This window comes from Plantactinospora sp. ZYX-F-223 (assembly GCF_039649625.1).
Classification (GTDB): Bacteria; Actinomycetota; Actinomycetes; order Mycobacteriales; family Micromonosporaceae; genus Plantactinospora.
Genome location: NZ_JBDJAV010000007.1, coordinates 57,672 through 173,014, shown reverse-complemented (window position 1 = coordinate 173,014; position 115,343 = coordinate 57,672). Strand labels below are relative to the sequence as shown.

Below are 115,343 nucleotides of genomic sequence, written 5' to 3'. Positions count from 1 at the left end.
GTCCGAGTTCCTCGGCCAGGTGCCGGCAACCCTCGTGATAGGCGTCCAGTGCCTCCGCCCGGCGCCCGCTGCGGTGCAGGGCGGTGACCAGTTGCAGCCAGAGCCGCTCGCGCAGCGGATCCTGGGCGGTCAGCCCGCGCAACTCCTCGACGAGCTCGGCGTGCCGGCCGAGCCGCAGGTCCACGTCGATCCGCCGCTCCAGCGTACGGAGTCGCTGTTCACGCAGGCCGGGAACGCTCTCCCGGTGCAGCAGGTCGGACGGTACGTCGGAGAGCGGGTCACCACGCCACTGCCGCAGTGCGGCATGCAGCGCGGTCGACTCGCCGTCCAGATCGGACCGCCCGGCGGCCCGGTCGGCCGCCAGCACCCAGCGCCGGAACCGCCCGAGGTCCACCAGATCGGTGCCGACCTCGATCAGGTAGCCGTCGGAGCCGGTGGCGATCAGCGGCGGCGAGCCCGCCTCGTCGAGCAGGGCGCGCAGCCGGGTGACGTACAACTGTGCGGCCCGCCGGGGGTTGTCCGGCTGCCGGGTGCTCCAGATCGCCTCGGTCAGCCGTCCGACCGAGACGAGCCGGCCCGGTTCCAGTAGCAGCGTCGCCAGCAGCGCCCGGCACTTCGGCGATCGAACCGGTACCGGCCGGCCCGCCACCCGTACGTCGATGGGCCCAAGCAGCCCGAATTCCACCCCGTTGGTCATCGCCCTCTCCGCCCCCGCGTCTCCGATAGGCTGACACATCAGCCGGCAATCGGAAATACGCAGCTTGACGTACACATACAGGGTCGTGGAGACAGACGATAGCGGTTTTCCGACGAGATAGAGATCAATTCTCGGATCCGTTGCGGAATTCCGCAATGGAATGACCATTCGCGGCCGGGGCGACGGCGTCGGGGTACCGGAGCGGGCCTGCTCCGGTACCCCGACACCGTGCCGGTCGTCAGCCCAGGTAGCTCCGGCTGAGGACGATCTCCTCACTCGGCAGTCCGAGCAGTCCGAGCACCTGGACCCGGACGGCGGTCTGCACGAGCTGCCCGTTGGGGTTGGTGGTGGACTCGTTGAGGTAGACGACGGCGACCCCGGGGATGCCGATCGTCACCGGGCTACTGGTGCCGACGGCGGCACCGTTGATCGTGCCGACCACCCGGGAGGTCCGGGTGATGCCGTCCGGTCCGGCCACGCTGGTGCTCTCGATGGTGGAGAGGTTGACCAGACCGCCGAGCAGGTTGGCGCCGGCGACGGTCGCCCGGGCCGTGGTCGTACCGGTGTCGGGGTCGAGCGTGCAACTGGCGTTGAGTACCCCGGTCGTCAACAGCGGCGGCGCGTTGACCGCCACCGAGGTCTGCGCGTCATCGGGCGGGCAGGTGACGTCGGGCGTCCGGGGGACGGTCAACAGCAGTCCGGTCGCCTGTAGCGCGAAGGCGCCGCCGGGCAGGTAGATGACCACCCGTACCACGGCGGTGGCCGAACCGCCGTCGTCGTCGGTCACCCGGACCAGCACGTTGTGCGGCCCGAGCGCGGTGAACGCGTGGCTGATCGTGCAGGTGCCGGCTCCGCCGGCCTCGTTGACCGTGCCGGCGGCGAGCGGGCTGCCGTCGTCGAAGTCGACCGAGCAGGTGTGCGTGTCGTTGGTGCCGATGTCGGTGAACGGCGCGGTGAAGCTGACCGGGGTGCCCCGGGTGAAGAGCGCCCCGTCGGCCGGGGCGGAGATGCTGACCGCCGGTGCGACGTTGGTCAGGGTCAGCGTGGCGGTGGCCTCCACCGGCGGGTTGACCCCGTCGTCGGCGGTCAGGGTGAGCGTGTAGACCCCGTTGTCGGTGCAGGTCACCGTCGTGGTCAGCGCGGCCTGGTTACCGAACGCGCAGGTCGCCCCCGGCTCGCCGCCACCGCTGACGTCCCAGTCCAGGGTGGCCGGTGGGCCGTCCGGATCGGTCACGTCGCCGGCGATGCCGACCGGGGTGCCCTCCTGCCCGGAGTACGGGCCGCCCGCCTCGACCACCGGCGGGGCGTTGATCACGACCGTGGTGCAGTCGGTGACGAAGCCGGGGCCGCCGCCGTCACTGCCGAAGGCCCGTACGCAGATCTCGTGCGTACCGGCGGGCAGCGCCGGGGTGCTGGTGCTGTAGGTGACGTTCTTCGGCCCGGGGGCCTGCGGCAGGTCGGGCTGGATGTCGGCGTTGCCGATCGGGGTGTAGGGGCCACCGGGCCCGGTGGTGCTCAGCGCCAGCGAGCTGAGTTCGGAGGTGATGATGCCGGGCAGGAAGTCCGGTAGATCCTGGGTGGGTACCTCGACGCACTGCCCGCCCGGCACGGTCGCGGCGGTGATCTGTTGGAGGCTGCCGCGCCCCTCACCGTCGTCAGTGCAGGAGGAGCCGGAGCCGACCGCGAAGGTGTAGATGTCGACCTCCTCCGGGGTACCGACCAGCGCGGCCGCTACGCCGCCGTCCGCGCCGTCGGTGGCTACGCCGTCGGAGAGGAAGACCACGATCTTGCGGTCCTCGTCCGCCGCCTCGGCCACCGCCCGGGCCCGGGTCACCGCGTCGGCGAAGTCGGTCGCGCCCTCGACCTCGCGGTGGGTGAAGTCGTCGACCCCGCCGTTGCCGGCGGCGTTGGAGAAGGCCGAGGCCATTACCTCCTCGATGTCCCGGTCGCCCGCGTCCGGCCCGGTACCGCCGAGGTCGCTGTCCGGGCCGGTGGTGAGGTCGTCGGGGGTACCGCCCGGCACGACATCGGCGGCCACCGCCGTCGACCCGAAGACCACCGCACCGACGCTGCCGACGGTGCCGGCGATGGCGGGATCGGTCACGATCCTGTTGTTGAGGTTCCGGGCGGCGGCTATCTCACAGTCGATGATCCGCCCGCAACTGTTGGCGCCCGCGTCGGTGCTGCCGGAGACGTCCAGCACGTAGACGACCGCGGTGTTGGCCACCGGTTGCCCGGTGCCGACCGCCGCCGTGCCGGTCACGGCCACCGGACCCGGGGGCAGCACCGCCCCGTCGGTCGGGGTGTCGATGGTGACCGAGATGCTGGTGCCGCCCGGCAGGTTGCCATCGACGGCTCCCGCCGGTACCCCGGCCGCGAGTACGAGTGCCAGCGCCGTTACCGAGACAACCGTGGTGCCGGTCCAGGCTGACCTTGCACGCTTCATTGATTCCTCCTCCGTCGGGGCGTGGAACGGGGTTACGACCCCGATGCACGCAGACGGAGTATGGAGTGAGGTGAATGTGGTTCGTGCGCGTTAAGTGACAGCCCGTTGACTGAATTCAGGTAGCTCAGTTTCTATCGATCTGATATGCATTCATCAATGGTTGGATGAACGGACTGAGTAGTTCCGGCCGCTCGCCTCTCGACAGGGGCGGACCGTCGCTTGACTCGGCGGTCACCGGGGCCGTGAGCGGACGCCGCAGGCCTGAGCGGTGCCCCGCCGCACCGGTCAGACCGTGACGGCGGCTCCCGGCTCGGCCAGGGCGTGGAACGTGATGCCGAGCCGCTCGACGTACCGGCGGAAGGTGTCGTAACGCTGCCGGAGGAAGAAGTCCCGGGCGTGGCCGTCGTGCACCGGCAGGACCGCCCCGGGCTGGAGTTGGGCGACGAAGCCGGCCACCGCCCGCTCGGTCAGGAACGGCGCCATCACGGGTACCGCCGCCACCGCGACACCCCGGTACGCCAGCAGCCCCGGATGCAGCGAGTCACCACAGTGCAGCAGCCGCCCGCCGACCAGGTAGGCGGTGTTGCGCGGGGTGCGGTCGTCGAGTACCGGCTCGTGGTCGGCGGGAACGGCGTCGAGCCGCAGCGCGCGGACGTCGTGCGCGCCCTCGGCGAGTACCGTCACGTCGAGCCCGTCCGCGCGCAGCGCCTCGGCGGTCTCCTGGTTGCCGAGCAGGCGCGCCCCGGTCCGCCGGACGATCTCGACCAGCGCCGCCGGGTCGGCGTGGTCCGGATGGTGGTGGGTGAGGGCGACGGCGTCGAGCCGGCCGAAGTCGGCCGGATCCACCCGGCCCTCGGCGAAGCTGAACCGGCCGGGATCGATCAGCAGCCGTACCCCGTCCTGCTCGACGAGCAGGCACGAGTGCAGGTACTTCGCGATCCTCAAACCGCCGACCTCTCCTCGGGTATCCCGACGGGCTACCCGGACGTCTCCCGGGCAAACCCGGAATCCGCCGGCCGGTCGGCCGTGACGGGGGCCGGCTACGGTGGCCGGATGCGGCAGGGGCGCGGTGACTGGGCGCAGCGGTGGAACGCCGACCGGTTGGACAGCCGGGTGACGGAGCTGCTGCGCCGGTGGCCCGAGGACCCGGCCGGAGCGGCGGTCCTGCTCAACGGAGTGCTCCGGGCCGCCGCGCCGTACTCGGTGCTGTCCCTGGCGGAGAGCTACCGGCGTCGACACCACTCACTCGAACCGTTGCTCGGCGCCGGCACCGACCGGTTGGTCGAGGACTCCGACCGGTACCCGAGCGGGGTCGCGGCGCTGCTGACACTCGACCGGCCTGCGCGGCTGCGCGAGGCGGGGCTGCGCCGGCTGGTCGCCAGCGAGGAGCCGTTCGTGCTGCCGTACCTGCTGCTGCGGCTCGACGACCCGGTCGATTCGCTCCGCGACATGGCCGTCGACGCGGTGCGCCACCGGCTCCGGGTCGACGGTGTCGACGTGCTCGTACCGATGGCACCACTGCTCGACCGGCTCGCCGGCCGGCGCCGGGCGGGTCCGCTCGTCCGGGCCCTCCGTCCCTAACCGAGCCCGACGCGGCGGAAGCCACCAGCACGGACAGCGCGAGGGCCATGGCGGGGCCGGGCTCGGTGGGCAGTCCGGCGGACCAGGCGACCAGGATGGCGACGGTCGCGACGGTGAGGCCGGCGACCGCGGCCCAGAGCCGGTGGCGCCGACGCGCCAGGGCGATGCCGCCGGCCACCGCTCCAATGGCGCAGTCGAACAGCCAGTAGCGGCGGCCACCCTAACCGTCGACGACGATCGAGATGTCGCAGACGACCTGGTTGCCCATGACCTCAGGCGACCCGGAGGGTCGGCGCGGCGACGATCCGGGCGAGGTCGGAGATGTCGCCGGTCTGGTCGACCGGCGGATTGGCGGCGCCGGCAGTCGCGCTGGTCGCCGGGCCAGCGGTCGCCGTGCCGGTGGCGTCCGGCGGCGAGCCGGGCGAGGCCGTCACGATCGGCACGGTCGGGGCGGCGGACAGGCTGATCTCGTTGAGCGTCCCGATCAACCTGCTCACGTCGTCGGTCGCCATCCGGAATGATCCCCGGCACACCGTGCCGATCCACAGCGACACCACCACGGTGCCCCGGTCACCGTGGTAGCTGACCCGCATCGTCCGGTCGCCGCCACGGGTGTCGATGAACAGATCACCAACGCTCGGCATCGGCCGCACCTCACCCATGGATCCAGCATGTGGCATCGGGAGCCGGAGTGGAAGGCCCGGCAGCGGGCCTGGCCCGCGCCGTCTCGCCTCGGCCCGGGTCCGTGGTGTCACGCCACAGCGGGCGAGCGGTGGGTGTGTGCCGGGATCCCGGCTACGGTCGGCGGGCGGTGACCAGCCAGTGCGCGCCGGGGATGCGTACTCCGTCTGGTCCCTCGTACCGGCGCAGCACCTCGACCAGGATCTCCCGGGCCGTCTCGACGCTCGGCCCGTTCGCGGACTGCAGGACCGCCAGTACCGGTCCCGAGCCGAGGAATCCCTCCGCCGCCTCGCCCGCGTCGGCCCCGAACGCCATCGGGGCGTCGACCGGCCGGGGCCGTACGTCGGTGAAGCCGGCCCGGTCCAGCACCTCCGTCAGCCGGGCGGGATCGGCCAGCGAGAACATCGCCGAGTCGGGCAGCCGCCCGGAGTTCCGCCGGCCGTGCAGCGCGGACATCGGTGCCACGTACCACGCGTTGTCGGCCATGTCGCGGGGGCAGACGAAGGCGAGCCGTCCGCCCGGCCGGAGCGCGTCGCGGACGTTGCCGAACGCCGCCACCGGGTCGGCGAAGAACATGATGCCGAACTGGCTGATCGCCACGTCGAATCCACCGGCCGGAAACGGATGCACCTGCACGTCGCCCTGCGCGAACTCGATGTTGCGCAGCCCGGCCGAGGCCGCGGCGGCCCGGGCGTGGTCGAGCATCGGCGCGGAGAGGTCGACGCCGAGTACCCGGCCCCGGGCGGCCAGCCGGGCGCCCAGTCGGCTCGTCTCGCCGGTACCGCAGCCGATGTCGAGTACCCGGTCGTCCGGCCCGATCGCGGCGGCGGTGAGCAGCGCCTCGGTGAGCGCGCCGTTCACCGGGTCGTCCCGCTCGCTCCGTGCGGCCCAGTTGACGCCCTCGGGCCCGTTCCACGCCTCGGCCTGGTCGGTGTTGACGATACGCATCTCAGTTCCCTTCCGGACGGGCCCGGGCGAGCAGCCGCAGGCCGACCGGGGCGAGGCCGCCGTCGGCCACCCGCAACCGCTCGATCTGTCGGAGTGTCGTGAACAGCGCCAGCCCGTCGGCGTCGTCGTCGAGCCGGTCGGCGAGATAGCGGTGCAGGTACGGCACCCGCACGGTCTGCTGGATGTCGAAGAGTGTGGCGATCTCGGTGCTGACCGCCACTCCCGGGTGCAGGTGGTACGCGTCCCGGTGCCGCTCGACCCAGTGCCCGTGTGGCGCCTCGACCGGCCCGGCGTCGGGATCCGGACCGAGCCGTCCGGCGGCGCCGAGCACTGCCGCGAGGTCGTGGTACCAGCCGGCGGTGGCGGCGTCCGCCCGTTCCCAGGCGAACTCGTCGACCACCAGGGTCCCGCCCGGCCGCAGCAGCGACCACGCCCGCCGGACGGCGCCGGCGAGGTCCGCCATGTGGTGCAGGGAGAGCGAACAGAGCACCACGTCGAAGGGGTGCTCGTCCCGGTAGTCGGCCAGGTCTGCCACGAGCGCCGCGACACCCTGCGTGGCGGCCGCGCTGACGGCCACCGGATCGACGTCGACGCCCAGCACGGCGTAGCCGGCCCGGCCGAGGGCGCGGGCGAGGTCGCCCCGCCCGCAGCCGGCGTCGAGGATCCGGGCCGGCGGTGGGGGCAGCCAGCCGGAGAGGAAGGCCAACTGGTCGGCGATCCGGGCGGCGGTGACGTCGCCGGTGCCGGCGTCCGGGTCGTACGCCCGGGCTGTGCTGATTGGACTCACCGGTCAAGCGTCGACCGGGGTGGGCCATGCGGACAACTGCGGGTTGGTTGGGTCTGCCATAAGCTCGACGCATGCTCGATCCCTGGTCGTTGCAGGTGCTCGTCGCGGTGGGCGAGCGCGGGTCGTTCTCGGCGGCGGCCACGGCGCTCTCGCTGACCCAGCCCGCCGTATCCCGCCAGGTCGCGGGCCTGGAGCGGCGGCTCGGGGTACGGCTGTTCAGCCGGGACGTCCGTGGTGTCCGGCCGACCCCGGCCGGTGCGGTCGCGATCGAACTCGCCCGGGACAGCCTCACCCGGCTACGGGACCTGGAGGCCCGGCTGGCCTCCTTCGCCGAGCTGGAGTCGGGCGAGCTCCGGCTGGCCGCCTTTCCGAGCGTCAACACGCACTTCGTGCCCGAGGCGGTCCGCCGGTTCGGTCAGCTCCATCCGGGCGTGACCCTCAGTCTCCGGCAACCGGACCAGCCGGCGCTGCTGCCGTCGGTACGCGACGGGCGGATCGACCTGGCCCTGGTGACCGACTGGCACCTGTACGACGAGCCGCAGGCGGCCCGGGACGCCCCGGTCGGTGCCGACCTGCCCATGATGAACGTCGAGGGTGTCGAGTTGGTGCCCCTGCTCGACGAGGAACTCCAGGTGGTCCTGCCGGCCCAGCACCGGCTGGCCCGGCGCCGCCGGGTCCGGCTGGCGGAGCTGTGCGGCGAGACCTGGATCGACGGGGCACATCCCGACTGTCTCGGGCCGGTGGCCCCGCTGGCCCAGGCGCTCGGCGCCGCACCCCGGATCGGGTTCTGGTGCGACGACTGGAGCGGCAAGCAGGCGCTGGTCGCGGCCGGTGTCGGCGTGATGCTGATGCCGACCCTGGCCGCCGTGGCGGTACGCCGTGACGTGGTGTTGCGCCCGACCACCCCGGTGCTGCCGACCCGCCGGCTCTACGCGGTGACGGCCAGACCGGAATTCCGTGCCCCGGCGGTGACCGCGATGCTGGAGGTACTGGCCGACCTCGCGCGGCTGCGAGGCTGACCGGTGCGGGCGGCGCGCCGCCGGACGGCGGCCGGCGCGGAGCCGTTGCCGGGGCTACCGCTTCCGGGCGACTCCGGCGGCGACCTTGAGCATGGTCGGCGGAGCCTTTTCGTCCGGCCACCACTCCTGCACGTCGACGACGCCGGGCGAGAGCAGTTCGAAGCCGTCGAAGAACCGTTCGATGTCGTCCCGGTGCCGGAACGTCATCGGCGCGGGGGAGTTCACCGAGATCGCCCTGGCTGCCGGGTCGCTGCCGTCGACGCAGAACTGGGAGATGCAGATGTAGCTGCCCGGGCCATCCGCTCGCGGAACCGCGCGATCAGCGCCGCCGGATCCTCGGCGTCGGTGACCAGGTGGAACACGCCGATGAAGAGCAGCAGTATCGGCTCGTCGAAGTTGATCAGCCGCTGCACCTGCGGATCTTTGAGGAGTTCGTCCGGCCGGCGGACGTCGGCCTGGATCGAGACCACGTTCTCGTCGCTGGCCAGCAGGGCCCGGTTGTGGATGAAGACGGTCGGGTCGCTGTCCACGTAGACCACCCGGGCGTCCGGGGTGATGGCCCGGGCGGTCTCGTGCACGTTCGGTGCGGTGGGGATGCCGGCGCCGATGTCGAGGAACTGCGTGATGCCGGCGTCGGCGCACATCTGGGTTACCCGGAGCAGGAACCGCCGCTGGGCCTTTCCGAGGGCGGGCAGGTCCGGGGCGAGCGCGATGACCTGCCTGGCCGCCTCCCGGTCCACCGCGAAGTTGTCCTTGCCGCCGAGTACGTAGTCGTACGCGCGGGCGTGACTCATCTGCGTGGGGTCGATACCGGACGGCACGGAGTCCTGGTCGGTCACGGGCACTCCCGGAAACGGGATCGAGGGCTGCGAGCGGCGAGCCGATCCTAGCCCGCCGAGCGACCGGGTGCCCGCGCGAAGGGCCGGCAGGAAAGGGGCTTCCCGGCGGCTTCTCATGGACGGTCACCATGCGGTGGCGGTACGCGAGTCGTGTCCGGACACAGTGGGTCCGAGGGGTTGAACGGGCGACCGCTGCGCGGTAGGTTCACCTCCAAGTGAGTAAGACTCAAGTTGAGAACAACGGAGGTCGCGCCGATGCGCCCGGAGTCCACCTTCCTGGCCGGGTACGACCCGACGGCGTTCCCGCCGGTCGCGGTCACCGTCGACATCGTGGTGCTGACCATCCGGGACGGTGCGCTGCACGTACTGCTGGTGGAGCGGGCCGAACATCCATTCCGGGGACGGTTGGCCCTGCCGGGCGGTTTCGTCCGGGACGAGACGCTGGCCGAGGCGGCCCGCCGCGAGCTGGCCGAGGAGACCGGGCTGCGCCCGGGCCAGGCGGCACTGGCCCGGGTCCATCTTGAACAGTTGCGCACCTATGGTGACCCGGGGCGGGACCCACGGATGCGGGTGATGTCCGTGGCGTACCTCGGATTCGCGCCGAGCCTGCCGGATCCCCGGGCCGGCGGCGACGCCGCCAGCGCCGCGTGGCTACCCGTCGACGAGGTCCGGGACCTCGCCTTCGACCACGACATCGTGCTCGCCGACGGCCTGGAACGGGCCCGCGCCAAGCTGGAGTACACCCCGCTGGGCACGGCGTTCCTCGGGCCGGAGTTCACCATCGGGGAGCTGCGCGCCGTCTACGCCGCCGTCTGGGGCGAGCAACTCCATCCCGGCAACTTCCACCGCAAGGTGCTCTCGGTGCCCGGTTTCGTGGAGAGCACCGGCGGGACGACCAGCCGGGGCGGCGAGCGGGGCGGGCCGAGGGCCCGGCTCTACCGGGCGGGCGACGCCACCCTGCTGCATCCGGCCCTGCTCCGGCCGACCCGCGAGGAGCAGGTCCGGTGAACCGGCCCGACGGTTCGGGAGCGAGGAGCGGGCCCCCCGGGGCGGGACCGTCGTGCCGCGACGGGCGCTACCGGCGGACCCGACCGGGCCGGCGGAGCAGCGCCGAAAGCCGACCGGAAGGGGAGAGCACGATGACCTTCGACGAGGCGGTCGCCCTGGTGGAACGGACGCGTACCCCGGCCGAGATATTCGTCGACGGCGCGACGACGTACCGCCGGTTGGTCAAGATCCTGCACCCCGACGTCGCACCGGCCGGTCGCACCGCTACCGCGACGGCGGCCCTGGCCCGGCTCGCCACGCTCTGGGCCGCGACCAGCGCGGTCATCCGGACCCGGCGGCACCGCTGGTCCGTCGGCGCCGAGTTCGCCAGCGGCGATGTCGGCACCCTGCGCGAGGTCACCGACGGATCCCTGCGCGGCCTGCTGAAACTGCCCCGCGACCCGGCCGACGGCGATCTGGCCCGGGCCGAGATCGACGCCCTCGACCGGCTCGCCCGCTGCGGCGAACACCGGTTCCGGGCCTACGCGCCACGCCTGCTGGACACCGTCACGCACGACGACCCGGCGACCGGGGTCCGGCGCACCGGACCGGTGCTGGAACGGCTCGACGGGTTCGTCAGCCTCGCCGAGGTGGCCCGCCGGTACCCGGACGGAGTCGACCCGCGCGACGCCGCCTGGATGTGGCGCCGGCTGCTGGTCGGGCTCGGCTGGGCACACCGGGCCGGCCTGGTGCACGGCGCGGTGCTCCCCGAGCACGTGCTGATCCACTCCGCCGAACACGGCCTCGCCCTGGTCGACTGGTGCTACTCGGTCCCGCCTGGCCAGCGGATACCCGCGCTCGTCGCCCGGCACCGCGACAGCTATCCGCCGGAGGTGCCCGGCCGCCGCCCCGCCACCCCGGCCACCGACCTCTACGCCGCCGCCGAGTTGATGGCCCGGCTGATCGGCCCGCGCCTGCCGACCGCGCTGCGCCGGTTCGCCGACGGCTGCCGCCTGGAGCGGCCGACGATGCGCCCCGACGACGCCTGGCGGCTGCTCGCCGAACTCGACGACCTGCTGCACGACCTCTACGGCCCCCGCCGATTCCGACCGTTCGCCATGCCGGCCTGATCCCTCAGGCCCGACCGAAGGGAAACACCATGGGCAGTGGACGCTGGTCAACCGACGTGTACTCGGCCGCCGCGAGCTACCGCGCGGCCACCGGGGCGAGCCCGTTCGCCTACAGCGACGGCGGTGCCCGTACCGCGCATCCCGACCTCAGCCCCTACAAGGTGACCGCCCGGGAGAGCCGGGACAGCGCCGAGCACCCGCACTCCACCCCGATCGCCGTACTCTTCGACGTCACCGGCTCGATGCGCGACGTGCCCCGGGTGCTCCAGGCGAAGCTGCCGCAACTGCTGGGACTGCTGCTGCGCAAGGGCTACGCCCGGGACCCGCAGATCCTGTTCGGGGCGGTCGGCGACGCCACCTGTGACCGGGTGCCGTTGCAGATCGGCCAGTTCGAGTCGGACAACCGGATGGACGACCAGCTCGCCAACATCGTCCTCGAAGGCGGCGGTGGCGGCCAGCAGACCGAGTCGTACGAGCTGGCGATGTACTTCATGGCCCGGCACACCGAGCTGGACAGCGTACGCAAGCGCGGCCGGCCCGGCTATCTCTTCCTGATCGGCGACGAGCTGCCGTACGACCGGGTCAAGCCGGCGGAGGTCCGCCGGGTGATCGGGGACCAGCTCACCGAGCCGATCGCGGTCACCGAGATCGTCCGCGAACTGCGGCGCAGCTTCGAGGTCTACTACATCCTGCCGAGCGGATCCAACTACGCCGGTGACCCGGGCACCCTGAACGCCTGGCGGAAGCTGCTCGGCCAGAACGTCCTGGAACTCGACGACCTCGACGCGGTCTGCGAGACCATCGCGCTCACCGTCGGGCTCGGCGAGCAGTCCATCGACCTCGACGCCGGGCTGCGGGATCTCGACGACGTCGGCTCGACGGTCGGCGCCAGCGTCGGCCGGGCGCTGGCGACGATCCGGCGCGACCCGGTCGGCAGTTCGGTGGCGCTGACCGGGCTCGACGACGGCACCGGCGGAAACCTCCGGCTGTGAACCACACCGTCGCTGTCGACCTCGGCTACGGGGACGCGGGCAAGGGCACCACGGTGGACTGGCTCTGCGCCGGGGCGCCGGTCACCGCCGTGATCCGGTTCAACGGGGGCGCGCAGGCCGCACACAACGTGGTGACGCCGGACGGGCGGCACCACACCTTCGCCCAGTTCGGCTCGGGCACGCTGCGCGGGGTGCCCACCCACCTGTCGCGGTTCGTCGTGGTCGACCCGCTGGCCCTGGCGGCCGAGGCGGCGGCGCTGGCCCGGTCGGGGGTGCCGGACCCGTTCGGGCTGCTGACCGTCGACGGCGACGCGCTGCTCGCCACCCCGTGGCACCGCGCCGCGAACCACCTCCGGGAGCTGCGACGCGGTGCCGACCGGCACGGTTCGTGCGGGGTCGGGGTCGGCGAGACCATGGCGTACGCGCAGCGCCACCCCGACGCCCCGCGGGTCGCCGACGTGCGCGATCCGGTACGCCTGCGCCGCCGGCTCACCGGGCTGCGCGACCGGCTCACCGACGAACTCGGTCCGCTCGACGCGCCGCCGGTCGACGACGTGCTGGCGGCGTTCCGGGCGTTCGGCGAGGCGGTGGCGGTGGTGGACGGGATCGCCGCCCGGCGTCGGCTGCTCCGCGCCGGGCCGTGCGTCTTCGAGGGTGCCCAGGGGGTGCTGCTGGACGAGTGGCGGGGCTGGCACCCGTACACCACGTGGTCCACCACCACCTTCGACAACGCGGCGACCCTGCTGGCCGAGGCGGACGAGTCGGCGCTGCGGCTCGGCGTGGTACGCACCTACACCACCCGGCACGGGGCGGGCCCGTTCGTCACCGAGGATCCGGCGCTGCGCCTGCCGGAGCCGCACAACGGGACGGGGCGCTGGCAGGGCCCGTTCCGGGTCGGCCACTTCGACGCGGTCGCGCACCGGTACGCCGTGCAGGTCTGCGGCGGGGTCGACGCGCTGGCCGTCACCCACGCCGACGCGCCGGGCCGGGAACCGGCGCTGCGGGTCTGCACCGGTTACGAGGTGGCCGGGGCGCCGCTGTTCCGGCTGGTCCCCGGGCCGGCGCGGGATCTCGCCCACCAGGCGGAGCTGACCGCGGTGCTGCACCGGGCCCGGCCGGCCGTGCTGTTCCGGCCGGACGACTGGCCGACGACGATCGGTGCGCTGCTCGACCTGCCGGTGCTGATGACGTCCTACGGTCCCCGGGTCACCGACAAGCGTTCCGGCACCGGATGCGGCGCGCGGTCGCCGGCTCGACCGGGCGGGCGGCACGCCGGCCCGGCGACCCCGGCCGGCGTCACAGTTCGGTGACCACCAGGTCGAGCTGGCGGGGGCGGCCGGCGACCACCGGCTGCTCCTCGACGGTGTACTTCAGGTCGCGCAGCGCCTCGACCAGCCGGCCGGCGGATCGGGGCGCCGCGCCGGCCAGCAGCAGGTCGCGGACCAGCCGTCCCTTGCTGGCCTTGTTGAAGTGGCTCACCACGGACCGCCGGACCTCCCCGGCGACCACCTGCTCGTGCAGCACCCGGACCGTCACGGTGCGCTCGGCCAGCCGGCCGCTGGGCCGCCACATCGCGGCGTACCCGCTGGAGCGCAGGTCGAGCACGGGCCCGCCGCCGGCCGTCTCGGTGAGCACCGGGTCGAGCAGCCCGCGCCAGTACGCCGCCAGCCCGCCCACCCCGGGCAGGTTCACCCCGATCGCGCAGCGGTACGCCGGGATCCGGTCGTCCATCCGGATCGCCCCCCAGAGCCCGGAGAAGACGAGTACGGAACGCCGGGCCCGGGCCCGGGCCGGACCGGGCAGGGCGCCGAGGCCGAGTGCGTCGTAGAGCACCCCGGTGTAGACCTTGGCCGCCGGCTGGGCCGGCGCGGTGCGCAGCCGGGCGTTGCGGTCCAGCTCCTCGTCCTGCCCCGGGCTGAGCCCGAGCACCTCCCGGGCGCGGTCCCGGTCCGGCCCGGCGCAGAGTGCGACGAGCGCGTCGAGGACGCGTTCCCGCCCGGGGTTGAGCGCGGGCTGGGTCAGCGCGTCCGGATTCACCGGCCGGCCGGAGCGGGGCGCGGTCTTCCCCTCCGACGGAGGCAGCAGGATCAGCACGACCAGCAAGCCTACGCAGCGGGCCGGCGGGCGCGTACGGGGCGTGCCGGGCGGCCGCCCCGGACGCGTACCGGTCGGAGCGGCCGGTCAGGCCGCCTTGCCGAGGGCGTGCTGGGCCAGCAGTTCGCCGTGCTTGCCGGCCGAGGTGTGCCCGGCTTCGAGGTTCTGCCGGGCCAGGTCCCGCAGCGGCTCCATCGCCGGGGTGATCTCGGCCAGGGTCAGCTCTACCTCGCTGACGTGCAGGTCCAGCTCCAGCACGTCCTCGAAGAACCGGCGGTAGTACGGGGTGGCGTGGTCCCAGCCCTCCCGGGGGGTACCCGGACCGTAGCCGCCGCCCCGGGTGACGATCAGCGCCGCCGGCCGGCCGCGCAGCGGCGACTCCTGGCCCGGGGCCAGCCGGGGATCGGTGAGCAGCAGATCGATCCAGGACTTGACGTGCTGGGACACGCCGTAGTTGTAGAGCGGCACGGCGAGCAGGTACGCGTCGGCCGCGACGAGCTCGTCGACGTAGCCGGCGGCAAGCGCGGCGGCCTGCGCCTGGGCCTCGGTGCGCTGGTCGGCCGGGACGAATCCGGCGCTGACCGCCGCGGGCCAGGCGTCGGCCGGCACCGGCGAGGCGGCCAGGTCGCGCCGGATGACCAGCCCGGACGGGTGGGTACGGGTCCACGCCGCCTCGGCGGTGTCGGCGACGGCCCGGCTGACGGACTGCTCGCCGCGGATGCTGGCGTCGAGTCGGAACAGGCTCACTCTTACCTCCGAAAGAAGTTCTGTAACCGCGACTAAGTTAGCCACAGACCGACTGCTGTACAGCAGAACTGTGATTTATATTATCTTTAGTCAGATACTTCTGTCTCACAGAACATCTAGCGGGCGATGATCTTCCAGACGGGTATGCTGGTCATGTGTCCGACACCGCAGCTCCCGCGCCATCCGCCGCCCGTTCCGAGGACGGCGCTCGGATCGCGGCGGAGTTGCTCAAGGACGACTTCGGCTGGGCGCTCGGGGTGATCATGCGGCGCTACCTCCGCGCGGCGGAGGAGATCGTCAAAGACGTGCCGGGCGGCCCCCGGGGCTACCAGGTCGTCGCCTCGGCGAGCCAGAACCTGGCCACCAACCAGGGCGCGATGGCCGCCCAGCTCGGCATCGACCGGACCGTCCTCACCTACCTGATCGACGACCTGGAGGCCGCCGGACTGGTCTCCCGGCAACCCGACCCGGCGGACCGGCGCAGCCGCCGGGTGGTCGCCACCGAGGCCGGGAAGGCGCTCTGGCAGGACCGGCAGGCCGCCCTGGCCCACGCCGAGGCCGAGATCCTCCGGGTACTCGGCCGGGACGAGTCGGCCTTCAAGGAACTCCTGCAACGCGTGGCGATACACGCGGACCGGCTCGACCCGATGCAGAACGCCTGCCAGGTGGTCGAGGAGCTGAACGAACAGGAGAACCGGGGCCGCCGCCGGCGCTGACCGCGCCGCGTGGACGGGACCGATCCCGATCGCGCCGAGGGTCAGCCGTGCGTCGCCGGTGGTCCACCGCTTGCCGACAAACCCGCCGACGGATGTATCCGGGCCGGGAGTAGCCGCCTCTGTACTGGTGAGCCGCGGCCGCCCCGGCCCGGCTGTACCTCGTCCGGAATCGGTGACCCATGCTGTCAACCTGGGTATCGCTGCTGCTTCTCGTCGCGGCGGCCGGCATCGTCATGGTCGTCGTGCGGCGCCGCCACGGTGCGGAGACCACTCCGGCCGGCGGTCCGTCCACCATCGACGTGAGCGCGGAACTGCCGACCTTCAACATCGTCGCCCTCGGTGCCCAGGAGACCGGCAAGACCGTCCTGCTCGCCAGCATGTTCCACCGGCTCAGCACCGAGCTGCGCGAGGGTGGCTTCCGGCTCGTCACCGGGCTCGAACAGGCGGCCGACCTGACCGACCTCTACGCGACCCTGCGCGACCCGGAGGACGCCTGGCCACCCGGGACGATGATCGGACAGACTCGCTCGTTCACCTTCGACTGCGTCGGCACGGCCGGCGGTCGGGATCACGCCGTACTCCGGTTCAACTACCTCGACTACGCCGGGGAACTGGTCGGTGGCGGGCGGGCGGCGAGCGTACCGGCGCACGGGCGGCAGGCCAGCCAGCAGGATCTGGAGCAGCGGCTGGGCGCCGCCCACGCGATCTTCGGCATCATCGACGGCCGGCGCATGGTAGACGCGCTGCGCGGTGGCCGGGAGGGCCAGCTCTACCTGGAGAACACCATCGTCCCGATGATCGTGCTGATGCGTCGGGCCGAGTGTCCGGTGCACTTCGTCCTCACCAAGTGGGATCTGTTCGACACCGTCGGCGCCGAACAGGACGAGGAGAACGACCGGCTCGAACTGGCCCGCAAGGAACTGCTGTCGTATCCGCCGATCCGCAACCTGGTCGAGCAGCGACGCCGGGCGCGCAAGATGGTCCGGTTGATCCCGGTCAGCGCGATCGGGCGGCAGTTCGCCACGATGGCCGCCGACGGGCACATGGTCAAACTGCGGCACGGCCGGCTCCGGCCGGTCAACGTCGAACTGCCGCTCTGCGCCGTGCTGCCCGACCTCTTCGGGCAGGTCAGCGCGCAGCTCGACGAGGTCGTCGAGCGGAAGATCGTCGAGGAGTCCCGGGCACTCTCCCGGCTCTCCGCCGCCGAGACCGTGTCGGCGGTCGGCCGGTTCCTGGCCCGCCCCGCCGGACAGGCCGTACGCCTCGCCGTCGGCCTGGCCGTCGGGCGGAACGCGTTCAGCGAGCAGATCGTCAGCACCTTCCTCGACTGGGTCGGGGAGCCGTTCGAGGCGAAGGCCCGGGAGGTGGCGCAGGCGATCGACGACGCGCACCGTTCCGCCGAGCAGATCCGGCTCGCCAGGCGGGCCGTGCTGGAGGAGTTCCGGGAGAACATGGTCGTGCTCCGCCGGCAGCTCCCCGCCTCCGACCTCACCACCTGGGGTGTCCGGTGAGCGCCGCGCCGGCCCGGTCCGGCTGGCCGTTCCTGGTCGGTCGCGGTCGGGACGCCGGCTACCGGATGCTGCTCACCCCGTCCGCGCTGGCCGCCCGGAACGACTCGGACGGGCTACTCGCCGCGGTGACCGGCGAGGTGCCGGCGGACGCGCCACCGGTGGTCGCGGACGTCGGCCCGGGCGGGGCACTCTGCGTCGTCTACCGCACCCTGCGGCCCAGCACCGCCGACACCGGCGCCACCGGTTCCGGCCGGCCCACGCCGTTGCTCGACCGGGCCGGCCGGCCGCTGGTCCTGGCGTACGGCTTCGTGTGCCGGGGCGGCCGGGTGACCCGGGTCGACGAAGCCGACCTGCGGTACGCCCGCGAAGTGGCGCTGGACGCCTTCCGCCGGTTCCACGCCGACGAGGCGGCGTACCGGACGGCGGTGTCGGAGCCGTATCCGCTGCGCTCGGAGGTTGTCGGACGACCGGCCGGTCGCGCCGGGGACGGCGGGCACGCCCGCTCGGCGCCACCGGGGCAGCCCCGTTCCGGGTCACCGGGCCAGGAGGCACCCTCCGTGGCGGCCTGGCGGCCCGACGCGCTGCCGCCGTCCGGCCGGGACCGGAACGGCCGGCCGCGCCCACCGACCCTGCTGCTCGGCCTCTGCGCGCTGCTGCTCGTGCTCGGCGGGACCGGCCTCTGGCTGGCCACCCGGCCGCCCGAGGTACCGGTGCCGGGCATCGTGGGGCTGCCGGAGGCGGACGCCGTACGGGACCTGCACACCGCCCGGCTGCGCGCCGTACCCGGGTCGGAGCGGTGGGGCGGGGGCTGCCGGCCGGGCCGGGTGGTCGAACAGTCCCCGACGGCGGGCACCAGGGTCCGGGAGCAGACCGAGGTGGTGTACGCGCTCTGCGTGCAAGGGCGCCCGCCCGTGCCGCCGTCACCCGCGCTCGTGCCGCCACCGTCACCCGCGCTCGTGCCGCCGTCACCCGCGCGCTCCACGGCGGTGCCGGAGCGGCGGTCGCGTGCCAGCAGTGAGATCGAGGCTGTACGACCGTAACGATCATCAGCGTAGGATGGGCGCCGAGCGGCGGGATCGGTCATCCAAGCGTGCGGAGAGGCGGGTCGCGGGTCGGTATGGCGGTTCGCGGCGTGCCGGGCACCTTCCCCGGAGCGGCGTCGGGTCCGCGACGCCGCCCGGCGAGCGGTCGGACGGCCCGGACGATCGGGCGGTTCGTGGTGCCGACCCTGGTCGCGGCGCTCTTCGCCGCTCCACTGTGGTTCATGGTGGTCGGCTCGCTCCGCCCCACCGGCCTCCCGCCGCCGCGTACCCTCGAGGTCCTGCCGCCGGAGCCGACGCTGGCCGCGTACGCCCGGCTGCCCGAGCTGATCCCGCTGTTCCGCTATCTGGCGAACTCGGCGCTGGTCGTCGCGCTCGCCGTACCGCTGACGGTGCTGGCCGCCTCGCTGACCGGTTTCGGGATCCGGCTGCTCGGCCCGGCAGCCCGGCGCCGGGTGGTGCTCGGCCTGCTGGTGGTGCTGCTCGTCCCGGTCACCGCCGTCTGGGCCACCCGGTTCGAGCTGTTCCGGCTGGTCGGGGTGGTCGACACCTACCTGCCGCTGCTGGCGCCCGCCCTGCTCGCGGTGAGCCCGTTCCTGGTGCTGCTCTACGCGTGGAGCTTCGGTGGCGTACCGGAGAGCCAGCTTGAGGCGGCCCGGCTGGAGGGCGCCCGGTGGCTGTCGGTGTGGCGCCGGGTCGCGCTGCCCCAGGTACGCCCGACCACCCTGGCGGTGGCGGTACTCGCCTTCACCTACCACTGGGCCAACTTCATCGACCCGCTGCTCTACCTGCACAGCGGTGACCGCTACACGTACGCGCTCGGGTTGCAGTTCCTGCGCCTGCTGAACCCGACCGACTGGCCGCTGCTGATGGCCGGCGCTGTCGTGGCGACCCTGCCGTGTGTGCTGGTGTTCCTGCTGGCCCAGCGGATCCTGCTGGACGACGACCCGTTGGCGGCACTGAGATCTGGAGGACGCAGATGACCCGATCCTGGCGGCGCTGGGCCGCCGGCCTGCTCGTCGCCGGCCTGCTCGCCGGCTGCGGCGCGGATGATCCCGGGGAGAGCGCCGGGATCACCGTCGTGCTCTTCGGCGACGCCGAGGAGATCGCCGGCTACCGGACGATGATCGAGGCGTTCGAGAAGTCCACCCCGGACGTGGACGTCACGCTCTCCCCGGTGGCCACCCCGGACGAGCTGATGGCCCGGCTGACCACGGCGTTTGCCGGCGGCACCCCACCCGACGTCTTCCTGCTGAACTACCGCCGGTACGGCCAGTTCGCCGCGCAGGGCGCCATCGAGCCCGCGCAGTCCTATCTCGACTCCAGCCAGGCACTGGCCGAGGGCGACTTCAGCAAGGCCGCCCTGGACGCCTTCCGGTTCGACGGAAAGACGCTGACCTGCCTGCCGCAGAACCTCTCGTCACTGGTCGTCTACTACAACGCCGACCTGTTCCGCGCCTCCGGCGTGACCCCACCGAAGGCCGGCTGGACCTGGGACGACTTCCTCGGCACCGCGAAGGCGCTCACCCGGGACGGCCGGTACGGGGTGGGCGTCGAGCCGAGCGTGCCCCGGCTGGCGCCGTTCGTCTGGTCCAACGGCGGTGACCTCGTCGACGACCCCGACCGGCCCAGCACGCTCACCCTGACCGGCTCGCCGGCCACCCGCGAAGCCGTCGACTGGTTCCTCGACCTGCAACTGGTGCACCACGTCGTACCGCCGGACGCCGAGGAGCAGAGCGAGTCGAGCGAGGCGCGGTTCCTGCGCGGCACGCTCGGCATGTACCTGAACAGCCGGGTCGCGGTCCCCACCCTGCGTACCGTCGAAGACTTCGAGTGGGACGTGGCGCCGCTGCCGGTCGCGCCGGGCGGGAAACCGGCGTCGATCCTGCACAGCGACGCGTACTGCATGAGCGCCGGGCGGCCCGACCACCGCGACGCCTGGCGGTTCATCGAGTTCGCGATGGGTGCCGAGGGGCAGCGGATCCTCGCGGCGTCGGGGCGTACGGTGCCGTCCCGGCTCGACGTCGCGCGCTCCGACGAGTTCCTGAAGCCGAGCCTGCCGCCGCGCTCCTCGCAGGTCTATCTCGACGCCGAGCCGCACCTGCGGGCCACCCCGCGCACCGCCACCTGGTCGCGGGTCGAACGCGAGACGGACGCCCTGCTGGAGGAGGTGTTCTACGGCCGGGTCGGCCGCGAGGAGGGGCTGCGCCAACTGGAGGAGAAGGTACGGCCGCTGTTCCGGGACCCGACCCGGTGAATGCCGACCGGGGCGCGATCCGGCTGGAGGCGCTGGGCAAGGCGTACGGGTCGGTCACCGCGCTGCACGAGGTCGACCTCGACGTGCGGGCCGGCGAGCTGCTGACCCTGGTCGGGCCCTCCGGCTCGGGCAAGTCGACGATCCTGCGACTGGTCGCCGGACTGGACCGGCCCGACGCCGGCCGGATCCTCGTCGACGGCACCGACATCGCACCGGTACCCCCGCACCGGCGGGCCGTCGCGATGGTCTTCCAGGATTACGCCCTCTATCCGCACCTGACCGTACGCGGGAATCTGCTCTTCGGGTTGCGGGTCCGCCGGGTGCCGAGGGCCGAGGCGGACCGGCGGGCCCGGGCCGCCGCCGAGCGGCTCGGCATCGCCGACCTGCTGGACCGCTATCCGGACCAGATGTCCGGCGGGCAGCGCCAGCGGGTGGCGCTGGCCCGCGCCCTGGTCCGGGAGCCCACCGTCTATCTGCTGGACGAGCCGTTGGCCAGCCTGGACGCCCAGCTCCGGTTCGCCACCCGGGCCGACCTGCTCGCCGTGCACCGCGATCTCGGCACCACGATGGTGCACGTCACGCACGACCAGGCCGAGGCGATGACCCTCGGCGACCGGCTGGCGGTGCTGGACGCCGGCCGGCTCCGCCAGGTCGGCCCGCCGCAGCAGGTCTACGACGAACCGGCCGACCTGGTGGTGGCCGGGTTCCTCGGCAGCCCGCCGATGAACCTGGTGCCCGGCGGCGGCGTGCTCGGCGGCGCACCCGGGCTGACCGTCGGGGTACGCCCGGAGGACATCGCCATCGACCCCGACGGGCCGGTCGAGGCGACGGTGGAGGCGGTGGAGGCGCTGGGCAGCGAGGCGATCCTGCTCACCCGCTGCCCGGACGGCACCCGGCTGGCGGTCCGCACCGGACCCCGGCACGGGCTGCGGGCCGGTGCCGGACTGCGGCTGCGCCCTGACCCGCGCCGGCTGCACCGCTTCGACACCGAGACCGGCCAGCGCCGAGCAAGCGTCGCCGGGACCGGCCGACGTCGATGAGCAGGCGTTTCCGGCGTCCGCTCACCCCGTGGATGTTCCTCGCCCCGTACGGCGTCGCCGTGCTGCTGCTGATCGCGCTGCCGGCGCTGCTCAACGTCGGGTACGCCTTCACCGACCACACCGGGTTGACCCGCGACCCCCGGTTCACCGGGCTGGCCAACCTGCGCCGGCTCTTCGCCGACGACTTCTTCCTGGACAGCCTGGAGGCGTCGCTGTTCCACGTGGCGGTCTCGGTGCCGCTGCGGCTGCTCGCGGCGGTCGGGCTCGGCCTGCTGCTTGCCGCGCCCAGGCCCGGCGGCCGGTGGTTCCGGGTCGCCGTCTACCTGCCGACGGTGATTCCCGACGTGGCGCTGGCGGTGCTCTTCCTCTGGGTGCTCAACCCGCTCTACGGCCCGCTCAACCAGCTCCTCGGGCTGGTCGGGCACCCCGGCTACACCTGGCTGGCCGAGCCGACCACCGCCCGGGTCGGGGTGGTGCTGATGCTGCTCTTCCCGATCGGGGAGGGCTTTCTCGTCGTCCTCGCCGCCCGCCGCCTGCTCGACGGGCGGCTCTACGAGGCGGCGGCGCTGGAGGGCTGCGGTCCGTTCGGCCAACTGCGCCGGCTCACCCTGCCGCTGCTCGCCCCGGTGCTGGTGCTGCTGGCGGTCCGGGACACGATCCTCACCCTCCAGGTCAACTTCGTGCCGGCGTACGTGCTCACCGACGGGCGCCCGGCGAACGCGACCCAGTACCTGCCGGTCTACATCTTCGACCACGCCTTCGAGTTCTCCGGATTCGCCTACGGGGCGCTGCTGACGATCGTCCTGATGGTGATCAGCGCGGCCGTCATCACCGTGCAGTTGCTCGCGGTGCGACGCTGGCGGGTGCTGCGCTGACCGTGGCATCCTGCACCGATGAGATCCCGGGTGCTCGTGCTCGCCGTCGCCGTGCTGGGGCTCGCCGGCTGCGGTGGTGGCGACGGTGCGGGCGGGTCGGCGGCGCCGGACCGGAACAAGGCCATGCTGGCGAACCTGCCGAGCTGCGACCGGGTGCCGATGGACGAGGGCAGCGAGGTCACCGCCGAGGTCGCCGGTCTGGTGCTGCCGGAGGGCGCCCGGGTGACGAGTACGGCCGCGCAGGGGGCGCTGACCACGGTGGAGGCGACGATCCGGCTGACCCCGCTGGACGTACGGGCGCACTACCAGGAGCGGACCGACATCGAGCTGCTCAGCGTCGAGGACGAGGTCTTCGAGTCCGAGGTGCTGCTCCGGGCCCAGCACCGGCGGATGTACCTGCGGGCCACCGCGCTCTGCGCCGACGGCACCGCGCTGACCGCCGTGGTCGGTCCCGACTCCGACGACGCGGGCCTGCCGGGGTTCCGCAGCGGCGGCGGATAGCACCCGGCCTCGGGTTGGCCCGGAGGTCGAAATGGGACCAGCAGCATTGAACCTTTTCAGCCTCCCCGGCGATGCGGTGGACCGCAAGGTCGGACGCGGTGCGCGAGCGCCGTGCGGTCCAGGCTGAAAAAGGTTTCATTGACCTTGATCCGTGATCAATCTAGCCTGGCCGCACAGCGACCGGATACGCCATCGCACTCCCGTGTGGACAGGAGAGAGCCCGCATGAAGGCCACACCCCGCCCACCTCGCCGCGGCACGGCGGTCACCGCGACCCTGGTACTGCTCGCCGCCGGCGCCCTCGCCTCCTCGTCGTCGACCTCCCTGACCCCGCAGCCCGCCGAGCAGCGCTCCCTGGCCACCAGCATGCCGACCGGGCCGATGGAGATGCCCGCCGAGTGGATGACCTCGCAGCGGCTCAGCGACGGCAGCCGGGAACTATCCGCCGCCAAGTACGTCAGGGCCCGGGGCGAGGCGGACGGGATCGCCGCGCGCAGCCGGGGCGCGTACCACGACCTGGCCCGGCAGAAGTGGCACTTCTTCGGCCCGACCAACATCGGCGGCCGGGTCGTCGACATCGCGATCGACCCGTTGGTCGACGACCAGGTCTTCATCGCCGCCGCCTCCGGCGGGATCTGGAAGTCCAGCGACGCGGGGATGACCTACGAGTCCGTCTGGCCGGGAAACTGGGTGCAGAGCATGGGCGCGGTCGCGATGACCCGCAGCGGAGTGCTCTTCGCCGGCACCGGTGAGGCACAGCCGGGCGGTGGCTCGATCACCTTCGGCGGGGACGGGGTCTACCGGTCGTACAACCGGGGCAGGACGTGGCAGCGGGTGGGGCTGACGGAGAGCCACGCCATCGCCCGGTTCGCCATCGACCCGCGCAACGAGCGCCGGATCTTCGCCGCCGCCGCCGGCAACCTGTTCAAGCCGGGCGGCGAGCGGGGCGTCTACCTCTCCGAGAACGGCGGCAGCAGTTGGCGCCGGGTGCTCACCCCGCCGAACGGCACCACCGGGGCGACCGAGGTGCTGATCGACCCGACCAACCCGAACCGGGTCTACGCCGCACTCTGGGACCACCTGCGCGAGCCGCACCAGCGGACGTACGGCGGGCCGGGCTCCAGCCTGTGGCGCTCCGACAACGGCGGCCAGAGCTGGCAGCGGATGACGAACGGGCTGCCGACCGACGCCGACCAGGGCCGCTGGGGCCTGGCACTGGCGCCGAGCGACCCGAAGCGGCTCTACGCGTACGTCGGCACCGCGCTCGGCCCGTTCCGGGCGTTCTACCGCTCCGACGACGGCGGCGACACCTGGACCCAGACCCCGGTCACCGCCAACCAGGCGTCGCAGTCCACCTTCAGTTGGTGGTTCGGCAAGCTCTGGGTGGATCCGTTGGACGCCGCGCACGTCTTCCTGGCCGGGGTGAACCTGGGACGCTCGACCGACGGCGCGCAGACCTTCGCCTCGGTCAGCGGGGTGCACGCCGACCAGCACGTGATGCGCTGGGACCCGAAGGTGCCAAACCGGGCCTACCTCGGCAACGACGGCGGGATGTACCGCTCCGACGTGAACGGGGTCGGCGGCTGGACCAAGGCGACGTACGAGCCGTACACGCAGTTCTACACGGTCGACGTCGCCGAGACCGATCCGGCGCTGAAGGTGGCCGGGGCGCAGGACAACGGCTGCAACCGGGGCTACAACGGGGTGGGCGGCCCGTGGGACGCGATCGGCTGCGGCGACGGGCTCCAGGTGGTCATCCACCCCGAGGCGTCGAACATCGTCTTCGGGTGCAGCCAGTACGGCTCCTGCTACCGCTCGGAGAACAGCGGTGGCACCCCACGGCAGACCATCGGCACCAACCAGACCGTCTCGGACCGGCGTAACTGGCAGACGCCGCTCCAGTTCGACCCGAGCGACCCGGACGTCATGTACTACGCCGGCAACATCGTCAACCGGTCCACCGACAACGGCCGGACCTGGACGGCGATCAGCCCGGACCTGACCGGCGGCGGCCCGAACGACCCGAACGGCTACCCGTGGGGCACCGTCACCACGCTCGCGGCGGCGCCGACCGACGGCAGCAAGCTCTACGTCGGCACCGACGACGGCCGGCTCTGGTGGACCGACGACACCGGGCAGAACTGGCACCAGGTCGACCCGGCGGAACTCCCCGGCACCTGGGTCACCCGGGTCGCGGTGCACCCGAAGGACAAGAACATCGCGTACGCCACCTTCTCCGGCTTCCGGTCCGGCAGCGACCGCCCGCACGTGATGGTGACCCAGGACGGCGGTCGTACCTGGACGGACATCGGCCGGGGCCTGCCGGACGCGCCGGTGAACTCGGTCATCCCGACCTCCGACGGCCTGCTCGTGGTCGGCACCGACGTCGGGGTCTACCTCTCGGCGTGGAACGGCGGGGAGTGGGCGGCGCTCGGCACCAACCTGCCGCAGGCGGCCGTGATGTACCTGCGCTACCACGAGCCGACCCGGCAACTGACCGCCGCCACCTTCGGCCGGGGCGTCTACGACCTCACTGTGCCCCGGTGCCCGGGAGCGTCGACCCGACTGCCGCTGCGCAAGCCGGGCGTCGGGGTCGTCGGCGCACTCGCCTCCTGCCGGGCGTAGCGACGAGCTGAGGCTGGCCGGTGCGGGGTGTGGACGAGGGTCCACACCCCGCACCGGCGATCAGTCTGTGTAGGTCTCCTCGAAATATTGACATCCGCTGGGTAACGTGCGAACTCCAGACTTCCCGCAGACCAAGGTTGGTCGGAAAGGATTGACTGTGAACGCACTGCTGTCCCTGGAGCCGCGTGACGCGGGCGCCGACGTGCCGGAGCCGGACCTGGAGTTCGCCAACGGCTACCACACCGAGCAGGACCGGACCCGCTGCGAGGGCTGCTGCATCAACGCCAGCTGGGCCATCATCCACACTCGGTCGTCCTAACCACTAGTGATTCCAAGCCAGGACCGGGCGTTCGACGTGGCCGACAACGAGATTGAGAGCTACGTCGAACGCGCCGTCCGGGACCACGCCGGGAACGGCTACCAGCTCCGGTCCGACCACACCTGGCTGATGCTCAGACCGGACGGCAAGGTGCTGCCCGAGCATGGCTGGAAGCTACACATCTCGGCGCGTCCGGCCACCTTCCCGGCTCTGGTAGAGCGACTCGTCCCTGTGCTGCTCGCCGAGGGCTGCACCTTCAAGCTGGCCCGCTCACGACGGGTGCTCAGCCGGCTCAACGACGGTTTCAGCTCACCGGCGTCGGTCGGTAAGGCATTCACCCTCTATCCGGACCAGGACCGGGTACGCGAGCTGGGAATCCGGCTGGTGGACCTGCTGTGCGGGGAGCAGGGACCGCGGGTCCTCAGTGACCGGGCCATCGATTCGGCCGCGCCGGTCTACTACCGGTACGGCCCGTTCGTCAGTTCGTGGTCAGCCGATCCGAAGGGTCGCCTGGTCGCGGTGATCCACGGACCCAACGGGGAGGAATTCGGCGGGCTGGCGACGCTGCGGTACCGGCAGCCGACCTGGACGATCGACCCGTTCACCGGCGAGCGGGGCGACCACGACGCCGGCGCGGTCCGTACGCCGACACAGCTCGGCGGTCGCTACCGGGCGGTCGTCGGCGTCTACGAGTCCGGGCGCGGCAACGTCTATCGGGCAGTCGACGAGCGGGACGGCGCCACGGTGGTCGTCAAGCAGGCCCGGGCGCACGTCGACGAACACGACGCGGTCGGCGACACGCGGCTGCGGCTCCGCAACGAGCGGCGCATCCTCCAGGTACTCGACGGTGTGCCGGGCGTACCGCGGTTCGTCGACCACTTCCGGCACGGGGTCGACGAATTCCTGGTCACCAGTGACGCCGGCCCGCGCAACCTGGTGGACAGCGTCATACTTGATGGTCCGTACCTGCCGCGGGACGCCGTCGGGCGGTCGGACGCCCGGCGCGATCTCGAACGCCTCGCCGAACAGCTCGCCGGCATCGTGCTGTCGCTGCACAGCCGCGACATTCTGATCCGCGATCTCACCCCGCGCAACATCGTCGTGGACAGCGACCGGGTGACCCTGATCGACTTCGGCCTCGCCCACCACGACGGCGTGTACGTGCCTGGTGGCACGCCCGGGTACGCCCCGGCGCGACAGTTCCGCGACGAGCCGCCCCTGGACACCGACGACCTGCACGCGCTCGGCATGACCCTGCTGTTCGCCGCGCACGCCCTGCCCCCGGTGGACGTGGGGGATGACCGGGAGATTCCCCGGCAACGCGCCCTGCGGGCGATCCGGGCGCGCCACGGTGAACGGCCGGCGGGCGTCGTCGGCGCGATCGTCGATCTGATCAGCGGCGACGCCGACCTGGCGCGCGACGCGGCACGCCGGCTGGCCGCCGGAGAGACCGCCCGGCCGGGCAGCACACCCCGAGTCCTTCCCGCCCCGCCCGATGTCACCCCGGAACTCGCCGCCGAGATCACCGGCAACCTGCTCGCGGACCTGCTCGACCAGACCCGGCGGCTCATGGCCACCCCGCCGAGCCGGTCCGCCGCGATCGACGCGAGTGTCTACAACGGCGCCGCCGGGGTGGGACTGGAGTTGCTGGAGCATCTGGACCAGTCCGGGGTCGCCGACTGTCTCCGCGACCTGGTGCCGTTCACCATCCAGGCGATGACCGCGATCGACCTGCCGCCCGGGCTGATGACGGGCCGTACCGGCGTCGACCTGTTCCTGTTGTCCGCCCGGCGGCGCGGCTTCGACCTCGGGCCGGGGTATCCGGGTCCGCACCTGCCCGCCGCCGACTGGGCGCCGGAGGACGAGGACCTGATGTCCGGCGCCGCCGGGGTCGGGCTCGGCCATGTGTTGCTGCACCGGGCGACAGGCGATCCGGCGCATCTTGGTGTGGCCCGGCGGTGCGCCGAGTTCGTGCTGCGGCGACCGGTTCCGGTCACGAGGACCGAAGCCGATCTGCTGCCGGCACCGGCCGCCGTCGAGCAGTCGGCCGGCCGGGCGCACGGCCTCGCCGGTACGACGGAACTCCTGCTCGGCGTCGGCACCGCCCTCGGCGACGACAGCCTGATCGCCGGGGGAGCCGAACGTGCCCGGGCGCTCGCCCGCCGGGCACGATCGTTGGCCGAGCGGATGCGCGGCCCGATCGCGGCCTCGATCGCGGTGTCCTGGTGCCAGGGTCTCAGCGGCATCACCGAGACCCTGTGGTACGCGGGACGCGTCCTGGACGACGCGGAACTGGCCGACCTCGCCCGCCACCTCGCGGACGTCTGTACGGCCTTCCTGCCCAGGGTGAGCGTGCCGGTCCAGTGTTGTGGCAGCGCCGGCGTCGGCAACATGCTGATCGACCTTGCCATCCAGGGCGCCGACCCGCGCTACTGGGACGCGGCCAGCGCGGCGGGGGCGCAGATGCTGCTGCGCGGCGCCGGTACGGATGGACATCCGATCTTCGTGGTCGACGATCCGGCGGAGAATTCGGCCTCGTGGGCCTTCGGAGTCGCCGGCTTCCTCAGTTTCTTCCGGAGACTCTCCCGGCGCGGCGGCATCGCTGGCCTGCCGTTGTCCGGCTGGGCTGACCAGGTGTCGCGGAACCAGAGCAGGTAGCCGGGCCGGTGCGGCGCGGTGGCCGGGCGCCCTATTCGGAGCCGGTCCCGGCGCGGATGGGTGGCTGACGGGAAACTCACAGTGGGCCATCAGGGAGGCACCCTCCTCCGAATCCTCGGCAGACGACACCAGCGTCTGCACCGAGAGTGGAGGAAAGATGACCACGACACCTGGCCCGGCGTCACGGCGCCGGCCCGCGCGGCGGATGACCACGGCACTGGCCGCCGCGACCTGCGTCGCCCTCGCCGGTGCGGTGGCCGGCCTCGGGCCGACCACCGCCGGGGCATCCAGTCACCGCGAGGCGCCGCTGGTCGCCACGGACCCGGCGATCGACAACACCGACCTGTACGCCTTCGTCAGTCCCGAGCGCCCGGGCTACCTCACGTTCATCGCCAACTGGACACCGTTCGAGGAGCCGAACGGGGGACCGAACTTCTACCCGTTCGCGACCGACGCGGCGTACAACATCAAGGTCGACAACGACGGCGACGCCAAGCCGGACGCGACGTTCCGGTGGACGTTCCAGAACGTCGACCGGCGGGGCGGCTCGACGTTCCTCTACAACAACGGCCCGGTCACCGCGCTGGACGACGAGAACCTGCTGTTCCGGCAGACCTACAAGCTGGAGTCGTCGTTCGACGGCGAGCCGTTCAAGACCCGGGTCACCGGCGGGCCGGTCGCGCCGTCCCGGGTCGGCAACGCCGCCATGCCGGACTACGCCAAGCTGCGCCGGGACGCCACCACCACGCTGCCCGGCGGCTGGAAGGTCTTCGCCGGCCAGGCCGACGACCCGTTCTTCCTGGACCTGCGGGTCTTCGACCTGCTCTACGGCGGGGACCTCAGTGAGACCGGCCAGGACACCCTGGCCGGCTACAACGTCAACAGCATCGCTCTCCAGGTGCCGTTCTCGGACGTGGCGCTGCGCGGCGACCCGAAACGCAACCCGGTGATCGGCGTCTGGGCGACCACCGACCGGGCCCGGGTGCGGATCTCCGGCAAGGTCGGCGAGGTGCCGCGCGGCGGCGACCGGGTGCAGGTCTCCCGGCTGGGCAACCCGCTGGTCAACGAGGTGGTGGTGCCGGCGAAGCTGAAGGACGCGTTCAACTCGCTGCCGCCGGAGAAGGACGCCACCATCCCCGAGGTGGTGGCCCGGGTGACCAACCCCGAGCTGCCCCGGTTGATCGAGACCAGCTACGGCGTACCGGCTCCGGCGACGCCCCGGCAGGACCTCGTGGAGATCTTCCTGACCGGGATCACCACGAGGACACCGGACGGCCCGATCAAGGTCGACCTCAACTCGCAGCTCAACAACCAGGACGTGTCGCCGGGTCGGTTCCAGCCCGCCGAGATGCTCCGGCTCAACCTGTCGACGCCGGTCGCCGCGACGCCGAACCGGCTGGGCGTACTCGGCGGTGACCTACAGGGCTTCCCGAACGGGCGGCGGCTCACCGACGACGCCGTGGACATCGCGATCCAGGCCGTCGAGGGGGCGGCGCAAACCGGCAAGCTGGTCGACGCGCTCGCCGCCGGAGACCGGGTGGACGCGAACGACAACCGGTTCGGCGGCTCCTTCCCGTACCTGGCCCTGCCGAACGTCGGCGCGGTCAACAAGGGCGGCGGCACCGGGGCCGGCGCCGGGACGGCTGCGGACGGCGGCGACCAGGCCGACGGGTCGCCGCAACCCACCGATCCGTCGGTGACCCCGGGCAGCCTCGCCGGACTGGCCAGCCGGGACGGCGGCGACACCCCCGCGACGATGGTCGCGACCACCGTCGCCTGGGGGCTGGCCGGGGTGGCCGCCGCGCTCGGCACGCTGCTGCTGGTCGGCTGGCTGCGCTGGCGTCGCCGTCCCGCGCCGGTCGACTCCGAACCCACCCAACCGCTGTAGCACCCCGGCCCCGGGGGCATGGCGGGTCGCGTGCCGGCCATGCCCCGGGCCCGGAGACCGAAGGAATCGCGGAGGAGAGGAAGCGGAGAGATGAGGCGGCTACTGCGAATCCGGGTCCGTTCCCTGGTGGTGCTGGGACTGGCCACCGTGCTGCTGCTCGGCGTCGGCGGGGTGCTCGGGCTCCGTGCACCGGCACCGGCGGCGGTCACCGGCGAGGTCGTACCCCGGGGCGACCGGCTCGCCGTGACGATCGACCGGGCGCAGGAGCAGCTCCGCCGGGTCCCCGGCGACCACCGGAGCTGGGCGGCGCTCGGCCTGGCGTACCTGGAGAAGTCCCGGATCACGGCGGACCCGAGCTGGTTCGGCAAGGCCGAGGGGGCACTGCGCCGGTCCCTCGCGGTACGCCCGGACGGCAACGACCCGGCGCTGGCCGGGCTCGGCGCCCTGGCGAACGCCCGGCACGACTTCGCCGGTGCCGCCCGGCACGCCCGGCAGGCGTTGCGGGTCAATCCGTACAGCGCGGAGGCGTACGCGGTACTCGCCGACGCCGAGACCCAGTTGGGCCGGGCCGTCGCCGCGACCGAGGCGGTGCAACGACTGCTCGACCTGCGCCCCGGGCTGACCGCGCTGACCCGGGCCGCCTACGACCGGGAGCAGCGCGGCCGGATCTCCGAGGCGACCGCCCTGCTGCGGCAGGCCCTCGACACCGCTCTCGACCCGGCCGATGTGGCCTTCTGCCGCTACCACCTCGGCGAGCTGGCCTGGAACGCTGGCGACCTGGCCGGCGCGGAGCGGGAGTACGCCGCCGGCACCGCCGCCGATCCCGGCTACCTGCCGCTGCTCCAGGGCCGGGCGAAGGTGGCCGCCGCCCGGGGCCGGTTCGACCAGGCCGTCGCCGGCTACGCCGACCTCATCGCCCGGTCACCGACCCCCGGCTACCTCCTCGAATACGCCGACCTGCTCGACGCCGCCGGCCGGAGCGCCGAGGCCGACGCGCAGCGAGAGCTGGCGCACGCCGCGCACCAGCTCTTCACCGCCAACGGCGGCACCGACGCCCTGGCCGGGGCGGCTCTCGCGCTGGCCCGGTCCCGTCCGGCCGAGGCGCTGACCCTGGCCCGCCGGGAGTGGCAGCGGCGGCAGTTCGCCGAGGTCGCCGACCTACTCGGCTGGGCGCTGCACGCGAACGGGCGGCACGCCGAGGCACTCGGCTACGCCCGGCGCGCCGAGTCGCTGGGCGCCCGGAACGCCCGGTACGCCTACCACCTCGGAATGATCGAACTCGCCCTGGGGGACCGGGCGGCCGCCCGGCGCGACCTGGGGCGGGCGCTCGACGTCAACCCGTACTTCTCCACACTGGACGCGCCGGCCGCCGCCCGCGCCCTCGCCGGACTGGGGTCAGCATGAGACGGATCGCGCTACTGGTCGTCGTCGGACTCTCGCTGGGGCTGGCCGGTGCGCTGGCCGACCCGCCGCGCCCGGCCGGCGCCCACCCGCTGGGCAACTTCTCGGTCAACCAGTCGGCGGCGCTGGAACTCCGCCCCGACCGGGTCGTGGTGGCCACCGAGGTCGACCTCGCCGAACTGCCGACGTTGCAGGAGTCCGGCACGGTCGACTCGAACGGTGACGGCAGCGCGAGCGGGCCGGAACGCGCCGCGCACGCCGCCGCGAGCTGCGCCGAGCTGGCCCGGGACTTCGAGGTCACCGTCGCCGGCCGCCGGCTGGGCTGGGCGGTCGGCGACACCGCCTTCGAGTACGCCTCCGGCACCGCCGGGCTGCCCACCAGCCGGCTACGGTGCCGGCTGACCGCCGACGCCGTACTCGGCTCCGCGACGACGGTCGAGATCGTCAACCGGTACCGGGTCGACCGGGTGGGCTGGCGCGAGCTGACCGCCGTCGGCTCCGGGGTGCGGATCGTCGACTCGCCGCTGCCGGTGGCGAGTGTGAGCGAGGTGCTGCGGGCGTACCCGGAAGACCTGCTCAGCTCCCCGCTGGACGTACGCGCGGCGCGGCTGCGGGTGGAGCCGGGTGCTGACCTCGGGGTCCCGGGCGGAGGCGGCCCGCGCCGAGGCGCGGGACTTCGCGATGGCGGTGCTGCGGGTCCGGGGGCCGCGACGGTGGACGGCGTCGCGGCGCCCACCTCCGGCGAGTCGTCCTCGGCCGTCGCCGGCTGGACGGCGGGTGCCGAGCGGCGGTTGCGTGACCTGGTCGGCAGCCGGCAGGTGACGCCGCTGGTCGGGACGCTCGCCGTGCTGCTCGCCCTGGTGCTCGGCGCGGCACACGCCGCACTGCCCGGCCACGGCAAGACGGTGATGGCCGCCTACCTCGCCGGTCGGGCCGGCCGGCCGAGGGACGCCGTGGCGGTCGGCGCGACCGTGACGCTGACGCACACCGGCGGGGTGCTGGTGCTCGGCCTGCTGCTGACCACGGTCGCCGGGCTGGTCGGCGAGACCGTGCTCGGCTGGCTCGGCGTGGTCAGCGGCGGCCTGATCGCGGTGGTCGGCGCGGGCATGCTGCTCGATCTCGTCCGCCGTCGCGCCCGCTCGGCAGTCGACCACCACCGAATCCACGCCGACGCCCACGGACACGATCAGCCCCACGCCCATTCCCGTGCCCATGCCCATGCCCATGGCCGCGGGCACGGGCACGACGACACGCACGGCCACACCCACGGGCATGACCACCCGCACGGCCACGGGGCGGGGCAGCACCACCACCATCACCACGGAACCAGCCGGCTTGGCATCCTGGGGCTCGGCGTCTCCGGGGGACTGGTGCCCAGCCCGTCCGCCCTGGTGATCCTGCTCGGCGCGATCGGCCTCGGGCGTACCGGATTCGGGGTGTTGCTCGTGATCGGCTACGGCGCCGGCATGGCCGCCACGCTGACCGCCGCGGGCCTGCTGGTGGTCCGGCTGCGCGAGCGGTGGGACCAGCGGCGGCGGCGCGACCGGACCACCCGGCGGTGGCGCCGGCTGGCGGCGCTCGCCTCCGCCGCACCGCTCGGCACGGCCGGGCTGGTGCTCGTCGTCGGGCTGGTCCTCGCCGGCCGTGCCCTGGGCACCGTCGCCGTCTAGTGACCGGGCCCGGATACCGGCAGATCCGTGGATACCGATCCGGCGGATCGTCGTGTCCAATACCACTCGTGGTCCGGGCGGACCACCGAAGGAAGGCTGGTGCCATGACGGATCCCAGCGGCGCGCGGCGCCGGCCCGACCACCTCACCCCGGTACCCTCGCCCCGGCCCGCGCCGGACGCGGGCCGGGCCGAGGCGGACGGGCTGCTGCGGGCGGTGGCCCTCGGCGACGAGGCGGCGTTCGGCCGGCTCTACGACCTGGTGGTCCCCCGGGTGTACGGGCTGGTCCGCCGGGTGCTGCGGGATCCCGCGCAGGCCGAGGAGGTCACCCAGGAGGTACTGGTCGAGGTGTGGCGCACGGCGACCCGGTTCGACCCGGCGCGCGGCTCGGCGACGAGCTGGATCTGCACCATCGCGCACCGCCGGGCGGTGGACCGGGTCCGGGCCGAGCAGGCCAGTGCCGAGCGTCAGGTCAGGGTCGCCACGAGCCCGGCCGAGACCCCGCACGACGAGGTGCCGGACCAGGCCGCCCGCCGGCTGGAGCAGCAGCAGGTACGCCGCTGCCTCGGTGACCTGACCGAGTTGCAACGCGAGGCGATCACCCTCGCCTACTACGCCGGGCACACCTACCGGGAGGTCGCGGAGCTGCTCGGCGCGGCGCTGCCGACGGTGAAGACCCGGATGCGGGACGGGCTGATCCGGTTGCGGGACTGTCTCGGCGTACTCGGCGTGGAGGTGACGAGGTGAGCGACATCCACACGCTGGTCGGGGCGTACGTGCTGGACGCCGTCGACGACCTCGAACGGGCCGCCTTCGACCGGCACCTGGCCGACTGTCCGTCCTGCGCGACCGAGGTCGGCGAGCTGCTGGAGACCGCCGCGCGGCTGGCCGACGGTGCATGGTCGGTGCCACCGCCACGGCTGAGGGCCGAGGTGCTGGCCCAGGTGTCCCGGACCCGTCAGGAGCGACCGGGGCCCCGGCCGGGCCGGGACGGCCGGAGTGCGCTGTCCCGGTGGCGTACGGTCACCGCCGCTGCCGTCGCCGCCGCCGTACTGGCGGTGGCCGCCGGGGTGACCAGCTACCTGGTGCAGCAGCAGCGGGTACGCGACGAGCGGGCGGCCACCGTCGCCGCCCGGGCCGAGCTGGACCGGATGCAGGAGATCCTCGACCAGCCGGACCTGGTGGTCCGGCGCAACGGGCTGACCGGCGGGGGACGGCTGACCGTCCTCAGTTCCCCGGGCCGGGACGCCGGAGTCGTGCTGCTGGCCGGTGCACCCCCGGTCCCGGCCGACCGGGCGTACCAGTTGTGGCTGATCGAGGGGACGACCCCTCGGCCGGCCGGGGTACTGACCGCCGGGGCCGGCGACGACAGCAGCCTGCTGGCCGGACTGTCGGGGATGAACGCCGTCGCGGTGACCGTCGAACCGGCCGCCGGCTCGGCCCAGCCCACCACGTCGGTGCTGACCAGCGTGCCACTCGACTGAACACGCGACCGCCCCGGACCGTCGGGTCGTCACCGCCGCCGCGTCCCGGCGCGGATGCCGTCCGCATCACGAACATCACATCGACTTCCGTCAGATCGCTCTAGGTCGATATGGTGGCGCCACGTGTCCGGTACGGGGGAGGGACCATGCGCTATCGCGTTGGCACAGCCATGTCCAGATCGTTCGCCGCCGCCCTGGTGGCCGGGGCGATGACGGCGGGAGGCGTTCTGGTCGGCACGGCACCGGCCACCGCCGCGCCGCCCGGCCTGGCGATCGAGAACGGCGCCACCCAGCCGGTCTTCGCCAGGGACGCGGCGATCCAGGAGACCGTCTACGTCAACTCTGGAATGGACAGTGACGGCGACGGCTCGACCGACCGGATCGCGGTGCAGGTGATCCGTCCCGAGGAGACCGAGACCGGGCTCCAGGTGGCGACGGTGATGCACGCCAGCCCGTACTTCGGGGACAGCACCGCGCCGCGCGGCAACCTGATCGTCCCGGCGCACTTCACCGCCTGGTACGACGACTACTTCGTGCCGCGCGGCTACGCCGTCGTCGAGGTCGACATGCAGGGCACCGCCGGATCGGACGGCTGCGCCACCATCGGCGGCCCGGAGGACGTCCGCAGCGCGAGCGCCGCCATCGACTGGCTCAACGGCCGTGCCACCGCCACCTACTCCGACGGTACGCCCGCGGTCGCCGACTGGAGCACCGGTTCGGTCGGCATGATCGGTGTCTCGTACGCCGGCACCCTGCCGATCGCGGTCGCCGAGACCGGCATCGACGGGCTGGAGACGATCGTCCCGATCGCCAGCATCTCCGCCTGGTACGACTACGCCCGCGCCCAGGGCATCGCGTACGGCGGCTTCGGCAGCCGCTACCCCGAATCCCTGGCTCGGTACGTCTCCTCGCCCGCGCACGACGCCGAGTGCGCCGCCCGCTACACCGCCCTCGGCGACGCGGCCGACGACGCGACCGCCGACCTGAACGCCTTCTGGCAGCAGCGTGACTACCGGGACGGGGCGGCCTCGGTGGACGCCTCGGTCTTCCTGGTCCACGGCCAGCAGGACGGCAACACCAAGACCACCCAGTTCGGCCGGTACTGGGACGCCATCGCCGCCCAGGGCGTGCCGCGCAAGCTGTGGCTGCACGACGGGGCGCACACCGACCCGTTCGGCAGCGACCTGGTCGGGCGGGACACCGTCGGCCGCTGGATGGACTACTGGCTCTACGACATCGCCAACGGGATCATGGACGAGCCGCAGGCCACCATCAAGCGGCCCGGCGGCGCGACGAACACCTACCCGAGCTGGCCCGGGACGGTCACCTCGACCGACTTCTACCTCGGCGGGCCGGGCACCGGCGCCGCCGGCACCCTGCTGACCTCGCCCGGTCCGGCGGTCAACCAGTCGTTCACCGACAGCCGGGGCCAGTTCGAGTTCGCGATGACCAGCCAGCCGGAGACCGCCAAGCCGAACCGGTTGGTCTACCTCGCCCCGGCGCTGACCACCGCCCGTCGGCTGGCCGGGGCCGGCACGGCGGAGGTCCGGTTCAGCGCCACCTCGACCAGTACGCCGTTGACCGCCCTGCTGGTGCACTACACCGACGGGGCGCCGACCCGGGTGGTGAGCCGGGGCGCCATCGACACCAAGAACCACAGCTCGCTGACGACCGGTACGCCGCTGACCCCGGGCACCGCCTACACGGTGACGATCCGCCTGGAGCCGAAGGACTACATCTTCCCGGTCGGCAGCCGGATCGGGTTGGTGCTGGTCGCCAACCACGGTGAATACCTGACCACCGACATGTCGGCCGCCGGGGTCACCGTGCAGCTCTCGCCGAGCCGGCTCACCCTGCCGCTGACGAGCTGACGGCTGTGGCAGCGGAGTGACGCGTCAGACCCGGCTGGAACATCATCTACGCCTTGTCGTACATGATGTTCCAGCCGGGGAGTAGTGGCGGCGGACCGGATACGTTCCTGGCGCTGCTGGCTGAGTCCGCGTACCGTCGGGTACACGATGTACCCAATGCGGTGAGGTGGCGCCATGACCGATCAGACCGAACCCACACCAGGCATGCGGGTCGAGCGTCTACGCCGCGCGGCGGGACTGTCCCGGGAACGTCTCGCCGGGCTCGCCGGGCTCTCCCCGACGACCGTCAAGTTCATCGAGAACGGCAAGCGGTCCCTGACCCTGCGCGCCGCGCAGCAGATCGCACCCCACTTGGGCGTCCGGGACCTCGGCGACCTGTTCGGTCCGGCCGTCACCCTGTCCCTTGACGGTCGACCCACCCACCCCGGAGTCGAGGATGTCCGCCGAGCGTTGACCGCGTGGCACGTCAACATCGACGGCGTACCCGCCTCGCCGGAGTATCTGCGGGGCGCGGTTGATTCGGCGTGGCAGACATGGCACACCTCCCGGCATCAGCGGTCTGAGGCGGGCGCGATCCTGCCCGGCCTGCTCGACGCCACCCAGCGCGCCGTGCGGCTGCACGCCGGAGCAGAGCGGCGTCAGTCGCTCGCCATGCTGGCCCAGTCGTACCACCTCGCCCAAGCGTTCTTGGCTTGGCACGGCGACCGCGAACTGTGCTGGTTGACTGTCGACCGGGGCATGGCGGCCGCCCTCGACGCCGACGATCCGATCGCCGTCGCGCAGGCCATCTGGTACGCCGCCCACCTGCTCCGGTCCGTCGGCCGTGGCGACGAGGCGCTTGCCCGGCTCGGCGAAGCGAAGGCGCTCATCGAGCCGCGCGTTGCGGACGGGCCGGTCGAGTACGCCGAAATACTGGCCGACCTGCACCTGTGCTCGGCGTTGACCCGGGCACGGACCGGAGATCAGGGCGCCTGGTCGGATTGGGAGACCGCCCGGAACGTGGTGCATCGAGTACTGCCGGAGAACTTCGTCGGTCTGCGCACCCGGGTCTCCCGGCCACTGGTCGACGTCTACGCGGTGATGTGCGCCGTCGACCTCGGCGACCCGGAGGAAGCCCAGCGGCGGGCGCACTCGCTCGACCCGGCGTCGATACCTTCGACGGAGCGACGCGGGCGACACTACGTCGAACTGGCCCGGAGCGCGGACATCGAGGGCGCGCGGGAAGCGACCCTTCATCTTCTTCACAAGGCTGACGCGACTTCGCCGGAGACGGTCAGATACAACCCTGCGGCCCGGGACATGTTGGCCCGACTGGCTACCGAGGCCCCGGCGTCGATTCGGTCCGAGGCGGTTGAGCTGGCTCAACGAGCCGGAGTTACTCCGTAAGGGGTACGCTGTGTATCCGGGTACGTGACGTACCCCTCGCCCAGTTGCGCGGTATCTACGGTGACTGCACGGTCGCGGCGCGGATGTCGGACGGGCGGGTGCCCTCAGGTACCGCGTAGCTGTTCATCCCACCGTGACCGCCCTCACTGGACGCGGCTCCGCAAGCCTGCCGCGTCCGCCGGGCGACACCCTTCCCCCGTTGGGTGCCGCCCGTCCAAGCGGGGCGTGGCGGCCGGAACGGGTTCAGCAGAGCGACCCGGCCGCCATGCCTCCCCGGTTCGACTGGGAGGGACCGATGGGCACGCTGGGAAGGTGGAAGTCCGCTCTCGACGAGTACCGGGCCGACCGGATCTGTGAACGAGCGCAGGCCGAGGAAGACGCCGAAGCGGCCCGCGCCAAGAAACGCGTGCTCGAAGCGGTCCTGGTCCAGCGGATCCCGGCGGGCCTCGTACTTCGCCTCGAACCCACGGACTGGCTGGAACTGATCTCCCCGGCTCTCGACCGCCGACCCCACGTGGTCGTCTCCACGACCCATGGACCGATCATGTATCGGGGGATGTCGGCTGGCTGCGGGTGTGGGGACACTCGCCCTGGTGCGGCAGGTACCCCGACCACGGTCCGTGCATCACCCTGATGGTCCGGGTCGGCGCCATCCTCGACGCCATGGCCGCCAGATGAAGTACGTCGTGGTGAGGCTGGTCGATCTGCTGCTCGATGCACTCTGGTGGGTGGTCAACGAGTTGCACGGCGTTCGGGACTACCGGCTCGAAGCGGGCCGCTGGCGCCGCGTGGATGGACCCGACCGATGAGCGGCGGGATCGCTGGGGACTGGAGCCCTGCGATCGAGTACTCCGTCGCCCGACTGGCGAGCGACGTGCACGACCGCGGCGGAAGGTGCCTCAACTGCACGCCGGAGGGCTGCCCGGTCCCGCTCTGGGCGGCCGACGTGCTGCGGCGAGAAGCAGCCGTCCGGCTCCTGCGCTCGGGCACGCTGCCCGAGGATGCGACCCTTGACGACCTCCGGGCGGCCCTGGCGCGTGTCCGATGACCGGCACGACGATCTGTATGCCCTGTTGGCTGGCCGTCCGGCCACCGCTGTCGAGCGACACCCCGCACGACTGTCCCGGAGCGGTCGTCGTCGGCGACGGCCCAGAGGTTGCTGTCAAGAGGTGTGTGTGCCCGGTGTGCTGGCCGGAGGCTCCTGCATCGGAGGCGTTGAGGGAGTCATCGTGAACCAGCGATATGACCGAGCGTTGATCGCTGCTGCCGTCATCGTGGACGACGGCCGGGTGTTGCTGGTGAGGCGGCGTGTGAACGAAGGTCAGCTCTCGTGGCAGTTTCCGGCGGGGGAGGTGGAACCAGAGGAGTCCGCCGAGGAGGCCGCAGTCCGGGAAACCGGCGAAGAGACCGGCCTAACGGTCCACTCGGTGCAGCGCCTCGGCGAGCGCATCCATCCCGCGACGGGACGCAAAATGGTGTACGTCGTGTGCCGGGTGCTGAAGGGGACGGCCTACGTCGCGGACGAGGAGGAGCTCGTCGAGCTTGCCTGGTGTAACCGGAGCCTGCTCGTGGAGTACGTGCCGTATCCGTTTTATGGCCCGGTCCAGGCCTATTTCGACCTGCACCTAGACGACTAGCAGCACTTGGTCGCGTTTCGGTCGACAGCCGTGGTTGGTGGCCGCCTGTTCGGTCATGCAGCGGGTGCTTTGACCACCAACGGGGTGCCATCGGTCAGCACGCGAAGGATGGCTGCGGTCGTTCGCGGCGGTCCGTCACCCGGGCAGTCTTGCCAAGCAACGATTGTGGCTCGGGAGGCCAGGGTGGAGAACCACTCGCCTTCGCACTTTGGCTTAGGCCTCTTCCACATGTCCTCTTCAGCGAACGTGGGGTCATTCAACAGCGAGTGCAGGTCGCGAATCTGGATTTCGTTGAGTTTGCCAGAGGTTGTCTTGTCATCACCCGCGCAGTTGTGACACTCCCATGCTCCGTGAGGCTCTACTTCCAGACGCTCAGACCAGTTAGTGCCGGGGTCCGAATCATGGCCGGCGGATACGACGACCCGTGGAATCATCAGAACAGTAGGGGACGGCCCCGGAGCAGAAGTTGCCGAAGTTGCTGAGTGCTCCTGCGCCGGCTCTGCCCCCGCGCATGCTGAAACGGTGAAGGCCAAGGCGCAGGTGAGGAAAAGACCGATTCGATACTTGGTCACGACGTGGGACAGTAGTGCCAGGCACCCCATCCTTCAAAGCCGCCATCTGGACTACCCGTTCAAGCCGCCAGGACGGTAGGGCGAGTCCGTCGTACTGGCCGAGTGCCGCGTACGGGATGCGGGTGGGCGGCGCCCGTCCTACCGTGAGGTGATCGCCTAGCGGAAGGTGCCGCGTGCCTGTTCAGGACTGGTTTCTCAGCGAGGCGGAGCGGGACAACCCCGACTCCGCCCTCCCAGTGTGGACCGAGGGCAACCTGGCCGAGCCACTGATCCACGGCGCCACCTACTTCGACCGGCTCGCCACCGAGGTCGAAGCCCTCGAAGAAGGCGACCACGTCTTCTTCACCGACTGGCGGGGCGACCCGGACGAGCGGCTGCGCGACGACGGCCCCACCATCGGCGGGCTGCTCTCCGCCGCCGCCCGGCGCGGCGTCGTCGTCAAGGGCCTGATCTGGCGCTCCCACCTCGACCGGTTCACCTACAGCGAGGAGGAGAACCGGCACCTCGGCGAGGCGGTCGAGGCGGCCGGTGGCGAGGTACTGCTCGACCAGCGGGTCCGGCGCGGCGGCTCGCACCACCAGAAGTTGGTCGTACTCCGGCATCCGGCCGAGCCGGAGCGGGACGTCGCGTTCGCCGGCGGCATCGACCTGTGTCACAGCCGTCGCGGCGACCCGCAGGCGGTGCGGATGGCCAGGGCGTACGGCGACCGCCCGCCCTGGCACGACGTGCAGCTCGCGCTGCGCGGCCCGGTCGTCGGTGCGCTCGACCTCACCTTCCGGGAGCGCTGGACCGACCCGGCGCCGCTGGACCAGCACGGGCCGATCAGCACGGTACGCGACAAGCTCGACGGCGCGGACCTGCACGCCGACCGGCTGCCGCCGCAGCCGCCCGACCCGCCGCCCTGTGGACCGCACCGGATCCAGCTGCTCCGCACCTATCCGGCGATGCGGCCGGCCTACCGCTTCGCCAGGTCCGGCGAGCAGAGCGTCGCCCGTGGCTACACCAAGGCGATCAAGCGGGCCCGTCGGCTGGTCTACCTGGAGGACCAGTATCTCTGGTCCCGGGAGGTGGCGAAACTCTTCGCCGACGCGCTCCGGGACAACCCCGACCTGCACCTGGTCGCCGTCGTGCCCCGGCATCCGGACGTGGACGGTCGGCTCGCACTGCCACCCAACCAGGTCGGTCGGGAGCAGGCCATCGCACTGTGCCGGGAGGCCGCCGCAGACCGGGTGCACGTGTACGACGTGGAGAACCACGCCGGCATCCCCGTCTACGTGCACGCCAAGGTCTGTGTGGTGGACGACGTCTGGTGCAGCGTCGGCAGCGACAACTTCAACCGGCGCTCCTGGACCCACGACAGCGAACTCTCCTGCGCCATTCTCGACGACACCCACGACGAGCGGGCGCCCCGCGACCCGGCCGGCCTCGGCGACGGGGCCCGCCGCTTCGCCCGTGAGTTGCGGCTGGCCCTGCTCCGCGAGCACCTGGACCGCACCTCCGGCGACGACGCCGATCTCCTCGACCCGGATTCGGCGGTCGACGCCATCGACGCCGCCGCCAACGCGCTGCGGGACTGGCACGCGGGCGGCCGGCGGGGTCCCCGGCCGCCGGGGCGGCTGGTCCCGCACGAGACGAGCCGGCTGCCGTGGCACCAGCGGCTCTGGGCGGTCCCGGCGTACCGGCTGGTCTACGACCCGGACGGGCGAGCCTGGCGGGACCGCCGCGCCGGCACCTGGTAGATCAGAGCGGGGAACGGAGGTCGGCAGGCAGATCACCGAGATCGTCGCGTTCCACGACACTGCCTCGCCGCCGGAGTACTGGACGAGGCGCTGGTCTGCGGCGTGCCAATCCCGTGTATCTCGGCGCCGATCCCGTGTATCTACCGGTCCTCTGTAGAAGATCGACTTATATCGTCGGTTACCTGGGTCAGCTTGTCGGCCGCCATCCCGCCGCCGGTGACCGTCCGGCGTGTCGGGGACGCGCGCCCGGCTCCGGGGGACGGGGAGGGTCATGGGAATCTACGGCGGCATAGGCGTGCTCGGCACCGGCAGCCACCTGCCGGACCGGGTCCGGACGAACGAGGAGGTGGCCGCCGCCTGCGCGGTGTCCACAGGATGGATCGTGGAGCGTACCGGCGTGCGGCGCCGGCACGCCGCCGCTGCCGGCGAGGCCACCTCGGACCTGGCGGTCGCGGCGGGCGGCCGGGCGCTGTCCGACGCCGAGCTGAGGCCGGACGAGATCGGCCTGCTGGTGGTCGCCACCTCCATGCCGGACGACTTCGGCCCGTCCACCGCCTGCCGGGTGCAGGTCCGGCTCGGCGCCAGCAGGGCCGCCGCCTTCGACCTCGGTGCGGCCTGCACCGGCTTCTTCTACGCGCTGCGGGTCGCGCACGACTGGCTGGTGGCCACCGGTGGCGGCGAGGGGTACGCGCTGGTGATCGGCGCGGAGAGCTACTCGCGGTTCGTGGATCCGGCGGACCGGGCCACCGCCGTACTCTTCGGCGACGGCGCGGCGGCGGCCGTACTCGGCCCGGTCCGCCCCGGATACGGCTTCTCCGAATTCAGCTGGGGCGCCGACGGTAGTCAGGCGGACCACGTACTGGTGCCGGCCGGTGGCAGTCGCCGGCCGGCGACCGGGCAGACGCTCGCGGACGGCGCGCACTACCTACGGATGGACGGGCGGGCGGTGGCGGCGTTCATCGCCGACGTGTTCCCGCGGCTGCTGGCCAGCGGGGTCCGTTCCGGCGGTGTGAAGCTCGCCGACGTGGACGTGTTGATCTCGCACCAGCCGAACCCGGCGCTGCTGCGCCGGGTAGCCGAGGCGGCCGGGGTACGCCCGGACCAGTTGCACATCATCGGCGACCGGGTCGGCAACCTGGGCGCGGCGTCGATCGCCTACGCGCTGGCGGACGCGGCCGAGCAGGGCCGGCTGGCCGACGGCAGCCTGGCCCTGCTGACCGGATTCGGCGCCGGTGTCACCTGGGGATCGGTCATGCTCCGCTGCGGGGGTTCGCGATGAGCGACGGCATCGGATCCGGCCCGATGAGCGACGAACCGGCGGACGTCTGGGTGGTCGGCGAGAGTTTCGTCCGGGCGACCGGGCTGCCGGACGTGCTCACCGTCGGGGAGTTGCACGAGGAGATCGCCCGGGCGGCGGTCGCGGGCCCGGCCCGCCGGCTGCGGGTACACGCCGGGCTGGGCGTCGATGCCACCACCTGGCGCGGGCTGCGCGTCGCCGCCGAGACGGACGGTGCCGGCCCGGCCGTCGAGTTCGGACCGGCCCCGCCCGACACCATTCCCCGGCACCGGGTGATCAAGCGCCGGCAGGACAACGTCCTGGTCGGCGAGCCCACCGTGGTCGACGGGGTGGCCACCGCCGCCCTGGTGGTGCCGAACGAGACCGAACTGCTCACCGACCACACCGCGGAGCGCCAGCACGTGCCGGGCGTACTGCTCATCGAGGCGGGCATCCAACTGCTCACCTGGCTGGTGGACGAACTGGTGCCGGCCACCCCGGACGGGGTGCGGCGGTACCCGGTGATGCACGCCTGCCGGTTCGACTTCCCGCGCTTCGTCTTCCCGTTCGCCGCGACCCTGCGGGCCTGGCTGGAGCAGACCGCGCCGGGCACCGCCGAGCGGGTGCCGCTGGTCGGGCATGCCCAGGTGTCGCAGGGCGGCCGGGTCTGCGCCGAGTGCGTCTTCGAGGTCAACGCCTTCGACCCCCGGCACGTCTTCGAGATCGAACATGCCCAGGCCCTCCGGGCCGCCGCCACCGCACTACCCGAGCCGAAGGAGGCGCACGCGTGAGGATCGCCGTCGGAACCGAGGAGCAGTTGCTGCGTACCCTGGACTCCGCGCTGGACCGGCCGTTGTTCGCCGCCGACCCGCCCCGGCACGCGGACGAGTACGCCCGCCGGACCTACGCCCAGCTCGAGGTGGTGAACGAGCTGGTGGGCGGCGCCTCCACGCTGCTCAAGGACTCCCGCAAGATGGCCGCAGTGCTGGAGTGGACGGCGGTGGTAGACCCGTCCCTGTTCGCCGCGGCGGCGATCCACTACGCGGTGGTGCTGACCAGCATCCGCGACCTGGGCCGGCCGGACGCCTCGCTGGTCACGGCGACCGACCGGCTGGACCGGCTGGACGCGGTGGGCGCCATTCTGATCACCGAACTCGGCCAGGGCAACAACCACATCGCGCTACAGACCCAGGCCCACTACGAGCCGGAGACCAGGACCTTCCGGCTGCACACCCCGCACCCCGGCGCCCGCAAGCTGATGGCCAGCATCGCGCTGCCCGGGGTGGCGAAGATCGGCACGGTGTACGCGGACCTGATCGTGGCCGGGCAGTCCCGGGGCACCTTCGCGTTCGTGGTGCCGCTGCGGGAACGGTCCGGGCTCACGCCCGGGGTGGTGGTGGAGCCGCTGCCCGGGACCAGTCCGGTGCCACTGGACTACTCGATCGCCTCCTTCGAGGGGGTGCGGGTGCCGTACGACCACTGGCTGCGGGACAGTGCCTCGATCAGCGGGGCGGGCGAATATCTCGACCCGCTGGGCAGCGCCGATCGGCGGATGCTGCGCTCGCTCTGCCTCTCGGCGTGGGCGTCGCTGGCCGGGGCGGTCGGGCTCGCCGCGGCGGCCCGGGCGGCGGTGGCCGTGGCGTTGCGTTACGCGAACAAGCGCACCACGCTGGGCCGGCTCTCGCCGAACCGGCCGGTGCTGGACTACCAGACCCAGCGCCACGCGCTCTACGGCGCACTCTCCGAGGCGTACGCGGTGACCGCGCTGGTCCGGCACGCCGTCGAGGACTTCCTGGCCCGGCCCTGGTCGGTCGAGGAGGCGCCCACCGACGAGGGCGCCATCACCTGGTCGCCGTGGGTCGCCGCGCACCGGGGGAACGCGCTGGCCAAGGCGGCCGCCGCAGAGATCTGCGCCGGGGTGGCCGGTGAGTGCCGGCGGCGCAGCGGTGCGCAGGGGGTGCTCTCGGCCAACCGGATCATCGCGTACGAGGGCATGGCCGAGTCGTACAACTCGGCCGGCGGCGACAACCTGCTGATCCTGCTGGACGCCGCTCGTTCGATGATCGAGGGTCCGGCACCGGACCGGCCGGTCGACCGGGTTGTCGGTGACCTGACCGACGCCCGGGAACGCCTGCACCTGGTGCGCCACCAGGAGGCGACCCTGCACCTGGAACTGGCCGAGGCGGTACGGCACGATGCTGGCTCCCCGTTCGAGTCCTGGAACCCGCACCTGGTGGACGCGGTCGCGCTGGCCACCACCCACCAGCGGCGGCTGGTCGCGGAGGCGTTCCGGCACGCCGTCGCGGCCGAGGAGCCGGGCCCGGCCCGGGACGCGCTGGCCGCGGCCGAGCTGCTGTACGGGCTGCGCGACCTGCACGAACACCGCGCGTGGCACCTCGAACGCGGCACCCTGCACGCGACTGCGGCCCGGACCCTGGGCGGGCTGGTCGACGCGGCCGTGGACGGCGTGGGCCGGCACGCCGACACCCTGCTGGCCGGACTGGGGCTGCCGACCCGACGGCTCAACTCCCGAATGGTGCCCTAGCTCAGGGCGAAGTGTGCGTTTCCAGGGCGGCGCGGTACCCGGATGCGGCCTGGCCGCGAGTTGCTTTCGGGTTGTTGATCTTTCGGTAACAGTTCACCTAACTGGATGGGCTGTCGCTGATCCCTCGGTGCCGTTGGCAGCCTGGAGTCGTTGATCGTCCGGGTCCGCACCGAGCCAGCAGCGTGCGGCGCTCACCAGCGCCTGGATCCCGGTCGGCAGCGCGAGTGCGGCGTGCGGGGCGAACCGCGGCGAGTGGTTGCCCGGGATCTGTACCAGCTTGGCAGCCGCGTCGCCGGTGGCGGCACGCCACTGAGCTGGACTGATCGTGCCCAGCATCCAGTACCCGGTGGCCACGCCGTCCGCGCCGAACACGGGGAAGTCCTCGGCGGCCAGCGACGGCGGCCATCCGCCGACCCGGACGGCGCCGAACGCGTCCGCGTGCGCCGCGCGTACCCGGGCGGTGACCCAGGGATCGGGCTGGTTGACCGGGGCCTGCGCGACCACGGCGATGCGGGGATCGCCGGGCGTGCCGGCGGCGGTGCAAGCAGCCCGGACTATCCGTTCGACCGCCTCCCGCATCTGGCTCAGCGTCGCGGCCGAGTACGCGCGCATCGTGACGCCGATCGTCGCGCTGTCCGCTATCACGTTGGCGCGGCTGCCAGCCGAGAACTGCCCGACGGTGAGCACCGCCGGTTCGGTCGGGGCGATCCGCTGGGAACGGATCGTCTGCAACTGCGTCACGATGGAGGCGGCGGTGACCACGGGGTCGACGCAGAGGTGGGGCATCGCCGGGTGTCCGCCCTGGCCGTCGATGGTGACTTCCAGGGTCACCGAACCTGCCGTCATCAGCTCGCCGTGTGCCACCATCCCGGCAGGAAGTGGCGCGGAGTGCTGTGCCAGCGCGACGTCGGGGCGGCCCCAGCGGTGGTAGAGCCCGTCGTCCATCATGGCCGCCGCGCCGAGCAGAGTCTCTTCGGCGGGTTGGCCGACCGCCAACAGCGTCCCCCGCCAGCGCTCCCGGTCGGCGGAGAGCACGGCGGCGGCGCCGGCGAGCGAGGCCAGGTGCAGGTCGTGCCCGCAGGCGTGCATCACCGGGACCTCGGCACCGTCGGCGCTCCGGGCGACAACGCCGCTGGCATAGGACAGCCCGGTTTCCTCGGCAACGGGTAACGCGTCCAGTTCGGCGCGCAGCAACACCGTCGGGCCGGCGCCGTTGGTGAGCCTGCCCACCACCCCGTGCCCACCCACCCCGGTGGTGACGTCGAAGCCGAATGCGCGCAACCTGGCCGCGAAGGCCTCGGCGGTCTGTGCCTCCGCTCCGGACAGTTCGGGGTTGGCGTGCAGGTGCCGGTAGAAACCCAGCGCCGCACGCAGGATGTCGCCGTGAACCGCACCGGTCGGCGCCAGCGCCCGGATGGCCATGTGCCAAGTCTTCGTCACCGCGCTCACAGGTCACTGTCATCGTCGGTCGGCGCCCTGCCAGCGCGCTGTGGCCGATCGGTGAGCGTCACCCGGTGGACTGTGGTGGCAAAGCCAGGCCCTCGTCCGGAGAGTCCGGCCCCGACACAGCACAAGGGAGTCCCCATGAACGCGCAGAACGAACTCGACCTCCTCGCGGAGGAGATCCTCGCCCTGGAGACGGAGACCTTCGCGATCTCCGACTACGCCGACGTCACCGAGGCGGTCCTCGCCTCGACCTCCTGCTCCGCCACCACCTCGTGCTGCAGCAGCACCACGTCGTGCACGAGCTCCAACTCGTCCAGCTCCTGCTGCGGCTGACCAGCCGATCAGCAGTGGACCCGGTGGTGGCCGGCGCGGTCGAACGCGGCGGCCACCACCGCCATACCGAGGAGTGCCCATGAACGATCAGACCGACCTCGACCTCCTGGCCGAGGAGATCCTCGCCCTGGAGACGGAGACCTTCTCGATCGCCGACTACACCGACGTCACCGAGGCCGTTCTTGCGTCGACGTCGTGCGCCACCACGTCGAGCTGCAGCTGCACGAGCTCCACCTCGTGCGCGGCGACAAGCGCCTGACCGTGGAGAACGGTTGACGGCGGTGGCCGGCAGGTGCATCAGAGCTTGGCGGCCACCGCCGTAACGAACGCGACGTTACGGGAACGGATGGGGGACCAGCCGCGGCCCGTCGACCGCACCGCCCCGCTCGCGCAGTCTCCGCTCCAGCCGGGGCATCGTGAGGGCCCGTTGGCGACGCCAGCCGAAATCTATCGGCAGCAGGCCGGGCACGATCGTGCAGACGGTACGGAGCCCCATCCCGAGCTGCTCCGGGGTGGTCTGGTCGACGACGATCACGTCGTAGCCCTTGCCGTGCAGCTCGTCCAGTACCCCCTGCAGGTCCTGGCCCAGGTCGGGATCGGGCGGCCGGGGCGTGCCGTACACCGCAGCCATCGACTCGAGTGGGCGATCGGCGAGATAGTCCTCGGCGTGTTCGCGCATCGCCGGCAGGCCGAACAGGTCGGCGTGGTCGTGCACGGTCTGGACCAGCGAGTAGTCCTCGGCCATGGCGTCGAGCTGGTGCCGCCGTCGCAGGGTCGTTCGGCGCTTGAGCGGGATGTAGGTCAGCGTTTCGGAGAGCGCGGCGGCGACGGCGCGCTCCGGCGCCAGGTGCGCCGCCGCAGCGAACGACAACAGCCCCGGTCCACCGTCGCGGCGCGCCGCCACCGTGGTGACCACGGGCACGGTCAGGTCGATGCGATTGTCGAAGGCGAGCACGTCGTAGCCCGCGAGCCGGGCGCGGTCGACCATCGTGCGCACCGCGGCGTTGTCGCACGAGTCCAGGTCGATGCGACGCAACCGCTCCCGGCCGTACCAACCGAGCACGAAGGCGTCCCGTTCGACGAGCTCCAGCAGCCCGTACAGGATCGCCTCCTCGAGGCAGCCGCCGGTGGCACAGCCGCTGGACGAGGAGAGGACGAAGTTGTCCCCGTCCGCCCCTGACATGTAGAAGCAGAACCGCCGCGGCACCAGGATCGGTTCGCCGCCGCGCATCCGGTGTCCCCATACCCAGGGGATCGGTCTGGAGGGTTCGAACCGCCGCACCATGTGGTCGGCGTCGTAGGTCTCGTCGGTGTACAAGCCGCAGGAGGTCGGATCGAGTGCCCGGTCGGCGACCTCGGTGTACGCGGCGACCAGCGGTGGGCCCGGGCGGCGCCGGTGGGTGCCGGCGTAGCGTTCCACCCCTTCGAGGTAGGCCAGGCGCAGGCTGTCGGCGAAGCTGTTGGCGTGCCCGCTCCAGGCGATGTCCATCAGGCCCGCGTAGCCACGGTTGAAGACGCCGCCGGTCACCGCGGCGGTCGTCGGCAGTACGGGGTTCATCAGCGCGCCCGCCCCGATGGCGCCGCACACCGGGTTTGCCAGCGCGCCGACCGGCAGGGGGTAGTCGTGCACGCCGCGCACACGGTACCGGTCCGGCTGGGGTTTCGGGCGCGATCGCGGCGTCTCGAACGGCGGCGCGCCGTCCGGTACGGCATCGGCACAGCTCGGGCAGAGCGGCTCGCGCAGCAGCGGCACCGTGTACGAGCGCAGACCGCCCAGCTCTACCGAGGTGATCCGGGACAGCGTGGCACTGTCCGGGTCGAGATAGGCGCCGGCTGCGGGCGGCGAGTCGACGAGCGCGCAGAACAGGCTCCACACCGCGTCCACAATGTACTCGGGCAGCTCCGGCCAGACGCCGGTGGTGTTGAGCCCGAGGCCGACCTCCAGCGCTTCGCGTTCGGTGCGGCCACGCAGGCGCTGCCAGCGCACGCCAACGCAGTGTCCACAAGGCTTCGAGTGACCGGGAGCACCGCCCCACGGCCCGAGCAGCACCGCGCCGCCGGTCAGGTGGACGTTGGCGGCGCGGCGTACCGGGTCGGGGGCGATCGTGACGTCAACGGCACCGAGCGTGACCACCGTGGGCGGCTCGCCGCCGGGCACCCGGCGCGCCGACCATCGGGCGTCGAGGTCGCGCTGGAGCTGGACCGCGCCGGCGGCGAGCGGGGCCTCCGGCGCGGTCTGGAGTGCAGGCGTCATTCCTCGTTGCCCCACTTGAACAGGCGCAGGCCGACCGCGGTGAAGACGGCGCCGAACCCGAGCAGCGCCAGGCAGGCGACCCAGTACGCCTTCGCCTCACCGGCGCCCGCGAGAGAGTAGACCAGGGCATCGTCGACGTAGCGCAACGGCATCGCGTACGAGACGCTCTGCAGCCAACCCGGCATGAGCTCGACCGGGATGAACGCGCCGGACAGGAACGCCATGGGTATGACGACGCAGTTGGTGACGGCTCCCACCGCCTCCGGGGTGTTCGCCGCCGAACCGATGATCAGCCCGAGCGCCAGGAAGGTGGCGATGGTCAGCAGCATGATGGGCAGCGCGAGCGGCCAGGGCCCGGCCACCGTCATGTTGAACGGTGGAAGCATCGCGACCGCGATGAACAGCACGCACTGGGCGATCCCGACGAAGACGGCGACGACGAGGCGGGCGAGCATCACGCTGGAGGCCCGGGAGGGTGTGAGCCGGATCAGCCGCAGCAGGTCGTCCCGGCGCCACTGCACGAGCATGAAGGCGATCCCGAACACCGCCGCGTTGCCCAATCCCCAGGACAGCACGCCCGGGGCGATGAAGTCGATGTATTCGTTGCCGGTCTCCTCCACCTCCTGGCCCTGGAAGATCAGGCCGAAGATGACGAGGAAGATCAGCGGGAAGGCGAACGTGAAGAAGATCGTCGCCGTGTCCCGGGCGCTCGCCTTGACGGTGGCCCGGGTCAGCGCCACGAAGGCGGTCATGACTGTGCTCCGATCAGTTCCAGGTAGACGTCTTCCAACGTGGCCGACTTGGTCTGCATCCCGGCCAGGTCGGTGGTGGCGCCGAGTGCGGCAAGGACTTGGGGGAGCTGCTGGGTGTGCAGGATGAGCGTGTCGCTCTCCACCGTCACCGAGTCGACACCGTCGACGTTGAGGGCTTGCTCCGGCGCGAGCCGGCCGACCGGCAGCAACAGCTGGCTGCCCACGGCGGCACGGCTGATGAGTTGACGCGGCGCGTCCAGCGCCACTATCCGACCGCGGTGCAGGATGGCGACGCGGTCGCAGAGCGCTTCCGCCTCGTCGAGGTGGTGGGTGGTGTACACGATGGTCTTTCCAGCCCCTTTGAGCTGGCGCAGCATGACCCACAGGTCCCGACGGGCCTGCGGGTCCAGCGCGCCGGTCGGCTCGTCCAGAAAGATCACCTGGGGCTGGTGCACCAGGGCAGAGGCGATGGCGAGCCGTTGCCGCTGACCGCCGGAGACGTTGGACACCCGCACATCGGCCGAATCGGTCAGCCCGACCTGGTCCAGCGCCCGCTGCGCGGCCTGCCGGTCCAGGCCGTAGAGCGCCGCGACCGTCTCCAGGTGCTCGCGCGCGGTCAGTCGCGGGAAGAACGCCGACTGCTGCGTCTGCACCCCGATCAGCGGCAGCAGTGCCAGGTTGCGCGGCGCCGGACGGTGGCCGAGCACCGTGACGGTGCCGGCATCCGGCACCCGCAGTCCTTCGATGATTTCGATCAGGGTGGTCTTTCCCGCGCCGTTCGGCCCGAGCAACCCGATGAACTCGCCGCGCGGCACGTTCAGGGTCACGTCGTCGACGGCGCGCACCTCACCGTAGGACTTGCTCAGCCGCGTGACCGCCACGGCCGGTTCTGCGTTTGTTTCCATCGCCTTGCCTCTCACTGGGTTCGTTGGTGGTGCGCGGTTTGCTGGGTTGGTGCGGCCCGCACGGGACGCCGCTGCCGGCTGGCGAGCCACAGGGTGATGGTCAGGACGACGGCCGCCGCCGACACGGCGTACCCGGCGTGACCGAGGTACGGCCGCAACAGGTCACCGGCGCCGTACGCGATGGCCGTGCCGGCGCCGGCGATCGTGGCGTGCCACGCCATGCCGTACAGGCCGAGCACCAACCGGGCCCGCCTCGGGTAGCGCGGACCGCGTCGGGTCAGCCAGTACCGGGGCCGCGACCAGAGGTACCAGCGGCTCTCCTCGGCGAGCGCGACCATGCCGACCTGGTGACTGAGCATCTTGTACCCGTCCAGCGGCGGTATCGGGACGAAGTTGACGAGGCTCTGCACCGCGCCGGCGACGACCACCGCCGCCGCGAACCGGTGCCCGGCCGAGCCGTCCGCTGTCACCTGCCAGGCGAGCGCGAAGGGGACGACGAGGAGGCTGTTCGCCACGCCGCCCGCGGCCGCGATGACGACCTGCTGCGCGCGTGCGGGCAGGTACTGGTACTCCTCCACCCGGCAGCTGAAGGCCAGCAGGTTGAGCCGGACGACCCGGCAGCCGAAATGGATCGCCGCGACGCCGTGCGCCAGCTCGTGCAGCATCGCGCTGAGGTAGCAGACCGCGGCGATCCCGGCCACGTGGCGCCAGTCGCCGAACGCCGGCGCGGCGGCCCGCCACAGTCCGGGAGCCGCCGCCGCGAGCGAGCCGTACATGGCCAGCAACCCGACACCGAGGACGACGCCGGACGGGGCCGAGAAGACCCACGCGAACGCGGCGGCGAGCCGGCCCAGCGTGCGCGGTGGCGCGACCGCGCGCCCCTCCGGCGCCCCGGGCGGCCGCAGCAGGTCACGCTGGTGCAGCAGCCACAGCAGCTGCGACCACTGCGCCGGGCCCAGCCGGCGGCCGAACCGGGTCGCGTACTCCTCGCCGATCTCGGCCAGCGACCGCTGCCCGTCCAACCGGCTCAGCAGGAACCGCTCCTTGGCCGCGACCTCGAACGCCTTGCCGCCACGGACCTTCACCAGATAGATCCGGTCCGGCCCGCGGCCCAGCTCCCGGGAGAACAGCAGGTCCGACCGCACCCGCGGCCGGTTGGTGAGCAGCGTCGCCCGGTCGCTCAGCGCGCTGTCGGTCATCTCGCCGCCAACGAGTCACGCACCGCCCTGCCCAGCAGGTACGCCAGGTAGGCTTCGTCCCGGAGTGTGACGTACAGCCGGTTGTTCGTCATGTGCAGGTACGGCGAGAGCAACCGCGGCAGGGCCACTCGCGGGTCGGTGACCGTGACGGCGGGAGTGCCCTCCGGGAAGGCAAACGTCAGCTGCCCCGACTCGGCCAGCCGCCCCGCCCGCTCCCGCAGTTGCGCGGCGTGCTCGGCCCAGCCGCGCAGGAACGCCGGCAACCGGTGCTGCTCGCCGCGGTCCAGCGCACCGAGGATGGGCTGGAACCGCCGGTCCAGGTCCGGCGCCAGCCGCTCGTACATGGTCGCGTAGTCGATGCCGTTGACGAAGTCGGTGCCGGCGAAGGCCCGGTGCCAGAAGTCGTGGTAGATGTCCAGGAACTCGGCCAGCTCGGCGCGGTCGGGCAGGAACGTGCCGGCCGTCACCAGCATCAGCTGCGCCGCGGTGCCCAGCGTCACCGGCCGCAGGTGGAGGTTCATCGTCCGGACCGCGTCGATCAGCACGTCGCTGGAGTACTCGAAATGCCATTCGGCGAGGGCGACACCGGCCGGGCCGCCGTACTTGCCGTACTCCGGCTCGTAGGGGCGGTAGCTGAAGGAGTTGTTCGGCTGCATCCGCACGTTGCCGTCCGGGCCGACCAGCTCGGCCGGCTTGCCCTGGGGGAACTCCAGGTCGAACAGGAGGTTGTAGAGCTCCGCCCGGTAGCCGGCGTCCAGCTCGTACAGCGCCGGTCGTTCGGTCAGGAACCGTTGGATGGCCGCATCGGCCGCGGCGCGTACGGCGGGCTCGTCGGCGGCGGTGCGGAGCTTGAGCCGCAGCCGGACGTGCGGGCCTTCGAGCCAGTAGTTGATGAAGAAGTAGCAGGCCAGCAGGTTCCGCGCGCGCAACTCGTCGACCAGCGGCCGGATGCATTCGGTCAGCATCGGCCGGGCGCTGCCGCCGTAGAAGATGTGGATGGCCAGCCACCGCCCAGGCTCGGCGGCGAGGGCCTCTCCGGCCGCCGCCGGCTCCGTCACAGGCATCTCCGTCTCAGGCATCTCCGGCTCCGTCCGTCGGGGAGATCGGGAAGGTCTCGATGGCGAACTCGGCGACGTGGCCACCGCGGTCGGAGCTCGCCACCAGCTCGTCGCCGGCGGGCAGCATCTCGCGCAGCACCACGCGGTCCTCGGCGCCGTCCAGCGACGCCTCCAAGGCCAGCAGTGACAGGTAGCTGTCACAGTCGACGTACTGGGGCTTCGGTTTCGCTCTCGCCCGACCACCGCTCCCACCGTGGACGGTCGCGAACATCTGGGCGGGCAACCCGTTCGCCCGTCGCCACCGCTGCCAGCCGAGGAACCAGGCGGTGTCGGTGTCGCCATCACCGCGACGCGGAAGCGCGGCCGCCGTCATCGACCAGCTTCGCCGGCTGATCACCACGTCACCGACGCGGACCCGTGGACGCGTGGTGACGCCCTCCACGGCCGGCGGCTTCGGCACACCCCGCCACAGGTCGAGCGGGGCCATCGACGTCGGCGACAGCAGCAGGAGCGTGCGGTGTAGCTGTGGCAGCGCCATCGGCACCAGGTAGCCCAGGTATACCGGGATTACCTCCTTGCCCAGCCGGTGGGAACGCAGCACCACCTGGTCGGTGTCGACGTCGTGCTGCACGTACAGGTCGGCCAGGGGCAGTTGGTTGGCCTCCGGCACCAGGCTCGTCTCCCCGGGGCAGACGATGACGTAGTCGGTGAGCTGCGCGTGCAGGTTCAGGTTGGTGGTCGCCGCGCCGCCGGTCAGCTCGGCGAAGACGGCTCCCGGCGGCGCGACGGCGGCCGCCTGCGCCCGCAGGTGCGCGGAGAGCGCGGTGTCCTCGAAGCAGTGCGTGAAGCGGCTGAAGGGGAACGACAGCCCGCCGAGGGACTGGTTCAGCACCAGCAGGGGGCCCTCCCGCCGCCGGGCGACCTGGACGAGGTGAGCCTGCGGCCGGAACCCGCCGAGCAGGTCGCGCACGCCTCGAGTGAGCTTGTTCAGCACCGCGGGATCGAGTTCGATCTCGGGCGCCTCCGGAGCCGCCGCGGCAGCCGAGCGCAGGTAGTCGGCGAAGTCCTGCCTGGCCCGGTCGAGCGCGGGCAACTCCGGCCGGCCGAGCCAGTTCTCCTCGGGCCGGTAGGTACCGTCCTCGGCGAACGGTCGCAGGTCGGCGGTGTAGGACGCGTACTGCTCGTACAGATCCTCGTGGAAGTCCTCGACGAGGCGCAGCAGGTCGTCGCAGCGGCCGCCCCTGCCGTACCTGGCCAGGAAGAAGCCGTGGAACGTGACCCGGTGCGGCAGCGTCATGTCGAAGGCCGGCAGCACCCCTTCCACCGCGGCGAGGTCGCCGCCGACCAGCCGTCGCCACTCGTCGGCCGGCGTGGACAGGTCCTCATCGACGCGGCAGTCCTCGTAGAGCAGGGCCTGCGGCAGGGATGCCGCCTCGGCTCCCAGCCAGACCTGGATGTCCCGCAGGGCCCCCCGCAACCGGCGCAGGGCGGACCGCCGGTCGGCGAGTTCACCGACGCGGAACGCCTCGACGAGCTCGATCGGCTCGGCCAGGCGTACCGCCAGGTCGTCGGCCCAGGGCCGGTCGAGGGTGGTGAGGAAGTCCCGGAGGTTGCGCAGCGGATCGGGCGTGTGCACCTCGACGGCGAACCCGTCGACCTGGAGGATGCCCAGCCGGAGCAGGATGGACAGATACTCCTCGCACTGCTCCGGGCTCGCCTGTGTCTGCTGCCGCAGCCAGGCGGCGAGGTCCGCGCAACGCCGCGCACCGTCCTGGAGCAGACCGGTGAGCTGGTCGAGCAGGCCGCTGCGACGCAGGTAGAACAGCCCGTCCTGGATCGAGTCGAAGCTGACCGAGGCGCTGTCGTCGCCGGGCGTGACCCAACGCCGCACGTACCGCACCCGCTCGGCGTCCTGGCGCAGGCCGGGGCTCAACACCACCGGCAGGTCGCCCCGGCGGCCGAGGTCGGCGCTGATCGCATCCACGATGCGGGTCACCACGACCACGTTGAGCCTGACGTAGCGGTGCCACCGCGCCGGCACCGCAAGATCCGGTTCGGTCGCGCCCGCGTCGAACTCGCCCACCCCGATCCCGGTGAACGAGCTGAAGGGGCTGGTCTTGCACGCGGTGCGGTAGAGGTACGACAGGACCGACCGTTCCACCCGCCGCATCTTCTTCGCCGGCGGCGGCGCACCGTCACGCCCCGCGAAGGCGACAAGCTGCTCGTCCAGTGCCGGTGACGCGATCTGGATACCGGCGCGCAGCCGCGGGTCGCCGGAGAGGCGCCACAGCTCGGCGCGGGAGTCGTTGATCTCCTTGTCGAGCCGGGTGCCCAACTCCTGCCGCAGCCACGCCATCCGCTGCGCGAGGGCCAGCCAGTCCCGTACCGGGTCGACCGCGGTCGGGTCGACCGCGGCCACCGCGGCGAGCGCGCCCTCCTGGTCGGCGGGGAGCACCCCCTTGAAGATCTGCCGGCGCAGCGCGAGCAGCCGCCGTCGGGACTCGCTGTCTTCGTTGGCTCCCACCAGGTGGTGCAGCACGTCGCTGACGCGGTCCGCGTCGGCGCGCAGCTCGGCTTCGAGGTCGAGGAGCTCGCCGGCGTACCTGGCCGCCTCCGGGCATCGCAGCGCCGCCACCGTGTCGTACGGCAGGCCGCCGACCCGTACCGCGAAGTGGGTACCCAGACGGCGTCGTGGCGGCGCGACTTCCTCGGCTGTGCGGAACGTCATCATGGCCCGGCTCACCGCAGCTCGTGCCGGTAGTCGCCGGGCAGGTCCCGTTCGTGGCCGGCGAGCATGATCAGCAGTGGCGTCTCGCCGGTCGCGTCGAGCCCAAGCTCCTCGACGTAGGAGACGCCGTCGAACCCGAGCGCGACACCGCAGCCGACGTCGAGCGCCGCCGCGGCGGTGTAGACGTTCTGCGCCACCGCGCCGATCGTCGCGTTCACGACGTTGTAGCCACGAGGGCCGACCGCGTCCAGCACCGCGTGTACCCGGATGGTCGGCACTATCACCACGGCGGCCTGCTCCAGGTTGTAGTTGGGCAGGAAGTAGTTGCGCTGTAGGAACATGCCGGGTGGGCCGGGCCGGATGGCGCGCAGTTCGTGGCGCGCCGGGTCGTACTCGTAGCTGCCGGGTGCCACCCCGTCGACGTGGTTGACGAAGAGATAGAACTTCGCCAGGTCCCCGTCGTCACTGGTGATCTCGGTCGGCAGGCGCGCGGAAGATGCGGCGGTGAGCAGCGCGGCCAGGTCGGCCCCGTCCATCGCGACGCTGCCGTCAAACCGGCCGAAGCTGCTGCGCCGACGGCTCAACGCGGTGCGGATCGGCATGTCCATCGTGCGCGCCGGTGGAAGCGCCACCCGGTCGCCGCCATCGGGCACGGGCCTGGCCGCGGCGGCGGCCAGGGCACCCGATTCCGGCCGGGGCGTGGCCGACTCCGCCGTCTCCCGGTGGACGCGCCGCAACGCGTCGAAGGTCAGTACGACGCGGGACCGCTCGGAGTCGCGCCGCAGCACCGAGGCACCGTCGGTCGCCGTCGCCGTCGCCGCGGCCGCCCGGGGCGGCGCGTGGGTCGCCCCGGCCGCCGTCCACCTCAGCGGTACGACCGTGAACAGGCCCTCGTCGTCCGGGGGCACTCCGAGCAGGTGGCGCAGCGCCGCCTGGTCGAACCAGAACCTCGGCTCGATCCGCCGCCGCTGGCCACCGGCCCACAACCGCCAGGTCTGCAGCAGCGTACCCACATCCATCGACACCGCGTGATACGAGAAGTTGTTGTACTTGAAGGAGTTCGCCCAGTACTTGACGCCGACCACCAGGAACTGGGTGGAGTCGTCCGGGAGGTCGGCGGCCGCGCGTACCCTCGCCGTCACGTCACCGGCCAGCAACCGCTGCATCGCGTGGTGCCGGCAGGAGTAGTGGTACACCCCCGGGCAGACTCCGGCCCCGGGCCCGGCGATCCAGTAGACGCTGCATGGGTAGAGGCCACCGCCGGAGGCGGTGCCGCGGTGCCAGGTCGCCCGTGCGTACCACGGATACCCGGGTGTGTCGGTGTTGGCCTGGATGCCGAGCCGGCGGCCGATCAGCCCGTAGGAGTCGCGGAGCATGGCGCCCAGCATCGGCAGGCTGAACGCCTCGTCCCCCGGCTCCCCGGCGATGCCCGCACCGACCGTGGCGGAGTGCGGCGGTGGCATGTCGGGCAACGGGAACGACAGGGCACCGGGGTAGTACTTCGTCGGCCGGGGCTTGTCCGACCAGTCGGGGTTGAAGTCGACCGGTGGCATCGGAACCCGGTTGCGCATAAGGACTGCCGTCGCGTACTCGTGCGCGTAGCTGCCGGCAGTGTCGGTTGTCGTCATCGCCTCACCTCAGGGGTACGGGTGCGGGACCCGGTGGATCTCGTCGTCGCGCAGGTCGTGGTCGGCCAGCCCGGCATGGCGCTGGGCGGTACGGAGGCGGGGCATGTGCAGGGCCCGCTGCCGCTGCCAGCCGAAGTCGATCGGCAACAGCCCCGGTACCGTCACGCTGGCCGTGTGCAGGCCGAGGTCCCGCTGTTCCGGCCGGGTCTGGTCGACCACGATCACGTCGAAGCCCTGCGCGGTCACCGTCGACACAGATCGTTCGAGGTCGTCACGCAGGTCGCCGGCGAGCGGGGGAGCCGGCCGGGCACCGGCGTACGTCTCGGTCATCGAGCGTGGCGCGGCGCCAGAGTCGAGCAGGAACGACGCGTGCCCGCGCATCTCCGGCAGCCCGTACAGCTGCGGATGGTCGTGCAGGTTCATCACCTTGTCATAGGCGTCGACCATCTCGCGCAGCTCGGGCTCCACGCTGGCGGCGCGCACCCTGAGCAGGATCGCGTCGGCCGCGATCTCGCACAGCGCCGCGGCGACCGCGGTCTCCGGGTCCAGGCTCGCCCCGCCGCCGAAGGCGAGCGTGCCGAAGCCGCCGTCGATCCGTTCCGCCACGGCGGTGACCGCGGGGATGTCGAACGTGCACCTCGCGTCGAAGAACCGGGCCCGGTAGCCGTACATCGCCAGCCGGTCCACCATGAGCCGGGTCTGAGGGCGGCGGCTGGTCTGAGGGTCGATCTCGGCCAGGGAGCGCTTGCCGTACCAGGCAATCATGAAGGCGTCTCGCTCGATCACCTCCATCAGGCCGTGGTACACCGCTTCCACCAGGCTGGCGCCCGAGGCGCAGCCGTTGGAGCACTCCTGGACGAAGCGGTCCTCCACCCTCGCGTGGTGGTAGTAGACCGACACCTCGGGCACCAGGATCGGCCGCGCGTCACGCATCGACCATCCCCAGACCCAGGGGATCGGCCGATCGGGCGCGAACCGCCTGATGCGGCGGTTCGACTTGTAGAACTCGTCCGCGTACACCCCGCACTCGCGCGGGTCGAGCGCGTCTTCGCCGAGGTCGTCCAGGGCCGCGACCACCGTGGTGCGCTTGCTGGACGGCCGCATACCAGCGGCCCGCTCGAGTCCCTCCAGCAGGCTCAGTCGTGCGCTGCGCGCGTAGCTGTCGGCGTGGCCACCGTGGAGCATCTCCCGCAGGTACTCGCCGCCGCGCGCCTGGAAGGCTCCGTGCACCGCCGCCGCCGACCGTGACGTGGCGTCAGGCCGCAGGCCGGGGCCGAGCACGCCGCAGACCGGGTTGACCAACGCGATGGTCGAGAGTGGATAGTCGGCGGCATCGCGGATGCGGAAGGCGTCCGGCGCGCGTTTCGGGCTCGCCGTCAGCTCCGGCGCCGTGGGTGCGTCCGGCACCGCGCGGGCGCACTCCGGGCAGTCGCCGTCCGGTACCAGCGGCACCCGGCTCACCCGCAGCGTCTCCAGGTCGAGTACGTGGACGGTGGCGCCGGCCGCCGCCGCGAGCAGGGCGCGCAGGGCGTCCGCGGCGAACGGGGTCGCGTAGGGCCAGTCCCCCGCGGCTGCTGTCTCGCCACCCAGCTCCAGGGCGTCGCGCAGCTCCGCCGGCCGGATCGCCTGCCATCGGCGGGCGAGACAACGGGCACAGCCAACCCCGCCCGGTTCCGGGGCGAGCAGGGCATGCCGGCCGTAGACCAGCACCCGCGCATGCGCTGTCGCGAGGCCACCCGCTGGCACCGTGGCGGTGAGTTCGTCGCGTGCACCGGGTTCGTCGCGTGCACCGAGTTCATCGCGTACGCCGAGTTCGTCGCGTACGCCGAGTTCGTCGCGTACGCCGAGTGGATACACGACGACCGGCGACGACGGGTCGGCGGCGTTCAGCAGCGCGCTGAGCGCTGCGGTGATCCGGTGTCCCGGATCCACGGCGGCCGAGCTCATCAACAGGACCTCTCCTGGAGCACGACGCGGACCGCGGACAGGCCACCGGCCGGCAGGTCGGCGCCGCCGATCGGCACCACCACGACATCTGTGCCGGCCTTCGCCAGATCGTCCAGCACACCCTGCCAGCCGCCACCCGCGTCGAGCCCGACCGGAGCGGTACCGGCCACCGCGAGGGTGTCGGCGTCGAAGTCGACGAGCATGGGGTCAGACCCGTCGGTGGCCTCCGGGTCAGCCGACTGCTGTCGAAGCTGGACCCGCCCGAGCAGGTCGCACAGCGTACGCACAGCGGCGTTCCGCCACGACGGGTCGGCGGCGATCGACCAGAGCTTTCCGCCGCTGCGCGGCTCGACGCACCGGCCGAGCAGCGTGGGTACCCCACCCGGCGCACTCGCGGTGAGGTCGAGCAGGTCGACAGTGACGTCCAGATTCGCCGCTGACTTGGCGAGGAACCGCAGCTCCGGGTCGTCCCCGAGCGCGTCCAGCGGCACCTGCGCCACCGGCGTACCGGCTATCGCGTCCCGCAGCGCGGCGAACGCCAAGGCGGAGGCGAGCCCTTCCCGAATCGCCGCGGCGGGGTCGAAGCCAGCCCCGGCTCCGGCGCGGCTCGGCTCGACAACCCGGTCCGCGTTGGCGATGCCGAACGGCTCGACCACCGCCCGCGGCAGTTCGACCCGCGCGTCGCTCGTCAGGCAGTCGCCGGTAACCGGTCCCGTGTCGTGCGGGCTCGCGCCGAGCTGATCGGCGTACGCGACGGCGGCCAGCGCCAGCGCGCGCGTCCGGGCCCCGACCACATGGTGTACGTCGAAGGCACTGATCCGCCGGGGTTTCCCTGACGGATCGGTGAACCGTACCGTACCGATCTTGACCGGCGTCTGCTCCCAGTCCTCGTCCTCGTAGCTCTGGAACACGCCGGCGTGCGGCTGGAGCAGGAGGTCCCGCGCGGCCAGTTCGGCGGCTGCGGCGTCGGCCGCCTCGTCCTCGTCGGCGACCTGGGCGGGCGACGGCGCGTCGATGACGACGGCGGCCAGCGGGATCCGCGGCGGTTCCGGCCGGCAGTAGACACACAGTGGGTGCGGCAACAGCGGTTCGCTTACCACGTCGAGCGAGTCCAGATCCTGCACGATCAGCTTGCCGTCGGTCTCGGCGGTCAAGGCGCCGGTGGTGAGCCGGAACACCTCGAAGCCCAGCAGGTTGCCGATCATGGCAGCCAGCGGGCCGGCCGGCCGGGGGAGGGTCGACGGCGCGGCGGCGGCGACCGCCACCTGGCGCCAGACGTCGGCGGCGTCCGCACCGCCGGCGTTGGCCGTCAACCGCAGCATCGCGCAGTACCAGCAGCCCCGGTGACCGGCACCGCAGGCCGGGCCGATGATCGCCCGGCTGCCGAACGTCCACGCGGGAATCATCGTCTTGCCCTCGGGAACGCCGGCGGCGAGCAGGCGGTGCGCCAGCCGGGCGGCGCCGTCGCCACCGGCCACCAGTACGACGTCGGCTTCGGCCAGGTCGGCCCAGCTCAGCTCGTCCCCGCCGGCCGGCCAGTCGAGCACCGCGGACGGTACGCCGGTGGAGTGCAGTTCCGCGGCTTCCGCGGCGGCGGTCCCGTCGCCCCTGCCGACGAGCGCTACCCGGGCCATCCCGTTGCGTACCAGGCTGGTGGCGCAGGCGTGCGCGATCGGCCCGCTCCCGATGACCGCTGCGGTGCTCTCGCGGAAGGCGGCGAACCGGTGCGGCGCGCCGTCGACGTAGTGGTCGATGTAGCCGATCTGACTGGCAAACCGCTTCGCCACCGCCGCGCCGACGACCGTCGCCGGATCCACCTCGTCCGGCGGGATGTCGCGGGCGAGCTTGCGGGTCAAGAGGGCGCTGACAAGTTCGCCGACCATGGCGCGTTGCGGCTCGGGCAGCTTGGCACAGAGCTCGGCTACCGTCCGGCGTCCGTTGAGGTGCGGGACCAGCAGGCTGGCCAGTCGATAGGCGCTGGGTGAGGTGATCCGGAAGCCGCCTGCCGGGTTGTGAAAGAGAACGCCGTCATATGCGGCGGTGAACAGCACATCTCGGCGGATCCGAGGCCGGGTGGCAGCAACGGACTCATATATAGCGGTCATCGGAACTCCGTTCCTGAAGCGGTGAGGGTGACAACGGCGCCGGCGCCCGGCCGCCGACCGTCGGTGGCGGCGTGGGAGTAGAGCCGAAGGAGCTCGCGCATCCGGTAGTGCCCCGGACGCTCGTCGAACAGGCTGGCGTCGGTGAGCTGGTCGACTATCGCCTCGGCGACGTCGGGCGTGACCCGTAGCCGGTCCGCCACGGCGGGCAGCGCGAGCGCGTCCTGCTCGTGCGTACCGAGGCGCAGGAACGCGTCCACAAGTGCCGGGGGCAGCCGGTTCACCGCGGTGTCGAACCGGCCCAGCAACGACATGTCCGGGTCGCCGGGAAGCGCCAGCCGATTGATCGGATCTTCGCGGAGCCAGGCGACCGACTCGGCCAGGCTCGTCCTGGTCCGGGTGAGCAGACGGCCGGCGGCGATCCGCAACGCCAGCGGCAGGTGGCCACACAGTTCGGCGAGCTCCGCCGCGGCGGCCGGCTCGGCCTCCACCCGCTCCTCGCCGATCAGCGTGGACAGCAGCGTGACCGACTCGGCGGGGCTGAGCCCCTCCAGCCGCTCTATCCAACCACCGAACCGCGCGACGACGCCGGCGAGACTGAACTGGCTGGTGAGGAGGACGGCGTCCCCGGGAGTCCACATCGGTGCGACCGTGAGCGCTTGCTGCACGTCGGCCACATCGTCCAGGATCAGCAGGCCGCGTCGCCGGGCGCCGGTGCGCGTCCAGCCCGCCACCCGGGCGGCCAGCTCGTCGGTGGTCAGCGGCTCGCCACCCGGGGCCCGCATCCTGACCATGAGTTGGCCGGCCGGAAAGTCCTCTCTCCGCTGCGCCGCCACGTACCGGGCCAGCGCGCTCTTACCGACGCCGGGTGGGCCGGTCAGCACGACGATGCCGGTCGCGGTGACGAGCCGTTCGGCCACGACCCGGGCAGCGGCGGCGCGCCCGACGAACTCCCGCGGCGCCCGGACGGACGGCCGGCTCGCCGCCGCGTCGTGCGGCTCGGCGGACTGGGCGGAGGTGGCGATCTGAGCCCGCCCGTCCAGCATCTGTCCGGTCAGGATGTTCGACTCGAGCCGCCGCAGGCGGGGCCTGGGATCGACGCCCAGCTCGCCGGAGAGGTAGTCCTTGATCCTTCGGTACTCGGCCACCGCCTCGGTCTGCCGGCCAGTCCGGTACAGCGCCTCGATGAGCTGCTCGGCGAAGCGCTCGTTCCCCGGGTAGGCGCGGGTGGCCTCCCAGAGTTGGACCAGGGCGGTCGCGGTGAAACCCAGCTGAATCTTCAGGTCGCAGAGCCGCTCCAGGACCCGCAACCGCTCCTCGTTCAGCCTCGGTACGACGTCGCGGTGCAACGTTTCCGACGGCACGTTGGCCAGCACCGGACCGTTCCACAGCGCCAGGGCCGCCTCGAGGAGCACGAGCTGCTGATCGTCCTGCGGCCGCGATTCGGCAGCCTTGGCCAGTTCGCGGAACCGGACCAGATCGACCGTTTCGGCGGACGCGCGGACCCGGTACCCGCCAGGCACCGTCTCGATGGCCGTGGCGGTGATCCCATGCCGGACGAAGAGCTGGCGCAGCCGCATGGCACAGGTCTGCAGCGCCCCCTTCGCGGCCGCCGGCTGGTCGTCGCCCCAGATCGCCTCCTGCAGGGCGCCCACCGAGACCACCTCGTTGGGGCGCAGCAGCAGCGCTGCGAGCAGGTTGGTCACCCGGGACGGCGGCAACACAACCGCCTCCGTGCCCTTGGCGAGTGCCAGCGGACCAAGCACCCGGAATGTCACCTCGGCCTGGGAGAGTCGTTCGGCCGTACCGCCGTCCGGATCCGGATCCGGGTCCGCTGTCCGCACGGCCGGTCGCATCGCATCCTCCCGTTCGCCCGTCGAGCCGGCAGCCAGCGACGGTCCCGTTACTGAGACTGTTACGCATGACCGAAATGTTTCGAGGCCTGGTCACGGCAAAAGGTAGCCCCCATCCGTGGGCCCCGGATACGTCACATTCCAGCGGTCGTCTCGTAAGCGACGGTCGCCGTAATGCGGGCAGCCATCGACCGCGACGGGATCAGATTCCCGGAATGAGGCGCAGCTCCATGGCGACTCGGGTCAGCCCGGCCTTGTTGTGCGCCCGCACCTTTCGCCGTACCCGATGCAGGTAGGTGTCCACGGTGGGCTTGGAGAGGCCGAGCTGCTGGCCGATCTGCTTGTGGGTGAGGCCCTGCGCGACAAGCGTGAGCACCTCCCGCTCCCGCGGCGTGAGCGCCGTGGCCGACACGGCGCCGACGGTCCGGTCCGGGGCGTCGCCGGGCTGCTCCGACGGCGAGCGATCGGCCGCGAGGACGGGGCCGAGGTTGCTTCCGAGGTAGAAGTCGCCGGCGGCAACGGCGCCTATGGCCCGGACGAGGCTGGTCACGCTGGCTCCCTTGGACAGGTAGCCCCGGGCACCGGCGCGCAGCGCCGCCCGCACATCGTCGGGGTCCGTCGAGTTCGACATGACCACTACCGGAAGGTTCCCCGGCAGCAGGAGAGGCTGGCGTACCGGCTGGGCAAACGGATCTCCGACCGCGATGAGGGCGTCCCGCGGGTACGCGAGCAGCCGCGGATCCGCGAAGGCGGCGAAGACGCCGGCCAACTCCAGGCTCACCGCGTCCTTGAGCACCTCGATCAGCCCGCGGAACGTAACAGATCGATCATCGATGATCGCGATCTTGAGGCTCATTGCGGCGGCGCTCCTCTACGGCGGACCAGCGCGGTCACACTTCGGTGATCGATGCAATGTAGATGAGGCGTTGTCGCCTATGCGTACAAGATTCGTATATTCGATATACAACCTCGGCAGACGGGCTGCCAGGCCAACGACCAGGCACAATGATCCTGGTCTCAGTGCTTTGGTGCGAGCTGTCCACATTGTGTGTCAATAAATGATAGGCGCCTTATGGGCTGGAAATAGGATGCGCCGTACCGCAGCGTCGATGTTGATACCCGGCCATTCCGGACGGAAAGTCAAGGCTCCCGGCGCCGGGCGGTCGGCGCTGCGTCGCGGCGATGGTCGCCATCGGGAACGGCGCCGGCCGCGACTGCTGTGCAGCCGGGCCCGGCTCGACGGCTACCGGCTGGTGCAGGGCTGGCCGCGGGACCGGTGATCCTGACGCGTCCCGGCCACGACGTCCCCGACGGTCACCTGTGCTGGCAGTCCTGGCCGGTCCGCCGTCGGGCTTACCCGGCGGGCGTCACGCGATGGGCTCGTCCCGTCGGTGTCGCCCGCCAGGACCGGGCGCGGTGTCCTCGTGCCCCGGCCACCAGGCGGCGTGGCCGAGCAGTGCGGTGATGGCCGGCGTCAGGAAGAGCGACATCACGAACGCGACGATGGCGATGCCGCAGGAGATGGCGAAACCCATCTGGGTCAGGGTGCTGTTGCCGGCCAGCATCAGCGAGGCGAAGGTGCCGGCGAGGATCAGTCCGGCGGCGGCGACCGTCGGTCCGGCGTGCCGGATCGCCATGCTGGCGGCGTCGCGCGGGCTGCGCCCCTCCCGGGCCTCCTCACGGAGTCGGGCGATCATCAGGATGTTGTAGTCGGTGCCGAGCGCGACCACGAAGAGATACATGATCACCGGCAGGATGAAGATCAGCCCGGGCTCGCCGAGCCCGATCTGGAAGATCAGTACGGTCGCGCCGAGGGTGGCGGCGAAGCCGAGGCCGACCGAGAGCATCAGATACCAGGGCGCCACGATGCTGCGCAGCAGCAGACCCAGGATGACCATGATGAGTACGGCGGCGACCGGGAAGACCACCGCGTAGTCCCGGTCGACCGCGGCCTGGATGTCGACGAAGACCGCGGTGATGCCGCCGACCAGCGCGGTCGTGCCGTCCGGTGCCGCCGCATGCGCGGTCTTCCGCAGCGGCCCGTCCACGGTGCGCAGGGCGGCGGCGGACTGCGGGGTGTCCGCCAGGGTGACCACGTAGTTCGCCACGGTCCGGTCCGGCGACAGGGCCGGCTCCGCGACCTGCCCGACCCCGGGCACCCCGGCCAGCCGCTCGCGGTACCCGCCGAGCTGCTCTGCCGGCAGCGGGGCACCGGTGTCGGAGCGGAGGAAGACGTTCGACGGCTCGGTCGCGCCGGCCGGCAGCCCCTTGCGCAGCTCCCCGCTCCAGACGTTCGACTCCGACTCGGTGGCGGTGGACCCGCTGCTGAGGTCGAAGTTCGGGTGGAAGCCGAGCGCGAAGACGGCGAGTACCACCAGCGCGCCACCGGAGACCGCCGCGTACAGCGCCGGGCGGCGACCCAGCGAGCGGCCGATGGCGGTGAACCGGGCACCGGTCGGCTCGTGCCGCCACGCCTTCGACGGCCAGAAGACCTTGGTGCCGAGCAGCGAGACCACCGCCGGGATCAGGGTCAGCCCGGCGACCAGCGTGGTGGCGACCGCGATGGCCAGGGCGGGGCCGAGCGACCGGAACAGGCCGAGGGTCGACAGGATCAGCGCCAGGAACGCGATGATCACCGCACCGGCGGCCGAGGCGATCGCCTCCCCGGCGCGGGCCACCGCGTTGATCATCGCGGTCTTGGGGTCCTCGCCCATCCGGAGGCGTTCCCGGTAGCGGAACATCAGGAACAGGATGTAGTCGGTGCCGACCCCGAACAGTACGACGATCAGCATCGCGCTCACCGAGCTGTCGGTCTTGAGGTCGAACGCGTCGTTGGCCCAGGCGATCAGCCCGGTGGCGACCTGCGACACCGCCCCGATCACCACCACCGGCAGCAGTGCGATGATCGGGCTGCGGAAGATGATCAACAACAGCACCAGGATCAGCCCGATCGTGGCCACCCCGATGATCGCGTTGGCCCGGTCGCCCGACTTCTGGGCGTCGAGGGCCTGAGCGGCGGTACCGGTGATGCCCGCCTTCAGGCCGGAGTCGGCGAGCTGGGCCGGCAGCGCGTCCCGGAGCGCCTGCACTGCGTCGGCCTGCGACCGGTCACCCGCGCTGCGCTGCGGATTGAGCTGTACCGCGACGATCTGGATCAACCGGTTAGGTGACGGCGGTGTCGGCACCACCGCGACGACGTTGCGGATCCGCTGCCCGCCGAGTGCCTGCCCGATCGCCGCCACCTTCGCCGCGTCGGCGTCGGTCAGCGGCGCGTCGTCCTGGCGCTCGAAGACGATGATCGCGGCCGGCGTGGTGGCCTGCGGAAATGCCTTCCGCTGGACCTCGATGGCCCGGATTGACTCGTAGTGCGAGGGGAGGAACGACGCCTCGTCGGTGGTGGCGGTCAGGGTCGGGGCGAAGCCGATCACCGCCGCCGCCGCGATCACCCAGGCCACGATCACCCAGACCGGGTGCCGGACCACGAACCGTCCCACAGCGGCGAACACCAGCCGCACCTCCCGCGTCGGTGACCATCCCTCCGTGATCAAACCTAAACGCTGCGCTATCCAGAAATGTCGTAAATAGTCCAGCCGGTGGACGCGGCCGGTGGCGCTCGGCGTCTTCACCGGGCACACCGGGTGGCTCTCCGCCGGCCCAGACCGGCTGCCGGCCCAGACCGGCCGGCGGGCCGGGCCAGCCGGCGGAGGCTTGTCCGCCCCCACCGACCGGCCGCTCGACATGCTCGCCGGGCCCGGGCGGGCTAGGCGAAAACCGGTACGGCTCGGTTCAGCCGACCGGGTTGAGCAGTTCGGCCTTGCCCTCGAAGGCGTACAGCAGCAGGTCGACCATCCGGAACGTCTCGTCGTCCGGTCCGAGGGTGGGCCGCCAGGTCGGGTCGCGCAGGATCGAGATCCGGCTTCCCTCGATGGCCCGGTGGAACACCTCGGCGACGATCCGCGCGCCGACACCGTCGAGCCGGCCGCCGTTGAACTCCGCCTCGCGCAGGATGTAGAACCACAGCGGCGTGTTGGTGGTCAGCTCGGTCTTCTGCTCGTCGGTCAGCCCGTCCAGCACGGCCCCGTCCAGGCCGCCCAGGATCTCGTCGGCCTTGAGCGGCACCAGGTCGAAGAGCTGGGCCATCTGCTGACCGCTGGCCAGCCGCACCATCACGGCCCGGGTGAGGTTGCGGAAGGCCAGGTTCAGCTCGATCGCCGGCGGCGCCTCCTGGCCGCCGAACGATCCGAGCGGCAGGTTGCGCAGCGGGTCCACCATCCGGGTGTCGATCCGCTGGGTCAGGTTGAGCTGACGCTGCCCCGGATCGGCTTCGTCCCGCTTGACGACCGCGACCAGGTCGTCCCGGCCGGCCTCGGTGAAGTCGTACAGGCGGCGGAAGTCGGCGATCCAGTTGGTGGGCAGCCGCTCGAACGACCCCGACTCGGGATCGGCGATGGTGCCGTCCGGCGAGAGGATGCCGCTGGTGCCGGAGAACTGGAACAGCAGCTCCAGGGTGCCGGGCGCCAGTACGTCCGGGTGGTCCGAGGTGTTGAAGACGCGGTTCCAGTCGTACACGGCACGGATCATGCTGTGTCCCAGCCGGTAGGCCGCGACGGAGAATTCGATCGGCATGGTCGGCCGGTCGCCCGGCTGCACGGCCCGGTCCCGCCGCCCGGAGCCGTAGCCGGGGGAGACCTCGAAGAACCGGCGGCCCCGGCTGAACACCTCGTCGACCACCTCCGGCGCGACGATCCGGGGCAGGAAGTCGGTCACCAGCAGCCACTGGTAGTGCTTCACCACCACCGAGCGGGCTGCCCGGAACAGCGCCGGTCCGGCGAGCCCGCCCTCGGCCAGCTGGTCGACCACCCGGTTGTGGAACCGGATGAACGCCAGGTGGGTCTGGGCGACCGCCAGGTTCTCGTCGTTGCGGGCGTCCGGGATCAGCGCCGCCCGCCGCTCCCGCTTGCTCGACCCCAGCCCGGACCGGGGCAGGTCGAAGCCGTCCCGGTCCTGGTTGACCACGGGGTCGTCGCCGGCCACCGCCGCGCTGGTGCCGGTCTTCAGGTGTACGCCGTCAGCCGCGTAGAAGACCCGGTCGTGCTTGTCCCCTGGTCCCCGGCCGTAGAGCGAGTCGAGGTCGAGCGCCGGGGAGCGGCCCTGGAGCAACTCGTCGACGGAGACGTCCTCGCCCAGCGCGGCGGCGGTGTTGTCCATGGTCAGGTCGTGGTCCACGAACTGGCCGAGGTACGTGTACCCGGCGGGAACGGCCGGGTCCGCCGAGTCGGCGTTCGCGCCGGCCACCATCGCCTCGGCGACGGCGGTGCGGGTCGGCTCGGAGAGTGCCCGACCCTCCGGACCGAGCCGGGAGAACCGGAACTTGCGCAGCTCGGCGGTTGTCGACGGGCGGCGGGTGGTCGGTTCGCGCTTGTCGTCGAAGCAGAGCAGGCCCTCGCCCTCGACGAGGTAATCCTCCCGCATGTGCCGTTTCATTCGTCGTTCCTCCCTCGTGGTGACCAGCACCCGGACCCGGTTCGACTGACGGGGGAGGGATGTGCACGACAGGCGCGTACGCACGGCGACGCAACGTGCGTCCGTGCTGCCTGAACCCCGTGAACGTCCGCGATCGGCGCGGACCAGCCGACCCGGCCCGGTGCACCATGCCGGTCTCAGTCGACGTAGGGCCAAGAGTCCGCAGTGCCGCCGGGGTCGTCCACCTAGTGTCGAGCATGCGACGGAAGCCGGGCCCAATCGTCACGCTGAGGCTATCTGCCCGTCACTGTAAGCACTTTCTCGACGTTCGCTGAGTATCCTCTGTGGACTACCTGTCCCGCTCGCGGAGCGGGTACGGGATGAACGTGCTCCGGTTCTCGTCGAGGTCGAGTTGCCGGCCGATCGGCTGGGCGGCCCGCTGCGGGCAGGTCATCCGCTCGCAGGTCTTGCAGCCCGGCCCGATCGGGGTGGCCGCCTCGGTCGCGTGCAGGTCCATCCCGGCGGAGTAGACGAGCCGGCCGGCGTGCCGGGTCTCGCAACCCAGGCCGATCGCGAACGTCTTGCCGGGCTGGCCGTACCCGCCGTGGTGCCGGGTCACGGTGCGGGCGATCCACAGGTAGCGCTGGCCGTCCGGCATCGCCGCCACCTGGGTCATCACCTGGCCGGGAGCGCCGAACGCCTCGTAGACGTTCCACAGCGGACAGGTGCCGCCGGAGCGGGAGAACGGGAAGCCGGTCGCCGACTGGCGCTTGGACATGTTGCCGGCCCGGTCCACCCGGACGAACGAGAACGGCACCCCGCGCGCCCTCGGTCTTTGCAGGGTGCTCAGCCGGTGGCAGACGCTCTCCCAGCCCATCGCGAAGTGGTCGGTCAGCAGTTCGATGTCGTATCGCATCGTCTCGGCCGCGATGAGGAATTCCCGGTACGGCAGAATCAGCGCGGCGGCGAAATAGTTCGCCAATCCGACCCGCATGAGGATCTGGGTTTGCAGGTCGGCGACGTTTTCCTCCTCGATGATTTCGTCGATGACGTCGGCGAATTCGAGCAGCGCGATCTGGGCGCCCATCCGGATCGCCCGCTGGCCCGAGCGCAGCGAGGTCGACAGGTGCAGGGTGCGGGTCTCCGGCCGGTAGCGGTGCAGGTCACCGGCGAGCGAGTCGGGATCCTGCCGGACTATCCGGATGCCGTGCCGGCCGGCGAGCCGGTCACTCAGCGCGGCCCGGGTCTCGCCCCGGCGGATCCCGATCTGCGCGGCCAGCGCCTCGGCCGCCTCGTCCAGTTCCGGGACGTAGTTCTGCCGGCGGTAGAAGAAGTCGCTGACCTGGTCGTGCGGGCTGCGGCCGGGCACCAGCCCCCGGTCGCCGACCACCTCGGCGAGCTGGTCGTCGACCTGCCGGTAGCGCCGGTAGAGGTCGATCACCGCCTCGGCCACCTCGGGCAGCTTGCCCGCGAGTTCCGTGAGGTCGGGCAGGCTGGCCCGGGTCGGCAGCGCCTCGCGCAGCTCGGCGACCAGCCGGGGCGTGTCGTGCGGTGCGAAGTAGGCGGTGTCGACGCCGAAGACCTCGGTGATCCGGATCAGCACCGGGACGGTCAGCGGGCGGGAGTCGTGCTCGATCTGGTTGAGATAGCTGGGCGAGATGGCGAGCTGCCGGGCCAGCTCGATCTGGTTGATGCCGTGCTCCTCGCGCAGCCGGCGCAGCCGCGCACCCGCGAACGTCTTGGCCACGGCGCCTCCCTCCGCCCGGATCCAGTCACATTAACACATCTGAAAAGCAGCACATTCGCAACTTTGCAAAATGCGGTCGAGACTTTTCAATAGTTGGCTGTTTCCGTGTCTCGACCCGTCGCCGACGACCGTGCCACAGTTTCGCCAAGTCCTGATGGACGGTGAGTTGTCGACTATCGACTGAACCCCGAGGAGACTTCCATGAGCACGCCGGCAGAGCGGTTGCGTACCGAATGGGCCACCGACCCGCGTTGGCGGGGCGTCGAGCGGGTCTATCAGCCGGAGGAGGTCGTCCGGCTGCGTGGCGTGGTGCAGGAGCAGCACACCCTCGCCGACCGGGGTGCCCGGCGGCTGTGGGGCCTGCTGCACCAGGAGGACTTCGTCCCGGCGCTCGGTGCGCTCACCGGCAACCAGGCGGTGCAGATGGTCCGGGCCGGGCTCAAGTCGATCTACCTCTCCGGCTGGCAGGTCGCCGCCGACGCCAACCTCGCCGGACACACCTATCCGGACCAGAGCCTCTATCCGGCCAACTCCGTGCCGGCGGTGGTGCGCCGGGTCAACAACGCGCTGCTGCGCGCCGGCCAGATCGAGACGGCGGAGGGCCGCCGCACCGGGGCCGACGACGCCGGGATCGACTGGCTCGCCCCGATCGTCGCCGACGCCGAGGCCGGGTTCGGCGGGCCGCTGAACGCGTACGAGCTGATGACCGCGATGATCGTCGCTGGCGCGGCCGGGGTGCACTGGGAGGACCAGCTCGCCTCGGAGAAGAAGTGCGGGCACCTCGGCGGCAAGGTGCTGGTGCCGACCGGGCAGCACGTCCGGACCCTCAACGCCGCCCGGCTCGCCGCCGACGTGGCCGGTGTCCCCTCGGTGATCATCGCCCGTACCGACGCGCAGGCGGCGACGCTGCTCACCACCGACGTCGACGAGCGGGACCGGGCGTTCGTCACCGGTGAGCGGACCGCCGAGGGCTTCTACCGGGTCCGCAACGGGCTGGACGCCTGCGTGGCCCGGGGACTCGCCTACGCCCCCTACGCCGACCTGCTCTGGATGGAGACCAGCACCCCGGACCTGGAACTGGCCCGCCGGTTCGCCGAGGAGATCAAGGCGGTGTACCCGGACCAGATGCTGGCGTACAACTGCTCGCCGTCGTTCAACTGGCGCAAGCACCTCGACGACGCCACCATCGCCAAGTTCCAGCGGGAGCTCGGGCACATGGGCTACCGCTTCCAGTTCATCACCCTGGCCGGCTTCCACGCGCTGAACTACTCGATGTTCGACCTGGCCCGCGGCTACGCCGCCGACGGCATGCCGGCGTACGTGTCGTTGCAGGAACGGGAGTTCGCCGCCGAGGCGTACGGCTACACGGCGGTCAAGCACCAGCGCGAGGTCGGCACCGGCTACTTCGACCTGGTCAGCACGGTGCTGAACCCGGCCGCCGAGACCACCGCACTGCGCGGCTCGACCGAGGAGGAGCAGTTCGCATGAGCGAGCGTAGCGAGCGAATCAGCCAGCTCAGTGTCGATGTGCCTCATGAGGGCACGGAGCGGAGCGGAGTGCCGTCATGAGAATCGCAGTGACCGGACCGCTGCGCGAGCGGTACGACGAGATCCTCAGCCCCAAGGCGCTGGACTTCCTGGTCGCGCTCGACAGCGAGTTCGCGGCCCGCCGGGTGGCCCTGCTGGACACCCGGCGGGCCCGCCGGGCCCGCTACGCCGACGGCCAGCTCCCCGGCTTCCTGCCCGAGACCGAGGCGATCCGGGCCGACCCGAGCTGGCGGGTGGCGCCGCCGGCACCGGGCCTGCACGATCGGCGAGTCGAGATCACCGGCCCGACCGACCGGAAGATGACGGTCAACGCGCTGAACTCCGGTGCGCAGGTGTGGCTGGCCGACTTCGAGGACGCGCTCGCGCCGACCTGGGACAACGTGATCGGCGGGCAGCTCAACCTGGTCGACGCGATCGACCGGCGGATCGACTTCACCGCGCCGGGCGGCAAGCGGTACGCCCTCGGCGACGACCTCGCCACCATCGTGGTCCGGCCGCGCGGCTGGCACCTGGTGGAGAAGCACGTCGTGGTCGACGGGCGGGCGATCTCGGCCACCCTGGTCGACTTCGGGCTCTACCTCTTCCACTGCGCGCAGCGGCAGCTCGACGCCGGCAGCGGCCCGTACTTCTACCTGCCGAAGCTGGAGAGCCACCGCGAGGCGCGGCTGTGGGCCGAGGTCTTCCGGTTCGCCCAGAGCTATCTCGGCATCCCGCAGGGGACCGTCCGGGCCACCGTGCTGATCGAGACCATCACCGCCGCGTTCGAGATGGACGAGATCCTGTACGAACTCCGCGAGCACTGCGCCGGGCTGAACGCCGGACGGTGGGACTACATCTTCAGCATCGTCAAGAACTTCGGCTGGCGGGACGACTTCGTGCTGCCGGACCGGGGCGACGTGACGATGACGGTGCCGTTCATGCGGGCGTACACGGAATTGCTGGTCCGGACCTGTCACCGGCGCGGGGCGCACGCGATCGGCGGGATGGCCGCCTTCATCCCGAGCCGGGATCCGGAGGCCAACCGGATCGCCCTCGGCAAGGTCCGGGCGGACAAGGAGCGTGAGGCCGCCGACGGGTTCGACGGCTCCTGGGTGGCCCACCCGGGGCTGGTGCCGGTCTGCCGGGAAGCCTTCGACGCCGTCCTCGGCGACCGCCCGCACCAGCTCGACCGGCGCCGCCCCGAGGTCACGGTCGGCGCGGACGACCTGCTGTCGGTGGACCGTACCCCGGGCCGGGTCACCGGCGCGGGGCTGCGCGGCAACGTGGCGGTGGCGCTGCGCTACTTCGACGCCTGGCTGGCCGGCACCGGCGCGGCGGCCATCTTCGACCTGATGGAGGACGCGGCCACCGCCGAGATCGCCCGCTGTCAGGTGTGGCAGTGGCTGCACCACGCGACGCCGCTGGCCGAGGGCGGCCGGGTCACCGAGGGACTGGTCCGGTCCATCCTGGTCGAGGAGGTGACGAGGCTGAACGCGGAACGGTCGGTGGAGGAACGGGACCGGCTGACCCGGGCGGCGGAGATCTTCGTGCAGACCGCGCTCGGCGAGGAGCTACCGGCCTTCTTCACCACCGAGGCGTACGCCCGGCACCTGGTGACCTCGACGGTGCCCGTCCGGTAGGGGGCACCCGCCGGCCGATCCGGCTGACATCATGGCCGGGTGCTGGAACGACTCGACGACATTGACTGGGAACGGCTCGGGCACGCCTACGGCACCGCCGAGGACGTGCCCGAGCAGCTCCGCGCGCTGCGCTCGCCGGACGCCGCGATCCGGGAGAAGGCCCGCTGGCAGCTCTACGGCAACATCTTCCACCAGGGCACCCGGTACGAGGCGACGGCGTACGCGGTGCCGTTCCTGCTGGAGTTGCTGGCCGACCCGGCCACCGCCGAACGGGAGGAGTTGGTCGGCCTGCTGGCCGCCATCGCCGTCGGCTACGACGAGCAGTGGCTGCCCGACGGACTGCCGATCGCCGAGCACCGGCAGCAGGCGGCCGGCGGGGCGGAACTGCTCGCCGCCGCACCGCATCCGGGCGACGACGACTTCGACGAGGACGAGGGCGACGCCGAGTACCTTGCGTCACTCTCCGAGGACGACCAGGACAGGCTGTACACCCACGTGGTCGTCGCCGCGTACGACGCGGTCCGGGCCGGGGTGCCGCTGCTGCGTACCCTGCTCGCCAGCGAGCACGACCTGGAGTTGCGGGTGATGGCCGGGTACGCGCTGTCGTGGTTTCCCGAGGAGGCCGAGGGCAGCCTGCCGGTGCTGGCCGGTGCCGTCACCGAGGCGCTGGAGGTCGGGGCGACGGCCGCGGACGGCCCGGACCACACGGTGCTCGCCGCGACCGCCCTGGTGGCGATCGGGCTGCTCGGCGGGGCGCCGGACCCCGCCCTGCTCGACGACCGGCGTCCGCTGGTCCGGTGGGGCGCCGCGATCGGGCTGGCCCGGGCGCACGGGCCACGGGCGGACCCCGCGGTCGCCGCCGAGCTGCTGGGCTGGGCCGGCGGCGAGAGCCCGAGCGACGACCGGGTGCCGTTCCTCGACGGCGACCTGGCCGGGTTCGCCGGGCAGGCGCTCGCCCAGCTCGGTGCCGGCCGGACGGTCGAGACGTTCGACGCGCTGCTGCGCCGGATTCCGGCCGTCTCCGGCGTCGAGGCGCTGCACGTCGTCGGTGAGGCGCTGAAACTCGCCTTCCCGGGTGGGGCGCTGACCGGCGACGTCCCGTTCGACGCCCTCGACGAGCGGCAGCGACGGCTGGTCCGGCAGCTCGCCGACCACGAGCAGGTGTGGCGGATCGACGGCTCGTACTTCGGGAACTTCCGGTTGCTGATCGGCGAGTACGGCCTGCCGGACAAGTACGTCACGCTCCGGTCGTACGCCGGCCAGGGGTAGGGAGGTGCGGCGTCGTGCCGCCGGTCGGGGCGTCGGCAGCTAGGCCGGCGCCCCGACACTCGACTACGCCTCGGCGGCTCGGCGTGTCAGCCGACTACTTGTCGTCGGCGAGCGCGACCAGCGCGCTGGCGGTACGGAAGTACTGGCTGCGGCCGAGGTCACCGATGGTCTTGATGCCCAGCGCCTCCTTGAGGTGCGTCGCGGCCCGCTCGCTGACTCCGGCGAGCGCGGCGACCGGGGCGTCGACGAGTTCGGCCATGCTCTTGTCCTGGTACTCCTTGTCGACCAGCTTGGCAAGGTTGGCGGTAACCGGCACGAATGCTCCCAATGGATGATCGGTCCGGCACGGCGCCGGATCCGGCCAGCATTGTTCCAGATAGGACGGACGCGGTTTCGACCGGATCATGAACTCGACGGCGCCGCCGGACGGCCGGGACCGGGCGGAGTCGTCGCATGGTCGGAACCGGGTCCACCCGCGCGCTGCCGCAGTACGTTGCCGGTGATCCGGGCCAGCTCGGCGTCCCGGTCGGCCCGCTGGCGCGGCCAGCCCGCCGCGTCCGGCCGGCGCTGCCAGGGCAGCGGCCCGCCCGGTGGCCGGTATTCCACGCCGAGCGCATCCAGCCGGCCCAGGTGCTCCCGCAGCCGGTCGTCGAAGCCGTCCATCGTGCCCGGTGCCGACCAGACCGCCTCGGCGAACGCGGAGAGCCGGGGAAAGGCCAGATAGTCGACGGTACGCGGGTTGTCGGCGTGCTCGGTCCAGAGGTTGCACTGCGCCCCGACGATCCGGTGCCGCAGGTCGGCCGGCAGTTCGGCGGGTACCGGCTCGAAGGCCCGCACGTCCGCGACGGTGAGCACCGTGCCGACCGGGATCGGCTCGTCCGGCCGGTCCGACTGCCGGTAGTCGAGATAGGCGGAGGTGTCCCAGCAGGAGACCACGTCGTGGCCGGCGCGGGCCGCCGCGACCGCCAGCGCCGGCCCGCGCCAGGCCGCGACCGTCGCCTCGCCGGGCAGCCCGCCCTCCAGCACCTCGTCCCAGCCGAACAGCACCCGCCCGTTCGCTGCCAGGTGCCGCTGGAGCTGCCGGACGAACCAGCTCTGCAACTCGTCCTCGTCGCGCAGCCCCAGCTCGCGCCGGCGCTGCTGGGCGGCCGGGCTGGCCCGCCACTCGGACTTGTCACACTCGTCGCCGCCGATCCCGATGTGCCGGCTCGGAAACAGCTCCATCACCTCGTCCAGCACGTGCCGGACGACGTCGAGGGTCCGGTCGGAGACGTTCAGCACCCGCCGGGAGATCCCCCACCGGGTCGAGACCGCCACCGGCTCGCCGGGGTCGTTGCCGAGTTCCGGGTACGCGGCGATCGCCGCCTGGGTGTGCCCGGGCAGGTCGATCTCGGGTACGACAGTGACGAAGCGCTCCGCCGCGTACCCGACGATCTCCCGGAGGTCGTCCTGCGTGTAGTAGCCGCCGTGCGGCCGGCCGTCGAAGCGCTCGTGCTGCCGGGAGCCGACCATCGACTCGGGCCGCCAGGCGCCCACCTCGGTCAGCCGGGGGTAGCGCCGGATCTGCACCCGCCAGCCCTGGTCGTCGGTGAGGTGCAGGTGCAGCACGTTCAGCTTGTGTGCGGCGAGCAGGTCGACGAGGCGCAGCACCCCGGCGACCGGCATGAAGTGCCGGGCCACGTCGAGCATGCAGCCGCGCCAGCCGAACCGGGGTGCGTCGGAGATCTCCACCGCCGGCACCCTCCACGGGCCGGCCGAGACCCGGGCCCGGCGGTGCACGGCTGGCGGCAGCAACTGGAGCAGGGTCTGGGTGCCGTAGAAGACGCCCGCCGGGGCGCCGCCGGTGATGGTGACGCCGTCGGGGCGTACCCGCAGGTGGTAGCCCTCGGCGGCCAGTGCCGGGTCGACGGCGAGCGCGATGCTGCCTCCCCCGGCGACGGCGCCACCCCCGAAGCGAACGCCGTCGCCGGGGGAGGGGTCCGGCAGGGGCAGGCCGGTGGAGCGGGCCAGGGTTTCCCGGAGCAGCCGGGCCACCCCGGCACAGCCGGACTCCGCGCCGAGGGTCGTGGCCGGACCGAGCGCGAACGCTCCCGACCCCTCGCGGGTGGTGGCCGGACGGGGCAGCGGCATCAGTCCTTCACCGCCCCACCGAGCCCGGCGACCAGCCGGCGCCGGACGAAGACGAAGAAGACGAGTACCGGCACGGTCATCAGGGTGGAGGCGGCCATGATGCCGCCCCAGTCGTTCTCGTCCGGCTTGAAGAAGACCAGCAGCGCGGCCGGCAGGGTCTGGTTCTCGGTGGCGCTGATGATGAAGGTCTTGGCGAAGAGGAAGTCGTTCCAGGCGGTGATGAAGGAGAAGACGCTGGTCGCGGCGAGGCCGGGTGCGATCAGCGGGAAGAGGATCCGGCACAGGATGGTGAACCGGGAGGCGCCGTCCACGGTGGCCGCCTCCTCCACCTCCGGCGGCACCGCCGCGACGAAGCCGCGCAGCATCCAGATCGCGAACGGCAGGCTGAACGCCAACTGCACCAGCACCAGCGAGCCGAGGGTGTTCAGCCCGACGCCCGGCACGGTCCGGCCCAGGTCGCGGATCTGGAAGAAGAGCGGGATGCTCAGCGCCTCGACCGGCACCATCTGGGCGATCAGGAAGAGCACCAGGATGGTGCTGCGGGTCCGGAACCGGTAGCGGGTCAGCGCCACCGCGGCCAGGAACGCGACCAGCGCACTCAGCGCGACCACGGCCAGCGCGACGACCAGGCTGTTCAGGAAGTACCGGCCGAAGCCGCTCACCCCGAGCGCGGAGCGGAAGTGGTCCAGGGTCGGGTGCAGCGTCCACGGGCGCGGATCGGCGGAGAGGATCTCGCCGGTCGGCTTCAGCGCCGACAGCACCATCCAGTAGATCGGGAAGACCGTGACCAGCGCGACCAGGATCGCGACGGTGTCCGCGACACGGCGACGCATCAGAGCACCTCCCCGGTGCGGCGCAGCGCGCGCAGATAGCAGAGGGTGACCACCAGCAGGATCAGTGTCATCACGATGCCGATCGCCGAGCCCAGGCCGTACTGCGACGAGGCGAACGCCTTCTGGTACGCGTACACGTTGAGCACCATGTTCTGGCCGGCGATGCCGCCGCCCCGGGTCATCACGTAGATCTGGGTGAAGATCTTGAAGTCCCAGATGATCGACTGGATCACCACGATCGCGATCAGCGGTCGCAGCATCGGCACCGTGATCCGGCGGAACGCGGTGGCCGGGCCCGCACCGTCCAGCGCCGCCGCCTCCAGCACCGACGGCGGGACGGCCTGGATGCCCGCGTACAGGGTGATCATCACGAACGGGAAGGAGTGCCAGACCACCACCGCACCGACCAGGCCGAAGGCCACGGTCCGGTCGTAGAGCCAGTTGTGGCCGTCCAGCCCCAGCACCTCGTTGACCAGGCCGAGGTTGCTGTCGAAGAGGAACATCCAGACCACCGAGCCGGTCATCGCCGGTGCCGCCCAGGCGGTCAGCGCGGCGTACGACAGCAGGGTCCGGGCCAGCTTGCCGATCCGGGTCATCAGCACCGCCAGCGTGGCACCGACGGCGAGGGTCACCAGCACGCACCCGGCGGCGAAGACCACCGTCTGGCCGAGCACCGTCCAGAACGCCGGATCGGCGAAGAGGTTGGAGAAGTTGCCCGCCCCCACGAACCGGGCCGGCTCGCCGCCGGAGACCTGCGGCTGCCCGTAGTCGAACAGGGAGAGCAGGCCGAGCTGATAGAGCGGGTACCCGAACATCGGCACCAGCACGGCGAGCGCCGGCAGCAGCAGCAACCCGGGCATCAGCCGCTGCTGCCGGCGGATCGTTGCGGACGACGGCACGCTGGCTACTTCCCGAACGCCGCGGTGATCTGGGTGTTCGCCTCGGCGGCCGCGGCGTCGACGGTCGCCTTACCGGTGATCACCTTTTGCAGCATGTTCGGCAGGATCTTCTCGGCGTCGATGGTGGTCCACGCCTTGTCGACCGGGACGAACCTGGTCCCCGCCTCCATCGTCTCCACGAACGGCTTCAGGAACGGCTCCTTGGCGATCACCTCGGCCCGGCCGGACTTCATCGCCGGCACGAAACCCATCGCGGCGTAGAGCTTCAGGGTGTATTTCTTGCTCGCCAGCAACTGCATGAACTCCACCGCCAGGCTGCGGTGCGTGGTGGAGCGGAACACCCCGAGGCTGCTGCCGCCGGCGAAGGCGGGCGCGATCGAGCCGGGCTTGGTGCCGGGCAGCGGCACCACCCCGTACTTCCCCTTCACCGCGCCGGCCTCCACCGCCGAGCGGTTGAAGTTGCCCAGGATGCCCATCCCGGCCCGGCCGGCCGCGAACGCCTCGACGGTCCCGCCGCCGGTCAGGTCGACGCACTGCTGGGCCGGGCAGATCTCCGGGCTGAACAGGTCGGTGTACGCCTTGATCCCCGCCTTCGACCCGGGCGAGTCGATGGCCGCGGTGTACTTCCCAGCCGAGTTGGTCGCGATGTCGCCTCCGGCGTCCCAGACGAACGGCAGCGCGCCGAAGGTGTAGAGCCCGCCGACCGCGATGCCGAGCATGTCCTTGCGCTCGGCCCGGATCTTCTTGGCGGCGGCGACCAGTTCGGCGTACGAGGTCGGGGGAGTGAGTCCGAGTTCGGTGAAGACGTCGGTGCGGTAGTAGAGCGCCCGGACGCCGATCCACCACGGCACCCCGTACGCCTTGCCGGCCACGGTGACCGTCTGGACCAGGTCGGCCGGCAGGTCGGCGGCCTCGGCCCACTTCTTGTTGTCCTCGGTGACGTCGGCCATCCCGTTCGAGGCGACGAAGTTGGCAAGGTCGGTGTTGCCGACCTCGGTGACGTCCGGCGCGCTCGCCGGGTCGTTCAGCGCGCCCTTGTACTTCTCCGCCCGGGTGTCGGTGGCCAGGTAGCTGACGTCGACCAACACGTCGGCGTTCTTGGCGGTGAACTCGGCGATCGCCTCGTTGATCACCGCCTCCTTGGCGGCCCGGTTGGCCTCGTCGAACAGCCAGACCCGCAGGGTGCCGGTCCGGCTGTCGGTGCTCTCGGCGGGTGCGTCGGTGGAGGGCGCGCAGGCACCGGCGCCGAGCGCCAGCGCGAGCAGCGCGGGAAGTGCCAGGAGTTTCCGCACGGGCTTCCTCCTCGAATAACGAGCTAGGTTCGTAATTAGGTCGATATGGATGTCATCCAGGCTGGGGTTCCGCCAGTCGCCCGTCAAGTAACAATTTCCCTGCTCAGGTGCCCTATCAGGACAGGTCGGAGCCGCCGTCCGGCCCGGCCGGACGGCACCTGCCCGGACCGGCTCAGTCGCCCAGGTAGAGCACCGCGTCGATCTCGATGTCGAACCCGTTCAGCACCGCCTGGTCGGCCACGACGATCTGCTTGGGCATGGGGTCAACCTCCGTGTCGGGGGAACTGCTCGGCGAGCCCGTCCGGGCCCACCAGGGGTGGGGTGAGAAGTCGGCGTACCGCCCGGTCCCGGTCGGCCAGCGCGGCGCGCTGCGCGTCGGTGAGCGTGACCCACGGCGGCACCGGCCCGGTCTGCCGGGGAGGCAGCAGCCGGCCCGCCCGGTAGGTCAGCTCGTTGACCAGCCGCAGCGGGGCGTACCGGCGCTGCCCGTGCACGTCGACCAGCTCGTACCGGCCGGGCTCGATCGTGAAGACCGCGATGTCGGCCGGTGCGCCGACCGCGAGCGTGCCGATCCCGTCCGGCAGGCCGAGCGCGCGGGCCGGTCCGACGGTCGCCGCCGCCACCACCTGGGGCAGGCTCATCCCGACCGCCAGCATCTTGGCCATCGTGGTCGGCAGGTCGAAAACCGGGCCGTGCAGCGACCGGCTGTGCAGGTCGGTGGAGACGGCGTGCGGCGGCATGCCGGCCGCCAACTGCGCCTCCAGGACGTCAAAGGCGAAGCCGCCGGAGCCGTGCCCGAGGTCGAAGCGCACCCCCGCCTGGTACGCCTCCTTCGCCGCCGGGTCGAAGCCGTCCGGGCCGGCGGCGATGCCGCTGGCGCAGTGCGTGATCAAGTCGCCGGGACGCAGCAGCGGCAGCAGCTGCGCCACCGTCGGCGGCGCCGCGCCGATGTGCACCATCACCGGCAGTCCGCACGCCTGCGCCGCCTCGACCGCCCGGCGCAACGGGGCCAGGCCGTGCGTACCGACGTTGTGCCGGTCCATCCGTACCTTGATCCCGACGATGCTGTCCCGGTGCGCCCGTACGGTCGCCACCGCAAGCTCGACGTCGCAGTTGGCCAGCTCCCGGGACTCGCCGACCGGGGCGACCAGCCCCACCGCGGAGATGTTCAGCAGCGCGGGCACCCGGACGGTGTACCGGGCCGAGGCGGCGGCGAACGCGGCGAACCCGTACGCCCCGGCCGAACCGGCGTCCACCCAGGTGGTCACGCCGGAGCGCCAGGCCACCGGGTCGGGGTCGATCCCCCAGTACGTCGCCCCGGCGTGCACGTGTGTGTGCAGGTCGACCAGGCCGGGCGTGATCAGCCTGCCGGCCAGCTCGACCAGCTCGGCGGCCCGCTCCCGGGGCAGCACGGGTGCGACCGCCGCGATCCGGCCGTCCCGGACGGCGACGTCGTGCCGCCCCGCCCGGCCGGTACCCGGATCGAGCAGGTCCCCGCCGGTGAGCAGCAGGTCCCAGCCCTCCCGACCGGACTCGGCAGCGGATCCGGTCACGGCGCCGCCTCGACCGGGGCGGGCACCGGCCCGGCCCCGCCGGCGGCGCCGATGCGGAGCCGGTAGAGCCGGGCCGGGCGCCCCTTGCGGTGCACCTGCGTGCTCCCCTCCACCTCGACCAGGCCCGATTCGCTCAGCTTGCGGATCAGCCGGCGGCCACTGGGATCGGTGATGCCGAGCTGCTGGGCCAGGTCGCTGGGGGAGATGGCCCGGCCCTCCAGGGCCCGTTCGATGGCGGAGAGCCGGGACAGCGTCGCGGCGCTCAGTCCCACCTCGGCGGCCAGCCGTTCGAGTTCGGCGCCGTGCTCCCGGTAGGTGAAGGCGAGCGCGGCCCCGGCCGGGCTCATCGGCCCGATGATGACGCCACCGTCCTCGACCAGGTACGCGCTCGGCGACTCCTCCTGCTCGGCCCGGGCGACCGCCCGCTCGGCCAGGTGCAGGCAGCTCCGGGCCGAGGCGCCGACCCCGAATCCGGCGGCGACCCGGATGCCGAGGGTCTCCTGCGCCTGGCCGAGCGCGGGCAGCGACACCCAACTGTTGGTCGCCTGCTCGAAGAGGGCCTGGTGGGCGAAGACCACCACGCCGCGCCGGCCCCGGTTCTCGATCCAGGCGTCGCCGAACTCCGGCGTGTTGAGCAGCAGGTTCATCAGCCCCACCCGGGCCCGGTCCAGGTCGAGCTGCGGGCCGGCCCGGCCGACCAGGAAGATGCCGGCGGCGAACCGCAGCGCACTGGCCTGTTTGGACTGCACCTGGAGGGCCAGCTCGTGCAGTTGGGCCCGCAGGGTGGCCGGCCCGGGCAGACCGCCGAGGACCCGGGCGCCGCCCTGTAGCTGGGCCGCGACCGCCGTACGCAGGCTGATCACGTAGTCGGCGCCGGTCCGGGCCAGCGCCGCCCGGTGGAACGCGACGATCTCGGCCACGCTCTGTTCCGGGTCGTAGGGCAGGCAACTGATCTGCGAGCGGTCCAGTTCCAGGGCCCGGGCCACCTCGTCCACGGTCTGGGTGTCATAGGTGTCGATGCTCACCGGCGTGGGTCGCCAGCCCCGGGACAGCGCCTTGAACAGCGCCAGCGACAGGTCCAGTCCGGCCGAGCGCAGGATCGCCACCGGCAGGTCCGCCGGGAGCAGGTCACGGCATTTCGCGTACGGGACCGGGCCGAGCAGCAGGCCGTCGACGCGTTGCCGGGCGAGCAGTCCGTCGACGAGTCCCCGGACCGCGTTCTCGTGCTCGTAGACGATCCACTCCAGCGTCACCCCGGCCAGCGTGCGGGCCGCGTCCTCGAAGACGGTGCGGTGGCTGGCGTGGATGACGAGACCGATCACCATCCGGCTCTCCAGGTTCGAAAGTGGTCCGTTAACGGTGGCGTGGTTAGCCTGGGTCCCGCCGGCCACCCTCGTCAAGTCGTTGACGAGGAAGGTCCGCATGCGGCAGGCTGGGCAGCCAACAGCGAGCCATATCCGAACCTGCCCGGGGAGAGTCGGTGCGCCACGAACTCGACGAGCCCGCGCTCGACTGGCGCGCCAAGGGGTTCTGGCAGCCCGAGACGCCGGTCCCGGACGCGGCGTTCGCCGCCGCCCGGCACTCGCTGTTCGGCGGCGCCGTCACCTGGCCGGTACTGGCCGTCCGGCGCTCCGCCGTCGCGCACAACGTCGCCACGATGGCCGGGTTCTGCGCCCGGCACGGCTTCTCGTTCGCCCCGCACGGCAAGACCAGCATGGCGCCGTCGCTGCTCGCCGCCCAGTTGTCCGCCGGTGCCTGGGCGATCACCATGGCCACCGCCAACCAGGTGCTCGCCTGCCGCGCCCTCGGCGTACCCCGGGTGCTGCTCGCCAACGAGCTGCTCGATCCGGTGCCGCTGCGCTGGCTGGCCCGGGAGGTCGACCGGGGTTTCGAGGCGTACTTCTTCGTGGACGCGGTCGCCGGAGTAGCGGCGATCGAGACGGCGCTCGCCGACCAGCCGGCCGGTACCCCGGTACGGGTCCTGGTCGAGCTCGGCTTCCCCGGCGGGCGGGCCGGCTGCCGCAGCGTGGAGCAGGTGGTCGAGGTCGCCGAGGCGGTCGCCGCGACCCACCGGGTACGCCTCGACGGCGTCGCCGGCTACGAGGGCGGGCTGCCGGACGGCGCGGCCGTGTCGGCGTACCTGCGGCGGCTCCGGTCGGCGGCGACCGAGCTGGCCCGCCGAGGGCTGGTCGGCCCGGAGGTGCTGGTCAGCGCCGGTGGCAGCGCGTGGTTCGACCTGGTGGCCGAGGAACTCGGCGGTGCCTGGCTGACCGGGCACGACCTGCGGGTGGTGCTGCGCAGCGGTGCCTACGTCACCCACGACCACGGCTTCTACGCCGAGCACACGCCGTTCCGACGGATCCCCGGCGAGGGCGCTCTCGACCCGGCCCTGGAGCTCTGGGCGCAGGTCACCTCCACTCCGGAGCCGGGGCTGGCGATCGTCGGCATGGGCAAGCGGGACGCCCCGTACGACGAAGGGCTGCCGGTGCCGCTGCGGATCCGGCGCCGTTCCGGCGAGCTGCGTCCCGGCACCGGGGTGACCGTCAGCCGGCTCGACGACCACCACGGCTATCTCGCGGTCCCGCCCGGCGTCGAGCTGGGCCCGGGTGATCTGGTCTGCTTCGGCATCTCCCACCCGTGCACCGCCTTCGACAAGTGGCGGGCGCTACCGGTGGTCGACGACGACCACACCATCGTGGACGTGCTGCGGACCTACTTCTGAGCGGTCTGTCGATCCGAGACGCGGCGTCGAGGCGGTGTCCCGGACGGAGACTGTCGAGCTGCCCCGCTTGTGCTCCCGTCGGGGACAGGCGGCGCGATGTCGGGATTGTCGCGCCCCGCCTGTGCACCCAGCTCGACAGTCTCCGTAACTGGGATGCCCGGCTCGGCCCGGCGGCTGACTCCCACGTACCGGACGCCCTCTGATGGGCGCAAGACCGGACCCCGGAGAGGGGCCGGGTCCCGTTCGACCACAATCGACGGGAACTTTCCGCTGGGTGCGACGAACTTTTGTAAACCGCGACCAAAGTTGGCGCGCCCTGCTCTTTTCTTCTCGCTGCGCAGCCTCTAGCGTGTGTCTATTCGTAACAGAGAAGATCGCTGATCGTCATATCCCGCCCGGGTGGAAGCCGGAGCGGGAGTCACGAAGGCGTCCGGCCCGGCCACGGCCGCGACGCACGTCCCCGCGCGCCACGAGTGGCACGTGAGCGCGCCCGTACCCGTCGACTTTCTTCGCGCGGGCACTCACCCGAGCATCCGAGCTGCCCACCGAAGACCTCTTGAATCGATCCAAGCATGGGCGGCGGAGGCGTCGCCGCCCGGGAAGGTGCAGGACATGGGGAAGACGCAGCGCGAACCGATGGATCCGGCGGATCGCCGCCGGCTCACCCGGCGCAGCATCCTGGCCGCCTCGGCCGGCGCGGCCGCCGCGCTCAGCGCGGTCGGCGCCAACGTGGTCCGGACCGAGACCCCCGCCGTCGCGCACGGGCAACTGCGGGCCGAGCCGCTGATCCCGGGCCGCAACCGGGGCATCATCCTCTACAGCGTCCGGGACCGGATCTCCGCCGCCCCCGACGACAGCGGTGTGCCGTACGGCTTCGAGCGGGTGCTCGCCCGGATCGCCGAACTCGGCTACCAGGAGGTGGAGTTCGCCGGCTACACCCAGAACACCCAGATCCTGGGCCGGCAGATCACCCCGGCGGAGATCCGCAAGATTCTCGACGACAACGGGCTGGTCGCCAACGGTACGCACACCTCGATCAATCCGGCCACCTTCGAGCAGCAGATGGACATCGCCGAGACGCTCGGCATGAAGAACATCGGCACCGGCAGCGACCCGACGAACTCGGCGTACACCTCGGACTGGGACGCGGCGGCGGACGTCTGGAACGAACTCGGCCGGCAGGCCCGCAGTCGCGGACTCCGGCTCTACACGCACAACCACGACGCCGCGTACTCCTTCCTGCTCGACGCGGGGCCGCTGGACGCGAACGGCCGGCCGACCCGCTCCTCCGGCACCCGCCGGCTGGAGTACTTCTTCCGGAAGACCGACCCGAGGTACGTCTTCTTCGAACTGGACATCTACTGGGCCTACGTCGCCCGGTTCAAGCACCAGAAGTACGTCGACCGGTGGGGTCGGGAGAAGACCGACCTGTTCGACCCGATCCTCAACGTGGTCTCGCAGAGCAAGCGGTTCCCGCTCTTCCACGCCAAGGACGGCAACCGGAACAGCGCGCTGGCCAACGGCTACGAGATGACCCCGCTCGGCGAGGGCGACATCAACTTCCAGCAGTTCTTCCAGACCATCGGCGACCCGGACTTCCGGCACGCCAACTGGGAGCAGGACACCGCGCCCGGCGGGGCGGCCAACCCCGGCCAGTCGCTCGACTTCGCCGCGCTCAGCTACACCAACATGTCGGAGCTGACCATCTACCGCCGGTGACCTCCCGGGCGGGACACGGATCGCCGTGTCCCGCCCGCTTCCCGTAACCCCTACGGCGTGCAGACGGAGGAGAGATGAAGAGAACCATGCGCCGCTGGCTGACCGTGCTGGCGGCGACCGCGACGATCGTCCCGCTGACGGTCCAGGCCCCGGCGGCAGCCGTACCGGACCCGGGAGCGGGTTCCGGCGGCGTACCCGCCGAGCAACTGGTGGCCGAGGAGAACGGCCCGGCCGCGCTCCGCTCGGACGCCCGGGCGCCGCGCGACTACGGCGTACTGGTCTTCACCAAGACGGCCGGGGCGCGGCGGGCGTCCATTCCGGACGGTGTGCGGGCGATCCGGGACCTCGGCAGGGAGCACGGGTTCCGGGTCACCGTCACCCAGGACGCGGCGGCGTTCACCGAGCAGAACCTCGGAAAGTATCGCGCGGTGGTCTTCCTCAACACCACCGGCGACATCCTGAACGTCACCCAGGAGGCGGCGTTCGAGAAGTACGTCCGGGCCGGCGGCGGCTACGCCGGGGTGCACGCGGCGGCCGAGACCGAGCCGGACTGGGCCTTCTACCAGAGCCTGCTCGGCGCGAAGGCCACCGGCGCCTCCCCGGTCGAGCCGGGCAACATCGACGTCGCCGACCGGGCGCACCCGTCCACCGAGACCGTGCCGCGCACCCTGACCCTGACCGAGGAGTGGTACAACTTCTCCGCCAACGTCCGGGGCGTCTCGCACGTGCTGGCCACCGCCGACGAGCGCAGCTTCGCCGGTGGCGCGATGGGCTTCGACCATCCGGTCGCCTGGTGCAAGGACTACCAGGGCGGACGCTCGTGGTACACCGGGCTCGGTCACTCCATCGAGACGTATCGCTCGAAGCCGTTCACCCGGCACCTGCTCGGCGGCATCCAGTGGGCGGCCGGCGTGGTCGAGGGCGACTGCGGGGCGACCGTGACCGGCAACTACGAGAAGGTCACCCTCAACGACGAGCCGGGCGAGCCGATGTCGCTCGCCGTGCTCCCGGACGGCCGGGTGCTGCACAACACCCGGGGCGGACAGGTCCGGCTCTACGACCCGGCCAGCGGCGCCAGCCCGGTGATCAACACCATCCCGGTCTACAGCCACGACGAGGACGGGCTGCAGACCATCTCGATCGACCCCGACTTCGCCACCAACAAGTGGGTCTACCTCTACTACTCGCCGCCGCTGAACACGCCGGTCGACAACCCGGCGACCCCGGGGGTCAACGAGGGTGACGCGCCGGCCACCAGCGCCGACCCGACGGTCTGGGACAAGTTCAAGGGCTACAACCAGCTCTCCCGGGTCAAGTTCGTCGACGGCCCGACCCCGCACCTGGACATGAGCACCGAGCAGCAGATCCTGCGGGTGGACGTGGACCGGGGCATCTGCTGCCACGTCGCCGGCAAGGTGAAGTTCGACGGCAAGGGCAACCTCTATCTGATCACCGGTGACGACACCAACGCGGGTGGCTCGGACGGCTTCGCCCCGATCAACGAGTCGCCGACCCAGGGCCCGGGCTACGACGCCCAGCGCTCCTCCGGCAACACCAACGACCTGCGCGGCAAGCTGCTGCGGATCAAGGTACGGGCGAACGGCACGTACACCATCCCGGCCGGGAACCTCTTCCCGGAGGCGCAGGACCACGACAACAAGACCCGTCCGGAGATCTTCCTGATGGGGCTGCGCAACCCGTTCCGGTTCGACGTGGACGCCTCCGGGCGGGTCTACGTCGGCGACTACTCGCCGGACAGCCGGACCTCGAACCCGGCCCGGGGGCCGGAGGGGACCGGCCGGTGGTTCTCCACCAACAAGGCCGGCAACTACGGCTGGCCGTACTGCTACTCGCCGGCCCTGCCCTACGTCGACTACGACTTCGCCACCCGGACCTCCGGGGAACCGTTCAACTGCGGTGCCCCGGTGAACGACTCGCCCCGGAACACCGGCCGCACGGTGCTGCCGCCAGTGCAGGACCCGCAGTTCTGGTACACCTACGAGGCGCGTACCCCGTGCCCGGGGACGTACCTGGAGACGCCGCCACTGAGCTGCGACTTCAAGTGGCCGGTGATCGGGACCGGCGGGGTCGGCCCGCACGGCGGACCGATCTACCACTACGACCCGGAGTCGACCTCGGAGACGAAGTTCCCGGAGTACTACGACAACGCGGTGGCGTTCGGCGAGTTCACCCGGGACAAGATCTTCATGATGCGGACCAACGGCAACGGCGGGCTGGTCGGCGTCGAGCAACTGCTGCCCGGCTTCGTCTTCGACAACCCGATGGAGATGGAGTTCGGCCCGGACGGCAGCCTCTACCTGCTGGAGTACGGCGACGGCTTCTTCACCGCCAACCCGGACGCCCAGCTCTCGGTGATCCGCTACGTCAAGGGCAAGCGGTCGCCGGTCGCGGTGCTGAACGCCAGCCCGACCTCCGGGCAGGCCCCGTTGACGGTGAACTTCTCGGCCGTCGGCTCGCACGACCCGGACCCGGGTGAGTCGATCTCCTACGCCTGGGACTTCACCAGCGACGGTACGGTCGACTCGGCCGACCCGAGCACGTCGCACACCTACACCGCGAACGGGACGTACACCGCGAGGTTGACGGTGACCGACTCCAGCGGCAAGACAGGGGTGCTGACCCGGACCATCACGGTCGGCAACACCGCCCCGACGGTGACGGTGACCAGCCCGATCCCGGGATCCTTCTTCAACTGGGGCGACCCGGTCCCGTACACGGTGACGGTCACCGACCCGGAGGACGGGACGATCGACTGCTCCCGGGTGACGGTCAGCTTCGTACTCGGGCACGACACGCACGGCCACGAGCACGGCTCGACCACCGGCTGCACCGGTACGTTGCAGTCTCCGGCCGACGGCGCCGACCACGCCGGCGGCTACCTGTACGGCGGGATCAGCGCTTCCTACACCGACCTTGGTGGTGGCGGGCAGCCGGCGCTGACCACGGTCAACCAGGTCGTGATCCAGACGCCCCGGCAGCAGGCCGAGTTCGCCCAGGTCAAGCAGAATGTGACGATCGCCAACACCAGCGATGCCGGTGGTGGCCAGCACGTCAACGGGATCGACGCGGGCGACTCGATCGCGTTCGACCCGATCAACCTGGGTGACGCCAGCGCGGTCACCTTCCGGGTCTCCGGCGGCTCGGCGGCCACCGCCGGTACGCCGCGGGCCACCGTCGAACTGCGGCTCGACTCGCCGACCGGCCCGCTCGTCGGCACCGCCACGCTGAACGCCACGACCGGCAACAACGACTGGTCCAGCCAGACCCTGGCGGTCGACCAGCCGGCCGGCGGGCACCGGCTCTACCTGGTCTTCCAGCCGGTCACCGGTGGCCCGACCACCGGCCTGGTGAACCTGAACTGGGTGGAGTTCACCCCGAGGTAATCCCTTCCGGACGGCTGCCGGGAAGTCGCATCCGTGACTTCCCGGCAGCCGTCGTCCGTGGACCGGCCCGCCGCCGCGCAGACCTCCGGCTGCCGCCGGTCAGGCCGGGCCGCCGCCGGCCGGGTCCACGCCGACGCCGCTGGCCGAGGCGGCCAGCAGCCGGGCGTGCAGCGCCGGGTCGGCGTACCCGAGGAAGCGGTGGAGGGCGACCCAGGCGGCGCCGGCGGCGGCGTCCCCGGCCGGCACACCGGGCCGGCCCAGCCGGTCGACGAGCCGGTCCTGCACGGCGGTGCGGATCTCCGGTACCCCGGCCAGGACGCCGCCGGCCAGCACCACCGGACCTGGCGCCGGATGCAGCGACAGGAGTGTGCCGGCGAGCCGTTCGGCGGCGGTCTCCAGGATGGCCGTCGCGTCCGGGTCACCGTCCCGGGCCGCCGTGCCGACCAGCGGGGCCAGCCCGGCCAGCCGGTCGCGGCCGACCTGGTAGACCCGGGTCACGAAACCGTCCGGCTCGGTGGTGCCGATCTCGGTGGCCACGGCGCGGGCCAGCGCACCGGACGGTGGTCCCCGGTAGAGCGCCCGGGCCGTGGACCTCGCCGCCGCCAGGCCGAGCCAGAATCCGGAGCCCTCGTCGCCGAGCAGCCAGCCGAGGCCGTCGGCGGTGCGGCCGACCGTGTCGTCGCGGACCTCGGCGGCGACCGCACCGGTGCCGGCGATCAGGACCGTGCCGCACTCGGCCGGGGTGCCGGCCGCGAACGCCACCACCGCGTCGCCGACCGGATGCATCGGGCAGCTCAGCCCGAGCCGTGACCACTGCGCGGCGTACCGGGCGGAGACCTCCGGCTCGGCCAGCCGGGCCACCCCGGCCAGCCCGACCACGGCGCCGACCACCCGGCTCGGGTCGTATCCGTGCAGCGCGGCCCGGCCGGCCTCGCCGAGCGCGGCGGCGGCCTCGGCCGGATCAGTGGCGACCGGGTTACCGGGCCGGGCGCGGCCACGCCCCACGATCCGGCCGTCCACCGTGGCCAGTACCACCCGGGTGGCCGTGCCGCCGCAGTCGGCGCCGAGTACGAACGCATCGACCATGCTGCCGATGGTGCGGCTACCGATCGTCAATGTCAAACCTATTGACTCGCGACCCCAAATGGTCATAACTTTTTTCATCACCTGGTTGTCGTGAAAGGAATGTTGATGGAGGAGAGCGGGCTGCTGGGCCGGTTGCGTACCGAGCTGGCCACGCTGCCGGTCGCCCTACAGCGGGTCGCCGAGCAGATCCTGATCGCGCCGGAGGAGACCGCCCGGGCCACGATCATCGATCTGGCCGAGCGGGCCGGCACCTCCACCGCGACCGTGACCCGGTTCTGCCGGGTCTTCGGCTACCGGGGCTACGCCCAGCTCCGGGTGGCGGTGGCCACCGAGATCGGCCGGGCTGCCCAGGCGCGCTGGGACACCGACATCGACCGGGAGATCGGGCCCGACGACCCGCTCGACCACCTGCTCGGGGTGGTGGCCAGCGCCGACGCCCGGGCGATCCAGGACACCGCCGGTCAGGTCGACCTGGCCGCCGTCGGCCGGGTCGCCGAGGCCGTCGCGCAGGCCCACCGGGTCGACCTGTTCGGGCTCGGCAGCTCCGGCAACGCGGCCCGGGAGATGGCGTTCCGGCTGGAACGGATCCGGATCCCGGTCTGGCACCGGGCCGACCCGCATACCGCGCTGACCAACGCCGCGCTGCTCGGCCCCGGCGACGTGGCGATCGGGCTGTCGCACAGCGGGCGTACCCGGGAGGTGATCGAGGTGCTGGCCGAGGCGGCCGACCACGGCGCACTGACGGTCGCGGTCACCTCGTTCCGGCGCTCGCCGCTGGCCGAGGTCGCCGACGTGGTGCTGACCACCGCCGTGCAGGAGACGACGTTCCGGCTGGCCGCGCTCTCCGCGCTGCACTCCCAACTGCTGGTGCTCGACCTGATCTACGTCGCGGTGGCCCAGCGGACCTACCAGCGCACCACCGAGGCGTTCGAGGTGACCGCCCGGGCCGTCGACGCGCACCGGGTGCCGGACGACTCGCCGCGAGCCGCACGCCGGCAGCTCAAGACCACGGAGGGGCTTTGACCATGGACATCGGCGCACCCGCCTACCTCACCGCCGTCACCGCCGCGATCGACCGGGTCGCCCGGACCCAGGCCGACGCCGTACGCCGGGCGGCCGACCTGATCACCGCCGCGCTGGACCGGGGCGGCGTGGTGCAGGCGTTCGGCTGCGGGCACTCCGAGGCGCTCTCGATGGAGATCGCCGGCCGGGCCGGCGGACTGGTACCCAGCAACCGGATCGCCCTGCGCGATCTCGTGCTCTACGGCGGCGCCGACCGGACCGTACTCGAAGATCCGCTGCTGGAACGCGATCCGACCGTGGCGCACCGGCTCTACGAACTGGCGCCGATCAAGCCGGACGACGTCTTCGTGCTCACCTCCAACTCCGGCGTCAACGGGGTGATCGTCGAGTTCGCCCTGCTGGTCAAGGAGCACGGCCACTCCCTGATCGGGATCACCTCGCTCGACCACACCGCCCGGGTCACCTCCGGGCACCCGTCGGGGCGGCGCCTCGCCGACCTCGCCGACGTCGTACTCGACAACGGGGCGCCGTACGGCGACGCCGCGCTGCCCCTGCCCGATGGCGGTGCCGTCGGGGCCATCTCCTCGATCACCGGTGCGTTGCTCGCCCAGCAGGTCGTCGCCGAGGTCGTCGCCCGGCTGCTCGACGCCGGTACCCGGCCACCGGTCTACCTGTCCGCGAACGTCCCGGGCGGTCGGGAGCGCAACAGCGAGCTAGAGGCGCGGTACGCCGGTCGCATCCGGCGCACCGCCTGACGAGAAGAAGGCGAGGCGCCATGAACTCTCTCCGTCCGGCCCGCTCCGGGCCGGCACCGACCACCGGCCCGGGTCGACGTACCGTGCTGCGGGCCGCCGCGATCGGGCTGGCCGCCCCGGCCCTCGCCGGCTGCGTCACCAGCGGCGGCGACGACGGGCAGCCCGCCGCGGCCAAGGGCGAGACGAGCGCCGACAACCCGCTCGGGGTACCCGCCTCGACCCCGCTGGAGGTGGTCATCTTCGACGGCGGCTACGGCGACGAGTACGCCACCAACGCCGAGAACATCTACAAGGGACGGTTCCCCGGCGCGACCGTGGACCACAAGGCGCTCCAGAAGGTCGGCGAGGCGCTGCAACCCCGGTTCGTCGCCGACACCCCGCCGGACGTGGTGGACAACACCGGTGCCGGCCGGCTCGACCTGGCCACCCTGGTCGCCGCCGGCAAGCTGGCCGACCTCACCGAGCTGCTCGACGCCCCGTCGCTGGACGACCCCGGCCGCAAGGTCCGGGACACCCTGCTGCCGGGGGTGGTGGCCGACGGCACGCTGGACGGCAAGGTCTACACGCTCAACTTCACCTACACCGTCTGGGGACTCTGGTATTCCAAGCCGCTCTTCGACCGGCACGGCTGGGCGTACCCGACGAGCTGGGACGCGATGCTGGCGCTCTGCGCCCAGATCAAGAAGGCGGGCATCGCACCCTGGACCTATCAGGGCAAATATCCCGAATACCTGAACGACCCGCTGCTGGCGATGGCGGCCAAGGCCGGCGGTCCGGAGCTGGTGAAGGCGGTCGACAACCTCCAGCCGGGCGCCTGGAAGCAGCAGCCGCTGCTGGACGCGGCGACCGCGATCGCCGAACTCGCCGGCCGGGGCTACCTGCTCGCCGGCTCGGAGGCGCTGTCGCACACCGAGGCCCAGGCCGCCTGGTCGCAGGGGAAGGCCGCGATCATCCCGTGCGGCTCCTGGCTGGAGGCCGAGCAGAAGGGCGTCACTCCGGCCGGCTTCGACATGGTGATGGGCGCGGTGCCGTCGCTGGGCGGGGCCGACAAGCTGCCGTACGGGACGATCCAGGCCGCCAGCAGCGAGTCGTTCCTGGTACCGGCCCGGGCCAAGAACCCGCGCGGCGGGCTGGAGTTCCTCCGGGTGCTCTTCTCCTCCGGCAGTGCCCGGCGGTTCGCCGAGCTGAACAGCACGCTGCCCAGCGTCGCCGGAGCCACCGACGGGCTGGCCGTCAGCACCGGGCTCGGCTCGGTCCGCTCCGCCGTGCAGGCCGCCGGCCCGAACACCGTCACCTACCGGTTCCGCACCTGGTACGCCCCGCTGGCCAAGGCGGTCGACGACGCCACCGGCGAACTCGCCACCCGCCGGATCAACCCGGGGCAGTGGGCCGACCGGATCCAGAAGGCCGCCGACGCGGTCGCCGCCGACTCCGCCGTCACCAAGTACACCCGGTAGCCCGGCGATGGCGGCCCTGCGGCACGGCAAGTACCGCTTCCTCGCCGGGGCGATCCTGCCCGGACTGCTGCTCTACGCGGTCTTCGTGCTCTCCCCGTACGCGCAGGCGTTCTATCTCGCGCTGACCGACTGGACCGGGGTCTCCGGGCAGGTGGAGATCGTCGGACTGGAGAACTTCCGGCGGCTCGTCGACGATCCGCTCTTCCTGGCGGCGCTGCGCAACAACGGGCTGCTGCTGCTCGTCGTGCCGGCGGCCACCATCGGGCTCGGGCTGCTGCTCGCCGCACTGGTCAACTTCGGCGGCCGGCGGGGCAGCACGATGGTCGGCGGAGTACGGGGCGGCGAGTTCTACAAGGTCGCCTACTTCTTCCCGCAACTGCTCTCGCTGCCGATCATCGCGGTGCTCTGGCAGTTCGTGTACCACCCGAACGAGGGCGTACTCAACGGGGCGCTCCGGGCCGTCGGCCTGGACTTCCTGGCCCGGACCTGGCTGGGTGACCCGCACCTGGCGCTCTGGGCGGTGGCCGGGGTGCTGGTCTGGTCGTCGGTCGGCTTCTACATGGTGCTCTTCTCCGCCGCCATGGAGTCGATCCCGCGCGACGTGCTGGAGGCGGCGGTACTGGACGGCGCCGGCCGGCTCGCCGTACTCCGCCGGGTGGTGCTACCGCTGGTCCGGGAGAACGTGCAGGTGGCCTTCGTCTACCTCGGGGTACTCGCGCTGGACGGCTTCGCGGTCGTCCAGGTGATGACGGTCGGTCCGGGCGGCCCGGACGGGGCCACCGAGGTCATCGGGCTCGGCCTCTACCGCAACGCCTTCACCTACGGCCGGTTCGGCTACGCCGCCGCGATGGGGGTGGCGCTGTTCTTCCTTACCCTCGCGCTCGCCGTCGTCGTGCTGCGGGCCGGCCGCCGGGAGCGGGTGGAACTGTCGTGACGACCCTCGTCGACCGTCCCGCCCAGCGGCAGCCGTCCGCCGCGCCGGTCCGCACCCCGGCCCGCCGTACCGGGCGGTTCGGCGACCTGGCCGCGCACCTGTTCCTGGTCGGCTGGGCCGCGCTGGTCACCGTGCCGCTGCTCTGGGCGGTACTCAGCTCGCTGAAGACCGACCGGGAGATCCTGACCAGTCCGTGGACGGTGCCGGCGACGCCCCGATTCGACAACTGGGCCCGGGCCTGGGGCGAGGCGTCGATCGGCAGCTACTTCCTGAACAGCGCCATCGTGGTGGGCAGCGCGCTGGTGCTGACCATGCTGCTCGGCGCGCTGGTCGCGTACGCCCTGGCCCGGTACTCGTTCCCGGGCAACCGGCTGCTCTACTACCTCTTCGTCGTCGGGCTGCTCTTCCCGGTCTTCCTCGCCCTGGTGCCGCTCTTCTTCGTGGTACGCCAACTCGGGCTGCTCGGCACCTATCCCGGGCTGATCCTGGTCTACACCGCGTACGCCCTGCCGTTCACCGTCTTCTTCCTGCACGGGTTCTTCCGGTCGCTGCCCTCGGCGCTGGCCGAGGCGGCGTTCCTGGACGGTTGCTCGCACTGGGGCGTGCTCTTCCGGGTGATGCTGCCGCTGGCCCGGCCGGGCCTGGTCAGCATCGCGATCTTCAATTTCCTCGGCCTGTGGAACCAGTACCTGCTGCCGCTGGTGCTCAACCCCGACCCCGAGCGGTACGTGCTGGCCCAGGGCCTGGCGGCCCTGTCGGTCAGCCAGGGCTACCGCAGTGACTGGAGCGGTCTCTTCGCCGGCCTCACCATCGCGATGTTGCCGGTGCTGGCCGCGTACGTGCTCTTCCAACGCCAGATCCGGACCGGCCTGACCGCCGGTGCGGTCCGCTAGGCCCCGTACCACCGCACCTCGCACCTGGTCACCACCCGCGTGCCGGCCGCCGGCTCACCTCGGGTGGGTGAGGGTCACTCACCCGAGGGCGGGTCAGAGTCGAACGCGGACCTGACCGGCGGCCGGTACCCGGTCACCCCCTTGTCACCCCCACCGGGAGGAGAAACCCCCGTGTCAGCCAGACCCAGCGCGCGAAGCCTCGCCGCCGGTACGGCGGCCCTGCTGGCCGCCGGCACTCTCGCCGGCATCACCGCGACCACCGCCGGTGCCGTACCGGCCGCCGCCCCCGCCGCCGCAGCCGCCTGCGGCGTCCTCTTCGACGACTTCGGCTACTCGTCGCCCTCCGACCCCGCGATCGCCGCCCGGGGCTGGACGGTGCGGACCAACTCCGGCGGCCCGGGTGTGCCCGGGGCGTCCTGGCCCGCGTCGAACGTCAGCTTCCCCACCGACGGCGGGCAGAAGGTGCTCCAGCTGACCGCCCGCACCGACGGTACGGCCGGCGGTACCAGCCACGCCGAGTTCTTCCACCAGCGCAAGTTCTTCGAGGGCACCTACGCCAGCCGGGTGCGGTTCACCGACGCGCCGCAGTCCGGGCCGGACGGTGACCACCTGGTGGAGACCTTCTTCACCATCACCCCGCTGGACCGGCCGCTCGACCCGAACTACGGCGAGATCGACTTCGAGTACCTGCCGAACGGCGGCTGGGGCGAGCAGGGGCCGATCTTCTACCAGACCACCTGGGAGACGTACCAGAACGAGCCGTGGCAGGCCGACAACACCCACACCGCCCAGCGGACCAGCTTCGCCGGCTGGCACGACCTGGTCTTCACGGTTTCCGGCGGCCGGGTGAAGTACTACGTGGACGGTCAGCAGGTGGCCGACCACGGCGACCGGTACTACCCGGAGACCCCGATGTCGATCAACTTCAACCTCTGGTTCATCGACCTCACCGGACGGACCGGCACCGGGCTGGCCAGCTACATCCAGCAGGTCGACTACCTCTACTACGCCGACCAGGAGGTGATCAGCACCGCCGAGGCGAAGAACCGGGTGGCCGCGTACCGGTCGGCCGGCACCGGCCACGTCGACACGGTGGGCAGCGGCGGTGCCTGCCCGACCACGCCGCCGACCACCCGGCCGCCGACCACGCCACCCACCACCCGGCCGCCCACCACCCCGCCGACCACCCAGCCGCCGGTCAACTGCGCCGGTGCTCCCGCCTGGGACTGGGGGACCGTCTACCTGGAGGGTGCCCGGGTCCGGCACAACGGCCGGCTCTGGCAGGCGAACTGGTGGACGCAGGGCTCCGAGCCGGGACTGACCGCGCAGTGGCGTGACCTGGGCCCCTGCTGAACGAGCGCCGGCTCTCCCACCTCCGCCGGCGCGGGGTGGGGGAGCCGGGGCGGATGGCAGATATTGACGCTCCTGAATCAGATCATTACCGTCCAGGCATAGGAAAGCGCCTTCCTGTACCGTCCGCTCGTCCGCTCGTCCGCTCGTCCACCGCTCCGGGCTTCCTTCGTCGGACTCGGGGTCGAGGGCCGGATCTACGGCGAGAGCAACTACGTCCGGGGTGCCAAGACCATCACCGAGGACTTCGGCAACGCCCGGCTGACCTGGACCAGCAGCAACTTCTACGACATCGCCACCATCACCCGGGCGAACGACAGCGGCAAGACGATGGAGGACTGGCTGCGTGCCGACGGCAGCGTCGGGCCGCCGCCGTACAGCTACTCGGCCGGCTCCGCCTCCAGCAGCCCGCCGTCGGCGGGCGCCGGGGTCCCCGGCGCGGACACCATCCCGTAGCCCCGCACCACCCGGTCGCCCGCACGCCGCTCCCGCACACCGTCCGCCGAGCCGTCGCCCGTCACGGCCGGTCGGGCGGCCCGGGAGCGGCGGGTGGGCGCAGGTCGTCGTCGGCGTCGTGGTCCGGCGCCGCGCCCTCCCGCTGGGCCGGTACCGGCGTCTCCCCGGCCGGTGCGGTCGCGGGCGAGGGCGCCGCGCCGGTGGGCGGCGTGGTCGCCGGGGCGGCCGCCTCCCGGCGCCGCCGGAGGACCCGTACGCCGACCGGCACGAGCAGGGCCAGCACGGTGACCACGAAGAGGGTGCCGGAGATCGGCCGGGTCAGGAACCCGCTCGGATCGCCGTCGAAGATCCGCATCGACTGCCGGAACGCCGTCTCCAGCAGGCTGCCCAGCACGAACGCCAGCACCAGCGGGCCGGGCTCGAAGCCGGTCTTCTTCATCAGGTACCCGAGGACGCCGAAGACGATCACCAGCAGCATGTCGAAGGTGCTGTTGTTGACGGTGTAGACGCCGAGCATCGTCACCGTCACCACGACCGGCGCGAGGATGCTGTCCCGGACCGAGACCAGCCGGACGAAGACGCCGACCAGCGGGACACTCAGGATCAGCAGGAAGATGTTGCCGATGTACATCGAGTCGACGACGCCCCAGAAGACCTCGGGGTTCTCGTCGATCAGCCGGGGACCGGGCGGGATGCCCTGGAGCAACAGCGCGCCGAAGATCAGCGCCATCACCGGGTTGGTCGGGATGCCCAGGGTCAGCAGCGGGATGAACGAGGAGGTCGCGGCGGCGTTGTTCGCGGTCTCCGGCGCCGCCACGCCCTCGATGGCGCCCCGACCGAACCGCTCCGGCGTCCTGCTGCGCCGCTTCTCCAGGGCGTACGCGGCCATCGACGACAGCACCCCGCCGCCGCCGGGCAGCAGTCCGATGAAGAACCCGACCACCGAGCCGCGCCCCACCGCGCCCCGGGACTGTCGCCAGTCCTCCCGGGACGGCCAGGCGTTGCTGACCCGGGGCTTCGGCAGCCGGTTCCGGGCCCGGTGTTCGAGCAGGTAGAGGATCTCGCCGAGCCCGAACAGCCCCATCGCGAGGGCCACGAAGTCGACCCCGTCGGCCAGGTTGATGTTGCCGAAGGTGAACCGGGGCGAGGCGAACAGCGGGTCCGGCCCGGCGGCGGCCAGCAGCAGCCCGAGCCCCGCCGCGACCAGGCTCTTCGCGGTGGAGACCGTACCGAGGCTGGCGACCAGCAGGATCCCCATCGCGGCCAGTACGGCGTTCTCCGGCGGGCCGAAACCGAGCGAGAATTTGGCCAGCACCGGGGCGACCAGGGTCAGCCCGACGATGCTCACCGTGCCGCCGATGAACGACCCGATCGCGGCGATGCCCAGAGCCGAGCCGGCCCGCCCCTGCCGGGCCATCTGGTAGCCGTCGATCGTGGTGATCACCGTGGCCGCCTCGCCGGGCAGCCGCAGCAGCACCGAGGTGATGGTGCCGCCGTACATGGCGCCGTAGTAGATGCCGGCGAGCATGATGATCGCCGACTCGGCCGGGATCTCGTAGGTGATCGGCAGCAGCAGTGCGATCGTCGCGACCGGTCCGAGGCCGGGCAGTACCCCGATGACCATGCCGATCACGACACCGGCCAGCACGTACAGCAGGTTCACCGGGGTGAACACCACCCCGAAGCCGGCCAGGACGGGGTCGAGGAAGTCCACTCAGAAGGCCAATCTCGGGAGCTTCACGTCCAGCAGCGTGATGAACAGCAGGTAGAGCGCGGCCGTGGTGACGACGCTGACCACCGCGGTGACCCGCCAGGACTCCCGCCCGAGCACCCTGAGCCAGAACGCCATCACCAGCAGGGTGGGTATCTCGAAGCCGATCCGGTTGATCAGCAGCACGAAGACGACCAGGCTGACGACCCCGAGGGCGATCCCGATCCCGCCCCGGCCGAACTGCTCGACCGCCGCCGCCTTCCGCTCGAAGACCAGCGACCACAACCCGGCGCCGAGCAGGAGCAGGCTGGCCAGTGCCGGCCAGAGCCCCGGCCCGGCCTCGGCGGGCGTACCGAGGGAGAGCGAGACGGAGTATCCGAGACCGGCCAGGCCGAGCGCGATCGGCAGCACACCTGCGACGAGTTGCCCGAGCCGGCCGGCCGGCGGAATGTCGTCGGAGGGCAGCAGCCCTGGCTCGCCCTCCCCGGCCGGCGGGGACGCACCGTCGAGGTCGGACCGACTCACTTCGGCCCCAGCCCGAACCGGTCGATCAGCGCCTTGTACCGGTCGAAGTCACCCTTGATCTTGCTCGCCACCTCGGTGCCGTCGACCTCGAACCGGTCGATGTAGTTCTTCTTCAGGAAGTCGTCGTACTCCGGTGCCTTGACCGCCTCCCGGAACGCCTCCTGGAGCGCGGTCACCGCGTCGTCCGGCATCGACTTCGGCCCGGCGATGAATCGGGCCTGGTCGACGGTGAGATCGAAGCCCTTCTCGACGGCGGTCGGCAGGTCGGGCAGCGAGGGGCTGCGCTGCTGGCTGAACACCCCGAGCCAGCGCAGCTCGCCGGACTGCACCAGCCGCATCGACTCGGCCGGCTGGGAGGCGCCGATGTCGACCTGCTTGCCCAGCACGGCGGTGACGGCCGGACCGCCGCCGCCGAACGGCACGTCGGTGGCGTTGATCCCGGCGAGCTTGTAGAACGCGGTCTGCGCGAAGTACGCCCCGGTGCCCACCCCGGAGTGCCCGTAGGTGATCCGCCGCCCGCTGCCCTTGAGCGCGATCACGTCGTCGATGGTCTTGAACGGGGAGTCCCTGTGCGCGACCAGCACGATGTTCTCGACGGTCAGCCCGATCACCACCCGCAGCTCGTCGAGCGAGACCGTGGCGGCGTTCCTACCCAGTTGTGGGGTGAGGGTGAACAGCGAACTCGGCGGGAAGCCGATCTTGTAGCCGTCGCCCTGGGCCGAGGCCACTTCCTTGGTGCCGACGGCGGCGGCCGCGCCGTCCCGGTTGATGATCACCATCGACTGGCCGAGCGGCTTCTCGATCGCCTTGCCGAGGGTCCGGGCGATCAGGTCGGTGCTGCCACCCGGGGCGAACGGCACGATCAGCTCGACCGAGCGTTCCGGGTATCCCGATCCGCCGCCGTCGCCGCCGTTGCCGGTCTGCACGCTGCAACCGGCGAGGAAGGCTCCCGCGCCGAGCCCCGCGCCCAGGCGCAGGACGGCACGCCGGTCCATGGCGCGCCGCAGATTCGATTCGGTCACTGGTCCCTCCCTGGTGGCTCAGGTTGGAGATCTTGGACTTCGAAGAGTGTCACCTTGATACATGCCGATCTAGAGGCTGTCAATCAAATCGGTGGCAGCAGTACGAAGCGGGCGGAAGCGCCAGCAGCCTCCAAATCCTCTCAGGACCTCGGGGCGGTACGGCGCCGCCGCGCGGGCCGGCGACCCGGTCACCGGTCGGTCAGGCGATCCGGGCGACGGCTCCGTCGGGCGGCTCGGGCACGGCGTCCGGGTGCAGGATCGCGGCGATCGCCTCGATCCCGTCCACCAGGCGCGGGCCGGGGCGGACGACCAGACCGTCCGCGTCCACCGCCCACACCGCGACCCCGGGCAGCCGGCGTGCCACGACCTCGGCCTGTCGGGCCGCGCCGTCCAGGTGGAAGCCGCACGGCGTCACGAGCACGATCTCCGGCTCGGCGTCGACGAACTCCCGCCAGGTCGTCTCCACCGACCGTGCCCCGGGCCGGGCGGCCACCGGCTCGCCGCCGGCCGCGCGGACCAGGTCGGGCACCCAGTGCCCGGCGGTGAACGGCGGCTCGACCCACTCCACCACCGCGACCCGGGGCCGCGGGCGGCCCCGGACCGCCGAGGCCACCGCCGCGAGCCGGTCCCGCAACGCGCCGACCAGAGCCTCGGCCCGATCGGGTACGCCGGTCCGCGTGCCCACCGCCAGGATCGTCCCGAAGACCTCGTCCAGGGTGTACGGGTCCAGCGACAGCACGTCGGCCCGGCAGCCGAGATGGTCGAGGGCGTCCTCGACGTGCCCGGAGGGGAGTGCGCAGACCCGGCAGAGGTCCTGGGTCAGGATCAGCTCCGGCTCCAGCCCGGCGAGTGCGTCGGCGTGCAGGGTGTAGAGGTCGGCGCCCGCTGACATCTGTGCCTTCACGTAGTCGTCGATCGCCGCCGGTGTCATTCCCCGGGTGTCCCGACCGCCGACCACGACCGTCTTGTCGGTCCGGGCCGACGGCGGCTCGTCGCACTCGAAGGTCACGCCGACGAGGTCGTCCCCGAGCCCGAGGGCGTAGACGATCTCCGTCGCGGAGGGCAGCAACGAGACCAGGCGCATACCGCCATCGTGCCCGCCCCGGTCGCGCCCGGCCAGCCGCCCCGGCCGGAAGGTCGACAAGCAACCCGTGCAGTTGCCAAGCAGGCCAGAGTTGATCGTCGAGCGGTGCTCCGGCGTACGGTTGGCCATCCGCGCCGTCCACCCCCACCGATGGAGGATGCTCGATGTCGCCCGACTCCGACGCGCTGATCCGGCAGTACCGGACCGCCACCGCCACCCTGACCGTGACCAGCGGAGGTGCCCCGCTGGCCGGGCAGGAGGTGGTCGTCGCACAGCGCGACCACGCGTTCCTGTTCGGCTGTACCGGATTCGAGTTCATCCCGCTGGCCAACGGGGAGCTGACGGCGGCCCCGGAGGCCGGCCCGGACGGCGGGTCGGGCTCGCTGGGCGAGGCCGACATCACCCGGGTCGAACGGATCGCCGACCTCTGGCTCGACCTGTTCAACTTCGCCACCCTGCCGTTCTACTGGGGACGGTTCGAGCCCGAGCGCGGCCGGCCGGACACCCGGCGCCTCCTGGCGACGGCGCGCTGGTTCGCCGAGCGGGGCTGCCTGGTCAAGGGTCATCCGCTGGCCTGGCACACGGTGAGCGCCGAGTGGCTGACCGAGCTGACCAATCCGGAGATCACCCAGGTGCAACTGGACCGGATCCGCCGGGAGGTGACCGACTTCGCCGGCCTGATCGACACCTGGGACGTGATCAACGAGGTCGTGATCATGCCGATCTTCGACAAGTACGACAACGGCCTCACCCGGATCTGCCGGGACCTGGGGCGCATCCCGCTGGTCCGGATGGTCTTCGACGCGGCCCGCGAGGCGAATCCGGGCGCCACCCTGCTGCTCAACGACTTCGACATGTCCGCCGCGTACGAGTGCCTGATCGAGGGGGTACTGGAGGCGGGGATCCGGATCGACGCACTCGGGTTGCAGAGCCACATGCACCAGGGCTACTGGGGCGAGGAGAAGACCCTCGGCATCGTCGACCGGTTCGCCCGGTACGGCCTGCCGATCCACTTCACCGAGACGACCCTGCTCTCCGGGCACCTGATGCCGGCCGACATCGTCGACCTGAACGACTACCAGGTTCCGGAGTGGCCCAGCACGCCGGAGGGGGAGGAGCGGCAGGCCGACGAGATCGTCCGGCACTACAAGACCCTGCTGTCGCACCCGTCGGTGCGGGCGAGCACCTACTGGGGGATGGTGGACGGCGGCTGGCTCGGCGCGCCGGGCGGCTTCGTCCGGGCCGACGGCACGCCGAAGCCCTCGTACGAGGCACTGCGTGCGCTGGTCCGTGACGAGTGGTGGCTCGCGCCGACCCGACTCGGCACGGACGAACAGGGTCGGGTCGGGTTCACCGGCTTCCTCGGCGAGTACGAGGTGTCGGCCGGCGGCCGTACCGCGACGTTCCGGCTCGCCGAGCCGGGGGCGGCAGCGGTCGAGGTGGCGCTCTGACCCTCCGGTCGAGCCCCGGCCAGGGTGTACGGCGGACCGCCCGGGGAGTTGGCGAGGATCGCACTCCCCGGGCGGACCTGCCTGGCCTACTCGCCCGATGGTGCGGTGAGCTGCACGCCGAGCCGTACCGGGGTGCCGAAGTTGGGGGTGCCGTCGCTGTTCCAGGTGAACTTCTGGGCCCGGGTCGAGCGGTTCATGTCACAGCCGCCGCTCGCCGAGTCGTTCGCGTGGTACACGATCCAGTCCTCGGTCCCGTCCGGTGACGTGAAGAAGCCGTTGTGGCCGGGCGCGAAGACGCCGTTGGCGTCGCTGCGCTGGAATACCGGGTTGGGGCTCTTGGTCCAGGACGACGCGCTCAGCGGATTGCCGCCGGTCAGGGTGAGCAGGCCGAGTTTGTAGTCCGGTCCCCAGCAGGCACTCGCCGAATAGACGATCATCGTCCGGCCGTTCCGGTAGAGCGGCTCCGGCCCCTCCGTCACCGGATGGGTCTGCCGTTCCCAGCTCAGCGTCGGCGAGGTCAGCCGGACCCGGGAGCCGCTGATCGTCCACGGGTTGCTCAGCGGGGTGATGAACAGGCTCTGCCCGTAGCTGCCGCCGGCGTTGTAGGTGCCGAGCAGGTAGAGGCTGTTGTTGACCCGCAGCACGCTCGCGTCGAGCTGCCAGTCGCTGCCCAGGTCGGCCTTGAAGGTGTACGGCCCCATCGGGTCGGTGCCGGCACTCTCCAGCACGTGCAGCCGCTGCGTCGGGTTGAAGTCGCTGACGTTCTGCCCCGCCACGTAGTAGAGGTACCACCGGTTGCCGTTCGGCCCGTTGATCAGGTGGAACTCCGGCGCCCACATGTTGCAGCAGCCGTTCGGCCGGTTGGCGAGGTTGAAGACCACCTGGTCAGGCGCGCTGGCCAGGCCGGCGAGGGTCGCGGACCGGCGCATGGTGATCGTCGAGTTCCAGGTCGTGGTGGCGAGGTAGTAGTAGCCGTTGTGGTGCTGGAGCCACGGGTCCGGCCCGTTCCGCTTGATCGGGTTGGTGAAGGTGCCCGGCGTCGGGTTCCCGCCGCCGACGGAACCGACGTTGACCATCTGCCACTGCTGGTTGGCGCCGTCCAGGTCCTGGTACTGGGAGACCATCGCACCGTCTGCGGTGGACCACTCCCAGACGTCCAGCGCCTTGCCGCTGGCCCGGTTGACCAGGCGTACGTGGCCGCCGGCCGAGTCGGCGAGCCGGAAGTGCTGCCGGCTGTTGCCGCTGTCGGCGTTCTGCACCAACTGCACGCCGTCGTCGGAGTTCGGCAGCTCCAGCACCTTGCCGCTGTGCCGGGACTGCACCTTGTAGTAGCCGCCTCCGGCGTCGAGGAACCGCCACTGCTGCCAGTTGCCGTCGTTGCGGGTGTACTGGTTGATCGGGGCGCCGTCGTCGGTGGCCAGGTTGTAGACGTCGAGGGCCTTGCCGCTGTGCCGGTTGACCAGCACGTAGTACACGTTCGGGTCGGCGGTGGCGGCCGAGGCCGCCGGAGCGGCGGCAAGGACGCCGGTGCCGGCGACCAGGCCGGCGACGACGGCGGCGAGTCCGGCCCGCCAGCGGACCCGGCGCGGATGCAGGGGTGTCATGGAATGCTCCCTACGGTCGATGGGGGCGGTCAGTAGACGTACGGCCAGCCGGCGGAGTCGTAGCCGATCCGGTTGATGCCGAGCAGCGAGGCGCCGTTGTTCGCGTAGTAGTGGTAGACGAGCAGGTCGCCGTCGGTGTCGGAGAGCACCGTCTGGTGGCCCGGTCCGTGGATGTCGCCGTGCGAGGCGAGCACCTGGGTACCGCCGCCGGAGGTGAGCGCGGTGCCGTTCCGGTCGACGAACGGTCCGGTCACGCTGGTGGAGCGCCCGACCATCACCCGGTAGGTGCTGGACGCGCCCTGGCAGCAGCGGTCGAAGGAGACGTACAGGTAGTAGTAGCTGCCCCGCTTGACCAGCGTCGGCGCCTCGATCGCGCCGCCGTTCCGGCCGGCGATGCTCCGGATCGTGCTGTCCGAGCGCTTGCCGGTGGCCGGGTCCAGGGCGACCAGCTTGAGACCGGACCAGAACGAGCCGAAGGCCAGCCACCAGCGGCCCTGGTCGTCCACGATCAGGTTCGGGTCGATCGCGTTGAAGTCGTCCGAGGTACGCGACTCGATCACCAGGCCCCGGTCGGTCCAGCTACCGGAGTTGCCGGTCGGGCTGGTGGCCAGGAAGATCGCCGACCGGTTCGAGCCGAAGGTGGAGGCCGAGTAGTACAGGTAGTACTGGTTGTTCCGGTACGAGATGTCCGGCGCCCAGAGGTTGCGGCTGCCCCCGGTGTAGCTGGTGGTCCACGGCGCGCCGTTCGGGAAGACCGATCCGGCGCTGCGGAACGCGACCCGGTCGGTCGAGGTCTTCAGCGCGATGTCGTTGCCGGTGTGCGCCACCAGGTAGTCGCCGCCGGGCCGGCGCAGCACGGTCGGGTCGTGCACCCCGATGTCCCCGGTCACCCGCATCGGCGCCGGGTAGGCGGCCGGCGGCGTGCCGGGGCCACCGGTGGGGGGCGGAGTTCCGGGCCCGTCGGAGCCGACCCGGACCAGTTGCCACTGCTGGTTGGCGCCGCCCTGGTCGGGGTACTGGCTGATCCGGCCGCCGTCGGCGGTGGACCACTCCCACACGTCGAGGGCCTTGTTGCTGTTCCGGTTGATCAGCCGGACGTACCCGCCGTCCGAGTCGGCGAGCCGGAACTGCTGGTCGGTGCTGCTCTGGTCGGTCCACTGGATCACCTCCGCACCATCGGCGGTGGAGGAGTCCCGGATGTCGAGGACCTTGCCGCTGTGCCGGGAGCGGAGCCGGTGGTAGCCGGCGCCCGAGTCGACGAACTGCCACTGCTGCCAGGCACCGTCGTTGCGGGCCCACTGCACGATCCGGCCACCGTCGGCGGTGGACCGGTCGTAGACGTCGAGGGCCTTGCCGCTGTGCCGGGACACCAGGACGTACCAGGCGTTCGGGTCGACGGTCGCGGCCGAGGCCGACCTGACCGGTACGGCGATCGCGGCGCCGACGAGCGCGGCGGCGACCGCGAGCACGGTGGCGGTACGGAGCAGCCGGGGCCGGCCCGGCGCCCTCGGGGGTGGGGAAGCGAGAGCTTCCATGGTCTTCCTTCCGTCGGTCCGTCCGGTGGACGGTGCCGAGCCCGCAGTGCCGTGGGACGACGGTCCCGCGGGCTGACAAGGGCGGTCAAGGTGGCGTGGATCTTGCTGTGTCCGGTGGGTGGCGCTCGGACGCCGGCTCGGGACGGTGTGCCGGCGGGCGCTTGCCGCAGTGCCCGGGTGTCGGCGCGCGGCCGGCGGTGCGGCGTGCAGTGAACCTTTTCAACCTGAACCGCGCGGCGCTCGGGCACCGTGTCGGACCATGTGGTCCGTCGGACCGCAAGGGGTTGAAAGGTTCAGCGGTGTGGCCTGGCCCGGACGTATCGATGATGTTCGCGCTCACATCGGTCGATGTCAAGAGGGAATGCGCTTTCCTCGCGGGGCTTGAAGAAGCCTTGACTGGCGTCGATGTTAGCGATCACACTGTCCCCGTAACACCAAGGTAACGGACCGGACGCTCCCGGGGATCGACGAAAGGTCGCTGGTCATGAAGCCGATGCCGCGCAGGATGTTCCGTCACCCGCTCCGGCCGTTCGGCACCGGCCCGGCGGCGGGGAGCGCCGCGACCGCCCGCCATCCCGGCCGGGGGCTGGCCGCGCCGGTGTTCGCCGCGCTGACCACGGTGCTCGCGCTGCTGGCCGGTCTGCTGCCGGGAGTGCCGGCCGCAGCCGCACCGGCGGTGAACTACACCAACCCGCTGGCCAACCAGCGCGCCGACCCGCACATCTTCAAGCACACCGACGGCTACTACTACATGACCGCGACGGTGCCGCAGTACGACCGGATCGTGCTGCGTCGGGCGACCACGTTGCAGGGGCTGGCCAGCGCCACCGAGACGACCATCTGGCGCCGGCACACCAGCGGGGAGATGGGCGCGCACATCTGGGCGCCCGAGATCCATTTCATCGACAACCGCTGGTACGTCTACTTCGCCGCCGGCCGCACCGACGACATCTGGCGGATCCGGATGTACGTGCTGGAGAACGCCGGCGCCAACCCGCTGACCGGGTCCTGGACCGAACGCGGCCGGATCAGCACCCCGTGGGACACGTTCAGCCTGGACGCGTCGACCTTCGTCGCGGGCGGCGTCCGCTATCTCGTCTGGGCCCAGTCCGAACCGGGTATCTCGACCAACTCCAACCTCTACCTGGCCAGGATGGGTGCCAACCCGTGGACGATCTCCGGCACGGTGACCCGGCTGACCGTGCCGACGTACGACTGGGAGACCCGGGGGTACCGGGTGGCCGAGGGGCCGGCGGTGATCCAGCGCAACGGCCGGATCTTCCTGACCTACTCGGCCAGCGCCACCGACGCGAACTACTGCCTCGGGATGCTGACCGCTTCGGCGACCGCGAACCTGCTCTCCGCCGCATCGTGGACCAAGAGCCCGACCCCGGTCTTCACCAGCAACGCCGCGACCGGCCAGTACGGCCCCGGGCACAACTCGTTCACCGTCTCCGAGGACGGCCAGAGCGACATCCTCGTTTACCACGACCGCAACTACCGGGACATCAACGGCGACCCGTTGAACGACCCCAACCGGCGTACCCGGATCCAGAAGCTGTACTGGAACGCGGACGGCACCCCGAACCTCGGCATCCCGGTGCCGGACGGCGCGACCCCGGTCCGGCTACGCCCGCATGACCTCGCCAACTCCTACCTGCGGCACTACGACTACCGGGGCCGGGTCGAGGCGAACGTGACGCCGCTGGCCGACTCGCAGTTCCGGATCGTGACCGGGCTGGCCGGTTCCGGCACGGTGTCGCTGGAGTCGACCAACTTCCCCGGCTACTACCTCCGGCACCGCAACTACGAGGTGTTCGTGGAGCGCGACGACGGCTCGGCGCAGTTCCGCGCCGACGCCAGCTTCCTGCGCCGCACCGGACTGGCCAGCAGCGCCGGTATCTCGCTGGAGGCGCAGAACGTCGCCGGCCGGTACCTGCGGCACCGGGCCGGGCTGCTCTACGTCGAGCCGGTGACCTCCACCGCCGAGCAGGCGTCCGCCACCCTCCACCTGGAATAGCGCGGTGGCGACCGCGGCGGGGCTCGGGTCGCCCCGCCGCAGGCGTACGCCGACACGCCGGAGAGTCGTGATGCTGACTGTCCGGTGGGTTACCGAACAGATTTGGCCTGGTGAGTGGCGGTGTCGGTAAGGATTGAGATATGCCTTCGCCACTGTCCAATCCCCGCCATGCCGTGGTCATCGGCGGGAGCTTCGCCGGCCTCTGTATCGCGCGCACGCTCGCCGATGTCGTCGAACGGGTGACCGTACTCGACCGGGACCGCTTTCCGGACGGACCGCGGCTGCGTACGGGCATCCCGCAGGCACGGCACCTGCACGTCCTGGTCACCTCGGGGCAGCGGGCCCTCGACCGGCTCTTTCCCGGTCTGATGGCCGAACTGTATGACCGCGGCGCGGTCCCGGTCGCCGCGCCGACCGACCTGCTGTCGCTGAGCCCGAACGGATGGCGGGAACGCTTCCCGGCCACCCACACCCTGGTCGGGGCCAGCCGGGAACTGCTGGACTGGACCATCCGGCAGCGCCTCGCCGGCGACCGGCGGATCCGGTTCGAGACCGCCCGGGAAGTGGTCGGACTGCTGCCCGGCGAGGACGGCGCCTCGGTAGCCGGGGTGCACCTGCGGGTCCGCAACGGTGGACCCGAGATCCACCGGTGCGAGGCCGACCTGGTCGTCGACGCCAGCGGTCGCGGCTCCCGCAGCCCGGAGTGGCTGGCCGCGCTGGGCTACGGGCGGCCGGAGGAGACCAGGGTCGACGCCGGGCTGGGCTACGCGAGCCGGCGCTACCGGCTGGCCCCGGGCGTCGCCGACGGCTGGAAGAACATCATGGTGATGCCGAAACCACCGCAGGTCACCCGGGCCGGGGTGCTCTATCCGATCGAGAACGGCCGTTGGATGGTCACCCTCGGCGGGTTCGGCGACGAGACCCCGCCCACCGACGAGGCGGGCTTCCTGGAGTTCACCCGCAACCTGCGCAGTCCGCTGATCTACGAGGCGATCCGGGACGCCGAGCCGGACGGGCCGATCCACGGTTTCCGGCGGACCGCCAACCACCGCCGGCACTACGAGACGATGCCGCGCTGGCCGGAGGGGTTCCTGGTGGTCGGGGACGCCGCCTGCGCCTTCAACCCGGTCTACGGCCAGGGGATGAGCGTGGCCGCGCAGACAGCGGTGGTGCTCCGCGGGCACCTCCGGACTCACCGGGGACGGTTCGGGCGGGCCGCCCAGGCCGCGGTGGCCGAGTGCAGCGCCACCGCGTGGACCATCGCCACCGGTACCGACCTGCGGTTCGCTGCCGGAGCGGTCCGGCCGGGACGGCGTGGCCGGCTCTCCCACTGGTATCTGGACCGGGCCGCCGTGGTGGCCGACCGTGACCCGTACGTGCTGCGGGTGCTGACCGACGTGCAGCATCTGGTCCGGCCGCCGGCCGCGCTGGCGCGTCCGGGGGTGGCGCTGCGGGTGCTGCGCGGCCCGACCCGCCCGCCGCTGTCGACCCCGCCCGTCGCGGTGTCGGGTCGCCCGGCACCCGGACGCTGAGCACCCTGCCCGTCACGGTGTCGGGTCGGCCGGTCTCCGGACGGTGAGCACCCCGGCCAGGTCGATGTCGTCGGCGCGGCCGTCGAAGCCGGACTCCGAGATCAGCCGGGCGCCGAGGACGGTGCTCCAGAAGGTGCGTGCCTCGACGTCGGCGGGACGGTCGATCACCCAGCCGTGCTGGTCGAGGATCGCGCCGAGATAGCTCTGCGCCTTGCGGAACAGCACGGCGAGGCTCTGCTCGGCCACCGGTCGCAACTCCGGCCGGCGCCGGGCGATCGACATCGCCTGCACCGCGATCGGCACCGCGGGCAGGGTCAGGGCGCTGCGGGCCAACGCCGTGCGGAACGCGGCGGGGGTGCGCCGGCGTCGGCCGACCGGCTCCAGCCGTTCGGCGTCCCGGAGCAGCAGCATGAACGCGGCGTGCACGAACAGTCCGTCCTTCGAGCCGAAGTAGTAGGTGATCTGGTTCGGGTGGGCCGAGGCGGCGGTGGCGATCTCGGCCACGCTGACCGCGTCGAAGCCGCGTTCGGCGAAGAGCGCCGCGGCGTGTTCGAGGATCTGCGCCCGGGTACGCCGACCGCGGGCCCGGGGTGGCTCGGTGGACATGTCATAGTTGTATGGGATACAACTAGCGGCGGACAAGCCGGCACACCGCGAAGACGGGAGGAGCGAGCATGAGCGGCCGCGACGTGGTCGTCACCGGACTCGGCGCGACCACCCCGCTCGGTGGGGACGTCGACTCCCTCTGGCAGGGCATGCTCGCCGGGCGCTCCGGCGTACGCCGGATCGACGACCTGATGGCGTCGTTCGCGCACACCGACGACCTGCCGACCAGGATCGCCGCTCCGATGGCCGTCTCGCCGGACTCGGCGCTGACCCGGGTGCAGGCCCGCCGGATGGACCGCTGCCAGCAGGCCGCGCTGGTCGCCGCCGGGCAGGCCTGGGCCGATGCCGGCAGTCCCGAGGTCGACCCGCTCCGCCTGGCGGTGGTGATCGGCACCGGGATCGGCGGCGTCACCACGCTGCTGGCCCAGGACGACCTGCTGGAACAGAAGGGGCCCGCCCGGATCTCCCCGCTCACCGTGCCGATGCTGATGCCGAATGGTCCGGCGGCCTGGGTAAGCCTGGAGTTCGACGCCCGGGCCGGCGTCTACACCACCGTCTCCGCCTGCGCCTCCGGCGCCGAGGCCCTCGCGCTGGCCGTCCGGCTGATCCGCTCCGGCGAGGCCGACGTGGTGATCGCCGGTGGCGCGGAGGCGGCGATCGCCCCGCTGACCATCGCCGGCTTCGCCCAGGCGCGCACCCTCTCCAAGCGCAACGACGAGCCGGAGCGGGCCTCCCGACCGTTCGACGTGGACCGCGACGGCTTCGTGCTCGGCGAGGGGGCCGGAGTGATGATCCTGGAGCGCGCGGACTTCGCGGCGGGCCGGGGTGCCCGGGTGCTCGGCCGGCTCGCCGGCTACGGCATCACCGCCGACGCGCACCACATCACCGGCCCGGACCCGACCGGTGCCGGGCAGATCCGGGCGATCCGCAACGCCGTGGCCGACGCCGGGCTGCGACCGGGCGACGTCGGGCACGTCAACTGCCATGCCACCTCTACAGTGGTCGGCGACCTCGGGGAGGCGAGCGCGATCCAGCAGGCGCTCGGCGACGACGTCATCCTCACCGCGCCGAAGTCGAGCCTCGGTCACCTGGTCGGTGCGGCCGGCGCGGTGGAGGGCATCGTCACCCTGCTGTCGGTCGCCAACGGTGTCATCCCGCCCACGCTCAACCTGGACCGCAAGGCTCCCGAGGTGCGGTTGGAGGTGGCCAGCGACGGGCCACGCGAGCAGCGACTCGACGCCGCGATCTGCAACTCGTTCGGCTTCGGCGGCCAGAACGTCTCGCTGCTCTTCACCGCCAACTGAGCGTCCGGTCCGACCACGGTCCGGCCCGGCCGAGACATCGGCCGTGGAGAGCGAAACTTCCACCTGGACGGCGCGGCGCCCGCGCCCCGACTTCCTCCCGGTTAGATCCGGACCGCAAGGGGGAGGTTGAAAAGTTTCACCGTGGTTGGTTGAATTCGGCAAGCGTTTACCGTCGATCTTGGAGCGTCCGCCGTGCCCGTCTCCCGCCGCGCCGTCCTGTCGACGATCCCCGCCGCCGGCCTGTTGGCGCTGGCCGGGCCATTGCGGGCGAGAGCCGCGACCCCGCCGCAGCGGGCCGCCGCCCCCGCCGAGCACACCGTACTGCTCGACAACACGGTCGCGATCTTCGCCGGTACCGCCGAGTCGAACGCCCGGCCCGAGGTGGCCGGCAAGCTCGCGACCATCGACTCGACGGCCCGGGCCCGGCTCGACGCCTTGGCCGGCGCCGGACCGGGCGAGTTGTTCCGGGGCGTACCGCTGGGCACCAGCGACCCCAACCTGACCACGTCGTTCCAGTACCTCTACGAGATCGCCCTGGCCACCCGGGTCCCCGGCGGCAGCCTCGACGGCGACACCACGCTGCGGCGCCGGGTCATCGACGGGCTCGGCTGGCTGCACGAGCGCTACTACGGCGACCAGGCGACCGGCTACTACGGCAACTGGCACAACTGGGAGATCGGCATCTCGAACCACGTCAGCCGGACCCTGGTGCTGCTCGCTGCCGACGTGGCGACGTACCGGCCGGAGCTGGTCGGGAGCTTTGTGGGGTCGATGGACGCGTACCTGCGCAACGGGAAGGACGGCGACGTCGACCTCGACTCGCGGTTCCACACCGGCGCCAACCTCGCCGACATCGCGACGAACCGGGTCCTCCAGGGCGCCGTCCTCGGCGACGACGCCCGGATCAGCAAGGCCCTCGCCGACCAGCTCACCGTCTTCGCCACCATCGACCCGTACGCGCTGGAGCACGGCGTCACCGACGGCCACTACGCCGACGGGTCGTTCATCCAGCACGCCTCGGTCGCCTACACCGGCTCGTACGGCAGGAACCTGCTGACCCGGGTGGTGCAGACCATCAAGATCCTCCAAGGCACCGGCTACGTCCCGGGCGCCGACCTGGTCGACGTGGTCCGGGGCTGGGTGGTCGACGGGTTCGCCCCGCTGATCTTCGAGGGCTGGATGATGGAGATCGTCAAGGGCCGGGCGGTCTCCCGGACCACCACCGGCTATGCCGACGTGGCGGGCGTGCTGGAGGCGGTCGTCGACCTCTCCGGCCACGCCACCGGCGCCGACGCGCAGGCGTTGGCCGGCTACGTCAAGTTCGTCCGGCAGACCTCCCGGGCCGTGCTCAACCCGAGCACGTTCGTCTCCCCGGTCAGCATCGCCCGGTACGCCGACATCCTGGCCGACGCGACGATCCCGGCGGCCGACCTGAACCCGGCGCGGCGCAGTGTCGCGTTCAACGCGATGGACCGGACGGTGCACCGCCGCCCCGGCTACGCCTTCGCGCTCGCCCGCAGCTCCGACCGGATCAGCAAGTACGAGTACATGAGCGGCGAGAACCTGACGCCCTGGTTCCAGGGGGACGGGGCGTACTACCTCTACCTCGCCGGAGCGGACCAGACCCAGGCGTACGGGGTGGACTACTTCACCACGGTCTCGCCGTACCGGCTGGCCGGGGTCACCGCGCCGGTGGAGCACCGGCACACCGTCCCGGAGCTGTACGGCACCGCCTGGTACGACAACCCGGCGCTCGGCTTCACCTCGTCGTCGGAGTCGCAGAACACCTACGTCTACTTCCCGCGCGGCACCAACCGGTTCTCCGGCGGCGCCACCCTCGGCAGCTATGGAGCAGCCGGGCTGGTCCAGTCCGACGACGCCGCGTACGCCGCGAAGCGGGCCGGCCGGCTGCCGGACGACTTCGTCGCGTACCGCAACGCCGTGGCCACCAAGTCGTGGTTCCTCTTCGACGACGAGATCGTGGTGCTCGCCGCCGGGGTCGGCGACCTGGCCGGCCGGGCGGTCAGCACGACGGTCGACAGCCGGATCGCCGAGGAGTCCGATCCGGTGACGGTGACCGGCCGGCTCCGCGACGGCCGGAGTTTCAGCGGCACCGGCACCGCCCCGCTGGCCTGGCTGCGCTACGCCAACGCCGCCCAGCAGACCTCGGTCGGCTACGCCTTCCTGTCCGGTCCACCGCCGACGGTCACCGCCGAGGTGGTGACCCGGAGCCGCCGGGTGGTCCGGACGGCCAACCCGGACACGATGGTGCGGAAGCGGGTCTTCGCCGTCTCGGTGGAGCAGGCCGCCGGTGCGCCGCTCGGCTCGCTGGCGTACGTCCTGCTGCCGAACGCCTCGGAGCAGCGGCTGCGGGCGTACCCGGGCGGGCCGGTCGTGGTGCTGGCCAACAGCACCCGGTTCCAGGCCGTCCGGCACGCCGGGCTGGGGCTGGTCGCCGCTAACGCCTTCGCGCCCGGTCGGCACGCCGCCGACCGGCTGGTGGTCGACGGCCCGGCCTCGGTGCTGCTCCGGCAGGCCCGCGACCGGACCGTCACGGTCGCGGTTGCCGACCCGACCACGGACCGCGACACGGTCTCGGTGACGCTGCGCGGTCGCCGACTCCGGGTGGTCTCGGC

At 72.0% G+C, this 115,343-nt stretch carries 88 protein-coding genes and 2 pseudogenes (2 of these 90 cut by a window edge); 50 read left to right on the top strand and 40 right to left on the bottom strand.

Features of this window, described 5'->3' with window-relative positions:
• The 3 genes from AAH979_RS09690 to AAH979_RS09680 form a co-directional block, all read right to left on the bottom strand.
• Nucleotides 1–697: the beginning of a BTAD domain-containing putative transcriptional regulator gene (locus AAH979_RS09690; protein WP_346257725.1), read on the bottom strand. Its footprint begins 2,093 nt before the window's first position; 697 of the gene's 2,790 nt are visible here — the first part of the coding sequence; the start codon lies at nucleotides 695–697; the stop codon falls past the left edge of the window.
• Between the two features lie 238 nt (nucleotides 698–935).
• Nucleotides 936–3,143: a choice-of-anchor P family protein gene (locus AAH979_RS09685; protein ID WP_346257724.1), complete on the bottom strand. Its 2,208-nt coding sequence runs from the start codon at nucleotides 3,141–3,143 to the stop codon at nucleotides 936–938.
• Nucleotides 3,144–3,428: 285 nt separating this feature from the next.
• Entirely contained in the window at nucleotides 3,429–4,088 is a 660-nt protein-coding gene (locus tag AAH979_RS09680) for an MBL fold metallo-hydrolase (protein ID WP_346257723.1), read from the bottom strand.
• 108 nt (nucleotides 4,089–4,196) lie between these two features.
• On the opposite strand from AAH979_RS09680, the gene AAH979_RS09675 reads away from it, so the two are divergent.
• Nucleotides 4,197–4,724: a hypothetical protein gene (locus AAH979_RS09675; RefSeq protein WP_346257722.1), complete on the top strand. Its 528-nt coding sequence runs from the start codon at nucleotides 4,197–4,199 to the stop codon at nucleotides 4,722–4,724.
• A gap of 272 nt (nucleotides 4,725–4,996) precedes the next feature.
• On the opposite strand, the gene AAH979_RS09670 is transcribed toward AAH979_RS09675, so the two are convergent.
• The 3 genes from AAH979_RS09670 to AAH979_RS09660 form a co-directional block, all read right to left on the bottom strand.
• Nucleotides 4,997–5,368, bottom strand: coding sequence for a hypothetical protein (locus tag AAH979_RS09670; RefSeq protein ID WP_346257721.1), 372 nt, complete (start codon nucleotides 5,366–5,368; stop codon nucleotides 4,997–4,999).
• A 151-nt stretch (nucleotides 5,369–5,519) separates the two neighbouring features.
• Nucleotides 5,520–6,353 (bottom strand): methyltransferase domain-containing protein, encoded by an 834-nt coding sequence (locus AAH979_RS09665; RefSeq protein WP_346257720.1) that lies wholly within the window; start codon nucleotides 6,351–6,353, stop codon nucleotides 5,520–5,522.
• Between the two features lies 1 nt (nucleotide 6,354).
• Entirely contained in the window at nucleotides 6,355–7,140 is a 786-nt protein-coding gene (locus AAH979_RS09660; protein WP_346257719.1) for a class I SAM-dependent methyltransferase, read from the bottom strand.
• Between the two features lie 71 nt (nucleotides 7,141–7,211).
• Here AAH979_RS09660 and AAH979_RS09655 point away from each other — a divergent pair, with 71 nt between their 5' ends.
• Complete coding sequence (locus AAH979_RS09655; RefSeq protein WP_346257718.1) at nucleotides 7,212–8,159, top strand: LysR family transcriptional regulator; 948 nt, start codon at nucleotides 7,212–7,214, stop codon at nucleotides 8,157–8,159.
• 54 nt (nucleotides 8,160–8,213) lie between these two features.
• Here AAH979_RS09655 and AAH979_RS09650 read toward each other — a convergent pair.
• Nucleotides 8,214–8,953: pseudogene (locus AAH979_RS09650) on the bottom strand (SAM-dependent methyltransferase).
• A 300-nt stretch (nucleotides 8,954–9,253) separates the two neighbouring features.
• On the opposite strand from AAH979_RS09650, the gene AAH979_RS09645 reads away from it, so the two are divergent.
• From AAH979_RS09645 to AAH979_RS09630, 4 genes are all read left to right on the top strand, one after another.
• Nucleotides 9,254–10,006, top strand: a complete 753-nt coding sequence (locus AAH979_RS09645; protein WP_346257717.1) for an NUDIX domain-containing protein — start codon at nucleotides 9,254–9,256, stop codon at nucleotides 10,004–10,006.
• Between the two features lie 131 nt (nucleotides 10,007–10,137).
• Complete coding sequence (locus AAH979_RS09640; protein WP_346257716.1) at nucleotides 10,138–11,115, top strand: molecular chaperone DnaJ; 978 nt, start codon at nucleotides 10,138–10,140, stop codon at nucleotides 11,113–11,115.
• Between the two features lie 29 nt (nucleotides 11,116–11,144).
• Complete coding sequence (locus AAH979_RS09635) at nucleotides 11,145–12,107, top strand: hypothetical protein (RefSeq protein ID WP_346257715.1); 963 nt, start codon at nucleotides 11,145–11,147, stop codon at nucleotides 12,105–12,107.
• On the top strand, nucleotides 12,104–13,417 hold the full coding sequence (locus AAH979_RS09630) for an adenylosuccinate synthetase (protein WP_346257714.1): 1,314 nt from the start codon (nucleotides 12,104–12,106) through the stop codon (nucleotides 13,415–13,417). Before AAH979_RS09635 ends, AAH979_RS09630 begins: the two co-directional genes overlap by 4 nt.
• Here the strand turns inward: AAH979_RS09630 and yaaA are convergent.
• Both yaaA and AAH979_RS09620 read right to left on the bottom strand, forming a co-directional pair.
• Nucleotides 13,404–14,201, bottom strand: coding sequence for a peroxide stress protein YaaA (gene yaaA, locus AAH979_RS09625; protein WP_346257713.1), 798 nt, complete (start codon nucleotides 14,199–14,201; stop codon nucleotides 13,404–13,406). The two genes, AAH979_RS09630 and yaaA, sit on opposite strands and share 14 nt — an antisense overlap.
• 87 nt (nucleotides 14,202–14,288) lie before the next feature.
• Nucleotides 14,289–14,948 carry an NAD(P)H-dependent oxidoreductase gene (locus AAH979_RS09620; RefSeq protein ID WP_346257712.1) on the bottom strand — a complete coding sequence of 220 codons (660 nt, stop codon included), beginning with the start codon at nucleotides 14,946–14,948 and terminating at the stop codon, nucleotides 14,289–14,291.
• A 155-nt stretch (nucleotides 14,949–15,103) separates the two neighbouring features.
• Here AAH979_RS09620 and AAH979_RS09615 point away from each other — a divergent pair, with 155 nt between their 5' ends.
• The 20 genes from AAH979_RS09615 (at nucleotide 15,104) to AAH979_RS09520 (ending at nucleotide 39,825) form a co-directional block, all read left to right on the top strand.
• Entirely contained in the window at nucleotides 15,104–15,664 is a 561-nt protein-coding gene (locus AAH979_RS09615) for a MarR family transcriptional regulator (protein ID WP_346257711.1), read from the top strand.
• A 179-nt stretch (nucleotides 15,665–15,843) separates the two neighbouring features.
• The gene (locus AAH979_RS09610) at nucleotides 15,844–17,175 is read left to right on the top strand and encodes a hypothetical protein (RefSeq protein ID WP_346257710.1); all 1,332 of its coding nucleotides are present in this window, start codon (nucleotides 15,844–15,846) and stop codon (nucleotides 17,173–17,175) included.
• Nucleotides 17,172–18,215, top strand: coding sequence for a PASTA domain-containing protein (locus tag AAH979_RS09605; RefSeq protein WP_346257709.1), 1,044 nt, complete (start codon nucleotides 17,172–17,174; stop codon nucleotides 18,213–18,215). Before AAH979_RS09610 ends, AAH979_RS09605 begins: the two co-directional genes overlap by 4 nt.
• A 92-nt stretch (nucleotides 18,216–18,307) precedes the next feature.
• Complete coding sequence (locus AAH979_RS09600; protein ID WP_346257708.1) at nucleotides 18,308–19,198, top strand: carbohydrate ABC transporter permease; 891 nt, start codon at nucleotides 18,308–18,310, stop codon at nucleotides 19,196–19,198.
• A complete protein-coding gene (locus AAH979_RS09595; protein WP_346257707.1) occupies nucleotides 19,195–20,472 on the top strand; it encodes a sugar ABC transporter substrate-binding protein in 1,278 nt (425 codons plus the stop codon). The genes AAH979_RS09600 and AAH979_RS09595 overlap by 4 nt, the downstream gene beginning before the upstream one ends.
• Entirely contained in the window at nucleotides 20,469–21,512 is a 1,044-nt protein-coding gene (locus AAH979_RS09590; RefSeq protein ID WP_346257706.1) for an ABC transporter ATP-binding protein, read from the top strand. Before AAH979_RS09595 ends, AAH979_RS09590 begins: the two co-directional genes overlap by 4 nt.
• Nucleotides 21,509–22,387, top strand: coding sequence for a sugar ABC transporter permease (locus tag AAH979_RS09585; protein ID WP_346257705.1), 879 nt, complete (start codon nucleotides 21,509–21,511; stop codon nucleotides 22,385–22,387). Before AAH979_RS09590 ends, AAH979_RS09585 begins: the two co-directional genes overlap by 4 nt.
• An 18-nt stretch (nucleotides 22,388–22,405) precedes the next feature.
• Nucleotides 22,406–22,888, top strand: a complete 483-nt coding sequence (locus AAH979_RS09580; protein ID WP_346257704.1) for a hypothetical protein — start codon at nucleotides 22,406–22,408, stop codon at nucleotides 22,886–22,888.
• A gap of 224 nt (nucleotides 22,889–23,112) precedes the next feature.
• Nucleotides 23,113–25,512 (top strand): glycosyl hydrolase, encoded by a 2,400-nt coding sequence (locus tag AAH979_RS09575; RefSeq protein WP_346257703.1) that lies wholly within the window; start codon nucleotides 23,113–23,115, stop codon nucleotides 25,510–25,512.
• A gap of 157 nt (nucleotides 25,513–25,669) precedes the next feature.
• Nucleotides 25,670–25,831, top strand: a complete 162-nt coding sequence (locus AAH979_RS09570) for a hypothetical protein (protein ID WP_346257702.1) — start codon at nucleotides 25,670–25,672, stop codon at nucleotides 25,829–25,831.
• A 6-nt stretch (nucleotides 25,832–25,837) separates the two neighbouring features.
• Complete coding sequence (locus AAH979_RS09565) at nucleotides 25,838–28,489, top strand: lanthionine synthetase LanC family protein (protein WP_346257701.1); 2,652 nt, start codon at nucleotides 25,838–25,840, stop codon at nucleotides 28,487–28,489.
• A gap of 157 nt (nucleotides 28,490–28,646) precedes the next feature.
• Nucleotides 28,647–30,377, top strand: coding sequence for a DUF4331 domain-containing protein (locus AAH979_RS09560; protein WP_346257700.1), 1,731 nt, complete (start codon nucleotides 28,647–28,649; stop codon nucleotides 30,375–30,377).
• Nucleotides 30,378–30,467: 90 nt separating this feature from the next.
• Nucleotides 30,468–31,781 carry a tetratricopeptide repeat protein gene (locus tag AAH979_RS09555; RefSeq protein WP_346257699.1) on the top strand — a complete coding sequence of 438 codons (1,314 nt, stop codon included), beginning with the start codon at nucleotides 30,468–30,470 and terminating at the stop codon, nucleotides 31,779–31,781.
• Entirely contained in the window at nucleotides 31,778–33,448 is a 1,671-nt protein-coding gene (locus AAH979_RS09550; RefSeq protein ID WP_346257698.1) for a hypothetical protein, read from the top strand. The genes AAH979_RS09555 and AAH979_RS09550 overlap by 4 nt, the downstream gene beginning before the upstream one ends.
• A gap of 104 nt (nucleotides 33,449–33,552) precedes the next feature.
• A complete protein-coding gene (gene sigK / locus AAH979_RS09545) occupies nucleotides 33,553–34,194 on the top strand; it encodes an ECF RNA polymerase sigma factor SigK (protein WP_346257697.1) in 642 nt (213 codons plus the stop codon).
• Nucleotides 34,191–34,931 carry an anti-sigma factor gene (locus AAH979_RS09540; protein WP_346257696.1) on the top strand — a complete coding sequence of 247 codons (741 nt, stop codon included), beginning with the start codon at nucleotides 34,191–34,193 and terminating at the stop codon, nucleotides 34,929–34,931. Before sigK ends, AAH979_RS09540 begins: the two co-directional genes overlap by 4 nt.
• 170 nt (nucleotides 34,932–35,101) lie before the next feature.
• Complete coding sequence (locus AAH979_RS09535) at nucleotides 35,102–36,802, top strand: CocE/NonD family hydrolase (RefSeq protein ID WP_346257695.1); 1,701 nt, start codon at nucleotides 35,102–35,104, stop codon at nucleotides 36,800–36,802.
• 174 nt (nucleotides 36,803–36,976) lie between these two features.
• On the top strand, nucleotides 36,977–38,188 hold the full coding sequence (locus AAH979_RS09530) for a helix-turn-helix transcriptional regulator (RefSeq protein ID WP_346257694.1): 1,212 nt from the start codon (nucleotides 36,977–36,979) through the stop codon (nucleotides 38,186–38,188).
• Nucleotides 38,189–38,862: 674 nt separating this feature from the next.
• Nucleotides 38,863–38,997, top strand: coding sequence for a hypothetical protein (locus AAH979_RS09525; RefSeq protein WP_346257693.1), 135 nt, complete (start codon nucleotides 38,863–38,865; stop codon nucleotides 38,995–38,997).
• 420 nt (nucleotides 38,998–39,417) lie between these two features.
• A complete protein-coding gene (locus AAH979_RS09520; RefSeq protein ID WP_346257692.1) occupies nucleotides 39,418–39,825 on the top strand; it encodes an NUDIX hydrolase in 408 nt (135 codons plus the stop codon).
• Nucleotides 39,826–39,878: 53 nt separating this feature from the next.
• Here AAH979_RS09520 and AAH979_RS09515 read toward each other — a convergent pair whose 3' ends face one another.
• Nucleotides 39,879–40,397 carry a hypothetical protein gene (locus AAH979_RS09515; protein ID WP_346257691.1) on the bottom strand — a complete coding sequence of 173 codons (519 nt, stop codon included), beginning with the start codon at nucleotides 40,395–40,397 and terminating at the stop codon, nucleotides 39,879–39,881.
• A 173-nt stretch (nucleotides 40,398–40,570) separates the two neighbouring features.
• Between AAH979_RS09515 and AAH979_RS09510 the strand changes: the two genes are divergently transcribed.
• From AAH979_RS09510 to AAH979_RS09495, 4 genes are all read left to right on the top strand, one after another.
• The gene (locus AAH979_RS09510) at nucleotides 40,571–42,136 is read left to right on the top strand and encodes a phospholipase D-like domain-containing protein (protein ID WP_346257690.1); all 1,566 of its coding nucleotides are present in this window, start codon (nucleotides 40,571–40,573) and stop codon (nucleotides 42,134–42,136) included.
• 271 nt (nucleotides 42,137–42,407) lie between these two features.
• Complete coding sequence (locus AAH979_RS09505) at nucleotides 42,408–43,415, top strand: beta-ketoacyl-ACP synthase 3 (protein ID WP_346257689.1); 1,008 nt, start codon at nucleotides 42,408–42,410, stop codon at nucleotides 43,413–43,415.
• A 23-nt stretch (nucleotides 43,416–43,438) separates the two neighbouring features.
• Entirely contained in the window at nucleotides 43,439–44,203 is a 765-nt protein-coding gene (locus AAH979_RS09500) for an AfsA-related hotdog domain-containing protein (RefSeq protein WP_346257688.1), read from the top strand.
• Nucleotides 44,200–45,957 (top strand): acyl-CoA dehydrogenase, encoded by a 1,758-nt coding sequence (locus tag AAH979_RS09495; RefSeq protein ID WP_346257687.1) that lies wholly within the window; start codon nucleotides 44,200–44,202, stop codon nucleotides 45,955–45,957. Before AAH979_RS09500 ends, AAH979_RS09495 begins: the two co-directional genes overlap by 4 nt.
• 180 nt (nucleotides 45,958–46,137) lie before the next feature.
• On the opposite strand, the pseudogene AAH979_RS09490 reads toward AAH979_RS09495, so the two are convergent.
• Nucleotides 46,138–47,379 (bottom strand): annotated as a pseudogene (locus AAH979_RS09490) (amidohydrolase); the annotation flags it as partial.
• 162 nt (nucleotides 47,380–47,541) lie between these two features.
• Between AAH979_RS09490 and AAH979_RS09485 the strand changes: the two are divergent.
• Nucleotides 47,542–47,736 (top strand): thiazolylpeptide-type bacteriocin, encoded by a 195-nt coding sequence (locus AAH979_RS09485; RefSeq protein WP_318397877.1) that lies wholly within the window; start codon nucleotides 47,542–47,544, stop codon nucleotides 47,734–47,736.
• A gap of 79 nt (nucleotides 47,737–47,815) precedes the next feature.
• Nucleotides 47,816–47,995: a thiazolylpeptide-type bacteriocin gene (locus AAH979_RS09480; protein WP_346257686.1), complete on the top strand. Its 180-nt coding sequence runs from the start codon at nucleotides 47,816–47,818 to the stop codon at nucleotides 47,993–47,995.
• A gap of 75 nt (nucleotides 47,996–48,070) precedes the next feature.
• Here AAH979_RS09480 and AAH979_RS09475 read toward each other — a convergent pair whose 3' ends face one another.
• The 14 genes from AAH979_RS09475 to AAH979_RS09410 form a co-directional block, all read right to left on the bottom strand.
• On the bottom strand, nucleotides 48,071–49,990 hold the full coding sequence (locus AAH979_RS09475; RefSeq protein WP_346257685.1) for a TOMM precursor leader peptide-binding protein: 1,920 nt from the start codon (nucleotides 49,988–49,990) through the stop codon (nucleotides 48,071–48,073).
• Nucleotides 49,987–50,742, bottom strand: coding sequence for an ABC transporter permease (locus AAH979_RS09470; RefSeq protein WP_346257684.1), 756 nt, complete (start codon nucleotides 50,740–50,742; stop codon nucleotides 49,987–49,989). Before AAH979_RS09470 ends, AAH979_RS09475 begins: the two co-directional genes overlap by 4 nt.
• Nucleotides 50,739–51,662, bottom strand: coding sequence for an ABC transporter ATP-binding protein (locus AAH979_RS09465; RefSeq protein WP_346257811.1), 924 nt, complete (start codon nucleotides 51,660–51,662; stop codon nucleotides 50,739–50,741). Before AAH979_RS09465 ends, AAH979_RS09470 begins: the two co-directional genes overlap by 4 nt.
• Nucleotides 51,659–52,846 (bottom strand): peptidase M50, encoded by a 1,188-nt coding sequence (locus AAH979_RS09460; protein ID WP_346257683.1) that lies wholly within the window; start codon nucleotides 52,844–52,846, stop codon nucleotides 51,659–51,661. The genes AAH979_RS09465 and AAH979_RS09460 overlap by 4 nt, the downstream gene beginning before the upstream one ends.
• Complete coding sequence (locus AAH979_RS09455; protein WP_346257810.1) at nucleotides 52,843–53,910, bottom strand: lantibiotic dehydratase C-terminal domain-containing protein; 1,068 nt, start codon at nucleotides 53,908–53,910, stop codon at nucleotides 52,843–52,845. The genes AAH979_RS09460 and AAH979_RS09455 overlap by 4 nt, the downstream gene beginning before the upstream one ends.
• Nucleotides 53,911–53,917: 7 nt before the next feature.
• Nucleotides 53,918–56,632, bottom strand: a complete 2,715-nt coding sequence (locus tag AAH979_RS09450; RefSeq protein WP_346257682.1) for a lantibiotic dehydratase — start codon at nucleotides 56,630–56,632, stop codon at nucleotides 53,918–53,920.
• An 11-nt stretch (nucleotides 56,633–56,643) separates the two neighbouring features.
• Nucleotides 56,644–58,260, bottom strand: coding sequence for a nitroreductase family protein (locus AAH979_RS09445; RefSeq protein ID WP_346257681.1), 1,617 nt, complete (start codon nucleotides 58,258–58,260; stop codon nucleotides 56,644–56,646).
• 9 nt (nucleotides 58,261–58,269) lie between these two features.
• Nucleotides 58,270–60,207: a TOMM precursor leader peptide-binding protein gene (locus AAH979_RS09440; RefSeq protein WP_346257680.1), complete on the bottom strand. Its 1,938-nt coding sequence runs from the start codon at nucleotides 60,205–60,207 to the stop codon at nucleotides 58,270–58,272.
• The gene (locus AAH979_RS09435; RefSeq protein ID WP_346257679.1) at nucleotides 60,207–62,312 is read right to left on the bottom strand and encodes a TOMM precursor leader peptide-binding protein; all 2,106 of its coding nucleotides are present in this window, start codon (nucleotides 62,310–62,312) and stop codon (nucleotides 60,207–60,209) included. The genes AAH979_RS09440 and AAH979_RS09435 overlap by 1 nt, the downstream gene beginning before the upstream one ends.
• Nucleotides 62,309–64,165 carry a BTAD domain-containing putative transcriptional regulator gene (locus tag AAH979_RS09430; protein WP_346257678.1) on the bottom strand — a complete coding sequence of 619 codons (1,857 nt, stop codon included), beginning with the start codon at nucleotides 64,163–64,165 and terminating at the stop codon, nucleotides 62,309–62,311. The genes AAH979_RS09435 and AAH979_RS09430 overlap by 4 nt, the downstream gene beginning before the upstream one ends.
• A gap of 199 nt (nucleotides 64,166–64,364) precedes the next feature.
• Entirely contained in the window at nucleotides 64,365–65,018 is a 654-nt protein-coding gene (locus tag AAH979_RS09425; protein WP_346257677.1) for a response regulator transcription factor, read from the bottom strand.
• Between the two features lie 511 nt (nucleotides 65,019–65,529).
• Nucleotides 65,530–67,668 (bottom strand): MMPL family transporter, encoded by a 2,139-nt coding sequence (locus AAH979_RS09420; protein ID WP_346257676.1) that lies wholly within the window; start codon nucleotides 67,666–67,668, stop codon nucleotides 65,530–65,532.
• A gap of 280 nt (nucleotides 67,669–67,948) precedes the next feature.
• Nucleotides 67,949–69,646 carry a heme peroxidase family protein gene (locus AAH979_RS09415; RefSeq protein ID WP_346257675.1) on the bottom strand — a complete coding sequence of 566 codons (1,698 nt, stop codon included), beginning with the start codon at nucleotides 69,644–69,646 and terminating at the stop codon, nucleotides 67,949–67,951.
• A gap of 328 nt (nucleotides 69,647–69,974) precedes the next feature.
• Entirely contained in the window at nucleotides 69,975–71,372 is a 1,398-nt protein-coding gene (locus tag AAH979_RS09410; protein WP_346257674.1) for a short-chain fatty acyl-CoA regulator family protein, read from the bottom strand.
• 201 nt (nucleotides 71,373–71,573) lie between these two features.
• On the opposite strand from AAH979_RS09410, the gene aceA reads away from it, so the two are divergent.
• The 3 genes from aceA (at nucleotide 71,574) to AAH979_RS09395 (ending at nucleotide 75,807) form a co-directional block, all read left to right on the top strand.
• Nucleotides 71,574–72,860 (top strand): isocitrate lyase, encoded by a 1,287-nt coding sequence (aceA, locus tag AAH979_RS09405; protein ID WP_346257673.1) that lies wholly within the window; start codon nucleotides 71,574–71,576, stop codon nucleotides 72,858–72,860.
• Between the two features lie 76 nt (nucleotides 72,861–72,936).
• Nucleotides 72,937–74,538 carry a malate synthase A gene (gene aceB, locus AAH979_RS09400; protein WP_346257672.1) on the top strand — a complete coding sequence of 534 codons (1,602 nt, stop codon included), beginning with the start codon at nucleotides 72,937–72,939 and terminating at the stop codon, nucleotides 74,536–74,538.
• Between the two features lie 39 nt (nucleotides 74,539–74,577).
• Nucleotides 74,578–75,807, top strand: coding sequence for a hypothetical protein (locus AAH979_RS09395; RefSeq protein WP_346257671.1), 1,230 nt, complete (start codon nucleotides 74,578–74,580; stop codon nucleotides 75,805–75,807).
• 94 nt (nucleotides 75,808–75,901) lie between these two features.
• Here AAH979_RS09395 and AAH979_RS09390 read toward each other — a convergent pair whose 3' ends face one another.
• The 7 genes from AAH979_RS09390 to AAH979_RS09360 form a co-directional block, all read right to left on the bottom strand.
• Nucleotides 75,902–76,123: a hypothetical protein gene (locus AAH979_RS09390; RefSeq protein WP_346257670.1), complete on the bottom strand. Its 222-nt coding sequence runs from the start codon at nucleotides 76,121–76,123 to the stop codon at nucleotides 75,902–75,904.
• A gap of 86 nt (nucleotides 76,124–76,209) precedes the next feature.
• Entirely contained in the window at nucleotides 76,210–77,937 is a 1,728-nt protein-coding gene (locus AAH979_RS09385) for a beta-N-acetylhexosaminidase (protein WP_346257669.1), read from the bottom strand.
• A complete protein-coding gene (locus tag AAH979_RS09380; protein ID WP_346257668.1) occupies nucleotides 77,937–78,770 on the bottom strand; it encodes a carbohydrate ABC transporter permease in 834 nt (277 codons plus the stop codon). Before AAH979_RS09380 ends, AAH979_RS09385 begins: the two co-directional genes overlap by 1 nt.
• The gene (locus AAH979_RS09375) at nucleotides 78,770–79,669 is read right to left on the bottom strand and encodes a sugar ABC transporter permease (RefSeq protein WP_346257667.1); all 900 of its coding nucleotides are present in this window, start codon (nucleotides 79,667–79,669) and stop codon (nucleotides 78,770–78,772) included. The genes AAH979_RS09380 and AAH979_RS09375 overlap by 1 nt, the downstream gene beginning before the upstream one ends.
• Nucleotides 79,670–79,674: 5 nt before the next feature.
• Complete coding sequence (locus tag AAH979_RS09370; protein WP_346257666.1) at nucleotides 79,675–80,961, bottom strand: extracellular solute-binding protein; 1,287 nt, start codon at nucleotides 80,959–80,961, stop codon at nucleotides 79,675–79,677.
• 263 nt (nucleotides 80,962–81,224) lie between these two features.
• Nucleotides 81,225–82,514 (bottom strand): amidohydrolase/deacetylase family metallohydrolase, encoded by a 1,290-nt coding sequence (locus AAH979_RS09365; protein ID WP_346257665.1) that lies wholly within the window; start codon nucleotides 82,512–82,514, stop codon nucleotides 81,225–81,227.
• Nucleotides 82,511–83,839 (bottom strand): MarR family transcriptional regulator, encoded by a 1,329-nt coding sequence (locus AAH979_RS09360; protein WP_346257664.1) that lies wholly within the window; start codon nucleotides 83,837–83,839, stop codon nucleotides 82,511–82,513. Before AAH979_RS09360 ends, AAH979_RS09365 begins: the two co-directional genes overlap by 4 nt.
• Before the next feature lie 155 nt (nucleotides 83,840–83,994).
• On the opposite strand from AAH979_RS09360, the gene AAH979_RS09355 reads away from it, so the two are divergent.
• The 3 genes from AAH979_RS09355 (at nucleotide 83,995) to AAH979_RS09345 (ending at nucleotide 90,359) form a co-directional block, all read left to right on the top strand.
• Nucleotides 83,995–85,236, top strand: a complete 1,242-nt coding sequence (locus tag AAH979_RS09355) for an alanine racemase (RefSeq protein ID WP_346257663.1) — start codon at nucleotides 83,995–83,997, stop codon at nucleotides 85,234–85,236.
• Nucleotides 85,237–85,848: 612 nt separating this feature from the next.
• Nucleotides 85,849–86,955 (top strand): sugar phosphate isomerase/epimerase, encoded by a 1,107-nt coding sequence (locus AAH979_RS09350; RefSeq protein ID WP_346257662.1) that lies wholly within the window; start codon nucleotides 85,849–85,851, stop codon nucleotides 86,953–86,955.
• Nucleotides 86,956–87,029: 74 nt separating this feature from the next.
• Nucleotides 87,030–90,359 (top strand): ThuA domain-containing protein, encoded by a 3,330-nt coding sequence (locus AAH979_RS09345; protein WP_346257661.1) that lies wholly within the window; start codon nucleotides 87,030–87,032, stop codon nucleotides 90,357–90,359.
• A 99-nt stretch (nucleotides 90,360–90,458) separates the two neighbouring features.
• On the opposite strand, the gene AAH979_RS09340 is transcribed toward AAH979_RS09345, so the two are convergent.
• On the bottom strand, nucleotides 90,459–91,445 hold the full coding sequence (locus AAH979_RS09340; RefSeq protein WP_346257660.1) for a BadF/BadG/BcrA/BcrD ATPase family protein: 987 nt from the start codon (nucleotides 91,443–91,445) through the stop codon (nucleotides 90,459–90,461).
• 105 nt (nucleotides 91,446–91,550) lie between these two features.
• Between AAH979_RS09340 and AAH979_RS09335 the strand changes: the two genes are divergently transcribed.
• The 7 genes from AAH979_RS09335 to AAH979_RS09305 all read left to right on the top strand — a co-directional run bounded on the left by AAH979_RS09335 (nucleotide 91,551) and on the right by AAH979_RS09305 (nucleotide 98,313).
• On the top strand, nucleotides 91,551–92,468 hold the full coding sequence (locus AAH979_RS09335; protein ID WP_346257659.1) for a MurR/RpiR family transcriptional regulator: 918 nt from the start codon (nucleotides 91,551–91,553) through the stop codon (nucleotides 92,466–92,468).
• Nucleotides 92,469–92,470: 2 nt separating this feature from the next.
• Complete coding sequence (locus AAH979_RS09330; protein WP_346257809.1) at nucleotides 92,471–93,223, top strand: SIS domain-containing protein; 753 nt, start codon at nucleotides 92,471–92,473, stop codon at nucleotides 93,221–93,223.
• 20 nt (nucleotides 93,224–93,243) lie between these two features.
• Nucleotides 93,244–94,680, top strand: coding sequence for an N-acetylglucosamine/diacetylchitobiose ABC transporter substrate-binding protein (gene ngcE / locus AAH979_RS09325; RefSeq protein WP_346257658.1), 1,437 nt, complete (start codon nucleotides 93,244–93,246; stop codon nucleotides 94,678–94,680).
• Nucleotides 94,681–94,687: 7 nt separating this feature from the next.
• Entirely contained in the window at nucleotides 94,688–95,614 is a 927-nt protein-coding gene (locus AAH979_RS09320; protein ID WP_346257656.1) for a sugar ABC transporter permease, read from the top strand.
• Between the two features lie 86 nt (nucleotides 95,615–95,700).
• Nucleotides 95,701–96,507 carry a carbohydrate ABC transporter permease gene (locus AAH979_RS09315; RefSeq protein ID WP_346257808.1) on the top strand — a complete coding sequence of 269 codons (807 nt, stop codon included), beginning with the start codon at nucleotides 95,701–95,703 and terminating at the stop codon, nucleotides 96,505–96,507.
• 171 nt (nucleotides 96,508–96,678) lie between these two features.
• The gene (locus AAH979_RS09310) at nucleotides 96,679–97,860 is read left to right on the top strand and encodes a carbohydrate-binding protein (protein WP_346257655.1); all 1,182 of its coding nucleotides are present in this window, start codon (nucleotides 96,679–96,681) and stop codon (nucleotides 97,858–97,860) included.
• Between the two features lie 327 nt (nucleotides 97,861–98,187).
• Nucleotides 98,188–98,313 carry a hypothetical protein gene (locus AAH979_RS09305; RefSeq protein ID WP_346257654.1) on the top strand — a complete coding sequence of 42 codons (126 nt, stop codon included), beginning with the start codon at nucleotides 98,188–98,190 and terminating at the stop codon, nucleotides 98,311–98,313.
• Nucleotides 98,314–98,374: 61 nt separating this feature from the next.
• Here the strand turns inward: AAH979_RS09305 and AAH979_RS09300 are convergent, their stop codons facing one another.
• The 4 genes from AAH979_RS09300 to AAH979_RS09285 form a co-directional block, all read right to left on the bottom strand.
• Complete coding sequence (locus AAH979_RS09300; RefSeq protein ID WP_346257653.1) at nucleotides 98,375–100,027, bottom strand: tripartite tricarboxylate transporter permease; 1,653 nt, start codon at nucleotides 100,025–100,027, stop codon at nucleotides 98,375–98,377.
• Complete coding sequence (locus tag AAH979_RS09295; protein ID WP_346257652.1) at nucleotides 100,028–100,549, bottom strand: tripartite tricarboxylate transporter TctB family protein; 522 nt, start codon at nucleotides 100,547–100,549, stop codon at nucleotides 100,028–100,030.
• A complete protein-coding gene (locus AAH979_RS09290) occupies nucleotides 100,546–101,571 on the bottom strand; it encodes a tripartite tricarboxylate transporter substrate binding protein (RefSeq protein WP_346257651.1) in 1,026 nt (341 codons plus the stop codon). The genes AAH979_RS09295 and AAH979_RS09290 overlap by 4 nt, the downstream gene beginning before the upstream one ends.
• Nucleotides 101,572–101,770: 199 nt before the next feature.
• On the bottom strand, nucleotides 101,771–102,784 hold the full coding sequence (locus AAH979_RS09285; RefSeq protein ID WP_346257650.1) for a cobalamin-binding protein: 1,014 nt from the start codon (nucleotides 102,782–102,784) through the stop codon (nucleotides 101,771–101,773).
• A gap of 35 nt (nucleotides 102,785–102,819) precedes the next feature.
• Here AAH979_RS09285 and AAH979_RS09280 point away from each other — a divergent pair, with 35 nt between their 5' ends.
• Nucleotides 102,820–104,106 (top strand): endo-1,4-beta-xylanase, encoded by a 1,287-nt coding sequence (locus AAH979_RS09280; protein ID WP_346257649.1) that lies wholly within the window; start codon nucleotides 102,820–102,822, stop codon nucleotides 104,104–104,106.
• 86 nt (nucleotides 104,107–104,192) lie between these two features.
• Here AAH979_RS09280 and AAH979_RS09275 read toward each other — a convergent pair whose 3' ends face one another.
• Nucleotides 104,193–105,710, bottom strand: a complete 1,518-nt coding sequence (locus tag AAH979_RS09275) for a family 43 glycosylhydrolase (RefSeq protein WP_346257648.1) — start codon at nucleotides 105,708–105,710, stop codon at nucleotides 104,193–104,195.
• A 29-nt stretch (nucleotides 105,711–105,739) separates the two neighbouring features.
• On the bottom strand, nucleotides 105,740–107,245 hold the full coding sequence (locus AAH979_RS09270) for a family 43 glycosylhydrolase (RefSeq protein ID WP_346257647.1): 1,506 nt from the start codon (nucleotides 107,243–107,245) through the stop codon (nucleotides 105,740–105,742).
• Between the two features lie 484 nt (nucleotides 107,246–107,729).
• Between AAH979_RS09270 and AAH979_RS09265 the strand changes: the two genes are divergently transcribed.
• The gene (locus AAH979_RS09265) at nucleotides 107,730–109,265 is read left to right on the top strand and encodes a family 43 glycosylhydrolase (RefSeq protein WP_346257646.1); all 1,536 of its coding nucleotides are present in this window, start codon (nucleotides 107,730–107,732) and stop codon (nucleotides 109,263–109,265) included.
• 140 nt (nucleotides 109,266–109,405) lie between these two features.
• Nucleotides 109,406–110,797: an FAD-dependent monooxygenase gene (locus tag AAH979_RS09260; protein ID WP_346257645.1), complete on the top strand. Its 1,392-nt coding sequence runs from the start codon at nucleotides 109,406–109,408 to the stop codon at nucleotides 110,795–110,797.
• Nucleotides 110,798–110,809: 12 nt separating this feature from the next.
• Here the strand turns inward: AAH979_RS09260 and AAH979_RS09255 are convergent, their stop codons facing one another.
• The gene (locus AAH979_RS09255) at nucleotides 110,810–111,403 is read right to left on the bottom strand and encodes a TetR/AcrR family transcriptional regulator C-terminal domain-containing protein (protein WP_346257644.1); all 594 of its coding nucleotides are present in this window, start codon (nucleotides 111,401–111,403) and stop codon (nucleotides 110,810–110,812) included.
• 68 nt (nucleotides 111,404–111,471) lie between these two features.
• Here AAH979_RS09255 and AAH979_RS09250 point away from each other — a divergent pair, with 68 nt between their 5' ends.
• Nucleotides 111,472–112,707 carry a beta-ketoacyl-[acyl-carrier-protein] synthase family protein gene (locus AAH979_RS09250; protein ID WP_346257643.1) on the top strand — a complete coding sequence of 412 codons (1,236 nt, stop codon included), beginning with the start codon at nucleotides 111,472–111,474 and terminating at the stop codon, nucleotides 112,705–112,707.
• A 192-nt stretch (nucleotides 112,708–112,899) separates the two neighbouring features.
• A protein-coding gene (locus tag AAH979_RS09245; RefSeq protein ID WP_346257642.1) for a polysaccharide lyase family 8 super-sandwich domain-containing protein crosses the window boundary here: on the top strand, nucleotides 112,900–115,343 show its 5' portion. It continues 100 nt past the right edge of the window; 2,444 of the gene's 2,544 nt are visible here — the first part of the coding sequence; it begins with the start codon at nucleotides 112,900–112,902; its stop codon lies off the right edge, out of view.

Coding starts and splice junctions, on each gene's coding strand:
- AAH979_RS09330 (WP_346257809.1), top strand. CDS start 92,471: ATGGACATCGGCGCACCCGCCTACCTCACCGCCGTCACCGCCGCGATC.
- AAH979_RS09655 (WP_346257718.1), top strand. CDS start 7,212: ATGCTCGATCCCTGGTCGTTGCAGGTGCTCGTCGCGGTGGGCGAGCGC.
- AAH979_RS09525 (WP_346257693.1), top strand. CDS start 38,863: ATGAAGTACGTCGTGGTGAGGCTGGTCGATCTGCTGCTCGATGCACTC.
- AAH979_RS09445 (WP_346257681.1), bottom strand. CDS start 58,260: ATGACGACAACCGACACTGCCGGCAGCTACGCGCACGAGTACGCGACG.
- AAH979_RS09580 (WP_346257704.1), top strand. CDS start 22,406: ATGAGATCCCGGGTGCTCGTGCTCGCCGTCGCCGTGCTGGGGCTCGCC.
- AAH979_RS09450 (WP_346257682.1), bottom strand. CDS start 56,632: ATGACGTTCCGCACAGCCGAGGAAGTCGCGCCGCCACGACGCCGTCTG.
- ngcE (WP_346257658.1), top strand. CDS start 93,244: ATGAACTCTCTCCGTCCGGCCCGCTCCGGGCCGGCACCGACCACCGGC.
- AAH979_RS09265 (WP_346257646.1), top strand. CDS start 107,730: ATGAAGCCGATGCCGCGCAGGATGTTCCGTCACCCGCTCCGGCCGTTC.
- AAH979_RS09550 (WP_346257698.1), top strand. CDS start 31,778: ATGAGACGGATCGCGCTACTGGTCGTCGTCGGACTCTCGCTGGGGCTG.
- AAH979_RS09485 (WP_318397877.1), top strand. CDS start 47,542: ATGAACGCGCAGAACGAACTCGACCTCCTCGCGGAGGAGATCCTCGCC.
- AAH979_RS09340 (WP_346257660.1), bottom strand. CDS start 91,445: ATGGTCGATGCGTTCGTACTCGGCGCCGACTGCGGCGGCACGGCCACC.
- AAH979_RS09350 (WP_346257662.1), top strand. CDS start 85,849: ATGGGGAAGACGCAGCGCGAACCGATGGATCCGGCGGATCGCCGCCGG.
- AAH979_RS09535 (WP_346257695.1), top strand. CDS start 35,102: ATGTCCAGATCGTTCGCCGCCGCCCTGGTGGCCGGGGCGATGACGGCG.
- AAH979_RS09500 (WP_346257688.1), top strand. CDS start 43,439: ATGAGCGACGAACCGGCGGACGTCTGGGTGGTCGGCGAGAGTTTCGTC.
- aceA (WP_346257673.1), top strand. CDS start 71,574: ATGAGCACGCCGGCAGAGCGGTTGCGTACCGAATGGGCCACCGACCCG.
- AAH979_RS09645 (WP_346257717.1), top strand. CDS start 9,254: ATGCGCCCGGAGTCCACCTTCCTGGCCGGGTACGACCCGACGGCGTTC.
- AAH979_RS09305 (WP_346257654.1), top strand. CDS start 98,188: ATGGAGGACTGGCTGCGTGCCGACGGCAGCGTCGGGCCGCCGCCGTAC.
- AAH979_RS09470 (WP_346257684.1), bottom strand. CDS start 50,742: ATGACCGCCTTCGTGGCGCTGACCCGGGCCACCGTCAAGGCGAGCGCC.
- AAH979_RS09475 (WP_346257685.1), bottom strand. CDS start 49,990: ATGACGCCTGCACTCCAGACCGCGCCGGAGGCCCCGCTCGCCGCCGGC.
- AAH979_RS09275 (WP_346257648.1), bottom strand. CDS start 105,710: ATGACACCCCTGCATCCGCGCCGGGTCCGCTGGCGGGCCGGACTCGCC.
- AAH979_RS09435 (WP_346257679.1), bottom strand. CDS start 62,312: ATGACCGCTATATATGAGTCCGTTGCTGCCACCCGGCCTCGGATCCGC.
- AAH979_RS09345 (WP_346257661.1), top strand. CDS start 87,030: ATGAAGAGAACCATGCGCCGCTGGCTGACCGTGCTGGCGGCGACCGCG.
- AAH979_RS09505 (WP_346257689.1), top strand. CDS start 42,408: ATGGGAATCTACGGCGGCATAGGCGTGCTCGGCACCGGCAGCCACCTG.
- AAH979_RS09610 (WP_346257710.1), top strand. CDS start 15,844: ATGCTGTCAACCTGGGTATCGCTGCTGCTTCTCGTCGCGGCGGCCGGC.
- AAH979_RS09480 (WP_346257686.1), top strand. CDS start 47,816: ATGAACGATCAGACCGACCTCGACCTCCTGGCCGAGGAGATCCTCGCC.
- AAH979_RS09530 (WP_346257694.1), top strand. CDS start 36,977: ATGACCGATCAGACCGAACCCACACCAGGCATGCGGGTCGAGCGTCTA.
- AAH979_RS09385 (WP_346257669.1), bottom strand. CDS start 77,937: ATGCCGCTGCCCCGTCCGGCCACCACCCGCGAGGGGTCGGGAGCGTTC.
- AAH979_RS09685 (WP_346257724.1), bottom strand. CDS start 3,143: ATGAAGCGTGCAAGGTCAGCCTGGACCGGCACCACGGTTGTCTCGGTA.
- AAH979_RS09285 (WP_346257650.1), bottom strand. CDS start 102,784: ATGGCCAACCGTACGCCGGAGCACCGCTCGACGATCAACTCTGGCCTG.
- aceB (WP_346257672.1), top strand. CDS start 72,937: ATGAGAATCGCAGTGACCGGACCGCTGCGCGAGCGGTACGACGAGATC.
- AAH979_RS09665 (WP_346257720.1), bottom strand. CDS start 6,353: ATGCGTATCGTCAACACCGACCAGGCCGAGGCGTGGAACGGGCCCGAG.
- AAH979_RS09335 (WP_346257659.1), top strand. CDS start 91,551: ATGGAGGAGAGCGGGCTGCTGGGCCGGTTGCGTACCGAGCTGGCCACG.
- AAH979_RS09380 (WP_346257668.1), bottom strand. CDS start 78,770: ATGCGTCGCCGTGTCGCGGACACCGTCGCGATCCTGGTCGCGCTGGTC.
- AAH979_RS09440 (WP_346257680.1), bottom strand. CDS start 60,207: ATGAGCTCGGCCGCCGTGGATCCGGGACACCGGATCACCGCAGCGCTC.
- AAH979_RS09360 (WP_346257664.1), bottom strand. CDS start 83,839: ATGGTGATCGGTCTCGTCATCCACGCCAGCCACCGCACCGTCTTCGAG.
- AAH979_RS09415 (WP_346257675.1), bottom strand. CDS start 69,646: ATGAAACGGCACATGCGGGAGGATTACCTCGTCGAGGGCGAGGGCCTG.
- AAH979_RS09460 (WP_346257683.1), bottom strand. CDS start 52,846: ATGACCGACAGCGCGCTGAGCGACCGGGCGACGCTGCTCACCAACCGG.
- AAH979_RS09425 (WP_346257677.1), bottom strand. CDS start 65,018: ATGAGCCTCAAGATCGCGATCATCGATGATCGATCTGTTACGTTCCGC.
- AAH979_RS09320 (WP_346257656.1), top strand. CDS start 94,688: ATGGCGGCCCTGCGGCACGGCAAGTACCGCTTCCTCGCCGGGGCGATC.
- AAH979_RS09595 (WP_346257707.1), top strand. CDS start 19,195: ATGACCCGATCCTGGCGGCGCTGGGCCGCCGGCCTGCTCGTCGCCGGC.
- sigK (WP_346257697.1), top strand. CDS start 33,553: ATGACGGATCCCAGCGGCGCGCGGCGCCGGCCCGACCACCTCACCCCG.
- AAH979_RS09260 (WP_346257645.1), top strand. CDS start 109,406: ATGCCTTCGCCACTGTCCAATCCCCGCCATGCCGTGGTCATCGGCGGG.
- AAH979_RS09455 (WP_346257810.1), bottom strand. CDS start 53,910: ATGCCTGTGACGGAGCCGGCGGCGGCCGGAGAGGCCCTCGCCGCCGAG.
- AAH979_RS09280 (WP_346257649.1), top strand. CDS start 102,820: ATGTCGCCCGACTCCGACGCGCTGATCCGGCAGTACCGGACCGCCACC.
- AAH979_RS09555 (WP_346257699.1), top strand. CDS start 30,468: ATGAGGCGGCTACTGCGAATCCGGGTCCGTTCCCTGGTGGTGCTGGGA.
- AAH979_RS09575 (WP_346257703.1), top strand. CDS start 23,113: ATGAAGGCCACACCCCGCCCACCTCGCCGCGGCACGGCGGTCACCGCG.
- AAH979_RS09675 (WP_346257722.1), top strand. CDS start 4,197: ATGCGGCAGGGGCGCGGTGACTGGGCGCAGCGGTGGAACGCCGACCGG.
- AAH979_RS09635 (WP_346257715.1), top strand. CDS start 11,145: ATGGGCAGTGGACGCTGGTCAACCGACGTGTACTCGGCCGCCGCGAGC.
- AAH979_RS09560 (WP_346257700.1), top strand. CDS start 28,647: ATGACCACGACACCTGGCCCGGCGTCACGGCGCCGGCCCGCGCGGCGG.
- AAH979_RS09585 (WP_346257705.1), top strand. CDS start 21,509: ATGAGCAGGCGTTTCCGGCGTCCGCTCACCCCGTGGATGTTCCTCGCC.
- AAH979_RS09250 (WP_346257643.1), top strand. CDS start 111,472: ATGAGCGGCCGCGACGTGGTCGTCACCGGACTCGGCGCGACCACCCCG.
- AAH979_RS09670 (WP_346257721.1), bottom strand. CDS start 5,368: ATGCCGAGCGTTGGTGATCTGTTCATCGACACCCGTGGCGGCGACCGG.
- AAH979_RS09255 (WP_346257644.1), bottom strand. CDS start 111,403: ATGTCCACCGAGCCACCCCGGGCCCGCGGTCGGCGTACCCGGGCGCAG.
- AAH979_RS09640 (WP_346257716.1), top strand. CDS start 10,138: ATGACCTTCGACGAGGCGGTCGCCCTGGTGGAACGGACGCGTACCCCG.
- AAH979_RS09270 (WP_346257647.1), bottom strand. CDS start 107,245: ATGGAAGCTCTCGCTTCCCCACCCCCGAGGGCGCCGGGCCGGCCCCGG.
- AAH979_RS09430 (WP_346257678.1), bottom strand. CDS start 64,165: ATGCGACCGGCCGTGCGGACAGCGGACCCGGATCCGGATCCGGACGGC.